Genomic DNA, 115,343 nt, shown 5'->3' with positions numbered 1-115,343 from the left:
GCGCCGCTCCATCTCGGCAACGCTCCAGCGCAGGGCGTTAGCCGCATCTTTCATGTCCGTGACCACAGGGCACAGCAAATGCGGAATGCCTTCATAGATCGACAGTTCAAGCATTTTCGGGTCGATCATGATCAGCTTGGCGTCTTCCGGGCCCGACTTGAACAAAATCGACAAAATCATGGCGTTCACGCCTACGGACTTACCGGAACCGGTGGTACCGGCCACCAGCAAGTGCGGCATCTTGGCCAGGTCGGTAATCACCGGTTTGCCACCAATATCGTGGCCCAACGCCAGGGTGACTGGAGACTTGGCGTCATCAAACTCGGGGGTCGACAGCACTTCAGAGAACCGCACGATCTGGCGGTCTTCGTTGGGGATTTCGATACCCACGGTGGTTTTGCCCGGAATGACTTCAACCACCCGTACGCTGGTCACCGCCAGCGAGCGCGCCAGGTCCTTGGCCAGGTTGGCAATGCGGCTGACCTTGACCCCGGCCGCCGGTTGAATTTCGTAACGGGTGATCACCGGGCCCGGGTGGATCGAATCCACCGACACTTCGACCCCGAATTCCTTGAGTTTGATTTCAAGCAGATGGCCTACAGCCGCCAGGGACTCAGGGGAGTAATTGAGTTGTTTCTTCTCGGCCGGGTCAAGAATAGAGATCGGCGGCAAGGTGCCTTCAACCGCGCTGTCTACAAACAACGGTGCCTGCTTCTCTTTTTGGACCCGCTTGCTCGGCTCGGGCACTTTGGCCGGCGCCGGAGCGATGACGGCCGGCACGTGTTTCTCACGCTCGGACATGTGCTTGGTCAATGCCTGTTCGCGCTCGATCAGGCGCTCCTTGGCCTTGGCCTGTTCACGCTTGTCGGACACGCTTGGGGCGACCACTTCACTGACCCGGGTGTCGACTTCACGCAACTGGGCAACAAGCTGTTTGCGCTCGTTGCGGTCCGACCACCAGCGATTGGCTGCGCCCTGGATCAGCTCAAACAGATCGAGGGTGATTTTGCCGGTGACGTCCATGACCTTGAACCATGACAGGTCGGTGAACACCGTCAGCCCGAACAGGAACAACGCAATCAGCAGCAAGGTACTGCCCTGGATGTTCAGTGCGTTTTTGGCCAGATCACCCAGGCTTTCGCCCAGTGCACCGCCCGCGCCAGCCGGCAAACCTGCGGCCGAATGGAAGTGGATATGGGCCAGGGCTGCGCCCGAGAGCACCAGAAATATCAGACCTACCAGGCGCCACGAGAACAACAGGCCGCTCCACTGCCAGGGCTGATGCCGCTCACGGAAGATCTGCCAGGCCTTGATCGCCAGCAGCAACGGAAAGATGTAGGCAAAGTAACCGAGCACCATAAACAGGATGTCAGCGCTGTAGGAGCCCGCAGGTCCGCCGAAGTTCTGCACATCGACTACACGGCTGTTATGGCTCCAGCCGGGATCGTCCTTGCCGTAGGTCAGCAAGGCCATGATCATGAACAGGCATAGGGCGCCAATAGCGATCAATGCACCTTCCTTGAGCCGGTAGTGCAATTGCTGACGCCAGAGAGGAACGGCTTTGGGTGCTGCTGCTGTGGATTTCTTCAAAACGGGTCTTTTCCTGCGCCTTTGGCGCGCCCAACTATTAATTGACTAAATTGACTGCAAAGTACTGCCCATATTGAGCAGGTGACAAGTTCCGACATGAAACTGACCAGCGCTGTACACAGCCTTGTACTATTACCCGCAGTAGTCTGCAGTGACATCCGTGCAGTCTAGATCAGCTCAAACAGGCGGGCCATTGTACGGGTTTAAGCCGCTGATGCCACGTGGCCTCAAGGCGCGGGCAAAATCGGCGCGCGACTGGCTGAGAAGCGCCAATTTGAGCATGTATTACCTTTTGTGACAAAGACTTATACCACCGTCAAAACAGAGCTTACATTTAACTGGCAGATCGACTGAGACCGCATTTGCGCGACAGAGTTGCAACCGCCCTCCCCTTCTCCCGCAAGACGGATTGCCATGCTGACCTGGTTAAAACGCGACACCCTGACATTCCCGCCGCTTACCAAAGCCATGCGCGAGCCCAACGGGCTTTTGGCCGCGGGCGGCGATCTATCAGCCGACCGCCTGATCCAGGCCTACCGCCATGGCTGCTTTCCGTGGTTTTCCGAAGGCCAGCCCATTCTCTGGTGGTCGCCCGATCCGCGCACAGTGCTGTTCCCCGAGGAACTGCATGTATCCCGCAGCCTGGGGAAACTCTTGCGCCAGCAACGCTACCAGGTGAGCTTTGATCGTGACTTCGCAAGTGTCATCCAGGCCTGCGCCGCACCCCGCAGTTACGCGGATGGCACCTGGATCACCGACGACATGCAAAACGCCTACACCGAACTTCACGCCCGCGGGCACGCCCATTCGGTGGAAGTCTGGGATAACGGCACACTGGTCGGCGGCCTGTACGGCCTGGCAATGGGCAAGCTATTTTTTGGCGAGTCCATGTTCAGCCGGGCCGATAACGCTTCAAAATTCGGCTTTGCCACACTGGTCAGGCAACTCCAGGCCTGGGGTTTCGTGCTGATTGATTGCCAAATGCCGACCAATCATCTGGAAAGCCTGGGTGCACGCTCAATCCCGCGCCAACAGTTTGCCGACTACCTGCGCCAGCATCTGGACCAACCCTCAACCGCTGCGTGGGCCACACCTCTGTAGCCTCGTCGCTGGCTGCAGTTATTGCAGGCAGGGTTTTATAGGCGAGTTTTGCGCACTGGCTTACACTTAATTCAAAAGATTTCCCGAGGGCCCATCATGACCGAGCTGGCGCGTTTGAAGTTTTATGCCACTCAACCTCACGTTTGCAGCTACCTGCCCGATGAACAAGCCACCACGCTGTTCCTCGACCCCAGCCAGCCGATGGATGTGCAGGTCTATGCCGACTTGTCCGAAATGGGTTTCCGGCGCAGTGGTGATCACCTCTATCGTCCCCATTGCCTGAAGTGCGATGCGTGCACCCCGGCGCGGATTCCTGTCGCGCGCTTTATGCCCAACCGCCAGCAAAAACGTATTTTCAAGCGTAATGCCGACCTGCAGGTGCAAGCGGTAAAACCCGGCTTCAGCGAAGAGAACTTTGGTCTGTATCAGCGCTATATCGAGCAGCGGCATGCCGATGGCGACATGTATCCACCGAGCCGCGACCAGTTTTCGACTTTTTTGGTACGCGACCTGCCGTTCTCTACATTCTACGAATTTCGCCTTGATGGACGCCTGTTGGCGGTCGCCGTGACCGACGTACTGCCCAACGGTTTATCGGCGGTCTATACCTTCTACGAACCTGCCGAAGAGCGCCGCAGTCTGGGGCGATACGGGATTCTCTGGCAGATCGCCGAAGCCAGGCGCCTGGGGCTGGATGCACTGTATTTGGGGTACTGGATCAAGAACTGCAAAAAGATGAATTACAAGACTGAATATCGGCCGATAGAGCTGCTGATAAATCAGCGATGGAGCACTGTTAACTGAACCCTTGGCTTAAACCCCATTTTTCGGGCACAATGCACGCCGCTTTTGCCTGGCGCAGTTGCACCGGGCCATTCATTGGACACCGAGGGCTTTACTGCATGTCGAAAGAAGACAGCTTCGAAATGGAAGGCACTGTCGTCGACACCCTGCCCAACACCATGTTTCGTGTGGAGTTGGAAAATGGGCACGTCGTAACCGCGCATATTTCCGGCAAGATGCGCAAGAACTACATTCGTATTCTTACCGGCGACAAAGTGCGCGTCGAGCTGACGCCCTATGACTTGAGCAAAGGGCGCATCACTTACCGCGCTCGTTAATCAAGTCAATACAAAACGCCCGGTTCTGCCGGGCGTTTTTGTGTGTCCGCGATTTGACCACCCCCTGCCGGAGCGAGCTGGCCTAGCGCCGCAGCCTCCATAAACAGTCCACCCATAAAAAAAGCGCCTTTCGGCGCTTTTTTTTTGCAGCAATGTCACATCAAGCCATTTCTACCGCAGTTTCAAACTCAAAGGTCAGCTCGCCGTCTTTCAGGTCGATATGTACCACGCCGCCATGATCGGCCAGTTCACCAAAGAGAATCTCTTCAGCCAGCGGACGCTTGATCTTGTCCTGGATCAGACGCGCCATAGGGCGCGCACCCATCAACGCATCGTAGCCCCCTGCAGCCAACCAGCCACGAGCCTCGTCCGACACCACCAGTTGCACGTGCTTGTCATCCAGCTGCGCCTGCAACTCGGTGAGGAACTTGTCCACCACATGCTTGATAACCTCATGACTGAGGCGACCAAATTGAATAATGGTGTCCAGACGGTTACGGAACTCCGGAGTAAAGCTCTTCTTGATCGCTTCCATTGCATCGGAAGCATGATCCTGAATCGTGAACCCGATGGAAGCCCGCGAAGCCGTCTCGGCGCCCGCATTGGTGGTCATGATCACGATCACGTTGCGGAAGTCGGCCTTGCGCCCGTTGTTATCGGTCAGCGTACCGTGGTCCATGACCTGCAGCAGCAGGTTAAAGACCTCAGGGTGAGCCTTCTCGATCTCATCGAGCAGCAGCACGCAATGCGGCTGCTTGGTGATGGCTTCCGTCAGCAAGCCGCCCTGATCGAAACCGACATACCCTGGAGGCGCACCGATCAGGCGCGACACGGTGTGACGCTCCATATACTCGGACATGTCGAAACGTACCAGTTCGATCCCCAAAGCCTTGGCCAGCTGGCGGGCAGCTTCGGTTTTACCAACCCCGGTCGGACCTGCGAACAGGAACGAGCCGACAGGCTTGTCAGGGGACTTGAGGCCGGCACGGGACAGCTTGATCGCCGTCGACAACGAATCAATAGCGGCTTCCTGACCGAATACGGTCATTCTCAGATCCCGCTCCAGGTTACGCAGCAGTTCCTTGTCTGAACTGGATACGTGCTTAGGAGGAATACGGGCGATTTTCGCAACGATATCTTCGACCTGCTCCACTTCGATGCGCTTTACACGCTTCTCCACCGGCTGCAGGCGCTGATATGCCCCTGCCTCGTCGATCACATCAATCGCCTTGTCCGGCATGTGCCGATCGTTGATGTAGCGCGAAGCCAGCTCAGCCGCCGCGCGCAAGGCCTCATCACTGTATTCGATACCGTGATGCTGCTCGAAACGGCCCTTGAGGCCACGCAGGATACCGATGGTGTCTTCAACCGAAGGCTCGGACACATCGACTTTCTGGAAGCGCCGCGCCAGTGCCCGGTCTTTTTCGAAGATCCCGCGAAACTCCTGGAACGTCGTCGAACCGATACAGCGGATATCACCCGAGGACAATAGCGGCTTAAGCAGGTTGGAGGCGTCCATAACGCCACCAGAGGCCGCGCCCGCACCAATGATGGTGTGGATTTCGTCGATAAACAAAATCGCATGCGGACGCTTTTTCAGTTCGCCGAGCAACGCCTTGAAACGCTTCTCGAAATCACCACGGTACTTGGTACCAGCCAGCAAGGCGCCGAGATCAAGGGAATAGACGATGCTGTTAGCCAGCAAGTCCGGCACTTGATTGTCGACGATACGCTTGGCCAGACCTTCGGCAATTGCGGTTTTACCCACTCCGGCCTCACCGACCAGCAATGGGTTGTTTTTGCGACGACGCGCCAGGATCTGGGCGACACGCTCAACTTCCATTTCGCGCCCCACCAGAGGATCGATACGACCCTGGCGAGCCAGCTCATTCAAATTACTGGCATAGGCGTCCAGCGGATTGCTTGAGGACGACGATTCGCCACCCTCTTCGTCCTGCATGTCATTTTCGCCGTCGGAGTGATCGCCCTGCCCCGGGACCTTGGAAATGCCATGGGCAATGAAGTTGACCACATCAATACGCGCAACGCTCTGCTGCTTGAGCAGAAACACTGCCTGGCTTTCTTGTTCGCTAAAAATCGCAACCAGTACATTGGCACCCGTGACCTCACGTTTGCCAGAGCTTTGTACATGGAATACGGCACGCTGCAAGACGCGCTGGAAGCCCAGGGTTGGCTGGGTTTCGCGATCTTCATCGTGGGCAGGGATAAGGGGAGTCGTGGAATCAATAAACTCTTGCAGGTCATGCTTGAGTTTGTCGAGGTTTGCGCCACAGGCGCGTAGAACGGTTGCGGCCGCCTCATTATCCAAAAGCGCAAGAAGGAGGTGCTCAACCGTCATGAATTCATGACGTTTGGAGCGGGCTTCCTTGAAGGCCAGATTGAGGGTGACTTCGAGCTCGCGATTTAACATGGCTTCACCTCATACCCAAGTGGTCGGCGTTAACCGTCCTTCTCGATTTCACAGAGTAGCGGATGCTGACTTTCGCGTGCGTACTGGTTTACCTGCGCCGCCTTGGTCTCGGCAATGTCGCGGGTATAGATGCCGCACACAGCCCGTCCTTCTGTATGGACGGCCAGCATGACCTTGGTCGCCAATTCGCGATTCAAGTTAAAGAACACCTCAAGTATTTCTACAACGAAATCCATGGGTGTGTAGTCATCGTTAAACAAAACCACCTTGTACATCGGCGGCGCCTGGAGCGCAGGCTTAGCCTCTTGCACAGCCAAGCCAGCGGAGTCTTCGCCATCAAAATCGGGCTGATCCTGATTGAATGTTAGTCGAGTCTGGCTGATTGCATGCATGGAAAGAAAGGTTCGTCGTTGATCGATTACAGTGATGGAGGCAAACGTGTCAAATTTCAACAGCGCCGCCGCGTGACCTTGACTATCGGTAAAACGGTGTTACAACCAATGCAACCCACAGTGGGGAATAAAGGTCCGCGCAGTCAACCATATTTAGTGGTTCATGTGCGAGAGAACTGGATGATACTCCAGTGATGGAGTCGTTTGCAGCAGAGGGATATGAGTATGCAAGGCAAGGTCAAGTGGTTCAACAATGCCAAAGGCTTCGGCTTTATCAACACAGAGGCCAAGGAAGGCAAAGATGACGACGGTAACGAAATCGACTTTTTTGCCCACTTTTCCGCCATTCAGATGGACGGCTACAAGACACTCAAAGCCGGCCAACCCGTAAGCTTCGAAATTACCCAAGGCCCTAAAGGCCTGCATGCCGTGGCGATTACCGACGCCAAAGCCATTGCGCTTTCGCCAGTGACCGAACCAGAGGCCAGCAGCCTTCCGGCCTGACCTGCCAGCACACAACCTGCCACAAAAAAAACCGGCCTGTTCGCCTACCCGAACCGGCCGGTTTTTTTATGGCCGGGCACAATCAGGTTAAATCAACGCGCAAAACCGATGCTCCACATTAATACCCTCGGTGTGACATTGTCCGGACAAGCCCGGAAACAAAGGACCAGGCACCAGCTACCGGCACATCGTACAATCCATTCTTAGACCAATGGATGATCTCCGATATTGCGCAGCCCTCGCAGGAACATTAGTGACCTATGTATACTGCGCCGGTGACCACGGAGTCACTCAGATACACCTACTGGAATGAGTCTTTCAGGCCTAGAAAGGCTGAGTCGTTACCCCGGCTCGACCGCTTGACGCTCTACTGATGCATTCACATCACCGCGAAGAACCTCGACTTTCGGCTCATTGTTCACTGTGAACGAAAGCGCCTACCCTGCGCATCTCGAGTATCTGAGCACGCTCAGCAAAGAAGAGAGTTAATCCGAAATGCCCAACCGTTCGAAGATCATCTATACCTTCACCGACGAAGCTCCGGCGCTCGCCACCTATTCACTGCTGCCTATCATCGAAGCCTTTACCGCTAGCGCTGATATCGCCGTTGAGACGCGCGACATCTCTCTGGCAGGCCGTATCCTTGCCAGCTTCCCCGAGCAATTGGGTGCCAAGGCTGTAGCAGACCACCTCGCCGAACTGGGCGCCCTGGCCGTTACACCTGAAGCCAACATCATCAAGCTGCCTAACATCAGCGCCTCGGTCCCGCAATTGCAGGCCGCGATCAAAGAACTGCAAGCGCAGGGCTTTGACATTCCGGATTACCCGGAGACCGTGACTACTGACGCTGAAAAAGAAATCAAAGCGCGTTACAGCAAAGTCATGGGCAGCGCCGTAAACCCGGTACTGCGCGAAGGCAACTCCGACCGCCGCGCACCGCTGTCGGTCAAGAACTATGCCCGCAAGCACCCGCATAAAATGGGCGCATGGAGTACCGACTCCAAATCCCACGTCGCTCACATGAGCGAAGGCGACTTCTATGGCAGCGAAAAGTCTGCCCTGATCGAAGCCCCGGGCAGCGTTAAAATCGAATTGATCGCTCAAGACGGCACCACCACCGTCCTGAAAGAGAAAACCGCGGTTCAGGCCGGCGAGATCATCGATTGCTCCGTAATGAGCAAAAAGGCATTGCGCGAGTTCATCGCGGCCGAAATCGAAGACGCCAAGAAAAAGGGCGTACTGTTCTCGGTTCACTTGAAAGCCACCATGATGAAGGTCTCCGACCCGATCATGTTTGGTCAGATCGTGGCTGAGTTCTACAAAGATGCGCTGGATAAACACGCTGACACCCTGAAAGAAATCGGCTTCAACCTGAACAACGGCATCGGCGACCTGTACGCTCGCATCAAGGCCCTGCCGGCCGAGAAGCAAGCTGAAATCGAAGCTGATATCCAGGCGGTGTACGCTGATCGCCCTGCGCTGGCGATGGTGAACTCCGACAAAGGCATCACCAACCTGCACGTACCGAGCGACGTCATCGTTGACGCCTCGATGCCGGCCATGATTCGTGATTCCGGCAAAATGTGGAACACCGAAGGCCAGTTGCAAGACACCAAAGCCGTGATCCCGGATCGCTGCTACGCCACCATCTACCAGGCGACCATCGAAGACTGCCAGAAGCACGGCGCCTTCGATCCGACCACCATGGGCAGCGTGCCAAACGTTGGCCTGATGGCGCAAAAAGCCGAAGAGTACGGCTCCCACGACAAAACCTTCCAGATCAAGACCCCTGGTGTAGTTCGGGTAACCGACAGCAACGGCAACGTGCTGATGGAACAAAAGGTTGAAGAAGGCGATATCTGGCGCATGTGCCAGGCCAAAGACGCGCCGATCCGTGACTGGGTGAAACTGGCCGTGAACCGTGCTCGTGCCAGCAACACTCCGGCCGTGTTCTGGCTCGATCCAAAGCGTAGCCACGACGCCGAAATGATCAAAAAGGTTGAAACCTACCTGAAGGATCACGACACCAGCGGCCTGGACATTCGCATCATGGCGCCGGTAGATGCCATGAAGTTCACCCTGGAACGCACCCGTGCGGGTCTGGACACCATTTCGGTGACCGGCAACGTACTGCGCGACTACCTGACCGACCTGTTCCCGATCATGGAACTGGGCACCAGCGCCAAAATGCTCTCGATCGTACCGCTGATGAATGGCGGCGGTCTGTTTGAAACCGGCGCAGGCGGTTCGGCTCCCAAGCACGTGCAACAATTGCTGGAAGAAAACTTCCTGCGTTGGGACTCGCTGGGTGAGTTCCTGGCACTGGCTGCCTCCCTGGAGCACCTGGGCACAACCTACAACAACCCGAAAGCGTTGGTGTTGGCCAAGACCCTGGATCAGGCCACCGGCCAGTTCCTCGACAACAACAAGTCGCCATCGCGCAAAGTCGGCAATATCGACAACCGCGGTAGCCACTTCTACCTGGCGTTGTACTGGGCTCAAGCCCTGGCCGCCCAGACTGAAGACAAAGAACTGCAAGCGCAGTTCGCCCCTGTGGCAAAAGCCCTGGCCGAGAACGAGGCAAAAATTGTTGCCGAACTCAACGCCGTACAGGGCAAGCCGGTCGACATCGGTGGCTACTACCACGCCGACGCCGACAAGGTGAGCAAAGTAATGCGCCCTAGCGCCACGCTGAACGCGATCATCGCTTCCGCGTAAGGGCAACAGGCAACAACACAAACCCCGGCCCACGACGCCGGGGTTTGTGTTTTTGGGCCAATACAAACCCCATGGCAGCTGGCTTGGCGGCGACGCTCACCACACAGCATCTGACCTGCCGCACCAGCTGAGCGCTGGCTTGCAAGCTCCCACAGGATATATCCTGCCCCTCCCCGCACCCCATAGGGCCTACACATGGAATGGAAACCCCACATCACCGTCGCCACTGTCGTTGAAGACAATGGCCGTTTTCTGATGGTCGAAGAGCTCAAAGGCGAACGCGCCGTGCTCAACCAACCCGCAGGCCATCTTGATCCGAACGAAAGCCTGATCGACGCTGCAATCCGCGAAACCCTCGAAGAAACCGGCTACGACGTCGAACTTACCGGCGTGATCGGCATTTATTTGTACACCGCCCCCAGCAATGGCGTGACCTACCAGCGCGTGTGCTTTGCCGGCAAAGCGGTTAAACACCACCCCGACTACCAGCTGGATACCGGCATCATCGGCCCGCTATGGATGACCCGCGACGAGCTGATAGAGCAACGCCATCGCTGGCGCAGCGAGCTGAGTCTGCAGTGCATCGACGATTATCTGGACGGTAAACTGTTCGACCTGACGTTAATCCGCCCTTCGGTTTAGCCTTGAGCGCTCGGGCCTGCTAGAATCGCGTCCTTTTTCAAGACACTCATTGAAACCTTATGCGTGATCCAGCCTTAGTCGCCCCCGAAAAACAGCGCGTCATCGTCGGCATGTCCGGCGGTGTCGATTCTTCCGTTTCCGCCGTTCTGCTCATGGAGCAGGGCTACCAGGTGGAAGGCCTGTTCATGAAGAACTGGGAGGAAGACGACGGAACGGATTACTGCACCGCCATGGATGACCTGGCTGACGCCCAGGCCGTGTGCGACAAAATCGGCATCAAGCTGCACACCGCCAACTTTGCCGCCGAGTACTGGGACAACGTGTTCGAGCACTTCCTGGCCGAATACAAGGCCGGACGTACGCCGAACCCGGACATCCTGTGCAACCGTGAAATCAAGTTCAAGGCGTTCCTCGACTACGCCGTGATGCTGGGTGCCGATCTGATCGCTACCGGCCACTATGTGCGCCGTCGCGATATTGACGGCCGCACCGAGCTGCTCAAGGGCCTGGACCCGAACAAGGACCAGAGCTATTTCCTGCATGCCGTAGGCGGCGAACAAATCGCCAAGACCCTGTTCCCGGTCGGCGAACTGGAAAAGCCCGAAGTGCGCAAGATTGCTGAAAAGCACGATCTGGCCACCGCGAAGAAAAAGGACTCCACCGGGATCTGCTTTATCGGCGAGCGCCGCTTCAGCGACTTCCTCAAGCAATACCTGCCGGCACAACCGGGCGAGATCAAAAATACCGAAGGTGAAGTCATAGGCCGCCACCACGGCCTGATGTACCACACCATCGGCCAGCGCCAGGGCCTGGGCATCGGCGGCCTCAAAGACGCCAGTGACGAGCCGTGGTACGTGCTGATCAAAGACCTTGAGCATAACGAGCTGATCGTCGGCCAGGGCAACGATCACCCGTGGCTGTTTTCCCGCGCCCTGCTCGCCTCCGAAATTTACTGGGTCAACCCGATCGACCTGAGCAGCCCGTTGCGCCTGACCGCCAAGGTCCGCTATCGCCAGAGCGACCAGCCTTGCACGCTGGAAAAGACCGCTACCGGCTATCGCGCCACCTTCGATGATCCGCAACGCGCCGTCACCCCCGGCCAGTCCGTGGTGTTTTACGACGGCGAAGTGTGCCTGGGCGGTGGCGTAATTGAAGTTGCCGAACCCTGGACCAGCAAGGACAGCCGCGCATGAACCCCACTCAGGAGCAACTGATAGCCTTGGGCGGTGTGTTCCTCGCTGCAGTACTGGTGGACAAAATCGCCAAAACCGGCCAGGTCAGCGAAGCTGACTTGAGCTGCATGCTTGGCAGCCTGTTGATTCGCGACCCCAAGGACACGCTCGAAGTCTACGGTGGTGACGACATCAATCTGCGTGAAGGCTACCGGGCCCTGATCGGCGCCCTTGAGCGCGACCCCAATACACTGCAGCGCGAGCCCTTGCGCTATGCCCTGTCGATGCTCGGCCTGGAGCGACAACTGGCCAAGCGTGAAGACATGCTGGAACTGATCGGCAAACGTCTGCCGCAGATCCAGTCACAGGTCGAACACTTCGGCCCGGCCCACGAAAACGTGGTGGCCGCCTGTGGCGCGCTGTACCAGGACACCCTGAGCACGCTGCGCCAGCGCATTCAGGTGCACGGTGACATGCGCAATCTGCAACAACCGAACAACGCCGCAAAAATTCGCGCCCTGCTGCTGGCCGGTATCCGTTCAGCGCGGCTTTGGCGTCAATTGGGTGGCCATCGCTGGCAGCTGGTAATCAGCCGTCGCAAGCTGCTCAAAGAGCTTTACCCGATGCTGCGCGGAAACTGAAACACGCCAGCAGGCACACTTTGTAACGTCGATATGCGTATGACGCCGGTCAGTTGGCAACGGACCGGCCGTTTTTTTCATGTATGATACGCGCCCCATTTCGTTGCCCGACTGTCCGAGAACACCCCATGCAGCTTTCTTCGCTCACTGCGGTTTCCCCTGTTGACGGCCGCTACGCCGGCAAAACCCAGGCCCTGCGCCCAATTTTCAGCGAATACGGCTTGATCCGTGCTCGCGTTCTGGTTGAAGTCCGCTGGCTCCAGCGCCTGGCTGCTCACGCCGCCATCCCTGAAGTCCCGGCGTTCTCCGCCGAAGCCAACGCCGTTCTGAATGAACTGGCCGAAAACTTCTCTCTGGAACACGCCGAGCGCGTCAAAGAGATCGAGCGCACCACCAACCACGACGTCAAAGCCATTGAGTACCTGCTCAAGGAACAGGCTGCCAAGCTGCCAGAGCTGGCCAACGTCAGTGAATTCATCCACTTTGCCTGCACCAGCGAGGACATCAACAACCTGTCCCACGCACTGATGCTGCGCGAAGGTCGTGATGACGTGATGCTGCCGCTGATGCGCCAGACCGCAGAAGCCATCCGCGAACTGGCAATCAAGTTCGCCGACGTGCCGATGCTGTCGCGCACCCACGGCCAACCGGCTTCGCCGACCACTCTGGGCAAAGAGCTGGCCAACGTGGTTTACCGTCTGGAGCGTCAAATCGCCCAGGTGGCCGCAGTCCCGCTGCTGGGCAAAATCAACGGCGCCGTGGGCAACTACAACGCCCACCTGTCGGCCTACCCGCAGATCGACTGGGAAGCCAATGCCCGCGCCTTCATCGAAGACGAACTGGGCCTGGGCTTCAACCCGTACACCACGCAGATCGAGCCGCACGACTACATCGCCGAGCTGTTCGACGCCATCGCTCGCTTCAACACCATCCTGATCGACTTCGATCGCGATATCTGGGGCTACATCTCCCTGGGCTACTTCAAGCAGCGCACCATCGCCGGCGAAATCGGTTCCTCGACCATGCCGCACAAGGTCAACCCGATCGACTTCGAAAACTCCGAAGGCAACCTGGGTATCGCCAACGCGCTGTTCCAGCACCTGGCCAGCAAATTGCCAATTTCCCGCTGGCAGCGCGACCTGACCGACTCCACCGTACTGCGCAACCTCGGCGTGGGCTTTGCTCACAGCGTGATCGCGTACGAAGCCAGCCTCAAAGGCATCAGCAAGCTTGAGCTTAACGCTCAGAAAATCGCTGCTGACCTGGACGCCTGCTGGGAAGTCCTGGCCGAGCCGATCCAGACCGTAATGCGCCGCTACAACATTGAAAACCCGTACGAGAAGCTCAAAGAGCTGACCCGCGGCAAGGGCATCAGCCCAGAAGCACTGCAAACCTTCATCGACGGCCTTGAAATGCCGCAAGCAGCCAAAGCCGAGCTGAAACTGCTGACGCCAGCCAACTACATTGGCAACGCGATCGAACAGGCCAAGCGCATCTGACCGCTGCAACGACCTACTAACGCCCGGCCGTGCCGGGCGTTTTTATTCCCGATTACAAAGCGCAATTTTTCAATAGGTTACACATGAATCCTGATATTCCTCTTCAACTTCTGGGCGGCATCACTGCGCGGGAATTCCTGCGCGACTACTGGCAGAAGAAACCCTTGCTGATCCGTCAGGCCATACCTGACTTCGAAAGCCCGATCGACGCCGACGAACTGGCCGGCCTGGCACTTGAAGAAGAAGTCGAATCACGCCTGGTCATCGAACACGGCGAGCGCCCATGGGAATTGCGCCGCGGCCCGTTCGCCGAGGACGAGTTCGGCAAACTGCCAGAACGTGAGTGGACCTTGCTGGTGCAGGCGGTCGATCAGTTCGTGCCTGAAGTCGGCGAACTGCTGGAAAACTTCCGCTTCCTGCCAAGCTGGCGTATCGACGACGTGATGATCAGCTATGCCGCCCCGGGTGGCAGCGTTGGTCCGCATTTCGACAACTACGACGTGTTCTTGCTGCAAGGCCACGGCAAGCGCCACTGGCAGATCGGCCAGATGTGCGATTCCGAAAGCAAACTGCTGGAACACGCCGACCTGCGCATCCTGGCCGATTTCCAGGCCACCGACGAGTGGACCCTGGAGCCGGGCGACATGCTGTACCTGCCTCCGCGCCTGGCCCATTGCGGCGTGGCCGTGGATGACTGCCTGACCTATTCGGTAGGTTTCCGCGCCCCAAGCGCAGCTGAAGTGCTGACCCACTTCACCGACTTCCTCAGCCAGTACCTGCCGGACGAAGAACGCTATACCGATGCCGACGCGCAGCCGGTCAGCGATCCGCACCAGATCCAGCACGACGCACTGGATCGCCTGAAGGGCTTGCTGGCCGAGCACATGAGCGATGAGCGCATGCTGTTGACCTGGTTCGGCCAGTTCATGACCGAACCGCGCTATCCGGAACTCGTTACCGGGCCGGAGCTCGAAGAAGAAGACCTGCTGGGCAGCCTGGAACAGGGCGCGGTCCTGATCCGCAACCCGAGCGCCCGCCTGGCCTGGTCCGAAGTCGATGAAGACCTGCTGCTGTTTGCCAGCGGTCAAAGCCGCCTGCTGCCGGGCAAGCTGCGCGAACTGCTGAAAATGATCTGTGCCGCCGACGCACTGCACAGTGACAACCTCGGCCCATGGCTGGCCGATGAAGACGGACGCAACCTGCTCTGCGAGCTGGTTAAACAAGGAAGCCTGGGGTTCGCCGATGAATAAGATTCACGTACGTGTCGCCAACTGGCAAAAGGACAACGCCGAACTTCGACGCATTCGTGAAGCGGTGTTTATTGCCGAACAACATGTACCGCCCGAGCTGGAGTGGGACGCAGACGATGCCGACGCAGTGCATTTTCTGGCCTATGAAGGCGACTTTCCGATTGGTACCGCCAGGCTCTTGCCTGACGGCCATATCGGCCGGGTTTCAGTGCTCAAGGACTGGCGCGGTCTGAAAGTCGGTGATGCGCTGATGCAGGCAACCATCAACGAAGCTGAAAAGCGCGGCCTGAAGCAACAAATGCTCAGTGCCCAGGTGCACGCCACGCCGTTCTACGAGCGACTGGGCTTCAAGATCGTCAGCGAGGAGTTCCTGGAAGCAGGTATTCCCCACGTTGATATGGTGCGCGCGGGCTGATGCTCGCCCTGTGGGGGCGGGCTTGCCCGCGATAGCAGCGCCTCGTTCCGAGCCATGGAACGGGCCATCCCAATCGCCGGCAAGCCGGCTCCCGCAAAAGATCCAGCCAAACGCCCTGCCATCTTCGGATCGCAGGGCGTTTTGCTATCTGGCACACTCGCTCCATGCCTTTTCAGCATTGCGGAGATAACGGACATGTCCCTACGCGCCATCATCGCCAGCCTGGCACTGTTGTGCAGCATCAGCGCCCTGGCCGATACCCAGGTCATCACCCTGCAGAACCGCACCAGCACCGACCTGCTGCCCATCGCACAGAACTTTATCGGTAAAAACGGCAAAGTCAGCGCCTACGGCAATCAATTGATCGTCGAGGCCTCTGCCTCAAAAATCAAAAACCTCGAAGACCTGCTTGCGCAACTCGACAAGCCAGCCAGGCGCCTGCTGATCACCGTGGATACCAGCGACAACAACCTGCCTGACGCCAGCAGCTCAACACGGGTAATCAGCACGGCCAGTCGCAATGGCGGCACCCAGCAGATCCAGGCCACCGAAGGGGTGCCTGCGTTTATCCAGAGCGGCCAGAGCGTGCCACTCACCAGCACTCAGACAGACGCGTATGGACGACTGCTGACGCAAACCGAATACCGGGATGTCACCCGGGGTTTCTACGTGACCGCCACTGTCACAGGTGAAACGGTACACCTGGCGATCAACGCCAACCGCGACAGCATGAGCCAGGAACAGCCGGATGTAGTGAACATTCAAAATACCGACACACAAGTCAGCGGCCCGCTGGGTCAGTGGATCACCCTCGCCGGCAGCAATAGCCGGAATATGGCCGGCCAGCAGGCTGGAACCCGCACCTACTCTACCCAGGGAACGGATGACATGACCTTGCGGGTCAAAGTAGACGCTCTCGACTAAAAGGCCCGAAACTGACCGGCAAGTCGTTTTTTCGGCAATTATGTAGTGCCTTGAAAAAAGCACTACAAAACATTTGACGACGTAAAAATGCAGAGGCATGATGGCCCCGCTCCCGCTAATCAGAGGCCCCCAAATGGCTCTGAGTCTGTAGCGAGTAGCCATTCACGCTTAACAACATTGTTGTGTGCCTGGTGGAGCAACTACTTTTCAACCCAGACCTATGCGACGAGGTTTATCTCCATGGCACTGACACGCGAACAGCAAATTGCAGCCCTTGAAAAAGACTGGGCCGAAAATCCACGCTGGAAAGGCGTGACTCGCGATTACTCCGCTGCTGACGTGGTCCGCCTGCGCGGCTCGGTTCAACCCGAGCACACCTTCGCAAAAATGGGCGCTGACAAGCTGTGGAAACTGGTGACACAGGGCGCACACCCGTCCTTCCGTCCCGAGAAAGATTTCGTCAACTGCATGGGCGCCCTGACCGGGGGCCAGGCAGTACAACAGGTCAAGGCCGGCATCCAGGCTATCTACCTGTCGGGCTGGCAAGTGGCAGCAGACAACAACTCTGCTGAATCCATGTACCCCGATCAGTCGCTGTACCCGGTGGACTCGGTCCCAACCGTGGTCAAGCGCATCAACAACTCATTCCGTCGCGCCGACCAGATCCAGTGGAAAGCCGGCAAAAACCCGGGCGACCAGGGTTACATCGACTACTTCGCACCGATCGTGGCTGACGCCGAAGCCGGTTTCGGCGGCGTGCTGAACGCTTACGAACTGATGAAGAGCATGATCGAAGCAGGCGCCGCCGGCGTTCACTTCGAAGACCAGCTGGCTTCGGTTAAAAAATGCGGACACATGGGCGGCAAGGTTCTGGTGCCTACCCAGGAAGCCGTGCAAAAACTGACCGCAGCCCGTCTGGCTGCAGACGTTGCCGGCACACCGACCATCATCCTGGCCCGCACCGACGCCAACGCAGCAGATCTGCTGACCTCTGACTGCGACCCGTACGACCAGCCATTCGTCACCGGCGAGCGGACCAAGGAAGGCTTCTACAAAGTACGTGCCGGCCTGGACCAGGCTATCGCCCGCGGTCTGGCTTACGCACCGTATGCCGATCTGATCTGGTGCGAGACTGCCAAACCGGATCTGGACGAAGCCCGTCGCTTTGCCGAAGCGATCAAAAAGGAATATCCGGACCAGCTGCTGTCGTACAACTGCTCGCCGTCCTTCAACTGGAAGAAGAACCTGGACGACGCGACCATCGCCAAGTTCCAGCGCGAACTGTCAGCCATGGGCTACAAGCACCAGTTCATCACCCTGGCCGGCATCCACAACATGTGGCACAGCATGTTCAACCTGGCACACGACTATGCCCGCAACGACATGACCGCCTACGTGAAGCTGCAGGAGCAGGAGTTCGCTGACGCCGCCAAAGGCTACACCTTTGTGGCGCACCAGCAGGAAGTGGGCACTGGCTACTTCGACGACATGACCACCGTGATTCAAGGCGGCTCGTCCTCAGTAACCGCCCTCACCGGGTCTACTGAAGAAGAACAGTTCCACTGATTGCCAGCCGAAAAACGAAACAGGGACATTGCCTGACCTGCCGAGAAAAACACGCAATGCCTTGAACATGACGCCCCGACTGGTTCGGGGCTTTTTTTTGCTGACCATTGATCCGCAGAAACTGGCTGGCCGGCGACAGCTTCCATGCCTCCTTGCGGCACGACAGCGTCACTGGCAAGCCAGCACCTGCACCGAGCCCATGCAGCGACACCTTTTGAATCGACGAAAAACTGATCCAGGTCCATACCCGGAAACAAGAATCGGGTAAAAAGCCAAGTCCGGAACTTGCATCCGGTACATATATAAGCCAACTTCCACACACCCCCGCAGCGGAGTCCTCACAGACAAGCGCTTAAACGATATTAATTATCATTTAGAGTTGCTTTTGTTGATTGGTTGCCCCACCAAACATAATCACCAAAACACGCTGCAATGCCCGTACAACGTGGCCTGGACAGTCTTTATGGATGTCTCTACCACTAAAGGATTGAATTAATTCATCTTAGAAAATTTACTTGCCGGGTGTTTAGCCATAAAATCCCGGCCATCAATAGCGCTGCGACATATCGTCACTGCTTTATTTCTTTTTTAAGCTCAGAGACCTTTGCTCTCTGTTAAGGATTACCAGCATGCCCGAAGCGACAGGACTCATAGCCCACAACTGGGGCTTTGCCATTTTCCTTCTCGGTGTTGTCGGCCTTTGTGCCTTCATGCTCGGCGTCTCCAGCCTCCTCGGGTCAAAAGCCTGGGGTCGCAGCAAAAACGAACCGTTCGAGTCGGGCATGCTACCTACCGGTGGCGCCCGCTTGCGGCTCTCAGCCAAATTCTATCTGGTCGCGATGCTGTTCGTGATCTTCGATATCGAAGCCCTTTTTCTCTTTGCCTGGTCTGTGTCTGTTCGCGAAAGCGGCTGGACCGGATTCGTCGAAGCTCTCGTTTTCATAGCAATTCTGTTGGCAGGCCTTGTCTACCTATTTCGGGTGGGTGCTCTTGATTGGGCACCGGAAGCTCGTCGTAAGCGGCAGGCCAAGCTGAAACAATGAGGCTTTGGCGATGCAATACGAACTCACCAGGATCGACCCGGATGCTCCTAACGAGCAGTACCCGATCGGCAAACGGGAAACCGTTTCCGATCCGTTAGAAGATCAAGTCCACAAAAACATCTTCATGGGCAAGCTTGAGGACGTACTGAACAATACGGTCAATTGGGGACGTAAGAACTCCCTGTGGCCGTACAACTTCGGTCTGTCCTGCTGCTACGTGGAGATGACCACCGCCTTCACGGCGCCCCACGACATCGCGCGCTTTGGCGCCGAAGTTATCCGGGCATCGCCGCGTCAGGCGGATTTCATGGTTATTGCCGGTACCTGCTTCATCAAGATGGCGCCGATCATTCAGCGTCTCTATGAGCAAATGCTTGAGCCTAAATGGGTTATTTCCATGGGTTCTTGCGCCAACTCCGGTGGCATGTACGACATTTACTCCGTGGTTCAAGGGGTCGACAAGTTCCTGCCCGTGGACGTTTACGTGCCTGGCTGCCCACCCCGCCCAGAGGCTTTTCTGCAGGGCTTGATGCTCTTGCAAGAGTCGATTGGCCAGGAGCGTCGCCCACTTTCCTGGGTTGTCGGCGAACAAGGCGTTTATCGCGCCGAGATGCCGTCACAAAAGGAACAGCGCCGTGAACAGCGTATTCAGGTGACCAACCTGCGCAGCCCCGACGAAGTCTGATCCAGCTCTGCTTCTTTAATAGAACGAGACACTGGCTTCATTCTTTACGTTGACCGAAAGCGATAAAAAAACCATGACTACAGGCTCCGCTCTGTACATCCCGCCTTATAAGGCTGACGACCAAGATGTGGTTGTCGAACTGAACACCCGTTTTGGCCCTGAGGCATTCACTGCCCAGGCCACGCGCACCGGCATGCCGGTGCTTTGGGTTACCCGCGCAAAACTGGTTGAAGTACTGACCTTCCTGCGCAACCTGCCAAAACCTTACGTCATGCTCTACGACTTGCACGGTGTGGACGAACGTCTGCGCACCAAGCGTCAGGACCTGCCATCGGGTGCCGACTTCACCGTCTTCTATCACCTGATGTCGCTTGAACGTAACAGCGACGTCATGATCAAGGTGGCGCTGTCCGAAAGTGACCTGAGCGTGCCGACCATCACCGGTATCTGGCCGAACGCCAACTGGTACGAGCGTGAAGTCTGGGACATGTTCGGTATCGACTTCAAAGGCCACCCGCACCTGTCGCGCATCATGATGCCGCCGACCTGGGAAGGTCACCCGCTGCGCAAGGACTTCCCGGCCCGGGCCACTGAGTTCGATCCGTACAGCCTGACCCTGGCCAAGGTTCAGCTGGAAGAAGAAGCCGCCCGTTTCAAACCCGAAGACTGGGGCATGAAGCGTTCCGGGGAAAACGAGGACTACATGTTCCTCAACCTCGGCCCCAACCACCCTTCTGCTCACGGTGCCTTCCGCATCATTCTGCAGCTGGACGGTGAAGAGATCGTCGACTGCGTGCCAGACGTCGGCTACCACCACCGTGGTGCCGAAAAAATGGCCGAGCGCCAGTCCTGGCACAGCTTCATCCCGTACACCGACCGTATCGACTACCTCGGCGGCGTGATGAACAACCTGCCGTACGTGCTGTCGGTCGAGAAGCTGGCGGGCATCAAGGTACCGGATCGGGTAGACACCATCCGCATCATGATGGCCGAGTTCTTCCGTATCACCAGCCACCTGCTGTTCCTGGGGACATACATCCAGGACGTAGGCGCAATGACCCCGGTGTTCTTCACGTTTACCGACCGTCAGCGCGCATACAAGGTGATCGAAGCCATCACCGGCTTCCGTCTGCACCCGGCCTGGTACCGCATCGGCGGTGTTGCCCACGACCTGCCGAACGGCTGGGAACGCCTGGTCAAGGAATTCATCGACTGGATGCCCAAGCGTCTGGACGAGTACCAGAAAGCCGCTCTGGACAACAGCATCCTGCGTGGCCGTACGATCGGCGTCGCCGCCTACAACACCAAAGAGGCCCTGGAATGGGGCGTCACCGGTGCCGGCCTGCGTTCGACAGGTTGCGATTTCGACCTGCGCAAGGCGCGTCCGTATTCCGGCTACGAGAACTTCGAGTTTGAAGTCCCGCTGGCGGCCAACGGCGATGCCTACGACCGCTGCATCGTGCGCGTCGAAGAAATGCGCCAGAGCCTGAAAATCATCGAGCAGTGCATGCGCAACATGCCGGCCGGGCCGTACAAGGCGGATCACCCGCTGACCACGCCGCCGCCTAAAGAGCGCACGCTGCAGCACATCGAGACCTTGATCACGCACTTCCTGCAAGTTTCGTGGGGCCCGGTAATGCCGGCCAACGAATCCTTCCAGATGATCGAAGCGACCAAGGGCATCAACAGTTATTACCTGACGAGCGATGGCGGCACCATGAGCTACCGCACCCGGATTCGCACCCCAAGCTTCCCGCACCTGCAGCAGATCCCTTCGGTGATCAAAGGCGAAATGGTCGCGGACTTGATTGCGTACCTGGGTAGTATCGATTTCGTTATGGCCGACGTGGACCGCTAAGCATGAACAGCACGCTTATCCAGACAGACCGTTTCGCCCTGAGCGAAACCGAGCGCTCGGCCATCGAGCACGAGCTGCATCACTACGAAGATCCGCGCGCTGCGTCGATCGAAGCCCTGAAGATCGTTCAGAAGGAACGCGGCTGGGTGCCCGATGGCGCGCTTTACGCCATCGGTGAAATGCTCGGCATCCCCGCCAGCGACGTTGAAGGCGTGGCCACGTTCTACAGCCAGATCTTCCGTCAGCCAGTGGGCCGTCACATCATTCGCGTATGCGACAGCATGGTCTGCTACATCGGTGGCCACGAATCCGTAGTCAGCGAAATCCAGAGCAAGCTGGGCATCGGCCTGGGCCAGACCACTGCAGACGGCCGCTTCACGCTGCTGCCAGTGTGCTGCCTGGGGAACTGCGACAAGGCGCCGGCGTTGATGATCGACGACGACACATTCGGTGACGTACAGCCTGCTGGCGTCGCCACGTTGTTGGAGGGCTACCCATGACCCTGACTTCTTTCGGCCCTGCCAACCGTATCGCGCGGTCGCCGGAAACCCATCCTCTGACCTGGCGTCTGCGTGACGACGGCGAGCCGGTATGGCTTGACGAGTACCAGGCCAAGGACGGTTACGCTGCAGCCCGCAAGGCATTCGCCGACATGGCCACGGACGACATCGTCCAGACCGTGAAAGACGCCGGCCTCAAGGGTCGAGGCGGCGCCGGCTTCCCTACCGGGGTGAAGTGGGGGCTGATGCCCAAAGACGAATCCATGAACATCCGTTACCTGCTGTGTAACGCCGATGAGATGGAACCCAACACCTGGAAAGACCGCATGCTGATGGAGCAACTGCCCCATCTGCTGATCGAAGGCATGCTGATCAGTGCCCGCGCACTGAAAACCTACCGTGGCTATATCTTCCTGCGTGGCGAATACACCACCGCCGCCAAGCACCTCAACCGTGCGGTCGAAGAAGCCAAGGCTGCGGGCCTGCTGGGCAAGAACATCCTGGGCTCGGGGTTTGACTTCGAACTGTTCGTTCACACCGGCGCCGGGCGTTACATCTGCGGTGAAGAAACCGCACTGATCAACTCCCTCGAAGGCCGTCGCGCCAACCCGCGCTCCAAGCCGCCGTTCCCGGCAGCCGTGGGCGTATGGGGCAAGCCGACTTGCGTGAACAACGTTGAAACCCTGTGCAACGTGCCAGCCATCATCGGCAACGGCGTTGACTGGTACAAATCCATTGCCCGCGAAGGCAGCGAAGACATGGGCACCAAGCTCATGGGCTTCTCCGGCAAGGTCAAGAACCCCGGCCTGTGGGAACTGCCGTTTGGCGTGACCGCCCGCGAGCTGTTCGAAGACTATGCCGGCGGCATGCGCGACGGCTTCAAGCTCAAGTGCTGGCAGCCGGGCGGTGCCGGTACCGGCTTCCTGCTGCCGGAGCACCTGGACGCACAAATGTACGCCGGTGGCATCGCCAAGGTCGGCACCCGTATGGGTACCGGTCTGGCCATGGCCGTCGACGACAGCGTCAACATGGTGTCCCTGCTGCGCAACATGGAACAGTTCTTCTCTCGCGAATCCTGCGGTTTCTGCACCCCGTGCCGTGATGGCCTGCCATGGAGCGTCAAGCTGCTGATGGCCATCGAGAACGGTGAGGGTCAGCCCGGCGATATCGAGACCCTGCTGGGTCTGGTCGGTTTCCTCGGCCCTGGCAAGACGTTCTGTGCTCACGCACCGGGTGCCGTGGAGCCATTGGGCAGCGCGATCAAGTACTTCCGTCCAGAGTTCGAAGCCGGTATTGCGCAAGCAAAACCCGGAGTTCCGCCTCTGGCACGCCCGATTGTTATCGGCGCGTAACGCTCTGAAGGAGAGCGGTCCGTGCCGCTCTCTGATCGTTCGATAACGCCGTAAGGCTGAGTTGCTTCGAACGCATAACAAGATTCCATTAGCCACGCCCGCTGACACCGGGCCAACGAAGACCTTTGAACCATGGCCACTATCCACGTAGACGGCAAAGATCTCGAAGTCGATGGGGCAGACAACCTGTTACAGGCGTGTCTGTCGCTAGGCCTCGATATCCCGTATTTCTGCTGGCACCCTGCCCTGGGCAGTGTTGGCGCTTGCCGCCAATGCGCCGTCAAGCAGTACACCGACGAGAACGACAAGCGTGGTCGTATCGTCATGTCATGCATGACCCCGGCCACCGACGGTAGCTGGATCTCCATCGACGACGAAGAGGCGAAAGTGTTTCGCGCCAGCGTTGTTGAATGGCTGATGACCAACCACCCGCACGACTGCCCTGTGTGCGAAGAAGGCGGTCACTGTCATCTGCAAGACATGACCGTGATGACCGGCCACAACGAGCGCCGTTATCGCTTCACCAAGCGTACTCACCAGAACCAGCAACTGGGCCCGTTCATTTCCCACGAAATGAACCGCTGCATCGCCTGCTATCGCTGCGTGCGCTTCTATAAAGACTACGCCGGCGGCACCGACCTCGGCGTATTCGGCGCCCACGACAACGTGTACTTCGGTCGCGTTGAAGACGGCGTGCTCGAAAGCGAATTCTCGGGCAACCTCACCGAAGTCTGCCCGACCGGCGTGTTCACTGACAAAACCCACTCCGAGCGCTACAACCGCAAGTGGGACATGCAGTTTTCACCCAGCATCTGCCACGGTTGCTCCAGCGGCTGCAACATCAGCCCGGGTGAGCGTTATGGCGAATTGCGCCGCATCGAAAACCGCTTCAACGGTTCGGTCAACCAGTACTTCCTGTGTGACCGTGGCCGTTTCGGCTATGGCTACGTCAACCGCACAGACCGCCCGCGCCAGCCATTGCTGGCCGATGGCAGCAAACTGAGCCTCGACGCGGCACTGGACAAGGCTGCCGACCTGCTGCGCGGTCGCAACATCGTCGGTATCGGTTCGCCACGTGCCAGCCTCGAAAGCAACTACGCGTTGCGCGAACTGGTCGGCGCCGAGCACTTCTACTCGGGCATCGAAGCCGGTGAGCTGGAGCGCATCCGTCTGGTGCTGCAAGTTCTGAAAGACAGCCCGTTGCCAGTGCCGAACATGCGCGAGATCGAAGATCACGACGCCATTTTCGTCCTTGGCGAAGACCTGACCCAGACCGCCGCCCGTATGGCGCTGTCGCTGCGTCAATCGGTCAAGGGCAAGGCCGAAGAAATGGCCGACGGCATGCGCGTACAGCCATGGCTCGATGCTGCAGTCAAAAACATCGGCCAACACGCCCTGTACCCGTTGTTCATCGCCAGCCTGGCTGAAACCAAGCTCGACGACGTTGCCGAAGAATGCGTACACGCAGCACCGGATGACCTGGCCCGTATCGGTTTCGCCGTGGCCCATGCCATCGACGCCAGCGCGCCTGCCGTCACCGGTCTGGATGCAGAAGCCCTGGAGCTGGCACAACGCATCGCCAACGCCCTGCTGGCAGCCAAACGCCCACTGATCATTGCCGGTACTTCCCTGGGCTGCAAAGCCCTGATCGAAGCCGCAGGCAACATCGCCAAAGCCTTGCACCTGCGGGAAAAGGCCGGTTCCATCAGCCTGATCGTTCCGGAAGCCAACAGCCTTGGCCTGGCCATGCTCGGTGGCGAATCGCTGGACGCGGCCCTGCAAGCAGTGACTGACGGTAAAGCCGACGCCATCGTAGTGCTGGAAAACGACCTGTTCACCCGGGTTGATGCAGTCAAGGTCAATGCTGCGCTGGATGCGGCCAAAGTGCTGATCGTTGCCGATCATCAAAAGACCGCGACCACCGACCGTGCCGACCTGGTTCTGCCAGCCGCCAGCTTCGCTGAAGGCGACGGTACGCTGGTCAGCCAGGAAGGCCGTGCCCAGCGCTTCTTCCAGGTGTTCGACCCGACTTACCTGGACGCCAGCATTCTGGTTCACGAAGGCTGGCGCTGGTTGCACGCCCTGCGCAGCACCCTGCTGAACAAGCCGGTTGACTGGACCCTGCTGGACCACGTGACTCAGGCCACTGCTGCGAGCACTCCAGAGTTGGCGCGCATCGTTGATGCCGCACCTTCTGCTGCGTTCCGTATCAAAGGTATGAAACTGGCCCGCGAACCGCTGCGTTACAGCGGCCGTACCGCCATGCGCGCCAATATCAGCGTGCATGAGCCTCGCACCCCACAAGACCCGGACACCGCGTTTGCCTTCTCGATGGAAGGTTACTCGGGCTCCGTCGAACCGCGCCAACAGGTGCCGTTCGCCTGGTCGCCGGGCTGGAACTCGCCACAAGCGTGGAACAAGTTCCAGGACGAAGTGGGTGGTCATATCCGTGCTGGCGACCCGGGCACCCGCCTGATCGAAAGCAAGGGTGATTCGCTGAACTGGTTCGCCGGCATTCCGGGCGCATTCAACCCGGCACGCGGCACCTGGCAAGTAGTGCCGTTCTTCCACCTGCTGGGCAGCGAAGAGAACTCTTCCAAGGCCGCGCCGGTTCAAGAACGCATTCCGGCGGCTTACATCGCGCTGGCCAAGGCCGAAGCCGATCGTCTGGGTGTCAATGACGGCGCTCTGCTCAGCCTGAACGTTGCCGGTGTGACCCTGCGTCTGCCGCTGCGGATCAATGAAGAGCTGGGTTCAGGTCTGGTGGCATTGCCTGCAGGTCTTGCCGGCATCCCGCCTGCGATCTTTGGTCTTACCGTTGACGGTTTGCAGGAGGCAGCCCAATGACCTGGTTTACGCCTGAAGTGATCGACGTAATTATCTCGGTACTCAAAGCAGTGGTCATCCTGCTTGCCGTGGTGGTCTGCGGCGCGCTGTTGAGCTGGGTCGAGCGTCGTTTGCTCGCCCTCTGGCAGGACCGTTACGGTCCGAACCGGGTTGGCCCGTTCGGCGCGTTTCAGATTGCCGCCGACATGATCAAGATGTTCTTCAAGGAAGACTGGACCCCGCCGTTTGCCGACAAGGTGATTTTCACCCTGGCACCGGTGGTAGCCATGAGCGCCTTGCTGGTCGCCTTTGCGATCATCCCGATCACCCCGACCTGGGGCGTGGCGGACCTGAACATCGGCATCCTGTTCTTCTTCGCCATGGCCGGTCTGTCGGTGTACGCGGTGTTGTTCGCCGGCTGGTCCAGCAACAACAAGTTCGCCTTGCTGGGCGCCTTGCGCGCCTCGGCCCAGACCGTGTCCTACGAAGTGTTCATGGGCCTGGCGCTGATGGGCATCGTGGTCCAGGTTGGCTCGTTCAACATGCGCGACATCGTTGAATATCAAGCGCAGAACATGTGGTTCATCATTCCGCAGATCTTCGGCTTCCTGACCTTCTTCATCGCTGGCGTCGCCGTGACTCACCGTCACCCCTTCGACCAGCCCGAAGCCGAGCAGGAACTGGCCGATGGTTACCACATTGAATATGCCGGCATGAAATGGGGCATGTTCTTCGTTGGTGAGTACATCGGGATCGTGTTGATCTCGGCGTTGCTGGTGACTTTGTTCTTCGGTGGCTGGCACGGGCCTTTCGGCATCCTGCCGCAGATTCCGTTTATCTGGTTCGCCCTGAAGACCGCGTTTTTCATCATGATCTTCATCCTGCTGCGCGCTTCCATTCCGCGCCCACGGTATGACCAGGTGATGGATTTCAGCTGGAAGTTCTGCCTGCCGCTGACCCTGATCAATTTGCTGGTAACCGCCGCAGTCGTGTTGTTGAACACGCCCGCCGGCGCGGTTCAGTGAGGATAGAGACCCATGTTCAAGTATCTGTTTGACATCGTGCATGGCACCTACACCCAGCTTCGCAGCCTGGTGATGGTGTTTGGCCATGCCTTCCGCAAGCGTGACACGCTGCAATACCCGGAAGAAGCGGTCTATCTGCCACCGCGTTATCGCGGGCGGATCGTCCTGACCCGCGACCCGGACGGCGAAGAGCGCTGTGTAGCCTGCAACCTGTGCGCCGTAGCGTGCCCGGTGGGCTGCATTTCGCTGCAAAAAGCCGAAACCGAAGATGGCCGTTGGTACCCGGAGTTTTTCCGCATCAACTTCTCACGCTGCATTTTTTGCGGCCTGTGTGAGGAAGCCTGCCCGACCACCGCAATCCAGCTGACTCCGGATTTCGAGATGGCCGAGTTCAAACGTCAGGACCTGGTGTACGAGAAAGAAGATCTGCTGATCTCCGGCCCCGGCAAGAACCCTGATTACAACTTCTATCGTGTTGCGGGTATGGCCGTTGAGGGCAAGCCGAAAGGCGCTGCCCAGAACGAAGCCGAGCCGATCAACGTGAAGAGCTTGCTGCCTTAAGGAAGAACGATGGAATTCGCTTTCTATTTCGCATCGGGTATCGCTGTAGTGTCCACGTTACGTGTGATCACCAACACCAACCCCGTGCATGCCCTGCTCTACCTGATTATTTCGCTGATTGCCGTGGCGATGACGTTCTTCAGCCTTGGCGCACCGTTTGCCGGTGTGCTGGAAGTGATCGCCTACGCCGGCGCCATCATGGTGCTGTTCGTGTTTGTGGTGATGATGCTCAACCAGGGCCCGGCCTCGGTTCAGCAGGAACGCATCTGGCTCAAGCCCAATATCTGGATCGGACCGACCATTTTGTCCGCCCTGCTGCTGGCCGAACTGCTGTACGTGCTGTTCGCCCATCAGAGCGGTGCTGCAATCGGTCAAACCACCATCGATGCAAAAGCCGTGGGCATCAGCCTGTTCGGCCCGTATCTGCTGGTAGTCGAACTCGCCTCGTTTCTGTTGCTTGCAGCAGCAGTGACGGCGTTCCACTTGGGCCGTAACGAGGCGAAGGAGCAATAACATGCCAGGAATACCTCTCGAACATGGTCTGGCCGTTGCCGGTGTCCTGTTCTGCCTCGGTCTGGTCGGCCTGATGGTACGTCGCAACATTCTCTTCGTATTGATGAGTCTGGAAATCATGATGAACGCCGCTGCACTGGCGTTCATCGTTGCCGGTGCACGCTGGGCGCAGCCGGATGGACAAGTGATGTTCATCCTGGTGATCACCCTTGCAGCAGCCGAGGCCAGCATTGGCCTGGCGATCCTGCTGCAGCTGTATCGCCGTTTCCACACGCTTGATATCGATGCTGCCAGTGAGATGCGCGGATGAACCTTCTCTTTCTGACTTTCGTATTCCCCCTGATCGGCTTTTTGCTGCTGTCGTTCTCCCGTGGACGCTTCAGCGAAAACCTCTCGGCCCTGATCGGCGTCGGCTCCATTGGCCTCTCGGCCATCGTGGCTGCCTATGTGATCTGGCAATTCAACGTTGCACCGCCTGAAGGCGGTCACTACACACAAGTGCTGTGGCAGTGGATGTCGGTGGAAGGCTTCAAGCCCAACTTCGCCCTCTACCTGGACGGCCTGTCGGTGACCATGCTCGGCGTGGTGGTCGGCGTCGGCTTCCTGATCCACCTGTTCGCCTCCTGGTACATGCGCGGTGAAGAGGGCTACTCGCGCTTCTTCGCGTACACCAACCTGTTTATCGCCAGCATGCTGTTCCTGATCCTGGGCGATAACCTGTTGTTCCTGTACTTCGGCTGGGAAGGTGTGGGCCTGTGCTCGTACCTGTTGATCGGTTTCTACTACAGCAACCGCAACAACGGTAATGCCGCACTCAAAGCCTTTATCGTGACCCGTATCGGCGACGTGTTCATGGCCATCGGCCTGTTCATCCTGTTCCAGCAACTGGGCACGCTGAACATTCAGGAGCTGCTGGTTCAAGCGCCGCTGAAGTTCCAGGCCGGTGACTTCTGGATCGTATTGGCGACCCTGATGCTGCTGGGCGGCGCGGTCGGCAAATCGGCACAACTGCCACTGCAAACCTGGCTGGCAGATGCGATGGCCGGTCCTACCCCGGTTTCGGCACTGATCCACGCCGCAACCATGGTAACCGCGGGCGTTTACCTGATTGCCCGTACCCACGGTCTGTTCACCCTCGCTCCAGACATCCTGCACCTGGTGGGTATCGTCGGCGGCGTGACCCTGGTACTGGCCGGTTTCGCCGCACTGGTACAAACCGACATCAAACGTATCCTCGCCTACTCGACCATGAGCCAGATCGGCTACATGTTCCTGGCGCTGGGCGTTGGTGCATGGGACGGTGCGATCTTCCACCTGATGACCCACGCCTTCTTCAAGGCCCTGCTGTTCCTTGCTTCCGGTGCGGTGATCGTTGCCTGCCACCACGAGCAGAACATCTTCAAGATGGGCGGCCTGTGGAAAAAACTGCCACTGGCCTACGCCAGCTTCATCGTCGGCGGCGCGGCACTCTCTGCCTTGCCACTGCTGACGGCCGGCTTCTACTCCAAGGACGAAATTCTTTGGGAGGCCTTCGCCAGCGGCAACAACGAACTGCTGTATGCCGGCCTGGTCGGCGCGTTCATGACCTCGCTGTACACCTTCCGCCTGATCTTCATCACGTTCCACGGTGAAGCCAAGACTGAAGCCCACCCGGGGCATGGCGTTTCCTACTGGCTGCCGCTGGGGGTACTGATCGTACTGTCGACCTTCATCGGCGCCATGATCACTCCGCCACTGGCCGGTGTTCTGCCACAAAGCGTCGGCCATGCCGGCGGCGAAGCCAAGCACAGCCTGGAAATCGCTTCGGGCGCCATCGCCCTGGCCGGTATCCTGCTGGCCGGCTTGCTGTACCTGGGCAAGCGCCGCTTCGTCACCTACGTTGCCAACAGCGCCATTGGCCGCTTCCTCACGGCCTGGTGGTTCGCCGCGTGGGGCTTCGACTGGCTGTACGACAAACTGTTCGTCAAACCTTACCTGTTGATCTGCCGCTTGCTGCGCAAAGATCCTCTGGACCAGACCATTGGTTTGATCCCGAAGATGGCCAAAGCCGGGCATAACGCCCTGAGCCGTAGCGAAACCGGACAACTGCGTTGGTACGCTGCTTCTATGGCCGCCGGTGCTGTACTGGTCATGGGCGCCATCGTTTTGGTAGCGGTCTGATATGAACCTTCGACATTGCGAAAGGAATTGAGCCCGTCATGATTCTGCCTTGGCTAATCCTGATCCCCTTTATCGGCGGCCTGCTGTGCTGGCTGGGTGAGCGCTTCGGCCCTACCCTGCCACGCTGGATTGCGTTGCTGACCATGTCCCTTGAGCTTGCACTCGGCCTTTGGCTGTGGTCCCAGGGTAACTATTCATTTGCACCGGCGCCCGGCGCCGATCCGACCTGGGCCCTGGAGTTCCAGCACATCTGGATCGCACGCTTCGGTATCAGCGTGCACCTGGCGCTGGACGGCCTGTCGCTGCTGATGATCCTGCTCACCGGCTTGCTCGGCGTGCTGTCCGTTCTGTGCTCCTGGAAAGAGATTCAGCGTCATGTGGGCTTCTTCCACCTGAACCTGATGTGGATCCTGGGCGGTGTGGTTGGCGTGTTCCTCGCCATCGACCTGTTCATGTTCTTCTTCTTCTGGGAAATGATGCTGGTGCCGATGTACTTCCTCATCGCGCTCTGGGGTCACAGTTCTTCGGACGGCAAGAAAACCCGTATCTACGCCGCCACCAAGTTCTTCATCTTCACTCAGGCTTCCGGCCTGATCATGCTGGTGGCGATCCTGGGTCTGGTGCTGGTCAACTTCAACAACACCGGCGTGATTACCTTCAGCTACGCCGAGTTGCTGAAAACCAAGATGTCACTCACTACCGAGTACATCCTGATGCTTGGCTTCTTCATTGCGTTTGCCGTGAAACTGCCAGTCGTACCGTTCCACTCCTGGTTGCCTGACGCTCACGCCCAGGCACCGACTGCCGGTTCTGTGGACCTGGCCGGTATCCTGCTGAAGACCGCTGCCTATGGTCTGCTGCGATTCGCCCTGCCGCTGTTCCCGAATGCTTCGGCCGAGTTTGCGCCGATTGCCATGGCCCTGGGTCTGATCGGGATTTTCTACGGCGCGTTCCTGGCCTTCGCACAAACCGACATCAAGCGTCTGATCGCGTTCTCCAGTGTTTCGCACATGGGCTTCGTACTGATCGGGATCTACTCCGGCAGCCAGCTGGCACTGCAAGGTGCCGTCATCCAGATGCTGGCCCACGGTGTTTCGGCAGCCGCGCTGTTTATCCTCAGCGGTCAACTGTACGAGCGTCTGCACACTCGCGACATGCGGGAAATGGGCGGCTTGTGGTCCAAGATCGCCTACCTGCCGGCCATCAGCCTGTTCTTCGCTGCGGCGTCGCTGGGCCTGCCGGGTACCGGTAACTTCGTCGGCGAATTCCTGATCCTGATTGGCTCGTTCGCCAGCTTCCCATGGATCACGGCCATTGCCACAACCGGTCTGGTGTTTGGTTCGGTCTACTCGCTGATCATGATTCACCGCGCCTATTTCGGCCCTTCCAAGTCGGATGCAGTACTGGCCGGCATGGATGCACGTGAACTGATCATGGTGCTCGGTCTGGCGGTATTGCTGGTGTTCATCGGCGTATACCCACAACCGTTCCTCGATACCTCGGCTGCGACCATGCATGGCGTGCAGCAGTGGATCGGCACCGCCTTCACTCAACTCGCTTCGGCCCGGTAAGAGCGCTATGGAATTCACGATCCAACACTTTATCGCGCTTGCGCCGCTGCTGATTACCAGTCTCACCGTTGTAGTGGTGATGCTGGCAATCGCATGGCGGCGCAACCATTCACAGACCTTCCTGCTTTCGGTGGCCGGTCTTAACCTGGCCTTGCTGTCGATCTTCCCTGCGTTGAAAGTGGCTCCGCTGGCTGTCACCCCGCTGTTGATGATGGACAACTTTGCCTATCTCTACATCGGGCTGATTCTGGTCGCCACCCTGGCCTGCGTCACCCTCGCCCATGCTTATCTGGGCGAAGGCGGCACCGGCTATCCGGGCAACCGCGAAGAGCTGTACCTGCTGATGCTGCTGGCAGCTACCGGCGGCATTGTTCTGGTCAGCGCGCAGCACCTGGCCGGCTTGTTTATCGGTCTGGAGCTGCTATCGGTACCGGTTTACGGCCTGGTGGCGTATGCCTTCTTCAACAAGCGTTCACTGGAAGCCGGCATCAAATACATGGTGCTGTCGGCGGCCGGCTCTGCGTTCCTGTTGTTCGGTATGGCCTTGCTCTACGCCGAAGCCGGCAGCCTGAGCTTCAGCGGTATCGGTCACGCCCTGGCAGCCTCCGGCGTACCTGCACCGCTGGCCCAGCTGGGTCTGGGCATGATGCTGGTCGGCCTGGCGTTCAAACTGTCGCTGGTACCTTTCCATCTCTGGACTCCGGACGTCTACGAAGGTGCTCCGGCTCCGGTCGCCGCTTTCCTCGCTACTGCTTCCAAAGTGGCCGTGTTTGCAGTGATGGTGCGTTTGTTCCAGATCACCCCGTCGGCAACTACCGGGGTGATGAGCGATGTACTGACCGTGATCGCGATTGCTTCGATCCTGTTCGGTAACCTGCTGGCCCTGACCCAGAACAACCTCAAGCGTCTGCTGGGTTACTCGTCCATCGCCCACTTCGGCTATCTGCTGATCGCCCTGGTGGCGAGCAAAGGCATGGCGATGGAAGCCATCGGCGTGTACCTGATCACCTACGTGCTGACCAGCCTGGGGGCATTCGGTGTGATTACCCTGATGTCCTCGCCGTACAAGGGTCGTGATGCTGACGCGCTGTACGAGTACCGCGGCCTGTTCTGGCGTCGTCCGTACCTGACTGCGGTCATGACCGTGATGATGCTGTCGCTGGCGGGTATCCCGCTGACTGCCGGCTTTATCGGCAAGTTCTACATCGTTGCTACCGGCGTTGAAGCCCACCAATGGTGGCTGGTCGGGTCCCTGGTGCTGGGCAGTGCCATCGGCGTGTTCTACTACCTGCGCGTGATGGTGACCCTGTACCTGGTCGAACCAAAACTGCATCGTCACGATGCTCCGCTGAACTGGGAGCAAAAGGCGGGTGGCGTCATGCTGCTGGCTATTTCGGCACTGGTATTCATCCTGGGTGTATACCCGCAGCCAATGCTTGAACTGGTGCAACACGCAACGCTGAGCCTTGTTGGCTAAGCCTTGAAACGTTGCACCCCATGCCCCGTAGAAGCCCGGCTTTTACGGGGCATTTTTTTGCCCGCTCAAATACCCTCCCCTGTAGGAGCGAGCTTGCTCGCGAGCTTTTCAAACCGCCGCCAACAGCTCCTGTTCCCGATACCCGCAATCACCCGCCCTCCGTAGGAGCGAGCTTGCTCGCGAGCTTTGCAAACCGCCACCAACAGCTCCTGTTCCCGATACCCGCAATCACCCGCCCTCCGTAGGAGCGAGCTTGCTCGCGAGCTTTTCAAACCGCCGCCAACAGCTCCTGTTCCCGATACCCGCAATCACCCGCCCTCCGTAGGAGCGAGCTTTTCAAACCGCCACCAACAGCTCTTGTTCCCGATACCCGCAATCACCTGCCCTCCGTAGGAGCGAGCTTGCTCGCGAGCTTTTCAACCCGCACGCCATTGATGCCCCATGAAAGTTGCGAGTCATTCTCGGCTTGTATAGGCTGGCGCGCCGCCCGCCCATTGACCGAGATTCCTGTTAATGCGATCCGCCCTTTACTCATTGCTGCCCCTGGCGCTCGTCTGCGCTACACCCGTCTGCGCCGAGTCACTGGAGTTGGGCGAGGTTCAGGTCCGCGGCGATGAAAGCAGTGAACTGGAACTGGCCCAGGCCCGACTGCATGACGTACCCGGGGCCAGCAACCTGATCGACCTGAACCGCGTCGAAAATGGCCGCACCGCCAGCAACACCGATGTGCTGGCCTATCAACCCGGTATCTACGCGCAATCTTCCGGTAATGACGGGGCCAAGGTCTCCGTTCGCGGCTCCGGCATCAATCGCGCCCCAGGGGCCCATGGTTCGGGTCTGTACGTGATGTTCGACGGCCTGCCATTGACCGGCCCCGGCGGCACCCCATACGAGCTGTTCGAGCCCCTGTGGCTGAGCCGGGCTGAAGTGCTGCGTGGCGCCAACGGCTTTGAGAGCGGCGCACTGGCCCTCGGCGGCTCGATCAATTACGTGACCCGCACCGGCCATGACGCCGCCCCCCTGCAAGTCCGCTATGAAACCGGCAGTTATGGTTATCAGAAACGTCAGATCAGTTCCGGACAAGTACTGGGGGATCTCGATTACTACGTGGCACTGACCGACTCCGACACCGATGGTTATCAGGATCACACCCGCGGCAGCAGTAAAGGCATAGCGGCCAACATCGGTTATCGCTTCAGCCCGCAGCTCGAAACCCGCTTTTACCTGCGCTATCGCGAGACCGACAACCAACTGGCCGGCCGCGTTACCAAGGACCAGATCAAGCATCATCCACGCTCGGCCAACCCGGTTTATGTGAACGGTGATTACACCCGCCCACAGCCCGGCAGCACCTGGCTGGGCAATAAAACCACGATGTACCTGGATGACGACTCGCAGCTGGAGGTGGGACTGGTCTATCACGACTACCCGATGGATCTGCACGAAGGTCCGAACCGGCTGAAAGTCGCCTACAGCGATATCAGCGGCACCCTCAACTACAAGCGCCGCGACACCTTGTTCGGACTCGAAAGCAACACCACCCTGGGCTTGCGCAACACCAAACACCTGCCCAACAGCGGCGCCTCGGAATACGTGCGCCTGCCGATTGGCAATACCGCCGGTTACGCGCCCGGAACAAAAATTCGCGATTTCAGTTACCAGGGCTCAGACACGGTGCTGCACGCCAGCAATGATCTGGAACTGGTCCCTGACCTGTGGCTGACCACCGGCATGGCACTGATCTATACCCGCCGCGAAAGTGACGTCAGCTACCCCGACAGCGGCGGCAAGGTCAGCCAGCACGATTGGGATTACGCGCCCCGGGTCGGCCTGCGCTACGAATTCAACCCCGATCTGCAGGTGTACGCCAACCTCAGCCGCTCAGTAGAACCACCTCACCCCTGGTCGATGATCTGGGGCTCGCCCTACCGATTCCCGGTTGGCAGCGGCCCGGCTACCGGTCAACAAAGTACGCCGGTAGCGCTGGACAACCAGACAGCCACCACCCTTGAGCTGGGTACCCGGGGCGATTCCTTGATCGGACAATGGGATCTGGCCTGGTACTACTCGGCAATCCGCCATGAATTGCTGAGTGTCGAAACCCGGGCCGCGACCGCAGGACAGGTGGCCATTGTCGGCGAAGCCAACGCCAGCCCCACGGTGCACCAGGGCTTCGAAGCCGGACTCCACAGCCTGCTGTGGGAGCGCCAGGCGGTGGGTAAAGTCTCGCTGCGTCAGGCTTACACCTTCAGCGACTTCCATTTTCGCGATGACCCGCGGTTTGGCGCCAACCGGCTACCGGGCATCCCGCAACATTACTATCAGGCTGAAATACGCTACGACCACCCGCAGGGGTTCTATACAGGGCTGAACACCCAGGTTGCCTCACGCATGGCGGTGGATTACGCCAACTCATATTACGCATCGTCCTACATGCTCTGGGGGGCGACCCTGGGCTATGCCTCACCCAAACAGGACTGGCAAACCTGGCTCGACCTGCGCAACCTGACCGGCGAACGCTATGCCGCCACTGTGACTCCGGGGTATGACGACAAAGGGCTGGATGCCGCGCGCTCCACTCCCGGCGAAGGCAGGGGCGCCTACGTCGGGGTTTCCTGGAGTTTTCGCTAATCGTTGCGAGGGATATCGGCAGGCAGTCGCACTTTGCGCCGGGTACCACTGAACAGGCCCCAGCTGGACAAGAACAGGGCGGCAATCAATGGCCCGATCACAAAGCCATTGAGGCCGAAGATCGCCATGCCGCCCAGGGTCGAAATCAGAATCAGGAAGTCCGGCATTTTGGTGTCTTTGCCCACCATGATCGGACGCAGCACGTTATCCACCATCCCGATCACAAACACCCCGTACAACGCCAGCACCACCCCTTCCCAAATCATCCCCGAAGCCAGGAAGTACACCGCCACCGGTGCCCAGACAATGCCTGCGCCCACCGCTGGCAGCAGCGACAGGAACATCATCAGCACGGCCCAGAACAGCGAGCTATGGATCCCCAGCAGCCAGAAAATCAACCCGCCCAGGGCCCCCTGGGTCACGGCCACTGCCAGGTTGCCCTTGACCGAGGCCCTGACCACACGGCGCAACTTGAGCTGCAACAAACGCTTGTGCTGCTCGGCCATCGGCACCGTATTACGGATCAAGCGCACCATTTGCTGCCCGTCACGGATAAAGAAATACAGCAGGTAGAGCATGATGAAAAAACTCACCACCAGCTCGAAGGTACTCTGCCCGAAACTGAACACCTGGGTCGCAAAGAACTGACTGCCCTCCAGAGCGCCTTTGGCAATTTTCTCACTCAGGCCGTCAATGTTGCCGACCCCGAACCGGTCCAGCCAGTCCTGGACCGTCGGCGGCAGGACGTCCTTGATCTGCATGACATAGCTGGCGACATTGATCTTTCCGCTCTCGACATCCTTGTAAAGCATGGCTACTTCTTGCACGAGCAGCACGGTGGTAACGATCACCGGCAAAATCGCGATCAGCGTGCACACCCCCAGGGTGGAGAAGGTCGCGAGGTTTCGGCGCCCTTTCAGCTTGAGCACCATCTTGCGCTGCAATGGAGCGAACAGAATGCCCAGGGCAACGGCCCAGAAAATCGCGCCATAGAACGGCAGCAGAATCCAGATGAACGCGATGGTGACCAAAGCCAGCAGCAAGAGCAGGGTTTTACGTTGAAGACTGGTTTCGTTCATGTGCCATCCGTGTCAGTGGGCCGCAAGCGCATTGGGTAGGCGCAGTTTAGACGGCAAATATACAGGCGCGCAGGCACATTACGGGATAAAGACGGCATGTCCCATGTCTGCAGGCGTGAGCTTGCTCGCTCCTGCAAGGTTTCAAGCGCCATATCCAGCAAGGCGACACCCAGGGCTTTGCCATGGGCGTCGGGGCCAGCGAGCGGGTGGTAGGCCAGGGGCCGGGAATAAGACTGATGAAAAAAAGCCTGCAGGGCTAGCCGTTCACAGTGGTTGGCCAGCATGGGCGCATATTTCTCGGCTGCATTGGAATCAGGTCTGTATCATGCCCGGTCGGGTTTCAGGCTCACCTGCCGAGCCGAGGGTCCCGGGCTGCTGCACCGATCACATTTTTACTTTAATTGTTTGGCTGAACCTGCATTGACAAATCTGACCCAAGCTGTAAATAATCCGATGGATGTTGTACGACAACAGATAACAAAAATAAAAATAATCAAGGAATCTTTCGTATGAGCCCCTTCGTGTCCGCTCCCCGCCATGGCGCGCCGTTAATCCGCGCTGGCCGCATGCCGGTCGTGTTTCCAGCACGATCCTCCACGCAACGATCACCTGCAGAATTTGCTGACGCCTAGTGCGCAAGCAAAAGACTCTCTCGCTTCAGCGACTTGAGTCGCCGCCCTGACTTCAGGGCACCACGCACGTCCTTTGAATCGCTGACCGCTCTTCTGACGGTCACGGGAAGTGCTATGCCAAAAAATGGGAGCGTAACAATAATGAAACATCAAAACACTCGGTCACTGGTCTTGTTCGGTCTTGGCAGCATGAGCCTGGCTTTACCGCTGACCGGCCTGGCTGAAGGCTTTGTGGAAGACACCAAGGCCACCCTTACCTTGCGTAATGCCTACATCAACCGCAACTTCACCAACCCGGACTATCCGCAGAGCAAGGCTGAAGAGTGGACGCAAAACTTCATTCTCGACGTCAAGTCCGGGTTTACCCAGGGTACCGTCGGTTTCGGGATTGATGTCCTGGGTCTGTACTCGCAGAAGCTCGATGGCGGTAAAGGCACGGTCGGCACACAGTTGCTGCCGACCCATGGCGATGGCGAACCGGCCGACAACTTCGGCCGTCTGGGTGTTGCAGCCAAGGCCAGGATCTCCAACACCGAACTGAAAATCGGTGAGTGGATGCCGGTACTGCCGATCTTGCGCTCGGACGACGGACGCTCACTGCCACAAACCTTCCGTGGCGGCCAGATCACCTCCAAAGAGATCGCCGGTCTCAACCTCTATGGCGGCCAGTTCCGGGGCAACAGCCCGCGTAACGATGCGAGCATGGAAGAGATGTCGCTTAACGGAAAAGGCGCGTTCACGTCCGACCGTTTCAACTTTGCCGGTGGCGATTACAGCTTCAACGACAAGCACACCCAGGTCGGCCTGTGGTACGCGCAGCTGGAAGATATTTACCAGCAGCAATTCCTTAACGTCCTGCACACCCAGCCTGTTGGTGATGTGACCCTGGGCGCCAACCTCGGCTATTTCTGGGGCAAGGACGACGGCAGCAAACTGGCCGGCGACCTGAACAACAGAACCGCATACGCCCTGCTTTCGGCCAAATACAAAGGCAACACCTTGTATGTCGGCCTGCAGAAAGTCAGCGGCGATGATGGCTGGATGCGCGTCAACGGCACCAGCGGCGGCACCCTGGCCAACGACAGCTACAACTCCAGCTACGACCTTGCCAAGGAGCGTTCCTGGCAGCTGCGTCACGACCTTGACTTCGCAGTGTTCGGCGTACCCGGCCTGACGATGATGAACCGCTACCTGAGCGGCGATAACATCCACACCGGCGCCATCACTGACGGCAAGGAATGGGGTCGCGAATCGGAACTGGCCTACACCATCCAGACCGGTACCTTCAAAGACCTGAACATGCGCTGGCGCAACTCGACCATGCGTCGTGACTACAGCACTAACGAATATGATGAAAACCGCATCTTCATCAGCTATCCGTTGTCGCTGCTGTAACCCCCTGTGGGAGCGGGTTTGCCCACGATCGGATCAACGGGCTGTCACTGACAAACCGCAGTGCCTGAATCGCTGGCAAGCCAGCTCCCACACCTAGCGCATCGTTGCTGCCCGCTCCCCCCTCTGGGAGTGGGTTTGTCTGCGGGGGGCGCACCGGGGTGTCGCTGACAAACCGCAGCGTCTTAATCGCTGGCAAGCCAGCTCCCACGCCCATCGTTGCTGCCCGCACCCCCTCTGGAAGCGGGCTCGCCTGCGGCGGGGCGCACCGGGCTGTCGCTGACAAACCGCAGCGTCTTAATCGCTGGCAAGCCAGCTCCCACACCCATCGTTGCTGCCCGCTCCCACGCCCATACGCTCGCCGTCATGATGACAAAATGATAGCGCCACACTATGTTTTGACCCTCGGTGCATTGACAACACCCTAAAGGACTGCGAATAATCCCGACCATGTCATACGACAACAGATGACATCAATAATAAAAAAGGGTCTCTTGATGGCAACCTCGCACACTGTCCAAAATCCCTTCAATCGCCTTCTTCTCACCGGCGCGGCCGGCGGCCTGGGGAAGGTACTGCGTGAAAGCATAAAGCCCTACGCCAGGGTTTTACGACTCTCTGATATTGCGCCTATGGCTCCCGCTGTCGACAGCAGCGAGGAAATACACCCCTGCGACCTCACCGACAAAAACGCCGTTCAGCAACTGGTTGAAGGCGTAGATGCCATCCTGCATTTCGGTGGAGTCTCGGTTGAGCGTCCATTCGAAGAAATCCTCGGGCCGAACATCTCCGGGGTCTTCCATATCTATGAAGCGGCTCGACGCCATGGCGTCAAACGGGTGATTTTCGCCAGCTCCAACCATGTGATCGGTTTTTACAAACAGGACCAGACCCTCGATGCCCGCTCCCCGCGCCGCCCCGATGGTTATTACGGTCTGTCCAAGTCCTATGGCGAAGACATGGCCACCTTCTACTTCGATCGCTATGGCATCGAAACCGTCAGCATCCGCATCGGCTCATCCTTCCCCGAACCGCAGAACCGCCGGATGCTCAGCACCTGGCTGAGTTTTGCCGATCTGACCCAATTGCTCGAACGCGCACTGTACACACCGGACGTCGGGCACACGGTGGTCTACGGCGCGTCAAACAACCCGAACCTGTGGTGGGACAACCGCTACGCGGCCCATCTGGGCTTTGCCCCCAAGGACAGTTCAGAGGTGTTTCGCGCCAAGGTTGAAGCCCAGCCAATGCCGGCGGCCAATGACCCGAGCATGATTTACCAGGGCGGAGCCTTCGTCGCAGCCGGCCCCTTCGGCGACGACTGAACACAGCCGCTGACAAGAACACGACCGACAGGGGTAGCCCCATGACCGCCGAACTCATTCTCGATGCACGCAATGCCACGGGCGAAAGCCCGGTCTGGAGCGCAGCAGAACAGGCGCTGTATTGGGTGGATATTCCCGCCGCACGCTTGCACCGCTGGAGCCTGATCGACGGTCGCAGCCAGAGCTGGGATGCCCCGCAAATGCTTGCCTGCATCGCCCGCAGCAGCGACGGCAGCTGGATCGCCGGCATGCAAAGCGGGCTGTTCAGCCTCAAGCCCCGGGCCGACGGCGGTCTCGACACCCGCCTGCTGGCAGGCGTTGACCATGCTCAACCCGGCATGCGCTTTAACGATGGCCGCTGTGACCGCCAGGGCCGCTTCTGGGCCGGGACCATGCTGCTGGACATGGCCGTAGGTGCGCAGTGCGGGGCGATGTATCGCTACAGCGCAGGTCAGACAGAACCGCTAACGGCTCAGCTGGACGGTTTTATCGTCCCCAATGGCCTGGCTTTCAGCCCCGACGGCAAAACCATGTACCTCTCGGACTCACACCCCCAGGTGCAAAAAATCTGGGCCTTCGATTACGCCATCGACAGCGCAACGCCGTACAACCGTCGCCTGTTCGTAGACATGCTGGAGCATCCGGGACGCCCCGATGGCGCTGCCGTCGATGCCGACGGCTGCTACTGGATCTGCGGCAATGATGCCGGCCTGATCCACCGTTTTACCCCCGCAGGCAAACTCGACCGCTCCCTTGCCGTACCGGTGAAGAAGCCTGCGATGTGCGCCTTCGGAGGTGCAGACATGGACACCCTGTTCGTCACCTCGATTCGTCCGGCAGGCGATATCAGCGATCAACCCCTGGCGGGCGGCGTGTTCGCCCTCAGGCCGGGGATCAAGGGGCTAGTGGAACCCGCCTTCAACAACTGACTGTTTACCGACATTGCTGATCCGACACCTTGATATAAAAAAAACAATATTTGGAGTGACCCATGGATTTCAAACGCACCTTGCTTATTGCTGCTCTACCGCTGGCTTTCTGCCTTTCGGGCGCTGCCCAGGCCGAAATCAAAATCAAATTCGCCGAAGTTCACCCGGCTGGCTATCCACCGGTAGTGGCCGAACAGGACATGGGCAAGAAGCTGCAGGATCAAAGTAACGGCGATATCAGCTTCAAGATGTTTGCCGGCGGCGTGCTGGGCTCCGAGAAAGAAGTGGTCGAGCAGTTGCAGTCCGGCGCGGTGCAAATGACCCGGGTCAGCCTCGGCATCCTCGGGCCGGTGGTCCCCGAGACCAATGCGTTCAACCTGCCCTTTGTGTTCCGCGACCAGGCACACATGCGCAAAATCATCGACGGTGAAATCGGCCAGGAGATGCTCGACAAGATCACCAACTCCGACTTCAACATGGTCGCCCTGGCGTGGATGGATGGCGGCACCCGCAACCTCTACACCAAGAAGCCTGTACGTCAGATCGCAGACCTCAAGGGCATGAAAATCCGGGTCCAGGGCAACCCGGTATTTATCGACACCATCAACGACATGGGCGGCAACGGCATCGCCATGGCCACGGGCGAGATCTTCAGCGCCCTGCAGACCGGGGTGATCGACGGTGCAGAAAACAATACGCCGACCTTCCTCGAGCACAACCACTACCAGAACGCCAAGTACTTCACCTGGACTGATCACCTGATCCTGCCCGAGCCGATCGTGATTGCCAAAACCACCTGGCTCAAGCTCAGCCCGGAGCAACAGGCACTGGTGCAGAAGGTAGCCCGTGAAGCACAGATGGAAGAGCGCGTTCTGTGGGACAAAAAATCTTCTGACGCTGAAGCAAAACTCAAGGCTTCCGGGGTGGAGTTCATCACCCTGACCCCGGAACAGAAAAAAGCCTTTTACGACGCCACTCAGCCTGTTCGTGACAAATACGGGGCGGACTACAAAGACCTGATCTCGCGTATTGAAGCGGTCCAATAAGCCTGTCCGATTATGCCGCGGTGACGGGCCCCGCCCCGTCACCGCCGCAGTGGTGAGCCCCATGAAAAATACCGTACTGCGCTTGAACGACATGCTGTATCGGGTCTGTATCGGGATCGCCGGTTTATCGGTGCTGACCATGACCCTTATCATTCCCTGGGGCATTTTTGCCCGCTATGTACTGGGCTCGGGCTCCAGCTGGCCAGAGCCCGTCGCCATCTTGTTGATGGTGGTTTTTACCTTCTTTGGCGCGGCCGCCAGTTACCGTGCCGGCGCGCACATGGCGGTGTCGATGGCGGTCGAACGGATGCCGCCAATGGTGCGCAAACAGGCCGCCTTGCTGGTGCAGCTGCTGATGGTGGTGGTCTGCCTGTTCATGGCCGTCAAGGGCTTCAAACTGTGCGCCACCACCTGGAATCAATTCCTCGGCGAGATGCCGTCCTTGCGGGTCGGGATTTCCTATTTGCCGATTCCCATTGGCGGGCTGGTGACCCTGGTTTTTGTCCTGGAAAAACTCTTTCTGGGTGACCAGAGCCATCGCCGCGCGGTGCGGTTCGACATCGTAGAAGCCAGCGAAGAGGCCGTCTAAATGGATGCTTTGGTATTGTTGGGCAGTTTTATTGCGCTGATCCTTCTCGGTATGCCGGTGGCGTACGCCCTGGGCCTTTCGGCGTTGATTGGCGCATGGTGGATCGATATTCCGTTCGACGCGCTGATGATTCAGGTTGCCGGCGGCGTGAACAAATTCTCCCTGCTGGCGATTCCGTTCTTCGTTCTGGCGGGTGCGATCATGGCCGAGGGCGGCATGTCCCGCAGGCTGGTGGCGTTTGCCGGGGTGCTGGTAGGTTTCGTACGCGGTGGCCTGTCACTGGTCAATATCGTGGCCTCGACCTTCTTCGGGGCGATTTCCGGCTCTTCGGTGGCCGACACCGCCTCGGTGGGCTCAGTGCTGATCCCGGAAATGGAACGTGCCGGTTATCCCCGGGAGTTCTCCACGGCGGTCACCGTCAGCGGTTCGGTCCAGGCTTTGCTTACACCGCCGAGCCACAACTCGGTGCTGTACTCGCTGGCTGCGGGTGGCACGGTGTCGATCGCCTCGCTGTTCATGGCCGGGATCTTTCCGGGGCTGCTGCTTAGCGCCGTGATGATGGGGCTGTGCATGATCTTTGCGCGCAAGCGCAACTACCCCAAGGGTGAAGTGATTCCGCTGCGCCAGGCGCTGAAAATCGCCGGCGATGCGCTCTGGGGCCTGATGGCCATGGTCATCATCCTCGGCGGCATTCTGTCGGGTATTTTCACCGCCACCGAGTCCGCGGCCATCGCCGTGCTCTGGTCGTTCTTCGTCACCATGTTCATTTATCGCGACTACAAATGGCGCGACCTGCCCAAGCTGATGCACCGGGCGGTGCGCACTATTTCCATCGTGATGATCCTGATCGGTTTTGCTGCCAGCTTCGGCTACATCCTGACGCTGATGGAGATCCCGATGAAGATCACCACAGCGTTCCTGACGCTGTCGGATAACCGCTACGTGATCCTGATGTGCATCAACGTCATGTTGCTGCTGTTGGGCACGGTGATGGACATGGCGCCGCTGATTCTGATCCTGACCCCGATCCTGCTGCCGGTGATTATCGGGATCGGTGTCGACCCGGTGCACTTCGGCATGATCATGCTGGTCAATCTGGGGATCGGGCTGATTACCCCGCCGGTGGGTGCGGTCCTGTTCGTCGGTGCCGCCGTGGGCAAGGTCACGATCGAAAACACCGTCAAAGCCCTGCTGCCGTTCTATGCGGCCCTGCTGCTGGTGCTGATGCTGGTGACCTACGTTCCGGCCATCTCGCTGTGGCTGCCAAGCGTGGTGCTGTAACCCCCCCTCTGTAGGAGCGAGCTTGCTCGCGAGCGGTTTAAAAGCTCGCTCCTACGGGTTTTCAGCTTTATTTCCAGCCAAGGAGGCTGGTTACTCATGTCTGCTCCTGCTTTGTTTCCCCGTCATGTCGCGGTATTGCTGCTGGTGTTGCTGGCCTGTGCATTTGCCGGTAATCACATCGCCGCGCGGATCGCCTTTGACCATGACACCGGCCTGCTGCTGGCGATTCTGTGCCGCGCCGGCGTGACCCTGCTGGTACTGACCGGCCTGGTGCTGTGGCAACGTGAACGCCCCCGGTTAACCCCCGCCCACTGGCGCTGGCAAGTGCTGCTGGGGGTGCTGATCGCGGCGCAAAGCTTCTTTATCTATTCCGCCGTGGCCCGCATCCCCGTGGCCCTGGCATTGCTGATCGCCAACGTGGCGCCGATCCTGCTGGTGCTGCTGACCTGGGCCCTGGGCGGCTCGGCCCCGACCCGGCGGGCAGCGGTATTGATGGGCGTGATCATGTTCGGGCTGGCGTTTGCCCTGGACGTCCCCGAGCGCCTGTCGAATCAAGGCACAACCGAAGCACAATGGCTGGAAGGCATTGCCTTCGGGTTCGCCGCAGCTTCTGTCTTTGCCTGCGCGCTGTGGATCACTGACCACAAGCTGTCGAGCGTGCGCGGCACGGTGCGCAGCATGCTGACGATGCTGATTGTATTCAGCGTCGCGGCAGTCGCCGGGGTCAGCGGTGTATTGCCGGGAGGCGTTTCACTGCCCGGCTCGTCAACCGGCTGGACCGCCCTTGCCTGCCTGGTGGCTCTTTATGGGCTAGGGTTCTGCCTGCTGTTTATTTGCCTGACCCGCCTGGACATGGCGCGTAATGCCCCGGTCATGAACGTTGAACCGGTGGCCAGCCTGCTGTTTGGCTGGCTGATTCTGGACCAGTTGCTCAGCAGCAGTCAGGTGATCGGTGGCCTGATCGTGGTCGCCGGCATTGTAATGCTGACGTGGCGGCGTGCCGCGTGATTGCTCAGTGGAGGTAGCGGCCATGCGGCCCGAGACGTTGATCCTGGAAGACGGCCTGACCCGGCTGACACTGGCGCCGATGATCGGTGCCAGCATTGTCAACTGGAGTGTCATCGCCAGCGGCCAGCCGCTGTTGCGCCCCAGTGCCGACACGGCATTGAACAGCGGTTTGCCGGGACGCCTGGCGTGCTATCCACTGGTGCCCTGGTCGAACCGCATCGGCGGTGGCGGTTTTGACGGCCCGCAGCACTGGTTTGTGCTGCAGCCCAACAGCCCCACCTCAGCCCTGCCCATCCATGGCAGTGGCTGGCAACAACCCTGGAGTGTGATTGAGCACACCGCGCAGCATGCCTGCCTGCAACTCGATAGCACTGTGCCCTTCGCCTACCACGCGCAGCTGCGTTACCGCCTGAGCGAAGGTCAATTGCGCATCGAACTGAGCGTTACCCATCAGGACGAACGTGCCGCCTGGCATGGCCTGGGGCTGCATCCCTATTTCCCCCGCACTCCCCGCACCCGCTTACAGGCCCGCACTGCACAGATCTGGCTGTGCGATACCGACGGGCTGCCCACACACCTTGCGCCATTGACGGCCGAACGGAGTTTCAACCAGCTCGCCAGCCTGCCCGAGACAAGACTCGACAACTGTTTTACCGGCTGGGATGGCCATGGGCTGATCAGCCAGCCGGATTTGGGCTACGAGCTGGAGTGCCGGGCCACGGGTGCCCCGTACTGCCTGGTGTACTGCCCTGCCGGAGAGGATTTTTTCTGCTTCGAGCCGGTCAGCCACCCGGTCAATGCCCATCACCTGCCAGGTCGCCCGGGCTTGCATTTATTGCACAAGGGGCAATCGGCGGGGCTGGCTTTGAGCCTGGGTTACCGGCCGCTCCGAGGCGTTTTGTAGACCCAGATCAATAGTGCGGCATTCGGCCTGGTCTACCATCGCGCCCTTTTGCGAATGACCTGACCATGCCACTTGCACCGCCCGAACTCCTTGCCCCTGCCGGCACCCTGAAAAACATGCGCTACGCCTTCGCCTATGGCGCCGACGCGGTGTATGCCGGTCAGCCACGTTATAGCCTGCGGGTGCGCAACAACGAATTCGACCACGACAATCTGGCCATCGGTATCGCCGAAGCCCAGGCTCAGGGCAAGCGCTTTTACGTGGTGGTCAACATCGCCCCGCACAATGCCAAGCTGCGCACCTTCCTCAAAGACCTGGAGCCGGTGATTGCCATGGGCCCGGATGCGCTGATCATGTCCGATCCGGGCTTGATCATGCTGGTGCGCAAACACTTCCCGCACATGCCGATTCATTTGTCGGTACAAGCCAATACCGTGAACTGGGCCAGTGTCGAATTCTGGCACCAGCAGGGTTTGAGCCGGATCATTCTGTCGCGGGAACTGTCGCTGGAAGAAATCGAGGAAATCCGCCAGAAAGTACCCGCCATGGAACTGGAAATTTTCGTGCATGGCGCGCTGTGCATGGCCTACTCCGGCCGTTGCCTGCTGTCGGGCTACATGAACAAGCGTGATGCCAACCAGGGCAGTTGCACCAATGCCTGTCGCTGGAAGTACGAGGCAAAGCCGGCAACGGAAAACGAGCTGGGCAATGTGGTCAACATCGTTGAGCCAACCCTGGGCGTGGGAGCCCCCAGCGATGAAGTGTTCGTCCTGCACGAAGCCGGTCGCCCGGACGAACCGATGTCGGCGTTCGAGGATGAACACGGCACCTACATCATGAACTCCAAGGACTTGCGTGCGGTGCAACACGTTGCGCGCCTGACCGCGATGGGGGTGCACTCGCTGAAGATCGAAGGCCGTACCAAGTCGCATTTCTACTGCGCGCGGGCGACCCAGGTGTATCGCAAGGCCATTGATGATGCGGTGGCCGGTCGTGAATTTGACCACAGCCTGATGACCGATCTGGAGTCACTGGCGCAACGTGGTTACACCGAGGGTTTTTTGCGCCGCCATGTGCACGACGAGTATCAGAACTACCTGCATGGCAGCTCGCTGTCCCATCGCCAGCAGTTTGTGGGCGAGCTCACGGGCGAGCGGCGCAATGGGCTGGCAGAAGTAAAAGTCAAAAACCGCTTCGCTTTGGGTGATCATCTGGAATTGATGACGCCCCGGGGCAACTATCACTTCGATCTTGACCATCTACACAACAGCGCCGGGTTGCCGATTCAGGTGGCACCGGGTGACGGCCACACCGTATACCTGCCGATTCCGGAGCAGGTGGACTTGAACTACGGGTTGTTGATGCGGGATTTGACCGTAAGCGAAACCATAGAGCGCACGGCATAGCCCCACCTGACTTACAAACTTGAGGGGGCTGGCTTGCCAGCGATGCAGGCAACCGGCTGTATCTGCAGGATTGAGCCGAAACCATCGCCAGCAAGCTGGCTCCCACAGAACCCATACACCCTTGTGGGAGCTGGCTTGCCAGCGATGCAGGCAACCGACTGTATCTGCAGGATTAAACCGAAGCCATCGCCAGCAAGCTGGCTCCCACAGGGCCCGGACCTGACACTTAAACCATTGTGGGAGCTGGCTTGCCAGCGATGCAGGCAACCGACTGTATCTGCAGGATTGAGCCGAAGCCATCGCCAGCAAGCTGGCTCCCACAGGGCCCGGACCTGACACTTAAACCATTGTGGGAGCTGGCTTGCCAGCGATGCAGGCACCGGCTGTATCTGCAGGATTGAGCCGAAGCCATCGCCAGCAAGCTGGCTCCCGCAGACCCCATACACCCTTGTGGGAGCTGGCTTGCCAGCGATGCAGGCAACCGACTGTATCTGCAGGATTAAACCGAAGCCATCGCCAGCAAGCTGGCTACCACAGGGCCTATACACCCTTGTGGGAGCTGGCTTGCCAGCGATGCAGGCAACCGACTGTATCTGCAGGATTAAACCGAAGCCATCGCCAGCAAGCTGGCTCCCACAGGGCCCATACACCCTTGTGGGAGCTGGCTTGCCAGCGATGCAGGCAACCAGCTGTATCTGCAGGATTGAGCCGAAGCCATCGCCAGCAAGCTGGCTCCCACAGGCCCATACACCCTTGTGGGAGCTGGCTTGCCAGCGATGCAGACAACCGACTGTATCTGCAGGATTGAGCCGAAGCCATCGCCAGCAAGCTGGCTCCCACAGAGCCCATACACCATTGTGAGAGCTGGCTTGCCAGCGATGCAGACAACTGGCTGTATCTGCAGGATTGAACCGAAACCATCGCCAGCAAGCTGGCTCCCACAGGGCCCATACACCCTTGTGGGAGCTGGCTTGCCAGCGATGCAGGCAACCAGTTGTATCTGCAGGATTAAACCGAAACCATCGCCAGCAAGCTGGCTCCCACAGAACCCATACACCCTTGTGGGAGCTGGCTTGCCAGCGATGCAGGCAACCGACTGTATCTGCAGGATTAAACCGAAGCCATCGCCAGCAAGCTGGCTGCCACAGGGCCCATACACCCTTGTGGGAGCTGGCTTGCCAGCGATGCAGGCAACCAGCTGTATCTGCAGGATTGAGCCGAAGCCATCGCCAGCAAGCTGGCTCCCACAGGGCCCATACACCCTTGTGGGAGCTGGCTTGCCAGCGATGCAGGCAACCGGCTGTATCTGCAGGATTGAACCGAAACCATCGCCAGCAAGCTGGCTCCCACAGCCCATACACCATTGTGGGAGCTGGCTTGCCAGCGATGCAGGCAACCGACTGTATCTGCAGGATTGAGCCGAAGCCATCGCCAGCAAGCTGGCTCCCACAGAGCCCATACACCATTGTGAGAGCTGGCTTGCCAGCGATGCAGACAACTGGCTGTATCTGCAGGATTGAACCGAAACCATCGCCAGCAAGCTGGCTCCCACAGAACCCATACACCCTTGTGGGAGCTGGCTTGCCAGCGATGCAGGCAACCGACTGTATCTGCAGGATTAAACCGAAACCATCGCCAGCAAGCTGGCTCCCACAGGGCCCATACACCCTTGTGGGAGCTGGCTTGCCAGCGATGCAGGCAACCGGCTGTATCTGCAGGATTGAGCCGAAGCCATCGCCAGCAAGCTGGCTCCCACAGTGTGGTGTCAGTCCCTGAACACATCATCCAGCAGGTTGTGCATGGCGGTGAACGCCCGGTGCGCGGTTTTGGCGTCGTACATCATTTTGCCCGGCACGTTGGCATGGGGATCAGTAAAGGAGTGCACGGCGCCGCCATAGCTGGTCAATTGCCAGTCGATGCCGGCAGCGTTCATCTCGGCTTCGAAAGCCGGCAGTTGTTCCCGGGGTACCAGCGGGTCGGAAGCGCCATGCAGGACCAGCACTGATCCGGTAATGCTTCTGGCATCGATCGGGTTGGGCGTATCCAGGGTCCCGTGAAAAGATACGGCCGCTTTCAACGGCGCACCACTGCGCGCCAGTTCCAGCGAGCAGCAACCACCGAAACAGAAGCCAAAGGTCGCCAGCTTGCTGCTGTCGACCACTGCCAGGCCCTGGTTTTTCAGCACGTCATAGGCTGCCCACATGCGCTTGCGCAACAAGGCGCGGTCGTTCTTGAGCGGCATCATCGCCGCGCCCGCCTCGTCGCCATTGGCGGGGCGTGTAGCCTGGCCGTAGAGGTCGGCGATCAACACCACATAGCCCTGCTCTGCCACCGACTTGGCGATCTCTTCGGCGCCCTCGCTGATGCCCATCCAGTTCGGTGCCATCAACAACCCCGGCAGCGGGTCTTCTCGACTCGGGTCAAAGGCCAGGCGGCCTTCGTATGGCAGGCCGTCGATTTGATAGGCAACGGAACTGACCGAAATAGATTTCATTAAAAACTCCTGAATTCGAAACAAAAAAAACCCGCCGAAGCGGGTTTTTTATAGCTCAGTTACACCGACAACTCTACTAACAGTTTATTTAGACGACGGACATAAGCTGCCGGGTCTTTCAAACTGTCACCGGCCGCCAGGGCTGCCTGATCGAAGAGGATGTGCGACAGGTCGCCAAAACGCTCTTCGCTCGGCTCCGCATCGAGTTTCTCGATCAGCGGGTGAGCCGGGTTGAACTCGAAGATCGGCTTCGATTCCGGCACTTTCTGCCCGCTGGCTTCCAGGATCTGGCGCATTTGCATGCCCAGGTCCTGCTCACCGATGGCCAGAATGGCAGGTGAATCGGTCAGACGGTGCGATACCCGCACTTCGCTGACGCTTTCGCCCAGCGCTGCCTTGATGCGCTCAACCAGGCCTTCTTTGGACTTGGCAACTTCTTCTGCGGCTTTCTTGTCCTCTTCCGAGTCCAGGTTGCCCAGATCCAGATCACCGCGTGCCACGTCGACAAAGCTCTTGCCGTCGAAATCGCTGAGGTAGCTCATCAGCCACTCGTCGATACGATCGGTCAACAGCAGCACTTCGATGCCTTTCTTGCGGAAGACTTCAAGGTGCGGGCTGTTTTTGACCTGGGCGTAAGTGTCGCCGGTCAGGTAGTAAATCTTGTCCTGACCTTCTTTGGCACGGGCCAGGTAGTCGGCCAGAGCAACATTCTGTTCGCCGTCGTCACCGTGGGTCGAAGCAAAGCGCAACAGACCGGCGATTTTTTCCTTGTTGGCGGAATCTTCAGCCGGGCCTTCTTTCATCACCTGGCCAAAGTTTTTCCAGAAGCCCTGATATTTCTCAGGCTCGTTCTTCGCCAGTTTTTCCAGCATGTCGAGCACACGCTTGGTAAGCGCCGATTTCATGGAGTCGATGATCGGGTCTTTCTGCAGGATTTCCCGCGACACGTTCAGCGACAGGTCATTGGAATCGATCACACCTTTGATGAAGCGCAGGTACAACGGCAGGAACGACTCTGCCTGATCCATCACGAACACACGCTGTACGTACAGCTTCAGGCCTTTCGGAGCTTCACGCTGATACAGGTCAAACGGAGCACGGGCCGGCACGTAGAGCAGCGAGCTGTATTCCAGCTTGCCTTCAACCTTGTTGTGGCTCCAGGCCAGCGGGTTCTCGTAGTCGTGGGCAATGTGCTTGTAGAACTCCTGGTATTCCTCGTCCTTGACTTCAGTACGAGGACGGGTCCACAGAGCGCTGGCGCGGTTGACGGTTTCCCATTCCAGTGCCGGTGCTTCTTCGCCTTCTGCGACGGCCTGCTCTTTAGGCAGCTCGATTGGCAGGGCGATATGATCGGAATACTTTTTGATGATGTTGCGCAGGCGCCAGCCGTCAGCGAACTCTTCTTCGCCTTTCTTCAAGTGCAGCACGATTTTGGTACCGCGATCGGCTTTCTCGACGGTTGCTACTTCAAACTCGCCCTCGCCTTTGGAGGACCAGTGCACGCCTTCGCTTGCAGGAGTGCCGGCACGGCGGCTGAAGACATCGACCTTGTCAGCCACGATAAAGGCCGAATAGAAGCCCACACCGAACTGACCGATCAGATGCGAATCTTTTTTCTGGTCGCCCGACAGGTTTTTCATGAAATCGGCGGTGCCGGACTTGGCGATCGTACCCAGATGGGTGATCACGTCATCGCGGTTCATGCCAATACCGTTGTCTTCGAGAGTGACGGTATTAGCGTCCTTGTCGAAGCTGACACGGATTTTCAGATCAGTACCGCCTTCCAGCAGTTCAGGCTTGGAAAGCGCTTCAAAACGTAATTTGTCGACAGCATCAGAGGCGTTCGAGATCAATTCGCGAAGGAAAATTTCCTTGTTGGAGTACAGCGAATGGATCATGAGGTGTAGCAGTTGCTTGACCTCGGTCTGGAAGCCCAGGGTTTCTTTTTGAGTTTCCACGCTCATTGTTATCAAACTCCGATTAGATGGCATGAGCCACGCCCGAGAGGGTTGGCGGCGGGATGTCATGAAAGTTGGGGGCTAAGGTTTAAATTTCAAGGCCTGTACTCTCAATGCCTCGCTTTTACCGCGCGCAGGCTGTGTTTAAGCCGTCGTTTATATATATGAACCGCCATGGAACTTAAGCGCACAGCACGTGCTCAAACGCCCAGTAGATCTACTCATAAGGAGAAACACCCCATGCGTAATACTTTCGCTGTTGCTTTGATGCTGGCTGCCACCCTCGGTCTCGCGGCCTGCGACAAGAAATCCGAAGATAAAGCCCAAGAGGCGGCTCAGCACACCGAGCAATCCCAGGAAAAAATGAACGAAGCCCAAGACAAAGTGAACGATGCAGCCAAAGAGAACGCTGAAGCGGCTAAAGCTCAGGCCGAGTCCAATGAAGCGGCTGCTAAAGAAGCTGCTCCGGCTGCACCTGTAGCAACTCCAGAAAGCAAGTAATCTGCTTTTGTGAGCGGCACCACAAAGCCTGCCTAGTGCAGGCTTTGTTGCATCTGGAGATCAACAAATCAAACCGGCAATGTTCAACTCAGGGTTTAAAAGTTCGACCATAAAAAAAGCCCTGCATCCATTGGATGCAGGGCTTTTTGATTGACTCAAAGCGCGCTTTTGGCGTGCCCGGTCATTACGCGATAGCTTCTTGACGCTTACCCAGCATACGGTCGCAAATCACTGCAGCCAGCAAGATCACCAGGCTCGGCACCAACCACGCCAGCCCCTGATTGCTGAATGGCATGTTGGCCAGCTGGGCAGGAATCCACTCACCCAGACCTGCGCCTTTCAGCGCATCGATAGTGCCGAAGATAAACGACACCAGCATCACCGGGCCAACAATCCGTGCCTGCGCATGCCACAAGCCTTTGCAGAAGCTCAAGGCCACAAGGACGATGCATGGCGGGTAGATTGCCGTCAGCAGCGGGATCGAGAAGGCGATCAACTTGGTCAGACCAAGGTTGGAGACGAACAGCGAGAATACGGCGAGGATAACCACCAGTGTCTTGTAGGACAGCGGCAGTATCTTGCTGAAGTATTCCGCGCAGGCACAGGTCAGGCCAACGGCAGTAACCAGGCACGCCAGGGCAATCAATACGGCCAGGAAACCGCTGCCCAGCGAACCGAAGGTGTGCTGAACATAGGCGTGCAGTACGGCTGCGCCGTTGGTTGCACCGGCGGCCACTTCATGGCTGCCCGCACCCAGACGGAACAGGCTGACGTATACCAGCGCCAGACCGACACCGGCGATCAGGCCGGCAATGATTGCGTACCGGGTAATCAGTTTTGGCGATTCGACACCGCGGGAACGGATTGCGTTGACGATCACGATGCCGAACACCAGTGCGCCGAGGGTATCCATGGTCAGGTAACCATTGATAAAGCCCTGGGAGAACGGTGCTGCCACGTATTCCGGGGTCGCAACGCCAATATCACCGGCAGGCAAGGCAAAGGCTGCAATGCCGAGGATCGCCAGGGCAATGATTTTCAGCGGCGCCAGGAAGCGGCCAACGGTATCCAGCAAGCGGCCCGGATACAACGACACGAAGAACACGATCAGGAAGTACACCGAGCTGTACAAAAACAGCGCCAGCGGGCTTTCACCGGTCAAAGGGGCCAGGCCGACCTCAAAGGATACGGTGGCTGTACGCGGGGTGGCGAACAGCGGACCGACAGCCAGGTAGCAAACAGCTGCAAGTATGCCGCCAGCCAGTTTGCCGATCGGGCTGCTCAGTGCATCCATGCCGCCGCCGACTTTAGCCAGCGCAATGACGGTAACCACCGGCAGGCCGACAGCAGTAATCAGGAAACCCAGTGCAGCCATCCAGACGTGAGGTCCGGACTGCAGGCCAACGATAGGTGGAAAAATGATATTGCCAGCCCCGACAAACAGGGCAAATGTCATAAACCCAAGTGCCAGAATGTCCTGGCCTTTCAAAACTTTCATTACGGAAATACCACACTACTGAATCGGAATTTAGAGGGGAATTTCCCGTGCGGATGTGGGAAATGCTGTCAGCCTGAATAAGGCCGACCCGTCTAGCGCGCGGCTTCCTTTTGGGATGCATACGCAGAAATGCAGAGTTGGCGGCAAGGTTACCGATTTTTTCCATGGCGCGCACTGTTACAGGGCGCACTGTCCGATGAACGAACGCAGTTGTCGCTTAAATGACATCGAAAAACGTTTTGATGTGATTTTCTTATTCGTAAATAGGATTTCTCCTAAAGTTATTATAACTATTGGAGCAAGTTTGCTCGCGCGCACCCGGCATCAAGCCAGCTTGCGGCACCACTCGCTGTTTAATTCCCCAAACGCACAAAGGCCACCCGAAGGTGGCCTTTGCCTGGTGTAACTATCAGTTAAGCGCGAGGCTTACTTGATTGCCCAGCCAGTCAGCTCGGACAGAGCCTTGCCGATGTCTGCCAGCGAACGCACGGTTTTAACGCCTGCGTCTTCCAGAGCAGCAAACTTCTCGTCTGCAGTACCCTTGCCGCCAGAGATGATTGCGCCAGCATGGCCCATGCGCTTGCCAGCAGGGGCAGTCACACCAGCGATGTAGGAAACAACCGGCTTGGTCACGTGTGCCTTGATGTAGGCAGCCGCTTCTTCTTCAGCCGAACCGCCGATCTCACCGATCATTACGATCGCTTCGGTCTTCGGGTCTTCCTGGAACAACTTCAGGATGTCGATGAAGTTGGAGCCCGGGATCGGGTCACCACCGATACCAACGCAAGTCGACTGACCGAAACCGGCGTCAGTAGTTTGCTTGACAGCTTCGTAAGTCAGGGTGCCGGAACGCGACACGATGCCTACTTTGCCTGGCAAGTGAATGTGACCTGGCATGATGCCGATCTTGCATTCGCCTGGAGTGATAACGCCAGGGCAGTTAGGGCCGATCAGGACTACGCCCAGTTCGTCGCACTTAACTTTAGCGTCAAGCATGTCCAGGGTAGGAATGCCTTCAGTGATGCAAACGATCAGCTTGATGCCGCCGAACGCTGCTTCAAGGATGGAATCCTTGCAGAAAGGAGCCGGAACGTAGATCACGCTGGCGGTTGCGCCAGTGGCTGCTACAGCTTCTTTCACGGTGTTGAACACTGGCAGACCCAGGTGCTCGGTGCCGCCTTTACCAGGAGTTACGCCACCAACCATCTTGGTGCCGTATTCGATGGCTTGCTGGGTGTGGAAGCTACCTTGCGAACCGGTAATACCCTGGCAGATAACTTTGGTGTCTTTATTGATCAGGACGCTCATTACTTGCCCTCCGCAGCTTTAACAACTTGTTGAGCAGCGTCGGTCAAGCTGGTAGCAGCGATGATGTTCAAGCCGCTTTCTGCCAGTACTTTAGCGCCCAGTTCAGCGTTGTTGCCTTCAAGGCGAACAACCACCGGGATTTTCACGCCGACTTCTTTCACTGCACCGATGATGCCTTCGGCAATCATGTCGCAACGAACGATGCCGCCGAAGATGTTGACCAGTACTGCAGCGACATTGCTGTCGGACAGGATGATCTTGAACGCTTCAGTTACGCGTTCTTTGGTTGCGCCGCCACCAACGTCAAGGAAGTTGGCTGGCTTGCCGCCATGCAGGTTGACGATGTCCATGGTACCCATGGCCAGGCCAGCACCGTTGACCATGCAACCGATGTTGCCTTCCAGTGCCACGTAGTTCAGTTCGAACTTGGCAGCGTGCGCTTCGCGCGGATCGTCTTGCGACGGATCGTGGAAAGTTTTCAGCTTAGGCTGACGATACATGGCGTTGGCGTCGATGTTGATTTTCGCATCGAGGCAGTGCAGATCGCCGTCAGTCTTGATTACCAGCGGGTTCACTTCCAGCAGGGCCAGATCGTGATCCTTGAACAGCTTGGCCAGACCTACGAAGATCTTGGCGAACTGAGCAACTTGCTTGCCTTCCAGACCCAACTGGAATGCCAACTCGCGACCCTGGAATGGCTGTGCGCCAACCAGTGGATCGATAGTAGCTTTCAGAATTTTTTCTGGAGTGTCGTGAGCGATTTTCTCGATGTCCACGCCACCTTCGGTGGAAGCCATGAACACGATGCGGCGGCTCGAACGGTCAACGACAGCGCCCAGGTACAGCTCTTTAGCGATATCAGTGCACGATTCAACCAGGATCTTGGTGACCGGCTGACCATTGGCATCAGTCTGGTAAGTCACCAGACGCTTGCCCAACCACTGTTGTGCGAATGCTTTAGCGTCTTCTTTGCTGCGAACCAGCTTAACGCCGCCCGCTTTACCGCGACCACCTGCGTGAACCTGGGCTTTGACAACCCATTCAGTCCCGCCGATTTTATCGCAAGCTTCTGCGGCTGCTTCCGGGGTATCTACTGCATAACCCTTGGATACTGGCAGGCCGTATTCAGCGAACAGCTGCTTACCCTGATACTCGTGAAGATTCATGCTTTTTACCGTCTTCGTTAGGTACTGCGCATTCGGCGCTGCACTTGGATTAGTGCCGCACCACCTGTGACTGCTGCTTGTGCTGCCCGGACCAGCCCGACTCCCGCGTGGGCGAGGTCGGATCTGGCTCAAGCGACATAAGACTGCGTCCGGCGGAAGTTCCGCGGTGAGGCTTGCGTGCAAGGCTCACGACGGGCAAACCGCCGTGGTTTCTTATTGTCTGGTATTAACGTTTTTTGCGGTTGGCAATGTGGATGGCGCCGCCATTCACTGCCAGTGCTGCTTCGTGCAACGCTTCGGACAGGGTCGGATGGGAGAAAACCATCATGCCCAGGTCCTCAGCGCTGGTGCCGAATTCCATACCGATCGCGCCCTGCTGAACCAGTTCTGCAGCGCTCGGGCCAATCACGTGGACGCCCAGTACGCGGTCAGTTTTGGCATCAGCAATGACTTTGACAAAGCCACCGGTGTCGTTTGCTGCCATGGCACGGCCACTGGCTGCGAACGGGAAGGTGCCGACGTTAACTTCAACGCCTTCAGCTTTCAAGGCCTGTTCGGTTTTACCGACCCACGCGATCTCCGGGTGAGTGTAAATAACCGATGGAATCAGGTCGTAGTTCATCTCGGTCTTGTGACCCTTGATGCGCTCGACAACCATGATGCCTTCTTCAGAAGCCTTGTGTGCCAGCATCATGCCGCGAACCACGTCACCGATGGCGAATACGCCCGGAACGCTGGTGGCGCAATGATCGTCAACAAACACGAAACCGCGCTCGTCAATGGTCACACCGCTGTCAGCTGCCAGCAACTCGGTGGTCACCGGACGGCGACCAACGGCTACGATCAGCTTGTCGAAGGTGATGGTCTGTTCGCCGTTGGCGTCGGTGTAGGTCACAACGACTTCTTCGCCGTTAACCTTGGAACCGGTAACGCGAGCGCCCAGCTTGATGTCCAGACCTTGTTTGGTCAGGGTTTTGTAGGCTTCTTTGGACACGGCAGCGTCGGCAGCCATCAGGAACGTGTCCAGGGCTTCCAGAACAGTTACCTGAGCGCCCAGACGGGACCATACCGAACCCAGCTCCAGACCGATTACGCCAGCGCCGATAACGCCAAGACGCTTGGGTACGGACTGGAATTCCAGTGCGCCGGTGGAATCAACGATGATGTTGTTGTCTACCGGTGCTGGCGGAATGTCGATCGGACGCGAACCCGAAGCCAGAATCACGTTCTCGGCTTCGATGATTTCAACGCTGCCGTCCGGCTTGGTCAGTTCAACTTTCTTGCCGGCCAGCAGTTTGCCGTGGCCTTGCAGGGAAGTCACACCGTTGGCCTTGAACAAGGTAGCAACGCCGGAAGTCAGACCTTTAACGATGTTGGCCTTGCGGCCGATCATCGCTGCAACGTCCATCTTCACTTCACCGGTGGTGATGCCGTGGATGGCAAAAGCATCCTTGGCTTCGTGATACTTCCAGGTGCTGTCCAGCAGCGCCTTGGATGGAATGCAACCGACGTTCAGGCAAGTACCGCCCAGTGCCAGTTTGCCTTCCTTGTCGGTGTACTTTTCGATGCAAGCAGTCGAAAGACCCAGTTGCGCGGCCTTGATGGCGGCAACGTAGCCACCGGGGCCCGCACCAATCACTACAACGTCAAATTTCTGTGTCATAAAAGGTTCCCTTTTAGCAACAAGCTACAAGCCGCAAGCTGCAAGTTTGAAGCCCGTCAGCTATTAAGCTTGAGGCTTGGCGCTTGCAGCTTGCCGCTGCTATTTAGATATCCAGCAGCAGACGCGCTGGATCTTCCAGCAGGTTTTTGATTGCTACCAGGAAACTTACAGCTTCTTTGCCATCGATCAAGCGGTGATCGTAGGACAGAGCCAAATACATCATCGGGCGGATTACAACCTGACCGTTGATTGCCATTGGACGCTGAAGGATGTTGTGCATGCCCAGGATTGCGGCTTGCGGCGGGTTAACGATCGGGGTCGACATCATCGAACCGAAAGTACCACCGTTGGTGATGGTGAAAGTACCACCGGTCATTTCGTCCATCGACAGCTTGCCGTCACGGGCTTTTTTACCGTAAGCGGCGATGCCGCCTTCGATTTCGGCCAGGCTCATCAGTTCGGCGTTACGCAGAACCGGTACCACCAGACCACGGTCGCTGGAAACAGCAACACCGATGTCGGCGTAGCCGTGGTAAACGATGTCGGAGCCGTCGATCGAAGCGTTAACAGCCGGGAAGCGTTTCAGCGCTTCGGTGGTTGCTTTCACGAAGAACGACATGAAGCCCAGGCGTACGCCGTTGTGGGACTTCTCGAACAGGTCCTTGTACTTCGAACGCAGTGCCATGACTTCGGTCATGTCCACTTCGTTGAAAGTAGTCAGCATCGCCATGTTCGATTGCGCTTCTACCAGGCGCTTGGCCACGGTAGCGCGAACGCGGGTCATCGGAACACGCTTCTCGACACGGTCGCCCGCAGCCAGAACAGGAGCAGCCGGTGCAGCAGCGGCTTTGGCCGGAGCAGCAGCCGGAGCGGCCTTCTTGGCAGCAACAGCAGCTACCACGTCTTCCTTGGTCACACGACCGCCTTTGCCAGTACCGGCAACGGAAGCGATGTTGATGCCGTTTTCTTCAGCGATCTTGCGAGCAGCCGGAGCTGCAACAGGATCGTCTTCGCCTTCGCCGGCAGGAGCAGCAGCCTGAGCGGCAGGTGCAGCAGCCTGAGCGGCAGGTGCAGCAGCAGCGGCTGGCGCGGCAGCAGCAGCGCCGCCTTCAACGATGGAGCCCAGGACTTCGTCGGACAGAACGGTGTCGCCTTCGTTCTTGACGATGGCGCCCAGAACGCCGTCAGCTGTAGCCAGTACTTCCAGCACAACCTTGTCAGTTTCGATGTCAACAATCAGGTCGTCGCGCTTTACAGCGTCGCCTGGTTGTTTGTGCCAGGTGGCAACGGTGCCATCGGCAACCGATTCCGGAAAAGTAGGGGCTTTAATCTCGATAGCCATGTTCGTGGTTCCTTAAATTCGGTTTCAGTGCGCGAAGGCGTTAAACAGTAAACGCGTCTTGCAACAGTTTTGCCTGTTGCTCGGCGTGCATCGATGCATAACCACAAGCAGGTGCAGCAGAAGCGTCACGGCCCGCGTACTCAAGTACGAGAGATTTATCGTGACCGCCAATGATGCGGCGCATGTGATGCTGGCTGCAGTACCAGGCACCCTGGTTCATCGGCTCTTCCTGACACCAGACAATGTGTTTGGCGTTTTTGTACGGAGCCAGGACTTCAATCAAGTCGTCCTCAGGGAACGGGTACAGCTGCTCAAGACGCACGATGGCGATGTCATCACGACCTTCGGCACGGCGTTTTTCCAACAGGTCGTAGTAGACCTTGCCGCTACACAGCACGATGCGACCGACTTTCGCCGGATCCTGTGCATCGATCTCCGGAATAACGGTCTGGAACGAACCTTCGGCCAGATCTTCCAGGGTCGAGACTGCCAATTTGTGACGCAGCAACGACTTGGGTGTCAGGACGATCAGCGGCTTGCGCAGCGGACGGATAACCTGACGGCGCAGCAGGTGGTAAATCTGCGCTGGAGTCGTTGGTACGCACACCTGAATGTTGTGCTCGGCACACAATTGCAGGTAACGCTCAAGACGTGCGGAGGAGTGCTCCGGGCCCTGACCTTCGTAACCGTGTGGCAGCAACATGGTCAGACCGCACAGACGGCCCCACTTGTGCTCACCGCTGGTGATGAACTGGTCAATTACAACCTGGGCGCCGTTGGCGAAATCGCCGAACTGGGCTTCCCAGATAACCAGAGCATCCGGCGTGGTGGTCGAATAACCGTATTCGAACGCCAGTACAGCCTCTTCAGACAGCAGCGAGTCGTACAGGTCAAAACGTGGCTGACCCTGGTACAGGTGCTGCAGCGGGATGTAGGTGCCAGCATCTTTCTGGTTGTGCAACACGGCGTGACGGTGCGAGAACGTACCGCGGCCGATGTCCTGACCGGTCATGCGAATCGGGTGACCTTCGAACGCCAGGGTCGCGTATGCCATGGTTTCGGCATAACCCCAGTTGATCGGCAGGCCGCCGGCTTGCATTTTTTGACGATCTTCGTAGATCTTCGACACCTGACGCTGAACCACGAAGCCTTCTGGAATTTCCAGCAGCTTGGCCGACAGTTCTTGCAGGGTTTTCAGATCAAAACGCGTGTCGTGACGCGCAGTCCAGGCGTGGCCCAGGTACGGACGCCAGTCAACGAACAGCTCTTTGTTCGGCTCTTTGACCAGACTTTTCACAACATGCAGACCGTTGTCCAGCGCGTTGCGATATTCGTCGATCTTGGACTGAACGCGCTCTGCGTCAACCACGTTTTCCTGAGTCAGACGCTCGGCATACAGTTCACGGGTAGTGCGCTGCTTGGCGATCTGCTGATACATCAACGGCTGAGTGCCGTTTGGCTCGTCGGCCTCGTTGTGACCGCGACGGCGGTAGCAGAACAGGTCGATCACGACGTCACGCTTGAACTGCATGCGGTAGTCGATTGCCAGCTGGGTCACGAACAATACGGCTTCCGGATCATCACCATTTACATGGAGGATCGGCGCCTGAATCATTTTCGCGACGTCAGTGCAGTACTCGGTAGAGCGCGAGTCTTCAGGGTTGCTGATGGTGAAGCCAACCTGGTTGTTGATCACCAGGTGAACCGTACCGCCAGTCTTGAAGCCGCGGGTCTGCGACATCTGGAAGGTTTCCATGACCACGCCCTGACCTGCGAATGCAGCATCACCGTGGATGGAAATCGGCAGCACTTTTTCGCCGGTCTTGTCGTTACGACGATCCTGGCGTGCACGTACCGAACCTTCAACCACTGGAGAAACGATTTCCAGGTGGGAAGGGTTGAACGCCATCGCCAGGTGGACTTCGCCACCGGAGGTCATGACGTTGGAGGAGAAGCCCTGGTGGTATTTAACGTCACCGGAACCCAGCTCGATTTTCTTCTTGCCTTCAAACTCGTCGAACAGGTCGCGCGGGTTTTTACCGAAGGTGTTGACCAGAACGTTCAGACGGCCACGGTGGGCCATGCCGATAACGATTTCTTTGGTGCCGTAGTTGCCCGAACGCTGGATCAGCTCGTCCAGCAAAGGAATCAGGCTCTCGCCACCTTCCAGGCCAAAACGCTTGGTGCCCGGGTACTTGGTGCCCAGGTACTTTTCCAGGCCTTCAGCAGCAGTCACGCGCTCAAGCAAATGGCCCTTGATCTCTGCCGAGTAGGTTGGACGGCCACGTACGCTTTCGAGGCGCTGTTCAAACCAGTGGCGCTGCTCGGAATCGACGATGTGCGTGAACTCGGCGCCAATGGTGCGGCAATATGTCTGCTGCAAAGCTTCGAGAATTTCGCGTAGGCTCGCTTCCTCTTTGCCGATATACAGGTCGCCGGCACGGAAGGTCGTATCAAGATCGGCATTGGTCAAGCCGTAATGATTGATCGACAGGTCTGCAGGTGCAGGACGCTGCCACAGCCCCAGCGGATCAAGCTGGGCTGCCTGGTGGCCGCGCATCCGATAGGCCTGGATCAATCGCAGCACTTCAACTTGCTTCTTCTCATGCTCACTGCTCACGCTCCCGGCAGAAACCGGTTGGGCGCGGCGCTGGTTCTTTGCCAGCAGCACGAAATGGTCGCGGATTGTAGAGTGCGAAACATCGTTGGCAGAGTTGCCGTCATTGGGCAACGTCTGAAAGTAGGTGCGCCATTCTTCTGGCACAGCGTTAGGGTCGTGCAGGTAGAGCTCATAGAGCTCTTCCACATAGGCAGCGTTACCACCTGAAAGATAGCCGCTGTTCCACATGCGCTGCATCACGCTTTCTTGCATGCTTGGTCACCCTCGGTTAGGGGACACCATCGACGAGAACACCAGAGCACGCTTGAGAAAGTCCGAATACAGCGACTAAAACAAGCCACTTAGGATCACGCTGATAGTCCGGGTACCAGCCCGGATGCCCCTGCTGGTCTCATTTCTTCAAAATAAGAGCCGCAGCTTTTTGAGCTGTTGCTCAGGTTAAAACTACGGCGCCGGTTGAAGCCTGCGCCGTAGCATCTACGGTTACAGCGATCCTGCAGTACAGCTTTGAATCACACGCCGCTCTGCAGCAGCATGCTACGCACGTGACCAATGGCCTTAGTCGGGTTCAGGCCCTTCGGACACACGTTTACGCAGTTCATGATCCCGCGGCAGCGGAATACGCTGAACGGGTCATCCAGTGAAGCCAGACGCTCGCTGGTCTTGGTGTCACGGCTGTCAGCCAGGAAACGGTAGGCTTGCAGCAGTGCAGCAGGGCCCAGGAACTTGTCCGGGTTCCACCAGAAGGACGGGCACGAAGTCGAGCAGCAAGCGCACAGGATGCACTCGTACAGACCGTCGAGCTTCTCGCGCTCTTCCGGAGACTGCAGACGCTCAATGGCCGGGGCCGGAGTATCGTTCTGCAGGAACGGCTTCACCTTCTCGTATTGCTTGTAGAAGATGCTCATATCGACGACCAGGTCACGGATAACCGGCAAACCTGGCAGAGGACGAACGATCAACTTGTTACCTTTTACGACAGCAGACAGCGGCGTAACGCAAGCCAGTGCGTTTTTGCCGTTGATGTTCATGCCGTCGGAGCCGCAAACGCCCTCACGGCACGAGCGACGATAGGAAAAACCTTCGTCCTGCTCTTTGATCAAGGCCAGCACGTCCAGCACCATCAGGTCTTTACCGTTGGTATTGACCTGGAATTCCTGCATGAACGGCGCGGCGTCTTGATCCGGGTTGTAGCGATAAACACTGACTTTCAACATATCGGCCACCCTTAGTAAGTCCGAATCATAGGTTCAAAGGTCGGAACGGTTTTCGGCGAGAAGTTCACCGCACGTTTGGCTACGCGCTTTTCACCCGGGAAGTACAGGGTGTGGCACAGCCAGTTAACGTCGTCACGATCTTCGAAATCTTCACGGGCGTGAGCACCGCGCGACTCTTTACGAACTTCAGCAGCGATTGCAGTCGCTTCAGCCACTTCGAGCAGGTTTTGCAGCTCAAGGGCTTCGATACGAGCAGTGTTGAACGCCTGGCTCTTATCGTTGATTTTCACGTTGGCAATACGCGCGCGCAGATCAGCCAGCTGGGCAATACCCTTCTGCATGTATTCGCCAGTACGGAATACACCGAAGTAGTTCTGCATGCAGCTTTGCAGTTCTTTACGCAGGGTAGCGACGTCTTCGCCGTCGGTACGCGAGTTCAGGCCATCCAGACGTGCCAGGGCAGCATCGATGTCGGACTGACGCGGACGGGCGTAATCAACGCCTTCTTTCAGGGTCTGCTCCAGGAACAGGCCGGCAGCACGACCGAACACCACCAGGTCGAGCAACGAGTTGCCGCCCAGACGGTTGGCACCGTGAACCGATACGCAAGCCACTTCACCCACTGCAAACAGGCCAGGGATGATCTGGTCGACGCCTTCAGCGTCCTGGGTAATAGCCTGACCATGAATGTTGGTGGCAACGCCGCCCATCATATAGTGGCAGGTAGGAACTACCGGGATCGGCGCTACGGCAGGATCGACGTGAGCGAAGGTCTTGGACAGCTCCATGATGCCTGGCAGACGGCTGTGCAGAACTTCTTCACCCAGGTGATCGAGTTTCAGCATTACGTGGTCGCCATCCGGACCGCAACCGTTGCCCGCGATGATTTCCTTAACCATCGAGCGTGCTACAACGTCACGACCTGCAAGGTCTTTGGCGTTCGGAGCATAACGCTCCATGAAACGCTCACCGTGCTTGTTGATCAGGTATCCACCTTCACCACGGCAACCTTCTGTAACCAGTACACCGGCGCCGGCAATGCCGGTCGGGTGGAACTGCCACATTTCGATGTCCTGTACCGGTACGCCTGCACGCAGCGCCATGCCGATACCGTCACCGGTGTTGATCAGGGCGTTGGTAGTAGAGGAGTAGATACGGCCTGCACCACCAGTGGCCAATACGGTCGCGTTAGCGCGGACGTAAGAGGTTTCACCAGTTTCGATGCAGATCACGATCATGCCTACAAAGGCACCATCTTCGTTCTTGACCAGATCGACACCGTAGTATTCGTTAAGGAATACAGTGCCGGCCTTCAGGTTGGCCTGGTACAGGGTGTGCAACAGCGCGTGACCGGTACGGTCGGCTGCAGCGCAGGTACGGGCAGCCTGGCCGCCTTTACCGAAGTCCTTGGACTGACCGCCGAAAGGACGCTGATAGATACGGCCCTGTTCGGTACGGGAGAACGGCAGACCCATGTGTTCCAGCTCGAAAACGGCTTCCGGGCCTACGGAACACATGTACTCGATAGCGTCCTGGTCACCGATATAGTCGGAGCCCTTGACGGTATCGTACATGTGCCAGCGCCAGTCATCGTTTGGATCCGCAGACGCGATCGCGCAGGTAATGCCACCCTGTGCCGATACGGTGTGGGAACGAGTCGGGAAAACCTTGGTGATTACGGCAGTCTTGTGACCGCCTTGCGCCAGCTGCAGAGCAGCGCGCATGCCTGCACCGCCGCCGCCAATGATAATGGCGTCGAACGAGAGTGTATTAACTGTGTTAGCCATGAATCAGATACCCCAAAGAATCTGCACACCCCAGACGAAGTAAGCGAACATTGCAACGCCGCAGACTGCCTGGAAGAGGAAACGTACTGCTGTCGCGGACTTGCCCAGTGCCATTGGCGTCAGGTAGTCGGTCGCGATGGTCCACATGCCTACCCAGGCGTGTGCGCCCAGTGCAACAAGGGCCAGCAGGCTGAAGATACGCATCCAGTTGCTTGCGAACAGCTCATGCCATTGGGCGTAGCCAATGCCAGGGTTCGCAACGAGGTATCCGATCAGGAAGATGAAATAAGCCGCTAGAACAACCGCAGACACACGCTGTGCCATCCAGTCATAGAGGCCCGAACGCGACAGGTTCGTAACGCTGGTTACCATATCCAAACTCCCGCCAGAACAATCATCACTACAGAAATGACGATTACGATTTTCGAGCCCAGTCGGCCGCCTTCAAGCGTCTCACCGATGCCCATATCCATGATCAAGTGGCGCACACCGGCAACCAGGTGATACAGCAAGGCAGAGAGCAGGCCCCACGCAACGAATTTGGCCAGCGGGCTGGTCAAGCATGCCTTCACCTCGGCAAAACCTTCTTCGGAACCCAGGGATTTGCTCAATGCATAAAGCATGAAGCCCAGGCCGAGAAAAAGAATGATGCCCGATACACGGTGCAGAAATGACGTAACGCCGGTGATGGGGAGTTTGATGGTCCTTAGGTCTAGGTTTACAGGTCGTTGGCTATTCACGGCTTTTTTCACACTGAAGAGCCCCTAACAATCAGGGCAAGTTTGTTGGGATGTGCACTGGTCAGGTACCCACCACCCGGGAGTGACGACCCCCATCTAAACAGGCCCAAAAGCCCCTGGCGGTCGGCTGCCGAGTATAGACAGTTAGGTCACTAATGACAACGCAATCACCTTCCCCTAATAGCGCATTGCGCTTCGGGCATAAAAGGCGTAAACGGCAGGGATATTCGCTAAAAATCGCGGTTCAAAGCCTTGTACAGCAAGACTTTAGGCAAATTGACATTCGAATTTATCTCACTATAGTGGTGCGGGCCCTGCGTGGGGGGTCTGTCTGATGATTTCAAGCATAAATAGGAGGCCACATGGCTGACAAAAAAGCGCAGTTGATCATCGAGGGCGCAGCCCCCGTCGAGCTGCCCATTTTAACTGGCACCGTGGGTCCCGATGTAATCGATGTGCGAGGCCTTACGGCCACGGGCCGGTTCACATTTGACCCTGGCTTTATGTCGACCGCATCTTGCGAGTCGAAGATCACCTATATTGATGGTGACAACGGTATCCTGCTGCACCGCGGCTACCCGATTGAACAGCTGGCCGAACACTCTGACTATCTTGAAACAGCTTACCTGCTGCTGAACGGCGAACTGCCGACCGCAGAGCAGAAGGCTCAATTTGTCAGCACCGTGAAGAACCACACCATGGTTCACGAGCAGTTGAAGACCTTCTTCAACGGCTTCCGTCGTGACGCCCACCCGATGGCGGTCATGTGCGGTGTAGTCGGCGCCCTCTCGGCCTTCTACCACGACTCCCTGGACATCAATAACCCGCAGCATCGCGAAATCTCCGCGATCCGTCTGGTTGCCAAGATGCCTACCCTGGCAGCGATGGTTTACAAGTACTCCATGGGTCAACCCATGATGTACCCGCGTAACGACCTGACCTACGCCGAAAACTTCCTGCACATGATGTTCAACACGCCGTGCGAGATCAAACCGATCAGCCCGGTACTGGCCAAGGCAATGGATAAGATCTTTATCCTGCACGCTGACCACGAACAGAATGCTTCGACCTCCACCGTACGCCTGGCAGGTTCTTCGGGTGCCAACCCGTTCGCCTGTATCGCTGCCGGTATCGCTGCACTGTGGGGCCCTGCCCACGGCGGCGCCAACGAAGCCGTGCTGACCATGCTCGACGAAATTGGCGATGTGTCCAACATCGACAAATTCATCGCCAAGGCCAAGGACAAGAACGATCCGTTCAAACTGATGGGCTTCGGTCACCGGGTTTACAAAAACCGCGACCCGCGCGCCACGGTCATGAAGAAGACCTGCGACGAAGTACTCAAAGAGCTGGGCATCAAGAACGATCCGCAACTCGAACTGGCCATGCGCCTGGAAGAGATCGCCCTGACCGACCCGTACTTCATCGAACGCTCGCTGTACCCGAACGTCGACTTCTACTCGGGGATCATCCTCAAGGCGATCGGCATTCCAACCAGCATGTTCACCGTGATCTTCGCCCTGTCGCGTACAGTTGGCTGGATCTCGCACTGGAAAGAAATGCTCTCCAGCCCGTACAAGATTGGCCGCCCGCGCCAGCTGTACACCGGCTACGAGCAGCGTGACCTTACCAAGCTGGAAGACCGCAAGTAAGGCCTGTCCCACGATAGCGTCCTGATTGCAGCCAATACGGCCCCTGCCTCTTGATAAGAGCAGGGGCCGTATTAGTTTGGGCCGAATGTAACTGCCTGCCTGCAGGAGCGAGCTTGCTCGCGAGCTCTTGAAGCGCCGACCAACAGCCCTCGCCTACGCATCACCGAACAGCGACACAAACAAAAATCCCCCGGTCTTGCGACAGGGGGATTTTTTACATCTGCCGTTTATAGCGGATCAATGATCCACCGCCCCGCTCGCCCCCAGACCGGTCTGAGACCGTACAAATTGCGGGAAGAACAGTGCACGCTCTTTCTCTGCCGCCTTGGACTTGTCGGTGATGGAGAAGAACCAGATACCCGCGAACGCGATGATCATCGAGAACAACGCCGGGTACTCGTAAGGGAAGATGGCTTTTTCATGATGCAGGATCTGCACCCAAATGGTCGGACCCAGAATCATCAGGCCAACAGCACTGACCAGCCCCATCCAGCCGCCAATCATTGCACCGCGGGTGGTCAGGTTTTTCCAGTACATGGAAAGCAGCAGTACCGGGAAGTTACAACTGGCAGCGATGGAGAATGCCAGGCCCACCATGAACGCGATGTTCTGGCTTTCGAACAAAATACCCAAGCCAATCGCCAGCACGCCGAGGATTACGGTAGTGATTTTCGAAACGCGGATTTCATCCTTGTCGTTGGCTTTGCCTTTCTTGATCACACTGGCATACAGGTCATGGGACACCGCCGAAGCACCTGCCAGGGTCAAGCCCGCAACCACGGCCAGGATGGTGGCAAAGGCCACTGCCGAGATAAAGCCCAGGAAGATACTGCCGCCCACTGCATCGGCCAGATGCACGGCCGCCATGTTGTTGCCGCCCAGCAAGGCACCGGCCGCGTCCTTGAAGGCAGGGTTGGTGCTCACCAGCAGAATCGCGCCGAAGCCGATAATGAACGTCAGGATATAGAAGTAGCCGATAAAGCCGGTCGCGTAGAGCACGCTTTTACGGGCTTCCTTCGCATCACTGACGGTGAAGAAGCGCATCAGGATATGGGGCAGACCTGCAGTACCGAACATCAGCGCCAGCCCGAGGGAGAATGCCGAAATCGGATCCGTCACCAAGCCACCGGGGCTCATGATCGCCTCGCCTTTAGGGTGAACCTTGACGGCTTCGGCAAACAGCGAGTTGAAGTCAAAGTTAACGTGCTTCATCACCATTACGGCCATGAACGTTGCACCCGACAACAGCAGAACTGCCTTGATGATCTGTACCCAGGTGGTCGCCAGCATGCCGCCGAACAACACGTACAGGCACATCAGGATGCCAACCAGAATCACCGCAACGTGGTAGTCCAGACCGAACAGCAACTGAATCAGCTTGCCCGCCCCCACCATTTGCGCAATCAGATAAAACGCCACCACCACCAGCGAGCCACAGGCCGACAGGGAGCGAATCTGGGCCTGGCCCAATCGATAGGAGGCCACATCGGCAAAGGTGTATTTGCCCAGGTTACGCAGACGTTCCGCAATCAGGAACAGAATGATTGGCCAACCCACAAGGAAGCCGATGGAATAGATCAGACCGTCGTAGCCAGAGGTGTAAACCAGCGCGGAAATACCCAGAAAGGAGGCGGCAGACATATAGTCGCCCGCAATCGCCAGGCCGTTCTGGAAACCGGTGATTTTGCCACCGGCAGCATAATAGTCCGCTGCCGATTTATTGCGCTTGGAAGCCCAATAAGTAATGCATAGCGTTGCCCCGACAAACAGGACAAACATAATGATCGCCGAAATGTTCAGCGGCTGTTTTTGAACTTCCCCGGTCAAGGCTTCGGCTGCCCAGACGCCAGGGGCCAGGGCAGCAACGCCCAGTGTTGCCAGTAGACGCCCGATCATTGCCCCGCCTCCTTGAGAATTGCATTGTTCAGGTCATCAAATTCGCCATTGGCCCGGTGCACATAGATGCCAGTCAGAATAAAAGCCGAAACAATCAGCCCCACGCCGATAGGTATCCCCCAGGTGATGGACGAACCGGGGCTTAGTTTGGCCCCCATGATGTGTGACCCATAAGCAATCAACAGGATAAAGATGGCGTACAACCCGAGCATGATTGCCGAGAGTATCCAGGCGAAGCGTTCTCTTTTTCTAACCAGCTCCTTGAAGAGCGGACTGTTTTGAATAGAGAGGTAAATGCTGTCGTTCATTATTTTTGTCCTCGCAGCACAGATGAGATGGAACGTTTTCACTATTAGGGGGCTTCAAATTCAATTCCAGACGACTTTAGTAGTAGAGCGCCAGATTCGCTCAAGGCCCCGGTTTCTCTAGTCTGCAAGGACGATGTGCAGCCGCGCCGAACCCCGGATATGCAAAAACCGCTTGGTGTAAACACCAAACGGTCTTGTGTGCTGCGAGCTAGACACCTCGTGTTTATTTAGCGGTCCATTCGGCAACCCGCTCAGGGTGCTTGGCGACCCACTCTTTTGCCGCTGCTTCAGGTTTTGCGCCCTCCTGAATGGCCAGCATTACCTCGCCAATCTCGTCTTTGGAGTTCCAGGCAAATTTTTTCAAAAAGGCCGCAACTTCAGGGGCTTTGTTGTCCAGCTCTTTGCTGCCGATGCTGTTGACTGTTTCCGCAGCGCCATACACACCTTTCGGATCATCCAGGAAGCGCAGTTTCCACTTGGCAAACATCCAGTGCGGCACCCAGCCAGTGACGACGATCGGCTCGTTTTTAGCGTAAGCGCGACCCAGCTCCGAGGTCATGGCAGCCCCGGAACTGGCCTGCAGTTTATAGTCCAGCCCGTAGTCCTTGATCGCCTCGTCGGTTTTGAGCATGACGCCGGATCCTGCATCAATGCCGACGATTTTCTTTTTATAACCGGCATCGTCCTTGAGGTCGGCAATGGACTTGGCTGCCACATACTCAGGCACGATCAGACCAATTTTTGCGTCTTTAAAATTAGGCCCGTAATCGACAACCTTGTCCTTGTTCTTGGCCCAGTACTCGCCGTGGGTAACCGGCAACCAGGCCGACAACATGGCATCCAGCTTGCCCGTCGCTACGCCCTGCCACATGATCCCGGTGGCGACCGGCATCAGCTTCACGTCATAGCCCAGCTTCTGCTTGATCACTTCAGCCGCTACATGGGTGGTCGCCACGCTGTCGGACCAGCCGTCAACATAGCCAATATTGAGCGTCGGCTTGCTCTGGGCGTTCGCCAGCCCCGCACTCATCGCCAGCACCAAGGCAGCTCCCGCGCTCAAAATTCGTCGCATCTTCATTAGTGATTCCCCGCAGTGCAGGGCCCGACGAGTGCCGGGCCACATCAACTATTTCAGGGCCCGCCCTGCACCCCGACCCAATATGCCCCTCGATAATCAACCCCGCCCGTTCGCCGGCCTGCTCTGACGACGACCCCCAGGCACCCGCTAACGACATCGACCGCACTGCGGCAACAGGAACCCCCATTGAATAGCGGGATGCCATCAAGGGTTACATGTCCAAACTTTACCGGGCGCGCTACGCCCTCCAATTGCAGGTAAGATGCGCGGCTTTGCTCCCATACGGCCTGACCATGTCCGCGACTGCCCGCTCCCCCGTCCTGCCTTATCTGTTCGCCTGTGTACTGGGCGTGTTTGCCATTGCCGGTTTCTGGTACGGCCTTGGCCAACCGGTGATCTTGCCCGATGCCGCCACCCCGACCCACAAACTGCAATGTGCGTCTTACACCCCGTTTGACAAGGATCAGTCGCCGTTCGACCAGCCCTTCGTGCCACGGGTTGAGCGGATGGACGCGGATCTGGCATTGCTGGCCACCCGCTTCGAATGCCTTCGCACCTACTCCCAGACAGGCCTTGAACAACTGCCCGAACTGGCACGCAAGCACGGCTTGAAGCTGATGATGGGGGCGTGGGTGAGCAGCAATGCGCAAGCGACCGCCGAAGAAGTGAAGGCACTGATTGCCTCGGCCAATGCCAACCCGGACGTGGTCACGTCTGTGATCGTCGGCAACGAAGCCTTGCTGCGCAAAGAAGTCACCGCGCCACAACTGGTCAAGCTGATCAATCAGGTCAAAAGCCAGATCAAGCAACCCGTTACCTACGCCGATGTCTGGGAGTTCTGGCTGCAACATCCGGAAATTGCCCCGGCCGTGGACTACCTGACCATCCATCTACTGCCTTATTGGGAAGATGACCCTGCAGGCATCGACCAGGCAGTGAAGCATGTGGCGCAGATTCGCCAGGTGTTCGGCAACAAGTTCGCGCCCAAAGATATCCTGATTGGCGAAACCGGCTGGCCAAGCGAAGGACGCCAGCGTGAGACCGCCCTGCCGAGCCGGGTCAACGAGGCCAAATTCATCCGTGGCTTCGTCAATCAAGCGGAACAGAATGGCTGGAAGTACAACCTTATCGAAGCCTTCGACCAGCCCTGGAAGCGCGGCAGCGAAGGCGCTGTCGGCGGCTACTGGGGCTTGTTTGATGCCGATCGCCAGGACAAGGGCATTCTGGCCGGGCCTGTGTCCAACCTTCCGCACTGGCCCGTCTGGCTGGGACTTGGTGTGGCACTGTTCTTAAGCACCCTGGTGGTTGGCGGGCGGGCTCGCAGCACTCGCTCTGCCCTGCTGCTGCCGGCCCTGGGCGCTATTGCGGGTTGCAGCGTCGTGGCATGGGCCGAACTGGCTTCGGTCACCAGCCGTTACGCCGGAGAATGGCTATGGGCAGGCATTCTGCTCGGCTTGAATCTCATCGTATTGACCCATGGCGCTTTGGCCCTGGGTCAAAAGGATGGCTGGCGCGAGCGCCTGTTCAATGTGCTGGAACGCCGGGCCGGATGGTGGCTTGCCGCCGCGGGCTTCGCCGGAGCCGTGATGATGCTGGGGCTGGTTTTCGAACCGCGCTATCGCAGCTTCCCGAGTGCTACACTGCTGCTGCCTGCACTGGTTTATCTGTTGCGTCCGGTACGGGGCCCGCGCCGGGAGCTGGGCCTGCTGGCATTTATCATTGGCGCCGGGATACCGATACAGCTATATCGCGAAGGTCTTGATAATCAACAGGCCTGGGGCTGGGCACTGGTCTGCGTATTGATGGTAGCGGCGCTGTGGCGCAGTCTCAGGATTCGCTGAAAATCTGCAACGGATCGCGGGCAGGCAAGCTTCTACAAAGTGTGCTTGCCCGCGACGGTTCAGGCGCCTAGCGCGCCCTGACCAGGCGCAACCCCGCGATCACCACGGCGAACACCGCCAGGCTGGCGTTATACAGCGCCAGCGCAGGAAACCCGAACAGCAAGGCCAAAACTGCCAGCGCACTGCCAACCCGCCCGCGAACAAAAAATGCGATCACCGAGGTGGCCACAGCTACCCAGCCCAGCACCCGGAAATGAATCAGCCAACCCATATTCGCCCGCAACTGGCACTCCCAGCGCGCCGCCTCTGCAACACAGGTCCCGACCCATTGCGAGTCTTCCATAAAGCCATAGCGCAGGCCATAACTGGCAGCCAGCCAAAGAGCCAGGACGGGAAGCAGCAAGATCAACGGCATACGAGCACGCATAAAAAACTCCAAGAGGCAAAACGGCGCCCAGCTTAATCTCCCCTCTTCTGTATGCAAGCCTTGCAATCAGATATCTGTTCACTAAAGTCATTCAACGTGTATCGTCTGCTAGCTTTTTGCCTGCTCTAAACGGAATCGGGGATTTAATCGTGCTGCTCCATGGCACTTTGACGGTAGCCCTGTGGTCATAGCCTGCGAATCTTCTGCGCACCTTCTTAGGGATAGTCTCCATGCTTCGTTCTCTGCCTTTCGCCGCCTTGCTCTGCGGCCTTTTATTGAGTGCGTCCGCACAGGCGGTCGATGTTGACCCCGCCACCTATGGCTACCCCCTGACCAACCCATTCGAAGCCACAATTGCGACTACACCTCCGGAAATGCGTCCGCTGCTTCCGGACGATGACGATATCAACCAGTCGGATTACAGCCTCAAGCTGCGCCCTGAACGCGAGTTCACCTTGCCCGCCAACTTCTGGGCAGTAAAAAAGCTCTCCTATCGCATGGCCAAACAGGATCATCCGGCCCCGCTGATGTTTCTGATTGCAGGCACCGGCGCGCCCTATGACAGCAGCCTCAACGAGTTCCTGAAAAAGCTCTTCTACAAGGCCGGCTACCATGTGGTGCAACTGTCATCGCCGACCAGCTATGACTTTATGAGCGCCGCCTCACGCTATGCCACCCCGGGCATCAGCCAGTACGATGCCGAAGATTTGTATCGGGTAATGCAGGCCGTGCGTGCGCAGCAGGCTAACGTCCCGGTCACCGACTACTACCTGGCCGGCTACAGCCTGGGAGCGCTGGATGCAGCGTTCGTCAGCCATCTGGATGAGACCCGAAAAACCTTCAACTTCAAAAAAGTGTTGCTGCTTAACCCGCCGGTCAATCTCTACACCTCCATCAGCAACCTCGACAAGCTGGTGCAGACCGAGGTTAAAGGCATCAACAACAGCACCACTTTCTATGAATTGCTGCTGAACAAACTGACCCGCTACTTCCAGCAAAAAGGCTATGTCGATATAAATGCCGCCCTGGTCTACGACCTGCAGAACTCCAAGGAACGCCTGACCAACGAACAGATGGCAATGCTGATCGGCACTATGTTCCGCTTCGCATCGGCCGACATCGTGTTCACCTCGGACCTGATCAACCGCCGCGGACTGATTACCCCGCCGAACTATCCGATCACCGAAGGCACCAGCCTCACACCGTTCCTCAAGCGCTCGCTGCAATGCGACTTCGACTGCTATCTCACAGAGCAGGTGATCCCGATGTGGCGCGCCAGGACTGATGGCGGCAGCCTGTTGCAACTGATCGATCAGGTCAGTCTGTACGCGCTCAAGGATTATCTGCAAAACAGCCCGAAGATCTCCGTCATGCATAACGCTGACGACATCATCCTGGGGCCTGGCGATCTTGGATTTTTGCGTAAAACCTTCGGCAATCGCCTGACGGTCTACCCGTATGGTGGCCATTGCGGCAACCTCAACTACCGTGTCAACGCTGACGCTATGCTGGAGTTCTTCCGTGGCTAAACATATTTTGCTTCTCGCCGCCCTGCTCAGCGCCGGCTATGCCCAGGCAGACAACGGCAAGACCCAGACCGAACGCACTCAGGACATCGACGGCTTTACCCAGCCGTTGAAGATGCTGCAGTTCAATCCCGGTCTTGATCAGCGTGAATTTGAACGCGCGACCATGAACGCCCTGAGCGTGTATGACCCGCTGGAGTCCATCAACCGCCGGATTTACCACTTCAACTACCGCTTCGACCAATGGGTCTTCCTGCCAGTGGTTGATGGTTACCGCTATGTCACCCCGAGTTTCCTGCGTACCGGGGTGAGCAACTTTTTCAACAACCTGGGTGATGTACCCAACCTGTTCAACAGCCTGCTGCAACTCAAGGGACATCGCTCCCTGGAGACCACAGGACGCTTGCTGCTGAACACCACGCTGGGCGTGGGCGGCTTGTGGGACCCGGCAACTACCATGGGCCTGCCACGCCAAAGCGAAGACTTCGGGCAAACCCTGGGCTTTTATGGTGTACCCGGTGGTGCTTACTTGATGCTGCCAATCCTCGGCCCTTCAAACCTGCGTGACACCACGGGCCTGGTGGTCGACTACGGCGTGAATCAGGAAATCAACTTCCTCAACGTGCCTCACGAAAGCACCCGGCATCCGGAAATCTGGGTACTGGGCGCTGTCGACAAGCGCTACAACACCAGCTTCCGCTATGGGCAATTCGACTCACCGTTTGAGTACGACAAGTTGCGCTATATCTACACCGAAGCCCGCAAACTGCAGATCGCTGAATAATCAGGTTTACAGGGCTGCATGCCAGTGCAGCCCTGCCCTGAGGTTAAACCCGCAAAAATCGGCATAGCGCTTCGCGCTTGGCCATCGCATCACGCCGCCCAAGCTCAATCAATTCCCGACAATAGCCTGACTCAAACAGCAAGTAGCTCAGCACCCCTGCGCCGCTGGTTTGGGTGGCGCCCGGACCGCGCAAAAACATGCGCAACGCCGACGGCAGTTCATGCCGGTGGCGGGCCGCTATTTCGTCGATCGGCTGACTCGGGGCGATGATCAGCACCTCTACCGGCGCCAGCCCCAGATTGTCTGACTGATGCGGCAACAGGCGGACGAAGTGGTTCATGCGCTCGAGCAGTTCAATGTCACTCTCAAGGCTGTCAATGAAGGTACTGTTGAGCATGTGCCCGCCAATCTGCGCCAGCGTGGGTTGCTGAGCGTTGGAGTAGAGTTGCTGGTCGACTTGCGGGTCAGGCCCGCGCGGATTGCCGCTCACCCCCACCACCAGTACACGACTGGCCCCCAGGTGCAGGGCGGGACTGATGGGCGCAGATTGACGCACCGCGCCGTCACCGAAGTACTCCTGCCCGACCTTGACCGGGGCAAACAATAGCGGGATGGCGGAGCTGGCCAGCAGATGATCCACCGTCAATGCCGTAGGCAAACCAATACGCCGGTGGCGCAACCAGCCATCGATTGCCACCTGCCCCTGATAGAAGGTCACCGCCTGACCCGAGGTATAACCAAACGCCGTCACCGCCACAGCCCGCAACTGCTGCTCGGCAATTGCCTGATCAATCCCGGCGAAATTGATTTTATCGGCAAGCAAACTGCGCAAGGGTGAACTGTTGAGCAAGGCCACGGGAACATGGGAGCCCAGCCCGAGCAGGCTGTGACTCAGAAAGCGGGCAGCCTGGTGGATCACCCCAGGCCAGTCGCTGCGCAACACCAGATGGCTCTCGAAGCCCTGCCAGAACTCAGTCAAGTGCTCGACCGCCCTGGCAAAGTCCAGCGCCCCGCTCGCCAGACTGACCGCATTTATTGCCCCGGCCGAAGTGCCGACAATGACCGGGAACGGATTAGCGCAACCGGCAGGCAGCAACTCGGCAATCGCTGCCAGCACGCCAACCTGATATGCCGCCCGCGCACCGCCTCCGGACAGGATCAGGCCCGTAACCGGAGCCAGCGGCCTCAAGGCAGCTCGCCCTTGCAGCAGACAGGCTCAACGGCGCTTGTCGTAGAGCTTGGGCTCGCCCGGCGGACGGGTTTTGAAGCGTCTATGGGCCCACAGGTATTGTTCCGGACATTCGCGTATCGCGCGCTCGACCCATTGATTGATTCGCAGGCAATCAGCCTCATCGCTTTCTCCGGGGAAATTGCTCAGGGGCGGATGAATCACCAATTTATAACCACTGCCATCCGCCAGTCTCTGCTGAGTAAAGGGCACAACCTGCGCTTTGCCCAGTTTGGCGAACTTGCTGGTAGCGGTCACAGTTGCGGCCTGAATCCCGAACAGCGGCACAAAGATACTTTGCTTGGCGCCATAGTCCTGGTCAGGTGCGTACCAGATAGCCCTTCCTGAGCGCAGCAGCTTGAGCATGCCGCGCACATCGTCGCGCTCCACTGCCAGCGAGTCGAGGTTATGTCGCTCACGCCCGCGGCGCTGGATAAAATCGAAGAGCGGGTTTTTGTGTTCGCGGTACATGCCATCAATGGTGTGTTGCTGACCGAGCAAGGCGGCACCGATTTCCAGTGTGGTGAAGTGGAACGCCATTAAAATAACGCCCTTGCCATCCCGTTGCGCCTGCTTGAGGTGCTCCAGCCCTTCAATATGGGCCAGCCTGGCCAGGCGCGGCCTGGACCACCACCAGCTCATGGCCATTTCGAAGAAAGCGATACCGGTCGAGGCAAAATTGTCTTTGAGCAACTGCTCGCGCTCGGCGGCAGATTTCTCAGGGAAACACAGCTCAAGGTTACGTGCGGCAATGCGCCGACGCTCACCGGCTACCCGATACATCAGGGCACCCAGCACCCGGCCGATGCACAACTGCGCTTTATAGGGCAGTTGCACCACCAGCCACAGCACGCCTAAACCCAGCCACAGCAGCCAGAAACGCGGATGAAAAAAAGCAGCACGAAATTGCGGGCGATCCATTAATGATTCCGGACAGACACATGGCCGACCATTCTACATCGTTCGACCCCGCTTGCGGCCCGCGGGCGATCTCGTTATAAGTCTCAGCACTTTAAGTTACAAGCCGCGTTAAACAGACCATGAGCCCAACCGAATCGCTAGACCAAGCCCCTGTGTTCCAGCTAAAGGGCAGTATGCTCGCCATTACGGTGCTGGAACTGGCCAAGAACAACCTTGAAGCCCTTGATCGCCAACTGGCAGCCAAAGTGGCTCAAGCGCCGAATTTTTTCAGCAACACCCCACTGGTGCTGGCCCTGGACAAACTGCCAGCCGGTGAAGGTGCGATCGATTTGCCCGGGCTGATGCGCGTGTGTCGCCAGCATGGCCTGCGCACCCTGGCCATTCGGGCCAGCCGCATCGAAGACATTGCCGCAGCCATCGCCATCGACCTGCCGGTCTTGCCGCCTTCAGGCGCCCGTGAGCGACCGATCGACCCGGTCGAAGTCGTAGAGCCGAAGAAACCCGAAAAACCGCCTGAACCCGTGATCAAGCCGACCAAGATCATCACCAGCCCGGTACGCGGCGGCCAGACCGTTTATGCAGAAGGCTGTGACCTGGTAGTCATCGCTTCAGTCAGCCCCGGTGCGGAACTTATGGCCGATGGCAACATCCATGTTTACGGGCCAATGCGCGGTCGTGCGCTGGCCGGACATAAAGGCAACACCAAGGCACGGATTTTTTGCCAGCAACTGAGCGCCGAGCTGGTGTCCATTGCCGGCAAGTACAAGGTTTCGGAAGATTTGCGTCGCGACCCCTTGTGGGGTTCAGGGGTGCAAATCAGTCTGTCAAGTGACATGTTGAACATCACCCGTCTTTAACGGATACTCTCGCCATTTTCCAAGCATCTCCAAAGCGTAGGAACTCAGACTCAACCTTGTAGGAAATCAATACTCAGGCAGTGCTTATGCTGTGTAAGCCTGACCCGCAAAGATGACCCACCAGGGCTGCTCACCTGCCGTCGTGTACAGAGATGTTATTCAGGGGCTAAAAAGTCCTTTTTCCTTAGGGGTGAAACACCTTGGCCAAGATTCTAGTGGTTACATCCGGCAAGGGTGGTGTGGGTAAGACCACCACCAGCGCCGCTATCGGTACCGGCCTCGCTCTGCGCGGCCACAAAACAGTGATCGTCGACTTCGACGTCGGCCTGCGTAACCTCGACCTGATCATGGGTTGTGAGCGCCGCGTGGTGTATGACTTCGTTAACGTAGTCAACGGCGAAGCCAACCTGCAACAGGCCCTGATCAAAGACAAGCGTCTGGAAAACCTGTACGTGCTGGCTGCCAGCCAGACACGCGACAAGGATGCCCTGACCAAGGAAGGCGTCGAAAAAGTTCTTATGGAACTTAAAGAGACCTTCGAGTACGTGGTCTGCGACTCACCTGCAGGTATCGAAACCGGTGCTCACCTGGCCATGTACTTCGCCGATGAAGCGATTGTCGTGACTAACCCGGAAGTATCCTCGGTGCGTGACTCCGACCGCATGCTGGGCCTTCTGGCGAGCAAGTCGCGCCGCGCCGAACTGGGCGAAGAGCCGATCAAGGAACACCTGCTGCTGACCCGCTACAACCCTGAGCGTGTAAGCAAAGGCGAAATGCTCGGCGTTGAAGACGTCAAAGAAATTCTGGCCGTGACCCTGCTCGGTGTCATTCCCGAATCCCAGGCAGTACTCAAGGCATCCAACCAGGGCGTGCCCGTGATCCTCGATGATCAGAGTGACGCCGGACAGGCCTACGGCGATGCAGTTGATCGCTTGCTGGGCAAAACCGTGGAGCATCGGTTCCTCGATGCACAGAAGAAGGGATTCTTCGAGCGCCTGTTTGGAGGCAACTAAGCAATGAATATTTTTGACTTCTTTCGTGCCAACAAAAAGGTAAGTACCGCGTCGGTCGCGAAAGAGCGTCTACAGATCATCGTGGCGCACGAACGCGGCCAACGCAGCACCCCGGACTACTTGCCGGCTCTGCAAAAAGAGCTGGTGGAAGTAATCCGCAAGTACGTCAATATCGAGTCTGATCAAGTACAGGTTGCGCTGGAAAACCAGGGCAGCTGCTCGATTCTGGAACTCAACATCACGCTGCCAGATCGTTAATCAATCCGGCTGAAACCACGGCGACCTGGAAGTTTCTCTGCAAAGGGAAACATCCAGGTCGCCGTTGGCGTTTGTTAAGAGGCTGTTTTAATGCCGTTGTCGAACATCCACATTATCCATCAGGACGCTGGCGTTCTGGTCGTCAACAAGCCGACCCTGCTGCTTTCCGTGCCAGGCCGGGCTGAAGACAACAAAGACTGTCTGATCACCCGCCTGCAAGAGAACGGCTATCCCGAGGCGCGCATCGTCCATCGCCTGGACTGGGAAACCTCGGGGATCATTTTGCTGGCCCGTGATGCCGATACCCATCGCGAGTTGTCGCGACAGTTTCACGACCGCGAAACCGAAAAAGCCTACACCGCGCTGGCCTGGGGTCAGCCCGAACTGGACAGCGGCAGCATTGACTTGCCATTGCGTTACGACCCGCCGACCAAACCCCGGCATGTGGTCGACCACGAGTTCGGCAAAAACGCCCTGACTTTCTGGAAAGTGCTGGAGCGATGCGGCGACTACTGCCGGGTTGAACTGACGCCGATCACCGGTCGCTCGCACCAGTTGCGCGTGCATATGCTGTCTATCGGCCACCCGTTGCTGGGCGACGGACTGTACGCCCACCCCCAGGCGCTGGCAGCCTGGCCGCGCCTGTGTCTGCACGCCAGCATGCTCAGCTTCACCCACCCGCAAACGGGCGAGCGCCTGCGCTTTGAGTGCCCGGCACCTTTCTGACCGATGATGCAATCGCCGGCAAGCCGGCTCCCACAGGTGGTGTCGGCCTACCAAAAGCAACTCATTGCGGGAGCTGGCTTGCCAGCGATTCAGGCGGCGCGTCCTGCCTGAAAACAAGGTAACGCCATCACACCCAGGCCTGCGCCCAAAGAGCCCCGCGCAGGTATTTACACAGCAACAAATCTTCTGATCAATGCGCTAAACTCGCGGCCTTGCTGTCTGGAGTAACTTATGCGCGAAGAGTTGAACCAAGGCCTGATCGACTTTCTGAAGGCCTCCCCTACCCCGTTCCATGCCACTGCCAGTCTTGTTCAGCGTCTGGAGGCCGCCGGTTATCAGCGCCTCGACGAACGCGAAACCTGGTTCACCGAAGCCAACGGTCGCTATTACGTCACCCGCAATGACTCTTCCATTGTTGCTTTCAAGCTGGGTCGCCACTCGCCCCTGCAAGGTGGCATCCGCATGGTGGGTGCACACACAGACAGCCCGTGCCTGCGGGTCAAGCCACAACCGGAATTACAGCGCCAGGGCTTCTGGCAACTGGGCGTCGAAGTCTACGGCGGTGCCTTGCTGGCCCCCTGGTTCGACCGCGACCTGTCGTTGGCCGGGCGCGTCACCTTCCGCCGCGATGGCAAGGTCGAAAGCCAGCTGATCGACTTCCGCGCGCCTATCGCCACCATCCCCAACCTGGCCATCCATCTTAATCGCACCGCCAACGAAGGCTGGGCGATCAACCCGCAGACCGAACTGCCGCCGATTCTGGCCCAGGTTGCAGGGGATGAGCGCGCAGACTTCCGCGCCCTGCTCACTGATCAACTGGCCCGCGAGCACGGCCTGAACGCTGACGTGGTGCTGGATTACGAGCTGAGTTTCTACGACACCCAAAGTGCTGCAGTCATCGGCCTCAACGGCGATTTCATTGCCGGTGCACGCCTGGACAACCTGCTGTCGTGCTACGCAGGCCTGCAAGCCCTGCTCAACACCGAAACCGAAGAAAGCTGCCTGTTTGTGGCCAACGACCACGAAGAAGTCGGCTCGTGCTCGGCCTGCGGTGCCGACGGTCCGATGCTGGAACAAATCCTCCAGCGCCTGCTGCCTGAAGGTGACGAGTACGTACGCACCATTCAGAAATCGCTGCTGGTTTCGGCTGACAACGCCCACGGCGTGCACCCGAACTACGCCGACAAACACGACGCCAACCACGGCCCGAAACTGAATGCCGGACCGGTGATCAAAGTCAACAGCAACCAGCGCTACGCCACCAACAGCGAGACAGCCGGGTTCTTCCGTCATCTGTGCATGGCCGAAGAAGTGCCGGTACAAAGTTTCGTAGTGCGCAGCGACATGGGCTGCGGCTCGACCATTGGCCCGATTACCGCCAGCCATTTGGGTGTTCGCACCGTGGACATCGGCCTGCCGACATTCGCCATGCACTCCATTCGCGAACTGGCGGGCAGCCATGACCTGGCACACCTGGTCAAAGTGTTGAGCGCGTTTTACGCCAGCAACCAACTGCCATAAGAACTGCCCCGCAGAAGCGGGCTTGTCTGGCGATGATCTCGAGAGCGACGTGTTTAACCTGTAAGCACGTATTCTCGTAAACCATCATCGCCAGACAAGCTCGCGCCTACAAAGGCAGGGTTTACTGATGTGAGCATCATGCACCCTGGGGCAGTTGATTCATTTTTGATATATGTCACCGCACTTTCCGGGAAAGCGACCTAGACTCATGGGCATTAATTCCTTCAGGTCATTACCCATGATTGAGCTGTCCGCGTTTCACTCCATGATGATTCCAATTGTCTGCGGCATGCTGTTGCTGACCATTGGCTTCACCCTCCGTGACCGGCCCAGCGGCGTCGGCGTATTGATGATCTGGTGCGGCATGCTGCTGATTTTCGGCACTATCATCTTCAAGATTGTGGCCAAGCTCAACGAATCCTCGCTCTGACTTTCACCCTGGATCCGCGATCACTGATTTATACAAATGAATGATTGCGGGCCCTAGCGTACACTCGGCAAATCCGCACCCCTCGAGGTTGATCGCCCAGTGTTTCTTCGTCTTTTAGCCCTGCCCTATTGCCTGCTTGTCTGCTTGCTGACCCTGCTGCCCATGTCTTCGGCCCAGGCCGCCGGCATCACCAGCCTGCTCGGCAGTTCAGATAAAACCCAGGCGCAACCGACCGAGCCGCTGGGCCAGTCGCTGGACGAGGTGATCAAAAATCTCGAAAACGACCAGCAGCGCAGCAAGTTGCTGACTGACCTGAAAAAACTGCGCGACGCCACAAAAAAAGCCCAGCCCGAAGCTGAAATCGGCGTTCTGGGCCTGATCGGCAGCACCCTTTCCGACCTTGAAAAACAGTTCTCGGGCGCAGACAGCCCCACCTCTCGCTGGTCCAGGGAAATTGGCCTGGCCAAGGACGAACTGGTGGCCTTGATGCTGCCGGCAAGTCAGTGGCTGCCGATCATTTTTGCCTTCGCCTTGATCATCATGGTCTGGAGCCTGCTGGCAGCCCTGCTGATCTGGGTCAGCCACCGCGTACGCCTGCGTTTTGGCCTGAGCGAAGAACTGCCGCAACATCCCAAGGCTGTGGACATGCTGCGCTTTGCCCTGCGCAAACTGGGGCCGTGGCTGGTGGCGCTGGTGATCACGGTTTACGGCAGTTACGCCCTGCCGTCTTCGCTGGGTAAAGACCTGGCCATGGTGCTGGCCTACGCACTGGTGATCGGCACCTGCTTCTCGGCCATTTGCGTCATCGCCTTCTCGCTGCTGGACGGACCGCACCGCCATCGCGCCTTGCATATTCTGCGGCATCAGGCCTTTCGCCCGCTGTGGTGGATCGGCAGCTTCGCGGCCTTTGGCGAAGCCCTGAGCGACCCGCGACTGGTGGCCACCCTCGGCGTGCACCTGGCCCACACGGCCGCCACCTTTGCCAATGTGATGGCGGCACTGTCCACCGGTTTGTTCATCATCCGTTTCCGCCGGCCCATTGCCCACTTGATCCGCAATCAGCCATTGTCCCGGCGCCTGACCCGGCGCGCCTTGAGCGACAGCATCGAGATACTCGGTACTTACTGGTATATCGCGGCGCTGATCCTGGTGGGCATTTCTCTGTTCGCGACCTTTCTGTCAGCAGGCGATACCAGTACCGCACTGCGCCAGTCACTGATCTGCACGGTGCTGGTGGTGTTGTGCATGGTCATCAACGGGCTGGTACGACGGCATTCGCAAAGGCCCCAGCGCGGGCACAAACGCCACGCACTGTATTCCGAGCGCCTGAAAAGCTTCATCTACACCCTGGCGCATCTGGTGGTGTGGCTGGTCTTCATCGAGCTGGGACTGCGGGTGTGGGGTTTGTCACTGATCAGCTTTACCGAAGGTGAAGGACATGAGATCAGCGTCAAACTGTTCGGCCTTGCCGGCACGTTACTGTTTGCCTGGCTGATCTGGATTCTCTCCGACACCGCGATCCACCATGCCCTGACCCGCTCACGCAAAGGCCTGGCCAATGCGCGTGCGCAAACCATGATGCCGCTGATCCGCAACGTTCTGTTTGCGACAATTGCCATCATTGCCCTGATCGTCGCCCTGGCCAACATGGGCATGAACGTCACCCCCCTGCTGGCTGGTGCGGGTGTGATCGGTCTGGCCATTGGTTTCGGTGCACAGTCACTGGTAGCCGACCTGATTACCGGTCTGTTCATCATCATCGAGGACTCGCTGGCCATCGACGATTACGTGGATGTCGGCGGGCATCTGGGTACGGTTGAAGGCCTGACGATCCGTACCGTGCGCCTGCGGGACATCGACGGCATCGTGCACACCATTCCGTTCAGCGAAATCAAAAGCATCAAGAACTACTCCCGTGAATTCGGCTACGCGATCTTCCGTGTGGCGATCCCCTACAACATGGAAATCGACGATGCGATCAAGCTGATGCGCGAGGTCGGGCAAAAGATGCGCACCGATCCGCTGCAGCGCCGCAACATCTGGTCGCCGCTTGAGATTCAGGGGGTTGAAAGTTTTGAATCGGGCAGCGCGATTTTGCGCGCCCGCTTCAAGACTGCGCCGATCAAGCAATGGGAAGTGTCGCGGGCGTTCAACCTGTCACTCAAACGCCATCTGGACGAAGCCGGACTGGACCTGGCCACACCGCGCCTGAGCGTACAGGTGGTGACGGCCGGCAGCGGCATATTGCAGAAGGATTGATCCATACACCAACCCGGTAACCGGTCGACGCTCGCTTGTAGACCCTGAGGGAGCTGGCTTGCCAGCGATGAAATCCAGCGAATGCCATCGCGAGGCAAGCTCGCTCCTACAAAGTACGGGGTGTCGCTTGTAGCTCCTGTGGGAGCTGGCTTGCCAGCGATGGAATCCTGCGAATGCCATCGCGAGGCAAGCTCGCTCCTACAAAGTACGGGGTGTCGCTTGTAGCTCCTGTGGGAACTGGCTTGCCAGCGATGGAATCCAGCGAATGCCATCGCAAGGCAAGCTCGCTCCTGCAGAGTGCAGGGCGTCGCTTGCAGATCCTGTGGGAGCTGGCTTGCCAGCGATGAAATCCAGCGAATGCCATCGCGAGACAAGCTCGCTCCTACAGAGTGCGGGGCGTCGCTTGCAGATCCTGTGGGAGCTGGCTTGCCAGCGATGGAATCCAGCGAATGCCATCGCAAGGCAAGCTCGCTCCTACAAAGTACGGGGTGTCGCTTGCAGATCCGGTGGGAGCTGGCTTGCCAGCGATGGAATCCAGCGAATGCCATCGCAAGGCAAGCTCGTTCCTGCAGAGTGCGGGGCGTCGCTTGCAGATCCTGTGGGAGCTGGCTGCCAGCGATGGGATTCAGCGAATGCCATCGCGAGACAAGCTCGCTCCTACAGAGTGTGGGTTGTCGCTTGTAGCTCCTGTGGGAGCTGGCTTGCCAGCGATGGGATTCAGCGGTTGCCATCGCGAGGCAAGCTCGCTCCTGCAGAGTACGGGGCGTCGCTTGAAGATTCTGTGGGAGCTGGCTTGCCAGCGATGGGATTCAGCGAATGCCATCGCGAGACAAGCTCGCTCCTGCAGAGTGCGGGGTGTCGCCTGTAGCTCCTGTGGGAGCTGGCTTGCCAGCGATGGAATCCAGCGAATGCCATCGCGAGGCAAGCTCGCTCCTACAAAGTACGGGGCGTCGCTTGCAGATCCTGTGGGAGCTGGCTTGCCAGCGATGGAATCCAGCGAATGCCATCGCGAGGCAAGCTCGCTCCTACAAAGTGCGGGGCGTCGCTTGCAGATCCTGTGGGAGCTGGCTTGCCAGCGATGGAATCCAGCGAATGCCATCGCGAGACAAGCTCGCTCCTGCAGAGCGCGGGGTGTCGCTTGCAGATCCTGTGGGAGCTGGCTTGCCAGCGATGGGATTCAGCGGTTGCCATCGCGAGACAAGCTCGCTCCTGCAGAGTGCGGGGCGTCGCTTGCAGATCCTGTGGGAGCTGGCTTGCCAGCGATGGGATTCAGCGGTTGCCATCGCGAGGCAAGCTCATTCGGGGTTCAACGTTCGGCGACGTCCACTCCGATATGAATTGCATCATGTCGCCAGTACTCCAGATCGCAGTCGATCAGACGCTCGTGCTGGTCGTAATTGATCCGGGCAATTCTCAGGCCCGGACTGCCCGCAGATACTTTGAGCGTGGCCGCAGCTTCCAGCGGCAATGCGGTGGGCACTATCTCAAATCGCACCCGACCGTAATGCAAGTCGTAATGCCGGGCATACAGCTCGGTGATCGACTGCGTGAGGTCATACGCCAGGATCTGCGGGAAGTATTGCGGGTTCAGGTAGTGCTCTACATACAACACCAGGCGACCATCAATCCGCCGCCCCCGACATATGCGGATCACGCTGGACAGCGCCGGCAGTTGCAGGCGCTCACACACCGCAGCAGAAGCCGGCTGCAAACGCGCCGAAATCACCTCGGTGGTCGGCACCCTGCCCTGGGCACTGACCATGGCGTGAAAGTGACTGCGCTGCATAAGGTTGTAGGCCAGGCGCGGCGGCGACACAAACCAGCCACGCCGTTCCTCACGATAGACCAGGCCCTGGGATTCGAGCTGTAACAACGCCTCGCGCACGGTGACCCGGGTGGTGGCAAACAACTCACTGAGTTTGCGCTCCGCCGGCAGCTGGCTGCCACACGCCAGCAGGCCGTGTTCAATTTGCTCTTGCAGCGCGCGGCCGATCGCTGTCACCGCTTTGGGTGCACCCTCTCGCATCAATGTTACCTATCTGGACTAGTCCAGCACCAAATGTGGGCAGGCTTGGCCTGCGAAACCATCAACTCTTGAAGCTAGCAGCCTAGGCAGTGCAGATGACTGTTGGATGACACTCACCTTCAGTTTATCCGCCAAGGCCATACCATCCGGGGCTTTAGCCATGGTCTACGCTAAGCCGGTGCCTCAGGAAGGGCCATTAAATCGAGTTGCACAATCAATGCCGACATCAAAGTGTCATGACTGCCCCTTAACTTGGCTCAGGTATTGCTGACCTAGACCAACCCACCGCAAAAGAGCAATAAAACCCAGCGTTGAAAACGCCCAAGGAGCTTCGGATGAAACAGTTTTTCCTGGCATCACTGTTAGGCACCAGCATCGCCCTATGCACTTCGGCCATGGCTGGCGATGTGGACTTGAAAACCCTCGAAGCCGCTGCCAGGGCCGAAGGGGCAGTCAACAGTGTCGGCATGCCCGATGACTGGGCCAACTGGAAAGGCACTTGGGCTGACCTGAACAAGCTGTATGGCCTCAAGCATATCGACACCGACATGAGTTCGGCCCAGGAAGTGGCCAAGTTCGATGCTGAAAAAGACAATGCCAGCGCCGATATCGGTGACGTCGGCGCTGCCTTCGGCCCCATTGCCGTGGCCAAGGGCGTGACCCAGCCGTACAAGCCGACTACCTGGGAGCAGATCCCCGAGTGGGCCAAGGACAAGGACGGCAACTGGGCCCTGGCGTATACCGGCACCATCGCGTTCATCATCAACAAAAAACTGCTGCATGGCTCCGAAGCCCCCACCAAGTGGTCCGACCTGAAGACCGGCAAATACAAAGTCTCCATCGGTGACGTCAGCACCGCAGCCCAGGCGGCAAACGGTGTACTGGCTGCAGCCCTGGCCAACGGCGGGGATGAAAAAAACATTCAGCCTGCCTTGCTGATGTTTGCCGACATTGCCAAGCAAGGTCGCCTGTCGCTGGCCAACCCGACCATCGCCACCATGGAGAAAGGCGAAGTGGAAGTGGGCGTGGTCTGGGACTTCAACGGTCTGAGCTACCGCGACAAGATGGTCAAGCCGGATGACTACATTGTGCTGATCCCTTCTGATGGCTCGGTAATTTCCGGCTACACCACCATCATCAACAAGTACGCCAAGCATCCGAATGCCGCCAAGCTGACCCGGGAATTCATTTTCAGCGATGCCGGCCAGACCAATCTGGCGCGGGGCAATGCACGGCCGATTCGCGCCGAGCACCTGAAGCTGCCGGCTGAGGTCCAGGCCAAGTTGCTGCCTAACGAGCAGTACAAAACCGTGACCCCGATCAAAGACCCCGCCGCATGGGAAAAAACCTCCAAGGCGCTGCCACAGCAGTGGCAGGAAGAAGTCATTATCAATATGCAGTAACCCTGCAGCTTTGATCTGTGCAGGAGCGAGCTTGCTCACGAGCTCTTTCAACGCAACAACGTAAAGCTCGCGAGCAAGCTCGCTCCTACAGGTTTTGTGGAGTCGTCGTACATGAAACACAACGTCATCCTGGTTGTACTCGACGGCCTGAACTATGAGGTCGCCCGCCTGGCCATGGGGCATTTACAGGCCTATGTCGGGGCAGGACGCGCCGCCCTTTATAAACTCACCTGCGAACTGCCTGCTCTGTCGCGGCCGCTCTATGAGTGCATCCTCACCGGGGTGCCACCCATTGCAAGCGGCATCGTGCACAACAATGTGTCGCGCCTGTCCAGTCAACGCAGCGTGTTCCATTACGCCCGTGAAGGTGGACTGACCACCGCAGCGGCGGCCTATCACTGGGTCAGTGAACTGTATAACCGCTCGCCCTTCGTGATCGCGCGCGACCGTCATACCCGGGGCGCCGATTTGCCGATCCAGCACGGGCATTTCTACTGGAGCGACCATTACCCCGACTCCCACCTGTTCGCCGACGCTGAAAGCCTGCGTCTTGAGTGTTCACCGAATTTTCTGCTGGTCCACCCCATGAATATCGACGACGCCGGGCACAAGCACGGTCTCGACACCCCGCAATACCGTAACAGTGCCCGCTCGGCCGACATCATTCTGGCCGACTACCTGCAAGGCTGGCTTGAGGCCGGCTATCAGGTACTGGTCACCGCCGACCATGGCATGAACAACGACCGCTCGCACAACGGCATCTTGCCCGAAGAGCGGGAGGTACCGCTGTTCGTGCTCGGCGAGGCGTTCAGCCTGAACCCGGATGTCACGCCCGGGCAGACAGAGCTGTGCGGCACCATCTGCGAACTGCTGGGGGTTGCCCATGACAAACCGGTCTGCCGCGACTTGCTGAGGCCCACAACATGAGCCGGGGTAAATGGCTGGCGCTGTTGTGCTTGGTACCCTTCGCAGTATTTTTTTTCGTATTTCAAATCGCTCCGCTGCTGTGGGTACTGATTCACAGCGTGCAATCGCAGGACAGCGGCTGGGGCCTGGCCAACTTCAACAAGATTTTCAACTCGAAGTTCTACTTGCAAGCCATCCAGCACAGTCTGGAAATCAGTTTCTGGTCCAGCCTGTTCGGCATCGTGATCGCCGTTCTGGGCAGTTACTCGCTGCGCAAGGTGGACTCGCGGCTGCGCAACTTCGTCAACGCATTCGCCAACATGACCAGCAACTTTTCAGGGGTGCCGCTGGCTTTCGCATTCATCATTTTGCTGGGCTTCAACGGCAGCATAACGATCATGCTCAAACAGGCGGGGATCATCGAGGATTTCAACCTCTATTCCAAAACCGGCCTGATCATTCTGTACACCTATTTCCAGATCCCCCTCGGCGTATTGCTGCTGTATCCGGCGTTTGATGCCCTGCGCGAAGACTGGCGCGAATCGGCTTCATTGCTGGGCGCCAGCAGCTGGCAATTCTGGCGGCATATCGGCCTGCCGGTACTGACTCCGGCCCTGCTCGGCACCTTTGTCATTCTGCTGGCCAACGCCCTTGGCGCCTATGCCACGGTCTACGCCCTGACCACCGGCAACTTCAACGTATTGCCAATCCGGATTGCGGCAATGGTCTCGGGCGACATCAGCCTTGATCCCAACATGGCCAGCGCCCTGGCGGTGATTCTGGTGGGGTTGATGACTCTGGTAACCCTGGTGCATCAGTGGCTGTTAAAGAGGAGCTACCATGTCGCGCGCTGAATCCGCCCCGGCCAGCCTTTACCACCGCAGCGTGGTGTATGTGCTGCTGCTCATTCTGATCCTGCCGCTGGCCGGCACCCTGATTTACTCCATCGCCAGCAGTTGGTCGGCGACCGTATTGCCCAGCGGTTTCACCTTCAAGTGGTACAACCAGCTATGGGGCGATCCGCGTTTTCTGGCGGCCTTCGGCCAGTCACTGCTGGTCTGCGTGGCAGCGCTGGTGCTGTCGGTGATCCTGATTTTGCCGTTGCTGTTTGTGGTGCATTACCACTTCCCCAAACTCGACGCGCTGATGAACATCCTGATCCTGCTGCCGTTCGCCGTACCACCGGTGGTGTCATCGGTGGGCCTGCTGCAACTCTATGGCTCGGGCCCGCTCGCCATGGTCGGTACGCCGTGGATTCTGATTGGCTGCTACTTCACCGTGGCGCTGCCGTTCATGTACCGGGCAATCACCAACAACCTGCAGGCGATTAATCTGCGCGACCTGATGGATGCCGCCCAACTGCTCGGCGCCAGCACCTGGCAGGCCGCCTTCCTGGTGGTTCTGCCCAACTTGCGTAAAGGCCTGATGGTGGCCCTGCTGCTGTCGTTCTCGTTCCTGTTCGGCGAGTTTGTGTTTGCCAATATTCTGGTGGGCACCCGCTACGAAACCCTGCAGGTGTTCCTGAACAACATGCGTAACAGCAGTGGTCACTTCACCAGTGCGCTGGTGATCTCCTACTTCCTCTTTGTACTGGTGCTGACCTGGGTTGCCACCTTCCTGAACAAGGACAAAAGCCAATGAGCTTCGTCAGCGTTGAACACCTGCAGAAATCCTATTCCGGCACCCCGGTCTTCAGCGATATCAATTGCAGCATCGCCAAAGGCGAGTTCGTCACCCTGCTCGGCCCCTCGGGCTGCGGCAAGTCCACGCTGCTGCGCTGCATCGCCGGGCTTACCCCGGTGGACGGCGGCCGGATCCTCCTCGATGGCGAGGACATTGTGCCGCTGAGCCCGCAAAAGCGCGGGATCGGCATGGTGTTCCAGAGTTATGCCCTGTTCCCCAACATGACCGTCGAGCAAAACGTGGCGTTTGGCTTGCGCATGCAAAAAGTCAAACCCGATGACAGCCACAAACGCGTGGCCGAGGTGTTGCAACTGGTGGAGCTCAATGACTTCGCCAAGCGCTATCCCCATCAGCTGTCAGGCGGCCAGTGCCAGCGTGTGGCCCTGGCCCGATCGCTGGTCACCCGCCCTCGCCTGTTGCTGCTGGATGAGCCGCTGTCGGCGCTGGACGCTCGTATTCGCAAGCACCTGCGTGAGCAGATCCGCAACATTCAGCGCGAGCTGGGGCTGACCACCATTTTCGTCACCCACGACCAGGAAGAAGCGCTGGTCATGAGTGACCGCATCTTTTTGATGAACCAGGGGCGCATTGTGCAGAGCGGCAATGCGCAAACCCTGTACGCCGCGCCGGTGGATGTATTCGCCGCCGGGTTTATCGGCAACTACAACCTGCTGGACGCCGACACTGCCAGCCGCCTGCTGCAGCGTCCGGTCAACAGCCGCATCGCCATACGCCCGGAAACCCTGGGCCTGAGCCTGCAAGGCGAGGCAGACACCCTTATCCGCAACCACAGCCTGTTGGGCAATGTGATTCGCTATCGCGTAGAGGTCCGTGGCGTGGAATTGATCGTTGACGTGCTCAACCGCTCTCCCGCAGATCTGTATCCGGATGGTCAGCGCGTGGCATTGTCCATCGATAGCAGCACCCTTTGTGAGGTAGCCTGATGCCTTTAAACACATTGAAGAGAGAGTTGCGCTGATGGCCCTGGCAATTTTTGATCTGGACGAAACCCTGATTCACGGCGACTGCGCCACCTTGTGGAGCGAGCAGATGGGCCGCCTGGGCTGGGTCGATCCGCAGTCGTTCATGCAGCGCAACAACCAACTGATGGAGGCCTATGGCCAGGGCAAACTGGCGATGGAGGACTTCATGGACTTTAGCCTGGAGCCGTTGATAGGTCGCACTCCCGAAGAAGTCGCGCACTTGGTCGGGCCCTGGGTTGAGGACTACATCGAGCCGATCATCTTCAGCGACGCAACTAAAACCATTGCTGCTCATCGCAAGGCCGGTGACCGGATTCTGGTGATCTCGGCCTCGGGCACACACCTGGTCAAACCCATTGCCGAGCGGCTGGGAATCGATGAAGTGCTCGGGATCGAGCTTGAAGTAAAGGGTGGCATCTATACGGGCAAAACCCTGGGCACCCTGACTTACCGCGAAGGCAAGATCACCCGCTTGCTTGAATGGCTGGACGCCGAAGAAGAAAACCTCGAAGGCGCGAGCTTCTACTCCGATTCACGCAACGACTTGCCGCTGTTGCTCAAGGTCGATCACCCGCACGCGGTCAACCCCGACCCGGTGCTACGGGCACATGCAGAAGAGGCCGGGTGGCCGGTCCATCACTGGAAATAACCCTCCCTCCTGCAGGAGCGAGCGTGCCCACGGGCTCTTCGTGGGCGTTTTGAGCAGCTCGCTCCTGCAGAGAAGAAAAGGCGGTTTAGATCAGACTCGGGTCTATGACCACCACCAGCTTGCCCGATACCTGATTGCTGGCCAATTCGGCATACGCCTGCTGGGCCTCCTCCATCGGGTAAGCCCTGGCCAATTGCGGGCTTAGACGACCTTCGCTAAACAATGGCCATACCTGCTGGTTCAGATCGCTGAGCAAGTCAGCCTTGAACTGATCGTCTCGAGTGCGCAGGGTCGAACCCAGCAACTGGATGCGTTTGCCCAGCGCCAGGGCCAGATCCAGCTCGGCCTTGCGACCGCCCATCAAACCGATCAGCACCCAGCGTCCGTCCAGGGCCAGCAGTTTGAGGTTGGATTCGGCGTAGTTGGCACCCACCGGGTCCAGTACCACATCGAACGGCCCAAAGGCTTTCAACCCCTCAAGCCCATCGGCCCGAAGCACACCGCCCTGGGCTCCCAGCGCCTCGCAGTAGGCCAGTCGCTCAGCGGAACCGACGCTCACCCAGCACGGGCTGCCAAACGCCTTGCACAGCTGAATGGCCGCTGAACCAACACCACTCGCACCGGCGTGCAATAACACTTTCTCTCCCGGCTTGAGACCCGCCAGTTGAAACAGGTTCAGCCACGCAGTGCTGTACACCTCAGGCAATGCTGCCGCCTGCGCCAGTGACAATCCTTCAGGCACCGGCAGGGCGTGACGGGCATCCACGACCACTTCCTGGGCCATGCCGCCGCCGGCCAACAGGGCACAAACCCGGTCACCGACTTGCCACGAAGAACCGGGGCCAACTTCACTGACCACCCCCGAACACTCAAGGCCCAGAAACTGACTGGCGCCAGGCGGCGGCGGATACATCCCCGCGCTTTGCAGCAAGTCGGCCCGATTGAGGCCCGCTGCCGCCACGCGAATCCGAATTTGCCCTACATCACAGGTGGGGCTTGGCTCTTCAACCCACTTCACTTGACCTTCAACGCCTTGCAATGCTTTCACAGTGCCTCCATAGTGAGTCTGGACTGAGCCCGGCGCTGTTGCACCGGGCTTCTTGCATTATGCGGCCGGTCCTTAACGGAACCGGCGACTTCAAAGACGGCCTAATATGCGTTATCAATTGCCCCCGCGTCGAATCAGCATGAAGCATTTATTCCCTAGCACCGCACTTGCCCTATTCATTGGCCTGGGCGTATTGCCGTTTTCGGCCAATACGTTCGCCGCTAACAGTTGGGATAACCTTCAGCCCGATCGTGATGAGGTAATTGCCAGTCTTAACGTCGTTGAGCTGCTCAAACGCCATCATTACAGCAAGCCGCCTCTGGATGATGCGCGTTCCGCGATTATCTATGACAGCTATCTGAAGCTGCTCGACCCTTCACGCAGTTACTTCCTGGCCAGCGATATTACCGAGTTCGACAAATGGAAATTCCAGTTTGACGACTTCCTCAAAAGCGGCGACCTGAACCCCGGCTTCATCATCTACAAGCGCTACCTGGATCGTGTTAAATCGCGTCTGGACTTCGCACTTGCCGAGCTGAACAAGGGTGTTGATTCGTTCGACTTCAACGCCAAGGAAACCTTGCAGATCGACCGCAAGGACGCTCCATGGCTCAAGACCGAAGCCGAGCTCGATGACCTGTGGCGCAAACGCATCAAGGACGAAGTCCTGCGCCTGAAGATCGCCGGCAAAGAGCCTGCGAAAATTCAGGAACTGCTGACCAAGCGCTACAAGAACCAGCTGTCGCGCCTGGATCAGACCCGCAGTGAAGACATCTTCCAGGCCTACATCAACACCTTCGCCATGTCTTACGATCCGCACACCAACTATCTGTCACCGGATAACGCGGAAAACTTCGACATCAACATGAGCCTGTCGCTGGAAGGCATTGGCGCCGTGTTGCAGAGCGATAACGACCAGGTGAAAATCGTGCGTCTGGTGCCCGCGGGCCCTGCCGACAAAACCAAGCAGGTGGCTCCGGCCGACAAGATCATCGGTGTCGCCCAAGGCGATAAAGAGATGGTCGACGTCATTGGCTGGCGCCTGGACGAAGTGGTCAAACTGATTCGTGGCCCTAAAGGCTCCGTGGTCCGCCTGGAAGTGATTCCGGCGAGCAACGCGCCAAATGACCAGACCAGCAAGATTGTGTCCATTACCCGCGAAGCGGTGAAACTTGAAGAGCAGGCGGCGAAAAAGTCGATCCTGAACCTCAAGCAGGATGGCAAGAACTACAAGCTGGGGGTCATTGAAATTCCAGCCTTCTACCTGGACTTCAAAGCCTTCCGTGCGGGCGACCCGAACTACAAGAGCACCACCCGCGACGTTAAAAAACTGCTGACCGAGTTGCAGAAAGAAAAAGTCGATGGCGTGATCATCGACCTGCGCAACAACGGCGGTGGTTCGCTGCAGGAAGCTACCGAGCTGACCAGCCTGTTTATCGACAAAGGGCCAACGGTGCTGGTGCGTAATGCCGACGGCAAGGTGGACGTCCTTGAAGACGAAAATCCGGGCGCCTTCTACAAAGGCCCTATGGCGTTGCTGGTCAATCGCCTGTCGGCTTCGGCCTCGGAGATTTTCGCCGGTGCCATGCAGGACTACCATCGTGCGCTGATTATCGGCGGTCAAACATTCGGCAAAGGGACGGTGCAAACCATCCAGCCGCTGAACCATGGCGAGCTGAAACTGACCCTGGCCAAGTTCTACCGGGTTTCCGGCCAGAGCACCCAGCATCAGGGGGTACTGCCTGACGTGGCCTTCCCGTCGATAATCGACACCAAGGAAATTGGCGAAAGCGCTCTGCCTGAAGCGATGCCGTGGGACACCATTCGTCCTGCCATCAAGCCGGCTGTTGACCCGTTCAAACCCTACATTGATCAGCTCAAAGCCGAGCACGATGCACGGGTGGCCAAAGATGCCGAGTTCATCTTCATTCGCGACAAGCTGGCCCTGGCCGATAAATTGATGGCCGAGAAAACCGTCAGCCTGAACGAAGCCGAACGTCGTGCCCAGCACGCCGATATCGATGCCAAGCAGCTGGTGATGGAGAACGCCCGTCGCAAGGCCAAAGGCGAAGCGCCACTCAAGGAAATGAAGAAAGAAGACGAAGATGCACTGCCGGTTGAACCTGAAAAGACCAAACCGGAAGACGACGCCTACCTGAGTGAGACCGGGCGGATTCTGCTGGACTACCTCAAGCTCAGCTCGCAGGTAGCCAAGAAATAAAACCCGCCACACAGCTGCAGGAGCGAGCTCCTGCAGGGCGGGGACAACGATGTAAAAAGGGCGGACCGCATAACACGGCCCGCCCTTTTTATTGGCAAAAATATACCCTAAGGCTGGTAGTGCCTGGCCAGTTGCGGATCAGGCAATAAACCAGGCCCACCCCGCTGATACAACTCAGCCAGTTTAAGGGTGGCCAGTGGATGCCCGGCCTTGGCCGCCATCGCCCACCAGCGCGCCGCTTCTGATGCATCCGGGCGGTTAGCGGTGGTACCCGCCAGGCTGAACACCCCTAGCTGGTACGCCGCCTTGGCATCACCGCCCTGAGCCGCCAGGCGCAACAAGCGCACGCCCTCCTCTCGAGCCCCCAGCCCCTGGCCGCGAAAAGCCAGGATATGGCCATAGAAGCTTTGAGCCCCGGTATCCCCCAGGTTGGACATCCGTGCAAACTGCCCCTCCATCCAGCCCCAGATGCGCGGCTGACGCACACACCAGGACTGGTGGAACAACTTGCGGGCAACCCCGTAGCCCAGACGTGCCTTGAGCCGACCTAGCACTCAGGCCTCCTCATGTTCGTAAGTGTATTCAAACACTCGAACCACTTCAGACGCGTGCCACGACGCGGCAGCAACACCATCCGGCGGCCCGGCAAAGCGACCCAGGCGCTCCACGCACTCAAAAAAACCGGTGCGGGGCAAACGACTGGCACCCTGGCTGATCACCAGTGAACTGCGTAACGGCTGATCAGCCTTGGCATCCATTGCCGCCAGATGTTCAAGGGCGGCAGTCAGCGTCAACATCGCCGGGCTCGGTAACTGCAAACGCTCCAGCAATGCACGGTAAGTCAGCAAGTGGCGTTGTTGACGTGCTTTATCAAGCTCAGCCAGTAACCCATCCCAGTGTTGACGACTGATGCGTACATTCATGATGTTTCCCTCCAGCCCGGAACACCCATCTCCCAGGCCAAGCTGCGACGAATGGCGAGATCAGGCAGACGCTCACCGGTTTCAATCATTACCAGATAGGAAGGGCTAATGCCTACAGTGCGGGCCAGGACTTCAAGGGCCAGGCCCTTGCTCTCGCGAAGACCACGCAACTGATCGAGCCCGGGCAACACCTGATCGGGTTCAGGTGGCTGTGATTCGGTCTCAGGTGTTTGTAGTGCCGTAGGGGGGGCCGCCTGATCATCGAGACCTGCGGCTTTGAGTAGCGCCTGATAGCTTGCCCATGGCAGGACTGCGTATTCAGGTTCGCCATTAAGCTTGATTACTTGGACATCCATTTACCAAACCCCGTCAGACTTCTTTGTAAATCGAGTCGGAACTTTCCTTAGAAGCTTAATCCTAACAGCCGCCAAGGTCTCTGGGGTTTTTGATCTGGAGGAGCGAATTCATGCAAGACAGGCGAAAACCTGGGGATAGCCGGCAAATGTTATCCACACAAATTGTGGATAACCTTGTGAACAGAGCTGATTTTCACGGCTGAAAGCCACGTTCTATAAGGGCTGCGCTCAGATCGGGCATTTTTTACACACATAAAAAATCCCATAAATTCATTGACTTGGCGGTCAGCAACCACTAGCCAGCAAGCATCTGGGACATTTTGTCGCTGTCTGATCAGGCCGGCATGGATCGCCAATGGCACTGCAGAAACGACAACGCCCCGTCGAGACGGGGCGTTGTGCGGGCAAAAGCAGATTACTGGGCTGCGTTTTGCTCAGGCTTTGCAGGGTCTTTGATACCCAGCAGTTCCAGATCGAATACCAGCACCGAGTTGGCCGGGATCGCCGGGCTCGGGCTTTGCGCGCCGTAAGCCAGCTCGCTAGGAATGTACAGCTTGTACTTCTCGCCAACATGCATCAGTTGCAGACCTTCAACCCAACCCGGAATCACGCCACTCACTGGCAGATCAATCGGGCTGCCACGCTCAACCGAGCTGTCGAAAACCTTGCCGTCGATCAGCTTGCCTTCGTAGTGAACAGTCACTACGTCGGTAGCTTTAGGCTGTGGGCCGTCGGCTTTTTTGATCACTTCGTATTGCAGGCCCGAAGCGGTAGTTACAACACCGGCTTTCTTGCCATTTTCTTCCAGGAATTTTTTGCCTGCAGTAGAGGCTTCTTCACTCATTTTGGTCAGACGTTCTTCCGCACGTTTTTGTAGGGCTGCAAACGCTTCGATCAGTTCGTCATCTTTAAGCTTTTGATCTTTCTTGCCGACGGCGTCTTCGATACCCAGGGCTACTGCCTTGGAATCCAGATCGTCCATGCCTTCTTGAGCCAGGCTTTTGCCCATGTTCAGGCCGATGCCGTAAGAGGCTTTTTGCGCCGGGGTTTTCAGCTCTACGCTGGTCTGCGAATCACAACCCGCCAGTACCAGGCTTACCAGGGCCACAGCTGCCGCCAACCTATGCTGTTTCATGCTTTTTCCTTGTTCATGCGCCAAATGGGCAATCGAGTAAAGCCGCGAGCTTATCAGGCGGCCGCGACCAATGGCTACCGGCATGAGAGGGCCTAATCGTGGATAAGTTCACGGCCTGAGCTCTGTCCGGGCACAATTCATATTTCCCGTATCTTTTACTTACATATCAGAGAAGCTGTAAACCTCGCTCATATCATAGGCATGAGATTACATGGCTGCTTGCTGCCAGACAGCAGCTCAGGCATAAGACTGTGAAAAATTTTACAAGGAGCGTTACTGTGCGTTTGTTTTACCGTGTTCTGCTAGTGCTGTTCGTGGCACTGGCGCTGTGTCTGGGCCTGGTGCTTTACTTCATCGCCAACCCGAAACTACCTGCCTACCAAGCCCCGCAGCAGCTGCACTTCCTCGATCAATGGAGCCCGGCTGACCGGCAAGCCTATTACTACACGCCCCAGGGCACGCAAGTTAAAGGCCTGCATTACGACTGGTTCAGCGCCCTTGAACTGCCCTTTTCCAAACAATCGTTCGCCGCGCCCGAATATCTGGCCCGCTTCGGATTTTTGATCGATCCCCAACAGCAAGCCAGTGCCGCCAATCCCGGCAACTTGCCAGTGGGTTTCACCCGCCATCAAAACCCGGGCAGCAAGGTGCAATATCTGGATATCACCTGCGCCGCCTGCCATACCGGTGAACTGCGCTTCAAAGGCCAGGCCCTGCGCATCGATGGTGCCCCCGCACAACACGTATTGCCCTCCAGCGTTCCGACCCTGCGTGGCGGCAGCTTCGGCCAGGCGCTGGTCGCCAGCCTCGCAGCCACCTACTACAACCCATGGAAATTCGAGCGTTTCGCCCGCAAGGTTCTGGGCGATCAGTACCCAGCGCAGCACCAACAACTGCGCAAAGACTTCAAGGTGTCGCTGGATAACTTCCTGGCCGTGGCCTGGAATGACACCCATCGCGGACTCTATCCAACCCTGGAGGGGCCGGGCCGTACCGATGCCTTCGGCCGGATTGCCAATGCCAGCTTCGGCGATGCGATTTCACCCGACAACTACCGGGTGGCCAACGCCCCAGTGGACTACCCGCACCTGTGGGACATGTGGACGTTCGACTGGGTACAGTGGAACGGCTCGGCCAAGCAACCGATGGCACGTAATATCGGCGAAGCGCTGGGGGTCGGCGCGACCCTGAACTTCTTTGATGACCACGGCCAGCCCCTGCAGGGCGATGCGCGTTATCCATCGAGTGTGCGGGTTCAAGACTTGCACCTGATCGAACAAACCCTGCAAAGGCTCAAGCCCCCGGTCTGGCCCGAAGAACTGTTCGGCGCCATTGATCGCCCCCTGGCGGCCAAAGGGCGTGCGCTGTTCACTGAAAATTGCGCCGGCTGCCATGTGCCTGCCGTAGTTGAAGAGAACGGCCGGCTGGTCAAGCAACTGAAAATGCTGCCTGTAGAAGTGATAGGTACCGACCCCAATACCGCCAACAACATCGCTGACAATCGTTACGACCTGCGCGCCCTGCAATGGGACCCGGCCGAGCTGGCCAGCATGAATGTGGACCTGTATCCCAAGAGCGATGCGCCGCTGGACCTGGGCAAACTGTCGGTGGCCAAAGGCCTGGCCTATGTCACCGCCTTTGTTGAAAAACATGCCTACCAAGAGGCCGGCATCGGCCCGCAGGAACAGGACCGTCTGAATGGCTTTGGCCTGCCGATCGGGGTGATGGAACTGCGCGCCTACAAGGCACGGCCGCTGGACGGGATCTGGGCCACGGCGCCGTTCCTGCACAATGGCTCGGTGCCTACGGTGTATCAGTTGCTTTCGCCACAGTCAGAGCGCGCCGAAACCTTCTATCGCGGCAGTTTCGAGTACGACCCCCGCCACCTGGGCTATCGCACGGAAGCCTTTGACGGCGGATTTGTGCTCGATACCCGCATCAGTGGCAACCACAACAGCGGTCACGAGTTCCGCGCCGGCCCCCGTGGTAACGGGGTAATCGGCCGCCTGCTGCAACCCCAGGAGCGCTGGGCATTGCTGGAGTACCTGAAAGTACTCGGTGGCCCGCTCGAACAACAGTTACCCAACGAATGAAGGGCCTTCAACGCCCCCAGGATTTTGCTAAAAGGATATCTGCATGTTGACCGCACTCTGGCTTCGCCTCGGCTCCTGGCTGGGCAAGCTGCTGCTGATTGTAATAACCCTGGGACTGCTCGGCTGGGCATTGGCCACCGGCTGGTTTGCCTGGCAGCACCGTGGCCCGGTGGCGGCCCAGGAGCAGATCCCGGCTGGTGAAGCGGCGATGACTCAGGACACCATCCGCACGGCGATCAAGATCGTCGACCAGCACCGCGAGAACACCCGGTATTTGCGTGATGCCCACGCCAAGGCCCATGGCTGCGTCAAGGCGCAAGTACAGGTACTGGATGACCTGGAGCCGGCATTGCGCCAAGGGGTATTTGCCACCCCGGGCCATACCTGGCAAGCCGTAATGCGTCTGTCCAACGGCAACGCTTACCCGCAATTCGACAGCATCCGCGATGCGCGGGGCATGGCGATCAAGTTGCAGGACGTTCCGGGGGCTCAGTTATTACCCGGCCAGCAGGGTCGGGCCGAACAAGACTTTGTGATGTTTAACCATGCCAATTTCTTCGTCAGCGACGTCGCCGAGTATCGTCAGAACATAGCTGCCCAGGCCGATGGTCAGAAGGCTATGGCATTCTTCCCTTCATGGGACCCGCGCAGCTGGCAAGTCCGCCACTTGTTTATCGCGCTGGCCACCCTGGCGCCTGCCCCGGCCAGCCCGACGCAAACAACCTACTTTTCGGTTTCGCCTTACAAGTTCGGCAGCGCCAATGCCAAATACCGCGTGGCACCTGATCCTGACAGCTGCCCGGCCTACACCCTGGCGGAGCAAAATCAGAAGCTGCCCAACTTCCTGCGCAATGCCTTGAGCCAGCAGTTGTCCACAGACCGGGTGCCGGCGTGTTTCGTGCTGCAAATCCAGCGCCAGAATGCCAACCGCTTCATGCCGATCGAAGACACCAGCATTGAATGGAAAGAGTCAGACGCACCTTTCGAAACGGTGGCCAGGATCAAGGTGCCTGCCCAGGACTTCGACACGCCAGCGCAGAATCTGGCCTGTGACAACCTGTCCTTCAGCCCCTGGCATGGCATTGAAGAACATCGGCCCATTGGTGGCATCAACCGCCTGCGCAAGGCGGTCTATGACGCCGTGAGCCAGTACCGGCACACGCGCAACGCAGAGCAATAAAATCGGGGGGGCCTGTAGCCGCTGCCAGGGCAGCGGCTACAGCCAGTCTTAGTGCACCGGCAGTTCAACGCCTTCAAACAGGTCTTCCAGTTCCTGTTTGTTATGGCACTGGATGGCTTTGGCCATCACTTCGCGGGTCAGGTGCGGCGCGAATTTTTCAATAAAGTCGCACATGAAACCGCGCAGGAACGTACCACGGCGGAAGCCGATTTTGGTGATGCTGGACTCAAACAGTTCGCTGGCATCCAGTACCACCAGATCCTTGTCGAGATTGGCATCCACGGCCATTTTGGCCACGATGCCTACACCCAGGCCCAGACGCACGTAGGTTTTGATCACGTCAGCATCCGCGGCGGTAAACACCACTTTCGGAGTCAAACCGCGATGGCTGAATGCTTCGTCGAGTTTGGAACGACCGGTGAAGCCAAATACGTAGGTCACGATCGGGTATTCAGCCAGGGCTTCGAGTGTCAGCTTTGGCAACTTGGCCAGCGGGTGACCCTGAGGCACCACTACGCAGCGGTTCCAGCGATAGCAAGGCATCATCACCAGATCGCCGAACAGTTCCAGGGCCTCAGTGGCAATTGCAAAGTCGACGGTACCGTCGGCGGCCATCTCGGCAATTTGCATTGGCGAACCCTGATGCATATGCAGGGCAACATCCGGGTACTGCTTGATGAAATTGCTGATCACCGGCGGCAATGCATAGCGCGCCTGAGTGTGGGTTGTGGCAATCGACAGGGTGCCTTTTTTCTCGTTGGAAAATTCCTGGGCAATTTGCTTGATGCTTTCGACCTTGCGCAAAATCTCGCCGGCGGTGGTGATGATGCGTTCACCAGCAGGCGTCACGCGGGTCAGGTGCTTACCGCTGCGGGCAAACACCTCCACGCCCAACTCGTCTTCAAGCAAGCGGATCTGTTTGCTGATACCCGGCTGTGAGGTGTAAAGGCTCTGCGCGGTGGCCGAAACGTTGAGGTCGTGGTGCGCCACTTCCCAGATGTAGCGCAATTGTTGAAGCTTCATATGCATCCCTCAAAGCAAATAGGCGCCAGGGTATCGGCGGCGATATATAACTATATGGAAGGTAAGAACAATAAATCTAGAACTTTTTTATCAATTTTCTGCTCTACACCTTCACCCGTCTGTGGGACGGCGACGCTGCAACAGCGGTACCAGATACACCGGCATCTGCGCCAACTCGACAACCCGGGCAGCTGTGCGCCCTAGATGGGTAATGTCCCCCGATGGCTGGCCATGACTGCCGAGAATCAGCAGATCCACTGCAAGCATTTGCGACTGTTCCAGAATGACTTGCGAAGGCTCCCCCTGAATCACCTTGACCGAGCGAATCAAGGCCAGCTCCTGCTGCCTCTCGGCCAATTCGTCACGCAGGCTATCAACTATCCGGTGTTCAATATTGCCAAGCATGGTGCTGATACCCTGCTGGTGCAGTGCGTTCAGAGCCTGTTCATCGAGATAGCTTTGCAATACCGACTCGGCAAACAGCCCCATGGGCTCAACCACATGCACCACATACAAATCGGCATTGAAGCTGTGGGCCAGCCCCAATGCATGCTGCATTACAACCGGAGCGTAAATTCCGAGGTCCGTGGCATACAGTATCGAGCGAATCATGCGACCTCCCCGACTGCCTGAATGGGCCGAGATGGAGTCAGCTTAGCAGCGCCCGGACAAGTACGATGAGCCACACGATGACTTACACCTTGCCCCTACTCAGGGGCCAGGTCCCTGGACTCATTGCTTATGCCGTGGGGTACATGGCCGGTGGCGACAACTTGACGCGCCCTTTCACAATGACCCGCCTGATCATCAAAAAACACATCGGCAGCAAAGGCCTCGAGAAACGCGGATTTATCCAGACCACCGAGAAATAGGGATTCGTCCAGACGAATGTCCCAATCGCGCAATGTACGGATCACCCGCTCGTGGGCGGGCGCCGAGCGCGCAGTCACCAGCGCGGTACGGATCGGGCAGGTATCGTCAGGGAACTCGCGCTGCAACAGGTTCAAGGCCTCCAGGAAGCCCTTGAACGGTCCGCCACGCAACGGGCTGCGAGCCGCTTCACGCTCCAGGGATTGAAACGCCTCAAGGCCTCCGGACTGGAAAACCCGTTCGGATTCATCGGAAAACAAAACCGCATCACCGTCGAAGGCGATACGCAATTCGTTGCTCTCGGCACGTCGCGCGCCTCCGGAAAGGATCGTTGCCGCCGCAAAGCCGGCGTCCAGCGCGCTGCGCACATCCTGGGCATGGGTCGACAGAAACAGGTCACAACCAAACGCACTGAGATACGCATGGGGGTTGCGGCCACCGGAAAATGCCGCCCGGGAGATACCCAGGCCATAGTGCTGGATAGAATTGAATACCCGCAGCCCGGTGTCTGCACTGTTGCGCGACACCAGTACCACCTCGACCCGCTCATGGCCGAGGCTGGCGTTAAAACTGAGGAGTTTTTTGACCAGCGCGAATGCATCGCCCGGCTCCAGCACCTCATCTTCATGCTCGATCTGATACTGACGGTAAGCCTCGATGCCTTGCGCCAGATACACCTGGTGGCTAACGCTCAGATCGAACAGCGCCCTGGAAGATATGGCCAGCACCAGCTTGCCCTTTAAGCCTTTGCTCATGTCGCCTCCACAGGTTCAGTCCGGCTTGAAACACCGATTCAAGGTAGCTCGTCAGGCTCAAGCAGCAAAGCCAGGCGAATGTGGTGCGCCAGCTCACCCTCGCTCAAACGCGATTTCAATTCACCATAAAACGCCCCGTCACACACAACGAACAGGCTCGGCAGATGAAAAATCCCGTATCGCTGGACCAGACCGCCATTGTCACCTGCGTCAATCCAGCACAGTCGATCGATGGGTAACTGCATCTCGGGCAACATTTTGCGCGCCGTGCGACACGCCGAGCATCCGGCGCCGGTAAACACCACCAGCGAGGTCCCGGGCAGCGCCAGTAGACGCTGATCCGCATCAAAGTCAGTCAGTTCCATTTCAATCACTATACTCACGAAAACAATATCAAAGTGCTGGCACTGGGAGTGTGCATACATGGGTCGTTTCTTACCTCACCCGGATGATGTTCCTGTTGAGATAACACCCCGCGAACAACCTTCTCTTTCACGCCAGAAGCTGCACTCTATCAGCCTCGGCGGCGTGTCATGCAATAGCGACAGAGGCTGGCGCCGGGGCACGGCCGTAGACATGTGCATGCCTACCCTCGGTGAAACCGCACGCTACCCGGGCTATATAGCCTGGTGCGAGAAACAGCCTGCAGGTTATCGGGTCGGCGTCGTTTTTACCGATGAGCAGACACTGTTTGGTGCGCGCATGGGCGAACAGGTGTGCCAGATCGAGCACTATTACCGCCTCCAGCATCCACAGAGCCTGCCCCTTGAAAATATCGAGACCCTGGCCCTGGAGTGGGTCAGCCGGCACGCCGTGGAGTTCTCCCAGGCCACACTCGATCGCGCGCTTGCCCGCACAGCACAGGATTAAAGCTGCGGATGCCCATTGTCGAATAAGCGGATAACGCGTTAAGGTTCGGCTCCCCGGTGCGCTCAATCATGCTGTGCTCCGCCGCTCGGGGATCGCTGGCGGCCGGCACCCGTGACCTGACGAGTAACACGATGGCTGATTTACCGATTGACGACCTAAACGTTGCCTCCAACGAAACCCTGATCACACCTGAACAGCTCAAACGCGAGATGCCTTTGCGTGCAACGGCGCTGCAGACTGTGACCAAAGGGCGTGAGGTAATTCGCAACATCCTGGATGGCACAGACCATCGACTGTTTGTTGTCATCGGGCCTTGCTCGATTCACGATATCAAGGCTGCCCACGAGTATGCCGAGCGCCTCAAGGTGCTGGCCGCAGAAGTCAGCGACACCCTGTATCTGGTGATGCGCGTCTATTTCGAAAAACCACGGACAACGGTCGGCTGGAAAGGCCTGATCAACGACCCGTATCTGGATGACTCGTTCAAGATCGAAGACGGCCTGCATATCGGTCGCAAATTGCTGCTGGACCTGGCCGAAATGGGCCTGCCAACCGCAACCGAAGCCCTTGATCCGATTTCACCGCAGTACCTGCAGGACCTCATCAGCTGGTCAGCCATCGGCGCGCGTACCACCGAGTCGCAGACTCACCGCGAAATGGCTTCCGGCCTGTCCTCGGCCGTGGGCTTCAAGAACGGCACCGATGGCGGCCTGACAGTTGCAATCAACGCACTGCAGTCGGTTTCCAGCCCCCACCGCTTCCTGGGTATCAACCAGGAAGGTGGCGTGTCGATCGTTACCACCAAGGGCAACGCTTACGGGCACGTCGTCTTGCGCGGCGGCAACGGCAAGCCGAACTATGATTCGGTCAGCGTGGCCTTGTGCGAACAAGCACTGAACAAGGCAAAAATCACCCCGAACATCATGGTCGACTGTAGCCACGCCAACTCCAACAAGGATCCGGCCCTGCAACCGCTGGTGATGGACAACGTGGCCAACCAGATCGTCGAAGGCAACCAGTCGATTATCGGCCTGATGGTCGAAAGCAATCTGAACTGGGGCTGCCAGGCCATTCCTAAAAACCTCGAAGACTTGCAGTACGGTGTCTCCATTACCGATGCCTGCATCGACTGGGCCAGCACTGAAACTACCTTGCGCAGCATGCACGCCAAGCTCAAGGATGTACTGCCCAAGCGTACTCGCGGCTGATCGATAACATCTCTTGGCGGGGCGGGCCTGCTCACCCCGCCAAGGGATGGACGCGTAACACCGGAGCCGGCACTCGCCGGCACCAGCCATCTGCTTGCTTCACCCCGGCCACCGCCTGCCCCCATTTCTTTGCGGACGCCTGAATGCCACGGCGCGTTCATAGACAGGAGAGCAGCATGAGCACAGGTTTCCCGTCACACCGCAGCTTTACCCGCCAACGTGAACAGTTTTTGGCCGCCGCCACTGCGGCAGGCGCACGCCTGTACCACTATCCTCACCCCCTGTGCGGTCCGTTTGGCGAAGCCCTGGGCACCGATGTCGCACTGATCGGCAACCCCCAGGCAAAACACCTGTTGATCGCCCTGAGCGGCACCCATGGGGTCGAAGGCTTTTATGGCTCGGATTGCCAAAGCCGGTGGCTGCAGACATTCAACCCGCAAACCCTGCCTGACGACGTGGCGGTGTTGATGATTCACCTGATCAACCCGTGGGGCACCGCGTGGATACGCCGGGTCAATGAAGACAATATCGACCTGAACCGCAATTTTCTGGATTTCAGCCAGGCACCGCCGGACAACCAGGCGTATGAGGCGCTGCATGCCATCTACACCTGCGATCAATTACGCGGCCCGCACCGGGAACAGGCCGACGCCCGGCTCAATGAGCGGGTGCAGGGTGAGGGCTGGCCGGCCGTGATGTCGATTGTCGAGGCTGGCCAGTATCGCCATCCCGACGGACTGTTTTATGGCGGCAAGAGTGCCAGTTGGTCTAACCGGACGCTGCACGAAATTTTGCGCGAGCACCTTGCCAGCGCCAGCGTCGCCATGTGCTTCGACCTGCATACCGGCGCGGGTGATTATGGTCATCCAATGCTGCTGACCATCGCCCAGGCTGCCTATCCGGCGCTTGCCGATGCCCGGCAGCTGTTTGGTCCATGGTTATTCACCCTGATCACCGGCGCCGACAGCCAAAGCGCTACCGGGGTTGCCGCGACGGCCACCGGATATGCCTCGCAAGCAATCATCGACGCCCTGCCCCGGGTGCGCCTGATGCCCTTTGTAATTGAATGCGGCACCTATCCTGGCGAGCAGGTTCACAGTGTTCTGCGCGATGACCAGTGGCTGCATCTGCACGGCGACCTGGACAGCCCGCAGGCGCGTCAGATCAAGCTGCAACTGCTTGAACAGTTCTGTCCGGCCGACAGCGACTGGCAAGAACTGGTGTGGGTACGCACGCGCCAGATCTGGGATCGGGCGCTGGGGGCATTGATCAAGATGGCGGACTGAGTAGGCCGTCGGGGTTCGATCAGGGTTTTGCGGCCCACAAAAAAACGCCGGGCTGTTGGCCCGGCGTTTTTGTGAGTCTGGTTTCAGGTTTTCGCCTGGGCACGCTTGTGACGTTCCATATAACGCTCTACATAAGAGCAAGAGGGAATCACTTCGTATCCCATCTTTTCGGCGTAATCGAGCGCCTGCTCCGTCAATGCTGCCGCAATACCCCGGCCACGCAAGGCATTGGGTACAAAGGTGCGATAGATATCCAGAGTCTGCTTGCCCAGATCCATGTAGGTCAGGTAAGCACGATGACCGTCGACAGTGGTCTCAAACTGGTGACCTGCCTGGTCATGGTGGATAGACAACGCCTCGCTCATCATTGCTCCTTAGCGGGTCTTGAACCGTGACCTCTACATTACTGTTGTTTTTGTGCCGAGGGAACCACTTCGCCATCAGGGGTACGCTATGGACACCAAACCTGTGGCCAGCCCGATAACTTGCCAGCACCCTTAACATTTTTCTGAAAGTTAAGCCTATGACGCACAACCGAACTTAAAGTCACGCCATCAAGCGGCGGGCTCGATCCGCGGCCAGGGCTTTAAACTGGCTGTTTTTCAAGCACAATCTGTTAAAGCTAGTCCATCCGCATTGATTGCCAAATATTTTTTTTGGTTCTTGCGCTAGGTCAGTTTACTTACTACAAGTAATGGGTAGTATGTACGCCGGCTGTTTCCTCGCTTTGAAGGAGCAGCTTCAAATAGAAAGTCCTTGAAGGGGAACACGATGAACAACGTTCTGAAATTCTCTGCTCTGGCATTGGCCGCAGTTCTGGCTACCGGTTGCAGCAGCGTATCTAAAGAAACTGAAGCCCGCCTGACTGCAACTGAAGACGCAGCAGCTCGCTCCCAGGCTCGTGCTGACGAAGCATACCGTAAAGCTGACGAAGCTCTGGCTGCTGCTCAAAAAGCACAGCAGACTGCTGATGAAGCTAACGAACGTGCTCTGCGCATGCTTGAAAAAGCAAGCCGCAAGTAATAATCCTTCGGGGTTATTATCAAGCCGACCCATTTATGGGTCGGCTTTTTTATTGCCCGCAACTAAGCGGGCAATAAAAAACCGCCAGGGCATTAACCGTGGCGGTTTTTTTTAACGTGAATTTACTGCACGTAATCCAGCGACTGGCCAACTGGCTCAGCTGAATTAGCAACGCCTATTTCTTCCGGGATACCGGTCTCGGCACCCACAACAGGGAAGGCTTTGTCCTTGTCGATCTGAATGCTGTTCTCCAGGTCTTTGTGCTTGAGCAAAAAGTTGATAAACCCCGCGTACTTGTTCTGCAAGTCTTCAGGGGTCAAATGCGACTTGTCGCTGACGGCCACCAGAGAGCCATCTTTGACATTCAGCGGCTCATGAACCTCAAGGTAGACCTTGCCACCACTCAAACCCAGCTTGTAGGGTTCGTTGATGATTCTGACCGGGGTTCCCACCGGCACCATTTGCGCCATTTCCAGCACGTTCTTGTTAAGCATGCGGAAACAGCCATGGCTGGTACCCGTGCCAATGCCAAACTTTGCGTTCGAGCCGTGGATCAGGTAACCCGGCATGCCGAGCGTGAACTTGAAGGGCCCCAGCGGGTTATCCGGCCCTGCAGGCACCACGTTGGGCAGCGGGTCGCCGTTCCTGGCGTGTTCGGCCTTGATCGAAGCCGGCGGCGTCCAGGTCGGGTTAGGCGTCTTGGCAGTGACCTTGGTGAACCCCAGAGGCGAGCCCCAACCTTCGCGTCCGATCCCCAGCGGAAAGGTGTAAACCTTGTCCTGGTCCTTGGGGAAGTAGTACAGCCGGTACTCTGCCAGGTTGATCACAATCCCTTCACGCTTGCCCGGCGGCAGGATGAACTGGGTCGGCAACACGATATTGGTATCGACAAGCGTGCCATCCGGATTCTTTTTGACCGGCAACCAGGCGTCCACCCCCGGGTTGGCCGCGATCATTTCCGAGTACCCAAGTTCGTACTGGTTGCCCAGATCGGCAAAGGAGTCCTCGTACTTGCCCTTGATCACCTGCACCTCACCCACCACATCTTCACCCGGCGGTGGCAGCGGGAATTCAAGCGCAGAAACGGGACCCGCAACACACAATGCGGCAACTGACAGGTAGCGGGTGACTGCAGGTAGGCGCGACAACATCCGGAACATCCTTCGCATAATCAACGGGGATAAAAAAGGGAGTGTACACCGCGCCCACGGTGATCGTGGGCCGGTTCAGGTGCCAGACAAGTTAGATCATAGTTCAAAGCGCAATTCAGGCCAGATCGGCTCGGTGCCGCGGCGTTGCGACTCGATGATTGCCCGGCACAACGGGCACAGCCGGTGGTCCTGGAAGACCTTGCGCGTGACATCTGACCAACGTGGCTGCGCAGGCAGCAACGAGCCGCATAACGTGCGGTCAATGGTGCCTCCCAGCTCCAGTTGGCGCGTCACCAGATGCACCCGTACCTCCTGGCAGGCGAACAAATCGAGCTGCTCATCGGGCTCGATCAGTTGATAGGCATATAAAGACCAGGCAGGACGCGACATCAGGGGCTCCAAATCGGGGGGGCGCCACCTTAGCCGAAACACTGCAACTAGAAAAGCATCAAAGCAGCGGTTTTAGCACCGGCCACACATTATCCAGCAAACGGCCCTGCGCTCCGACCGCCGGATGTATGCCATCGGCCTGCATCAGCTCAGGATGACCACCGATACCCTCGAGGAAAAATGGCAACAGCTCGACCTTTTTCTCCTCCCCCAACTCGCTGTAGACCCGGGCAAACGCCGTTGTATAACGCGCACCATAATTAGGCGGCAGCTGCATGCCCAACAGCAGCACTTTGGCCCCCGCCTCCAGGGACTGATCAATCATGCCAGCAAGATTTTGTTTCAATTGCGCCGGTAACTGGCCGCGCAGGCCGTCATTACCGCCCAATTCGACAATCACCACATCGGGTTTATGCTCTGCAAGCAGTGCCGGCAGCCGCGCGAGCCCTCCTGCACTGGTGTCACCGCTGACCGAGGCATTGATCACCTGGTCATCGTAGCCTTGCTGCCTGAGCCGCTGCTCCAGCAACGACACCCACCCCAGACGGGTATCCAGGCCGAAAGCCGCGCTGATACTATCGCCAACAATCAAGATTGTTCCTGCCGCTGCATTCTGTGCCATACACATCAGGGCCAGGGCAGCACTTAAAAACCACACACGCATTGGATTCTCCATGGGCGAAAGTATTCTCACCGCGCAGAACCTTAGCAAAGTGGTCCCCAGCGCGGAAGGCGAACTAACCATCCTGCACCCTTTGAGCCTTGAGCTGAACAAGGGCGACAGTCTGGCGATCGTGGGCGCATCGGGCTCCGGAAAATCCACCCTCCTGGGCCTGCTGGCCGGCCTCGACCTGCCAAGCCAGGGCGAAGTGATTCTGGCCGGACGTGCCCTCAGCAGTCTGGACGAAGATCAGCGCGCACGCGTCAGAGCCGAACACGTCGGGTTTGTGTTCCAGTCATTCCAGTTGCTCGACAGCCTCAATGCGCTGGAGAACGTCATGTTGCCGCTGGAGCTCGAGGGCCGTAGAGATGCTCGCGAGCACGCCCGCCACCTGCTGGAACGGGTCGGCCTGGGGCAACGCCTGAGCCATTCGCCGCGCCAGCTTTCCGGTGGCGAACAGCAACGGGTAGCCATAGCCCGGGCATTTGCCGCCAACCCGGACGTACTGTTTGCCGACGAGCCCACCGGCAATCTGGACAGTCACACCGGTGAGCGCATTACCGAGCTGCTCTTCGAATTGAACAAGGAGCGTGGCACCACCCTGGTGCTGGTGACCCACGATGAACGCCTGGCCCATCGTTGCCGGCGCCTGATCCGTCTTGAAGCCGGCCATTTGGTCGGCCCCCTGGAGCCTTGATGGCACGCTTGCCGCTGTTGCGCCTGTTCAGCCTCGCTGTGCGCCAGCTCCTGCGCGATGCCCGCGCCGGGGAGTTACGCGTGCTGTTTTTTGCGCTTCTGGTCGCCGTCGCCGCCAGCACGGCCATCGGCTATTTCGGTGCCCGCCTCAATGGCGCGATGTTACTGCGTGCCACCGAGTTTCTGGGCGCCGACCTGGTGCTCGATGGCAGCTCACCGGCACGTGAAGAGCAAATCAGGGTGGGCAGGGAGTTGGGCCTGCAACACGCCCGGGTCGTGGAGTTTTCCAGTGTCATCGCCACTGACAACGGCATTCAGCTGTCCAGCATCAAGGCAGCTGACAGTGCTTACCCCTTGCGGGGCGAGCTGAAAAGCGCAGCGCAACCCTACGCCGAGGAACAACCCGGCGGTGGCCCCGCGCCCGGGGAAGCCTGGGCAGAAGCCAGACTGCTGACGGCCCTGGACCTGAAAGTCGGCGACCCCATCGATGTCGGCTCCAAAACTGTGCGTATCACCCGCGTCCTGACCTACGAGCCAGACCGCGCCGGCAACTTCTACAGCCTCACCCCACGGGTACTGATCAACCTGGACGACCTCGCCGCCACCGGTATCGTACAGCCCGGCAGCCGGGTCAGCTTTCGCGAACTGTGGCGCGGTGACGCCCCGGCTCTTGAATCCTATCGCCAGGTCATCAAACCCGGCCTCGACGCCAACCAGCGCCTGCTGGACGGGCGTGATGGCAACCAGCAGATTGGCGGCGCGCTCGGCAAGGCCGAACGTTATCTGAATATGGCCAGTCTGGTGGCGGTGCTGCTCTCTGGCGTCGCAGTGGCGTTGTCTGCAACCCGCTTTGCCAATCGACGTTTTGATGCCAGCGCCCTGCTGCGCTGTCTGGGCCTGTCCCGGCGCGAAACCCTCTGGTTGTTTACCCTGCAACTAACGGTACTCGGCTTGCTGGCCAGCCTTGTGGGGGCTCTGCTCGGCTGGGTGGCGCAGCTTGGTTTGTTTGCACTGTTGCATGATTTATTGCCTGCCGATGTGCCGGCCGGCGGCCTGATGCCGGCCATTGCCGGGATGGGTACCGGGCTGGTAGCACTGGCCGGTTTCGCCTTGCCGCCACTGGCTGCGCTGGGGCGCGTCCCGCCGCTACGGGTATTGCGCCGTGACATATTGCCGATCCCGGCCAGTACCTGGACGGTTTACGGCGCCGCCTTGCTGGCACTCGGGCTGATCATGTGGCGCATGAGCCTCGATCTGGTGCTGACGTTCGCCCTGCTCGGCGGTGGCATAATTGCCGCGCTGGTGCTCGGCGGTCTATTGCTGCTGGGCCTGCAAAGCCTTCGCCGCCTGCTGGCCGGGGCCTCGTTGCCGTGGCGTCTGGGGCTGGGCCAGTTACTGCGCCATCCACTGGCCGCTGCCGGTCAGGCCCTGGCCTTTGGCCTGATTCTGCTGTCGATGGCGTTGATTGCCCTGCTGCGTGGCGAGCTGCTCGACACCTGGCAAAACCAGTTGCCCAAAGATGCCCCCAACTACTTCGCCCTGAACATCCTGCCAGCGGATAAAGACGCTTTCAGCAAGCGCCTGCACGAACTGCAAGCGCAGGCGGCGCCACTGTACCCGGTGGTGCCCGGACGCTTAATCAGTATCAATGGCGAGCCCGTGCAGGAACTCGTCAGCAAAGACTCCCCTGGCGACAAAGCGATCCAGCGCGACCTGAGCCTGACCTGGGCCGCCGACCTGCCTGCCGGCAACCAGCTGACTGCGGGCACATGGTGGACAGCTCAGCCGGGGGGCGATGTACCCGGTGTGTCAGTGGAGGCAAAAGTAGCCGAAAGCCTGAAACTCAAACTGGGCGATCACCTGGTCTTTACCGTTGCCGGGGTCAATCGCGAGGCCCAGGTCAGCAGTTTGCGCAGCATCAACTGGGACAATTTCCAGCCGAACTTCTTCATGATCTTCCAGCCGGGCACCTTGCAGGACTTGCCCGCCACCTATCTCACCAGTTTTTATCTGGCCCCGGGTCATGACCGGGAAATCATCGATCTGTCGCGCAGCTTTCCGGCCGTGACCATTCTGCCTATCGAAGCCCTGCTGGCGCAGCTGCGCAGCATCCTTGCGCAAGTCACCATCGCCGTGGAATACGTGCTGCTGTTTGTCCTGGCTGCCGGTATGGCAGTGCTGTTCTCCGGTTTGCAGTCCACCCTGGACGAGCGTATCCGCCAAGGCGCCTTGCTGCGGGCCCTGGGGGCAGAACGGCAACTGTTGATCAAAACCCGGCGCATAGAGTTCGGCCTGCTGGGTGCTACCAGCGGTTTACTGGCCGCCCTGGGCACCGAGCTGGTGAGCCTGGTGCTGTATCGCTTCGCCTTCGACCTGCCATGGCATCCACACCCGTGGTTGCTGCTGCTGCCTGTACTAGGGGCATTGATGGTCGGTGGTGCCGGGGTGTTTGGCACCCGCCGGGCACTTAATGCCAGCCCGCTAACCGTGTTGCGCGAGGGCTGATAGACTCGCGTTTTTCATATGCCAACGGATGCCCATGAGCCGCTATCGCCCTCCCCGCCCTGCCGGCACCGCGCTGATCACCCCCGAAGGTGAAGCGCGAATGCGTGCCGAGCTGCACGAGTTGTGGCACGTGCGCAGACCGCAAGTCACACAGTCGGTCAGCGAGGCTGCGGCCCAGGGCGATCGTTCGGAAAACGCCGAATACACTTACGGCAAAAAAATGCTGCGCGAAATCGACAGTCGCGTGCGCTTTCTGACCAAGCGTCTGGAAAGCCTCAAGGTCGTCAGCGAAAAGCCCAGTGACCCGAACAAGGTTTACTTCGGGGCATGGGTCACAATTGAAGATGAAGACGCAAAGCAGTCGCGCTACCGCATCGTCGGCCCCGACGAGCTGGACCTCAAACAGGGCCTGATCAGTATCGACTCGCCCCTGGCCCGGGCGCTGATCGGAAAATCGCTGGATGCTGAAGTACAGGTGCAAACACCCACCGGTGAACAGTGGGTGTACATCGTGGCGATTGAATATCCCTGACTTCAGCGCAGAGTGATCAGGCCCTGACGCGACACACGGGTAAGGTTGCCAATCACCAGCTCGGCGTTCTCGGCACTGGGGGATTGAATCACTGCCAGATCGAAGCTGTTGCTGGCAAAGCGTGCCAGGCTGTCACCTTCTTCGACAAACTGAATCAGAAACGCCGAAGCCCGGCCTTTGCGACGCGGCCAGCCGTCCAGATAACGCAGCAGCGTGGGCTGATGTTTACCGCTCAGAAGGATTTTTGGATTGCGCAGGTTCAGATTGGCCGTGATCGGCTCAAGACGTACAAGGGGACGCGTCTGACTCATGTTTCGGTTCTCCGCCTCAAGGTTCTGCGTGGCAGGTGAGAGGCAACACCGAACCAGCGCTTTAGCGGTATTTCGAGGCCTGCTTCAAGCCTCTTAGAAGGTCTTGCAACCCTCTGGCGCCCCGCAAGTAGCTGTTTAAATCGGCGCAAGAAAACATCCTAGATAAACCGGCTTGTAGCTGTCAACAATCCCGTACAACGAAAAAGGCCCGCTTGCGGCGCAATGCTGTTCACACAAGTAAACCCTGCCTTTGCCGGAGCAACCTTGTCTCGCGATGTTCTCGAGAACATCGCGAGACAAGCTCGCTCCTACAGTTGAGACAGCAGTGGTTCAAGTGAACAGCATTGCGCTTGCAGCGGGCCTTTTAGCGAACGTTGCACTTTATTTGGCGATAGCACCATCGATGGACAACTTGCCCGCGCCTTCCAGTAGCACGGCCACCGTACCGCCCAACAGCGCCAGGGCAAACTCATAACCATTATTGGCCATGAACAAACCGTTATGGATATGCACCGAGAAAATCGCCACCAGCAAGGTGAATGACAGGCCCAGGGCAGCCGGACGGGCCAGCAAACCGACAATCAGGGCCAGGCCGCCAAAAAACTCGGTGCCGCCAGACAGCAGTGCCATCAAGGTGCCCGGCGTCAGGCCAATGCTTTCCATCCATTGCGCAGTACC

Annotated in this window: 102 protein-coding genes (2 of these 102 cut by a window edge); 64 read left to right on the top strand and 38 right to left on the bottom strand. The window is 58.3% G+C overall.

Features of this window, described 5'->3' with window-relative positions; all coding sequences use genetic code 11:
- Positions 1-1,632, bottom strand: the 5' portion of a protein-coding gene (locus tag JQ845_RS07370; RefSeq protein WP_177412945.1) for a DNA translocase FtsK. It extends 816 nt beyond the left edge of the window; only the first 1,632 of its 2,448 coding nucleotides appear in the window; its start codon is at positions 1,630-1,632; its stop codon lies off the left edge, out of view.
- A 372-nt stretch (positions 1,633-2,004) separates the two neighbouring features.
- Between JQ845_RS07370 and aat the strand changes: the two genes are divergently transcribed.
- The 3 genes from aat to infA all read left to right on the top strand — a co-directional run bounded on the left by aat (position 2,005) and on the right by infA (position 3,812).
- A complete protein-coding gene (gene aat / locus JQ845_RS07365) occupies positions 2,005-2,691 on the top strand; it encodes a leucyl/phenylalanyl-tRNA--protein transferase (RefSeq protein ID WP_203008817.1) in 687 nt (228 codons plus the stop codon).
- 96 nt (positions 2,692-2,787) lie between these two features.
- Positions 2,788-3,495: an arginyltransferase gene (locus JQ845_RS07360; RefSeq protein ID WP_003447032.1), complete on the top strand. Its 708-nt coding sequence runs from the start codon at positions 2,788-2,790 to the stop codon at positions 3,493-3,495.
- A 98-nt stretch (positions 3,496-3,593) separates the two neighbouring features.
- The gene (gene infA / locus JQ845_RS07355; RefSeq protein WP_002553999.1) at positions 3,594-3,812 is read left to right on the top strand and encodes a translation initiation factor IF-1; all 219 of its coding nucleotides are present in this window, start codon (positions 3,594-3,596) and stop codon (positions 3,810-3,812) included.
- Between the two features lie 160 nt (positions 3,813-3,972).
- Here infA and clpA read toward each other — a convergent pair whose 3' ends face one another.
- Positions 3,973-6,243 (bottom strand): ATP-dependent Clp protease ATP-binding subunit ClpA, encoded by a 2,271-nt coding sequence (gene clpA, locus JQ845_RS07350; RefSeq protein ID WP_003447030.1) that lies wholly within the window; start codon positions 6,241-6,243, stop codon positions 3,973-3,975.
- 29 nt (positions 6,244-6,272) lie between these two features.
- Positions 6,273-6,635, bottom strand: a complete 363-nt coding sequence (clpS, locus tag JQ845_RS07345) for an ATP-dependent Clp protease adapter ClpS (RefSeq protein WP_003447027.1) — start codon at positions 6,633-6,635, stop codon at positions 6,273-6,275.
- A gap of 225 nt (positions 6,636-6,860) precedes the next feature.
- Here clpS and JQ845_RS07340 point away from each other — a divergent pair, with 225 nt between their 5' ends.
- From JQ845_RS07340 to JQ845_RS07225, 24 genes are all read left to right on the top strand, one after another.
- Positions 6,861-7,139 (top strand): cold shock domain-containing protein, encoded by a 279-nt coding sequence (locus tag JQ845_RS07340; RefSeq protein ID WP_003447025.1) that lies wholly within the window; start codon positions 6,861-6,863, stop codon positions 7,137-7,139.
- A gap of 495 nt (positions 7,140-7,634) precedes the next feature.
- Positions 7,635-9,857 carry an NADP-dependent isocitrate dehydrogenase gene (locus JQ845_RS07335; protein WP_003447023.1) on the top strand — a complete coding sequence of 741 codons (2,223 nt, stop codon included), beginning with the start codon at positions 7,635-7,637 and terminating at the stop codon, positions 9,855-9,857.
- A gap of 195 nt (positions 9,858-10,052) precedes the next feature.
- Positions 10,053-10,499, top strand: coding sequence for an NUDIX hydrolase (locus tag JQ845_RS07330; RefSeq protein WP_003447021.1), 447 nt, complete (start codon positions 10,053-10,055; stop codon positions 10,497-10,499).
- A gap of 59 nt (positions 10,500-10,558) precedes the next feature.
- Positions 10,559-11,692, top strand: a complete 1,134-nt coding sequence (gene mnmA / locus JQ845_RS07325; protein WP_003447019.1) for a tRNA 2-thiouridine(34) synthase MnmA — start codon at positions 10,559-10,561, stop codon at positions 11,690-11,692.
- Positions 11,689-12,312, top strand: a complete 624-nt coding sequence (gene hflD / locus JQ845_RS07320; protein ID WP_003447017.1) for a high frequency lysogenization protein HflD — start codon at positions 11,689-11,691, stop codon at positions 12,310-12,312. Before mnmA ends, hflD begins: the two co-directional genes overlap by 4 nt.
- Before the next feature lie 128 nt (positions 12,313-12,440).
- Positions 12,441-13,811, top strand: a complete 1,371-nt coding sequence (gene purB / locus JQ845_RS07315; protein WP_003447016.1) for an adenylosuccinate lyase — start codon at positions 12,441-12,443, stop codon at positions 13,809-13,811.
- Positions 13,812-13,894: 83 nt separating this feature from the next.
- Entirely contained in the window at positions 13,895-15,061 is a 1,167-nt protein-coding gene (locus tag JQ845_RS07310; protein ID WP_003447014.1) for a ribosomal protein uL16 3-hydroxylase, read from the top strand.
- Entirely contained in the window at positions 15,054-15,476 is a 423-nt protein-coding gene (locus JQ845_RS07305) for a GNAT family N-acetyltransferase (RefSeq protein ID WP_003447004.1), read from the top strand. Before JQ845_RS07310 ends, JQ845_RS07305 begins: the two co-directional genes overlap by 8 nt.
- 195 nt (positions 15,477-15,671) lie before the next feature.
- Entirely contained in the window at positions 15,672-16,400 is a 729-nt protein-coding gene (locus JQ845_RS07300) for a secretin N-terminal domain-containing protein (RefSeq protein ID WP_203008816.1), read from the top strand.
- Between the two features lie 240 nt (positions 16,401-16,640).
- The gene (aceA, locus tag JQ845_RS07295) at positions 16,641-17,966 is read left to right on the top strand and encodes an isocitrate lyase (protein WP_003446991.1); all 1,326 of its coding nucleotides are present in this window, start codon (positions 16,641-16,643) and stop codon (positions 17,964-17,966) included.
- Positions 17,967-18,595: 629 nt separating this feature from the next.
- A complete protein-coding gene (locus tag JQ845_RS07290; RefSeq protein WP_003446990.1) occupies positions 18,596-19,009 on the top strand; it encodes an NADH-quinone oxidoreductase subunit A in 414 nt (137 codons plus the stop codon).
- 10 nt (positions 19,010-19,019) lie between these two features.
- A complete protein-coding gene (locus tag JQ845_RS07285; RefSeq protein ID WP_003446989.1) occupies positions 19,020-19,694 on the top strand; it encodes a NuoB/complex I 20 kDa subunit family protein in 675 nt (224 codons plus the stop codon).
- A gap of 73 nt (positions 19,695-19,767) precedes the next feature.
- Positions 19,768-21,552: an NADH-quinone oxidoreductase subunit C/D gene (gene nuoC, locus JQ845_RS07280; protein ID WP_203008815.1), complete on the top strand. Its 1,785-nt coding sequence runs from the start codon at positions 19,768-19,770 to the stop codon at positions 21,550-21,552.
- A 2-nt stretch (positions 21,553-21,554) separates the two neighbouring features.
- The gene (gene nuoE, locus JQ845_RS07275; protein WP_010656198.1) at positions 21,555-22,052 is read left to right on the top strand and encodes an NADH-quinone oxidoreductase subunit NuoE; all 498 of its coding nucleotides are present in this window, start codon (positions 21,555-21,557) and stop codon (positions 22,050-22,052) included.
- Positions 22,049-23,404, top strand: a complete 1,356-nt coding sequence (nuoF, locus tag JQ845_RS07270; RefSeq protein WP_003446981.1) for an NADH-quinone oxidoreductase subunit NuoF — start codon at positions 22,049-22,051, stop codon at positions 23,402-23,404. The genes nuoE and nuoF overlap by 4 nt, the downstream gene beginning before the upstream one ends.
- Positions 23,405-23,536: 132 nt before the next feature.
- On the top strand, positions 23,537-26,251 hold the full coding sequence (gene nuoG / locus JQ845_RS07265; RefSeq protein ID WP_203008814.1) for an NADH-quinone oxidoreductase subunit NuoG: 2,715 nt from the start codon (positions 23,537-23,539) through the stop codon (positions 26,249-26,251).
- Entirely contained in the window at positions 26,248-27,255 is a 1,008-nt protein-coding gene (gene nuoH, locus JQ845_RS07260; RefSeq protein ID WP_003446978.1) for an NADH-quinone oxidoreductase subunit NuoH, read from the top strand. Before nuoG ends, nuoH begins: the two co-directional genes overlap by 4 nt.
- Before the next feature lie 12 nt (positions 27,256-27,267).
- Entirely contained in the window at positions 27,268-27,816 is a 549-nt protein-coding gene (gene nuoI, locus JQ845_RS07255) for an NADH-quinone oxidoreductase subunit NuoI (RefSeq protein WP_003446975.1), read from the top strand.
- Between the two features lie 9 nt (positions 27,817-27,825).
- Complete coding sequence (gene nuoJ, locus JQ845_RS07250) at positions 27,826-28,329, top strand: NADH-quinone oxidoreductase subunit J (protein WP_003446971.1); 504 nt, start codon at positions 27,826-27,828, stop codon at positions 28,327-28,329.
- A 1-nt stretch (position 28,330) separates the two neighbouring features.
- Positions 28,331-28,639, top strand: a complete 309-nt coding sequence (nuoK, locus tag JQ845_RS07245; protein WP_003446970.1) for an NADH-quinone oxidoreductase subunit NuoK — start codon at positions 28,331-28,333, stop codon at positions 28,637-28,639.
- The gene (gene nuoL, locus JQ845_RS07240; RefSeq protein WP_003446968.1) at positions 28,636-30,489 is read left to right on the top strand and encodes an NADH-quinone oxidoreductase subunit L; all 1,854 of its coding nucleotides are present in this window, start codon (positions 28,636-28,638) and stop codon (positions 30,487-30,489) included. Before nuoK ends, nuoL begins: the two co-directional genes overlap by 4 nt.
- Before the next feature lie 38 nt (positions 30,490-30,527).
- Complete coding sequence (gene nuoM / locus JQ845_RS07235; protein ID WP_003446966.1) at positions 30,528-32,060, top strand: NADH-quinone oxidoreductase subunit M; 1,533 nt, start codon at positions 30,528-30,530, stop codon at positions 32,058-32,060.
- Positions 32,061-32,067: 7 nt separating this feature from the next.
- The gene (gene nuoN / locus JQ845_RS07230) at positions 32,068-33,537 is read left to right on the top strand and encodes an NADH-quinone oxidoreductase subunit NuoN (RefSeq protein WP_003446964.1); all 1,470 of its coding nucleotides are present in this window, start codon (positions 32,068-32,070) and stop codon (positions 33,535-33,537) included.
- 513 nt (positions 33,538-34,050) lie between these two features.
- Complete coding sequence (locus JQ845_RS07225; RefSeq protein ID WP_203008813.1) at positions 34,051-36,168, top strand: TonB-dependent receptor family protein; 2,118 nt, start codon at positions 34,051-34,053, stop codon at positions 36,166-36,168.
- Here JQ845_RS07225 and JQ845_RS07220 read toward each other — a convergent pair.
- The gene (locus JQ845_RS07220; protein ID WP_003446960.1) at positions 36,165-37,247 is read right to left on the bottom strand and encodes an AI-2E family transporter; all 1,083 of its coding nucleotides are present in this window, start codon (positions 37,245-37,247) and stop codon (positions 36,165-36,167) included. The genes JQ845_RS07225 and JQ845_RS07220 overlap by 4 nt on opposite strands.
- A 773-nt stretch (positions 37,248-38,020) precedes the next feature.
- Here JQ845_RS07220 and JQ845_RS07215 point away from each other — a divergent pair.
- From JQ845_RS07215 to trhP, 9 genes are all read left to right on the top strand, one after another.
- A complete protein-coding gene (locus tag JQ845_RS07215) occupies positions 38,021-39,274 on the top strand; it encodes an OprD family porin (protein WP_010656203.1) in 1,254 nt (417 codons plus the stop codon).
- A gap of 494 nt (positions 39,275-39,768) precedes the next feature.
- A complete protein-coding gene (locus JQ845_RS07210) occupies positions 39,769-40,596 on the top strand; it encodes an NAD-dependent epimerase/dehydratase family protein (protein ID WP_003446957.1) in 828 nt (275 codons plus the stop codon).
- Between the two features lie 41 nt (positions 40,597-40,637).
- Positions 40,638-41,525 carry a glucurono-1,5-lactonase gene (locus JQ845_RS07205; protein WP_203008812.1) on the top strand — a complete coding sequence of 296 codons (888 nt, stop codon included), beginning with the start codon at positions 40,638-40,640 and terminating at the stop codon, positions 41,523-41,525.
- Positions 41,526-41,587: 62 nt separating this feature from the next.
- Positions 41,588-42,571, top strand: coding sequence for a TRAP transporter substrate-binding protein (locus tag JQ845_RS07200; RefSeq protein ID WP_003446953.1), 984 nt, complete (start codon positions 41,588-41,590; stop codon positions 42,569-42,571).
- 61 nt (positions 42,572-42,632) lie between these two features.
- Positions 42,633-43,160 (top strand): TRAP transporter small permease, encoded by a 528-nt coding sequence (locus JQ845_RS07195; protein WP_003446944.1) that lies wholly within the window; start codon positions 42,633-42,635, stop codon positions 43,158-43,160.
- Complete coding sequence (locus JQ845_RS07190; RefSeq protein WP_003446942.1) at positions 43,161-44,441, top strand: TRAP transporter large permease; 1,281 nt, start codon at positions 43,161-43,163, stop codon at positions 44,439-44,441.
- Between the two features lie 96 nt (positions 44,442-44,537).
- On the top strand, positions 44,538-45,449 hold the full coding sequence (locus JQ845_RS07185) for an EamA family transporter (protein WP_003446941.1): 912 nt from the start codon (positions 44,538-44,540) through the stop codon (positions 45,447-45,449).
- Positions 45,450-45,471: 22 nt separating this feature from the next.
- Positions 45,472-46,353, top strand: a complete 882-nt coding sequence (locus tag JQ845_RS07180) for an aldose 1-epimerase (RefSeq protein ID WP_127195893.1) — start codon at positions 45,472-45,474, stop codon at positions 46,351-46,353.
- Positions 46,354-46,418: 65 nt separating this feature from the next.
- A complete protein-coding gene (gene trhP / locus JQ845_RS07175; protein ID WP_161718361.1) occupies positions 46,419-47,759 on the top strand; it encodes a prephenate-dependent tRNA uridine(34) hydroxylase TrhP in 1,341 nt (446 codons plus the stop codon).
- A 1,765-nt stretch (positions 47,760-49,524) separates the two neighbouring features.
- Here trhP and JQ845_RS07170 read toward each other — a convergent pair.
- Both JQ845_RS07170 and htpG read right to left on the bottom strand, forming a co-directional pair.
- Entirely contained in the window at positions 49,525-50,253 is a 729-nt protein-coding gene (locus tag JQ845_RS07170; RefSeq protein WP_003446930.1) for a dienelactone hydrolase family protein, read from the bottom strand.
- Positions 50,254-50,312: 59 nt separating this feature from the next.
- A complete protein-coding gene (gene htpG, locus JQ845_RS07165; RefSeq protein ID WP_203008811.1) occupies positions 50,313-52,217 on the bottom strand; it encodes a molecular chaperone HtpG in 1,905 nt (634 codons plus the stop codon).
- 234 nt (positions 52,218-52,451) lie between these two features.
- Here htpG and JQ845_RS07160 point away from each other — a divergent pair, with 234 nt between their 5' ends.
- Positions 52,452-52,712: a hypothetical protein gene (locus tag JQ845_RS07160; protein WP_003446926.1), complete on the top strand. Its 261-nt coding sequence runs from the start codon at positions 52,452-52,454 to the stop codon at positions 52,710-52,712.
- Between the two features lie 184 nt (positions 52,713-52,896).
- Here the strand turns inward: JQ845_RS07160 and brnQ are convergent, their stop codons facing one another.
- The 10 genes from brnQ to sdhC form a co-directional block, all read right to left on the bottom strand.
- Positions 52,897-54,210: a branched-chain amino acid transport system II carrier protein gene (gene brnQ / locus JQ845_RS07155; RefSeq protein ID WP_003446924.1), complete on the bottom strand. Its 1,314-nt coding sequence runs from the start codon at positions 54,208-54,210 to the stop codon at positions 52,897-52,899.
- A 426-nt stretch (positions 54,211-54,636) separates the two neighbouring features.
- A complete protein-coding gene (sucD, locus tag JQ845_RS07150; RefSeq protein WP_003446921.1) occupies positions 54,637-55,518 on the bottom strand; it encodes a succinate--CoA ligase subunit alpha in 882 nt (293 codons plus the stop codon).
- Positions 55,518-56,684 (bottom strand): ADP-forming succinate--CoA ligase subunit beta, encoded by a 1,167-nt coding sequence (gene sucC / locus JQ845_RS07145; protein WP_003446919.1) that lies wholly within the window; start codon positions 56,682-56,684, stop codon positions 55,518-55,520. The genes sucD and sucC overlap by 1 nt, the downstream gene beginning before the upstream one ends.
- Positions 56,685-56,910: 226 nt before the next feature.
- Positions 56,911-58,347 carry a dihydrolipoyl dehydrogenase gene (gene lpdA, locus JQ845_RS07140; RefSeq protein WP_003446917.1) on the bottom strand — a complete coding sequence of 479 codons (1,437 nt, stop codon included), beginning with the start codon at positions 58,345-58,347 and terminating at the stop codon, positions 56,911-56,913.
- A 103-nt stretch (positions 58,348-58,450) separates the two neighbouring features.
- Entirely contained in the window at positions 58,451-59,689 is a 1,239-nt protein-coding gene (odhB, locus tag JQ845_RS07135) for a 2-oxoglutarate dehydrogenase complex dihydrolipoyllysine-residue succinyltransferase (RefSeq protein WP_203008810.1), read from the bottom strand.
- A 40-nt stretch (positions 59,690-59,729) separates the two neighbouring features.
- Positions 59,730-62,561, bottom strand: coding sequence for a 2-oxoglutarate dehydrogenase E1 component (locus JQ845_RS07130; RefSeq protein WP_003446913.1), 2,832 nt, complete (start codon positions 62,559-62,561; stop codon positions 59,730-59,732).
- A gap of 260 nt (positions 62,562-62,821) precedes the next feature.
- On the bottom strand, positions 62,822-63,526 hold the full coding sequence (locus tag JQ845_RS07125) for a succinate dehydrogenase iron-sulfur subunit (RefSeq protein ID WP_003446911.1): 705 nt from the start codon (positions 63,524-63,526) through the stop codon (positions 62,822-62,824).
- Positions 63,527-63,537: 11 nt separating this feature from the next.
- Complete coding sequence (sdhA, locus tag JQ845_RS07120) at positions 63,538-65,313, bottom strand: succinate dehydrogenase flavoprotein subunit (RefSeq protein ID WP_003446909.1); 1,776 nt, start codon at positions 65,311-65,313, stop codon at positions 63,538-63,540.
- Positions 65,314-65,316: 3 nt separating this feature from the next.
- A complete protein-coding gene (gene sdhD / locus JQ845_RS07115) occupies positions 65,317-65,685 on the bottom strand; it encodes a succinate dehydrogenase, hydrophobic membrane anchor protein (protein ID WP_003446906.1) in 369 nt (122 codons plus the stop codon).
- Positions 65,679-66,065, bottom strand: coding sequence for a succinate dehydrogenase, cytochrome b556 subunit (sdhC, locus tag JQ845_RS07110; RefSeq protein WP_085985560.1), 387 nt, complete (start codon positions 66,063-66,065; stop codon positions 65,679-65,681). The genes sdhD and sdhC overlap by 7 nt, the downstream gene beginning before the upstream one ends.
- Before the next feature lie 350 nt (positions 66,066-66,415).
- On the opposite strand from sdhC, the gene gltA reads away from it, so the two are divergent.
- The gene (gene gltA / locus JQ845_RS07105) at positions 66,416-67,705 is read left to right on the top strand and encodes a citrate synthase (RefSeq protein WP_003446901.1); all 1,290 of its coding nucleotides are present in this window, start codon (positions 66,416-66,418) and stop codon (positions 67,703-67,705) included.
- A gap of 237 nt (positions 67,706-67,942) precedes the next feature.
- Here the strand turns inward: gltA and JQ845_RS07100 are convergent, their stop codons facing one another.
- The 3 genes from JQ845_RS07100 to JQ845_RS07090 form a co-directional block, all read right to left on the bottom strand.
- A complete protein-coding gene (locus JQ845_RS07100) occupies positions 67,943-69,601 on the bottom strand; it encodes a cation acetate symporter (RefSeq protein ID WP_003446898.1) in 1,659 nt (552 codons plus the stop codon).
- Positions 69,598-69,909, bottom strand: coding sequence for a DUF485 domain-containing protein (locus JQ845_RS07095; protein WP_003446897.1), 312 nt, complete (start codon positions 69,907-69,909; stop codon positions 69,598-69,600). The genes JQ845_RS07100 and JQ845_RS07095 overlap by 4 nt, the downstream gene beginning before the upstream one ends.
- A 223-nt stretch (positions 69,910-70,132) precedes the next feature.
- Positions 70,133-70,987: a glycine betaine ABC transporter substrate-binding protein gene (locus JQ845_RS07090; protein ID WP_003446895.1), complete on the bottom strand. Its 855-nt coding sequence runs from the start codon at positions 70,985-70,987 to the stop codon at positions 70,133-70,135.
- Between the two features lie 293 nt (positions 70,988-71,280).
- Between JQ845_RS07090 and JQ845_RS07085 the strand changes: the two genes are divergently transcribed.
- Complete coding sequence (locus JQ845_RS07085; protein WP_203008809.1) at positions 71,281-72,828, top strand: glycoside hydrolase family 17 protein; 1,548 nt, start codon at positions 71,281-71,283, stop codon at positions 72,826-72,828.
- A 67-nt stretch (positions 72,829-72,895) separates the two neighbouring features.
- Here JQ845_RS07085 and JQ845_RS07080 read toward each other — a convergent pair whose 3' ends face one another.
- Positions 72,896-73,255, bottom strand: coding sequence for a hypothetical protein (locus tag JQ845_RS07080; protein ID WP_003446892.1), 360 nt, complete (start codon positions 73,253-73,255; stop codon positions 72,896-72,898).
- A 230-nt stretch (positions 73,256-73,485) separates the two neighbouring features.
- Here JQ845_RS07080 and JQ845_RS07075 point away from each other — a divergent pair, with 230 nt between their 5' ends.
- Positions 73,486-74,784: a hypothetical protein gene (locus JQ845_RS07075; protein ID WP_003446890.1), complete on the top strand. Its 1,299-nt coding sequence runs from the start codon at positions 73,486-73,488 to the stop codon at positions 74,782-74,784.
- Positions 74,777-75,565, top strand: a complete 789-nt coding sequence (locus JQ845_RS07070; protein ID WP_203008808.1) for an MlaA family lipoprotein — start codon at positions 74,777-74,779, stop codon at positions 75,563-75,565. The genes JQ845_RS07075 and JQ845_RS07070 overlap by 8 nt, the downstream gene beginning before the upstream one ends.
- A gap of 43 nt (positions 75,566-75,608) precedes the next feature.
- On the opposite strand, the gene JQ845_RS07065 is transcribed toward JQ845_RS07070, so the two are convergent.
- Both JQ845_RS07065 and JQ845_RS07060 read right to left on the bottom strand, forming a co-directional pair.
- Positions 75,609-76,754: a patatin-like phospholipase family protein gene (locus JQ845_RS07065; RefSeq protein WP_203008807.1), complete on the bottom strand. Its 1,146-nt coding sequence runs from the start codon at positions 76,752-76,754 to the stop codon at positions 75,609-75,611.
- 27 nt (positions 76,755-76,781) lie between these two features.
- Positions 76,782-77,714, bottom strand: coding sequence for a lipid A biosynthesis lauroyl acyltransferase (locus JQ845_RS07060; RefSeq protein ID WP_003446885.1), 933 nt, complete (start codon positions 77,712-77,714; stop codon positions 76,782-76,784).
- A gap of 119 nt (positions 77,715-77,833) precedes the next feature.
- Here JQ845_RS07060 and minC point away from each other — a divergent pair, with 119 nt between their 5' ends.
- The 7 genes from minC to JQ845_RS07025 all read left to right on the top strand — a co-directional run bounded on the left by minC (position 77,834) and on the right by JQ845_RS07025 (position 84,778).
- The gene (gene minC, locus JQ845_RS07055; RefSeq protein WP_003446883.1) at positions 77,834-78,571 is read left to right on the top strand and encodes a septum site-determining protein MinC; all 738 of its coding nucleotides are present in this window, start codon (positions 77,834-77,836) and stop codon (positions 78,569-78,571) included.
- A 200-nt stretch (positions 78,572-78,771) separates the two neighbouring features.
- Positions 78,772-79,584 (top strand): septum site-determining protein MinD, encoded by an 813-nt coding sequence (gene minD / locus JQ845_RS07050; protein WP_003446882.1) that lies wholly within the window; start codon positions 78,772-78,774, stop codon positions 79,582-79,584.
- 3 nt (positions 79,585-79,587) lie between these two features.
- Positions 79,588-79,842 (top strand): cell division topological specificity factor MinE, encoded by a 255-nt coding sequence (gene minE, locus JQ845_RS07045; RefSeq protein ID WP_003446880.1) that lies wholly within the window; start codon positions 79,588-79,590, stop codon positions 79,840-79,842.
- A gap of 90 nt (positions 79,843-79,932) precedes the next feature.
- The gene (locus JQ845_RS07040; RefSeq protein WP_003446879.1) at positions 79,933-80,568 is read left to right on the top strand and encodes an RluA family pseudouridine synthase; all 636 of its coding nucleotides are present in this window, start codon (positions 79,933-79,935) and stop codon (positions 80,566-80,568) included.
- Between the two features lie 231 nt (positions 80,569-80,799).
- Positions 80,800-82,089, top strand: a complete 1,290-nt coding sequence (locus JQ845_RS07035) for a M18 family aminopeptidase (RefSeq protein ID WP_003446878.1) — start codon at positions 80,800-80,802, stop codon at positions 82,087-82,089.
- A gap of 238 nt (positions 82,090-82,327) precedes the next feature.
- A complete protein-coding gene (locus tag JQ845_RS07030) occupies positions 82,328-82,519 on the top strand; it encodes a hypothetical protein (protein ID WP_003446877.1) in 192 nt (63 codons plus the stop codon).
- A 99-nt stretch (positions 82,520-82,618) separates the two neighbouring features.
- Positions 82,619-84,778, top strand: a complete 2,160-nt coding sequence (locus tag JQ845_RS07025; protein WP_003446876.1) for a mechanosensitive ion channel family protein — start codon at positions 82,619-82,621, stop codon at positions 84,776-84,778.
- Between the two features lie 1,306 nt (positions 84,779-86,084).
- Here JQ845_RS07025 and JQ845_RS07020 read toward each other — a convergent pair.
- On the bottom strand, positions 86,085-86,804 hold the full coding sequence (locus JQ845_RS07020; protein ID WP_003446875.1) for a UTRA domain-containing protein: 720 nt from the start codon (positions 86,802-86,804) through the stop codon (positions 86,085-86,087).
- 335 nt (positions 86,805-87,139) lie between these two features.
- Between JQ845_RS07020 and JQ845_RS07015 the strand changes: the two genes are divergently transcribed.
- The 6 genes from JQ845_RS07015 to JQ845_RS06990 all read left to right on the top strand — a co-directional run bounded on the left by JQ845_RS07015 (position 87,140) and on the right by JQ845_RS06990 (position 92,428).
- Positions 87,140-88,207, top strand: coding sequence for an ABC transporter substrate-binding protein (locus tag JQ845_RS07015; RefSeq protein WP_003446874.1), 1,068 nt, complete (start codon positions 87,140-87,142; stop codon positions 88,205-88,207).
- A 111-nt stretch (positions 88,208-88,318) separates the two neighbouring features.
- Positions 88,319-89,134 (top strand): alkaline phosphatase family protein, encoded by an 816-nt coding sequence (locus JQ845_RS07010; protein ID WP_203008806.1) that lies wholly within the window; start codon positions 88,319-88,321, stop codon positions 89,132-89,134.
- Complete coding sequence (locus tag JQ845_RS07005) at positions 89,131-89,967, top strand: ABC transporter permease (RefSeq protein ID WP_003446872.1); 837 nt, start codon at positions 89,131-89,133, stop codon at positions 89,965-89,967. Before JQ845_RS07010 ends, JQ845_RS07005 begins: the two co-directional genes overlap by 4 nt.
- Positions 89,954-90,754: an ABC transporter permease gene (locus tag JQ845_RS07000; protein WP_003446863.1), complete on the top strand. Its 801-nt coding sequence runs from the start codon at positions 89,954-89,956 to the stop codon at positions 90,752-90,754. Before JQ845_RS07005 ends, JQ845_RS07000 begins: the two co-directional genes overlap by 14 nt.
- Entirely contained in the window at positions 90,751-91,740 is a 990-nt protein-coding gene (locus tag JQ845_RS06995) for an ABC transporter ATP-binding protein (RefSeq protein ID WP_003446861.1), read from the top strand. The genes JQ845_RS07000 and JQ845_RS06995 overlap by 4 nt, the downstream gene beginning before the upstream one ends.
- Positions 91,741-91,774: 34 nt before the next feature.
- Complete coding sequence (locus JQ845_RS06990; protein ID WP_003446860.1) at positions 91,775-92,428, top strand: HAD family hydrolase; 654 nt, start codon at positions 91,775-91,777, stop codon at positions 92,426-92,428.
- Positions 92,429-92,513: 85 nt separating this feature from the next.
- Here the strand turns inward: JQ845_RS06990 and JQ845_RS06985 are convergent, their stop codons facing one another.
- Positions 92,514-93,476 carry an NAD(P)H-quinone oxidoreductase gene (locus JQ845_RS06985; RefSeq protein WP_203008805.1) on the bottom strand — a complete coding sequence of 321 codons (963 nt, stop codon included), beginning with the start codon at positions 93,474-93,476 and terminating at the stop codon, positions 92,514-92,516.
- Positions 93,477-93,615: 139 nt separating this feature from the next.
- Here JQ845_RS06985 and JQ845_RS06980 point away from each other — a divergent pair, with 139 nt between their 5' ends.
- Complete coding sequence (locus JQ845_RS06980; RefSeq protein WP_177412934.1) at positions 93,616-95,697, top strand: carboxy terminal-processing peptidase; 2,082 nt, start codon at positions 93,616-93,618, stop codon at positions 95,695-95,697.
- A 107-nt stretch (positions 95,698-95,804) separates the two neighbouring features.
- Here JQ845_RS06980 and JQ845_RS06975 read toward each other — a convergent pair whose 3' ends face one another.
- From JQ845_RS06975 to JQ845_RS06960, 4 genes are all read right to left on the bottom strand, one after another.
- Entirely contained in the window at positions 95,805-96,251 is a 447-nt protein-coding gene (locus JQ845_RS06975; protein ID WP_161718341.1) for a tetratricopeptide repeat protein, read from the bottom strand.
- Positions 96,252-96,620, bottom strand: coding sequence for a hypothetical protein (locus tag JQ845_RS06970; protein ID WP_003446852.1), 369 nt, complete (start codon positions 96,618-96,620; stop codon positions 96,252-96,254).
- Entirely contained in the window at positions 96,617-96,976 is a 360-nt protein-coding gene (locus tag JQ845_RS06965) for a helix-turn-helix domain-containing protein (protein WP_003446850.1), read from the bottom strand. The genes JQ845_RS06970 and JQ845_RS06965 overlap by 4 nt, the downstream gene beginning before the upstream one ends.
- Positions 96,977-97,391: 415 nt before the next feature.
- On the bottom strand, positions 97,392-98,111 hold the full coding sequence (locus tag JQ845_RS06960; protein ID WP_010656991.1) for an FKBP-type peptidyl-prolyl cis-trans isomerase: 720 nt from the start codon (positions 98,109-98,111) through the stop codon (positions 97,392-97,394).
- A 278-nt stretch (positions 98,112-98,389) separates the two neighbouring features.
- Here JQ845_RS06960 and JQ845_RS06955 point away from each other — a divergent pair, with 278 nt between their 5' ends.
- Positions 98,390-100,204 carry a di-heme-cytochrome C peroxidase gene (locus tag JQ845_RS06955; RefSeq protein WP_127195888.1) on the top strand — a complete coding sequence of 605 codons (1,815 nt, stop codon included), beginning with the start codon at positions 98,390-98,392 and terminating at the stop codon, positions 100,202-100,204.
- A gap of 43 nt (positions 100,205-100,247) precedes the next feature.
- Positions 100,248-101,384 (top strand): catalase family protein, encoded by a 1,137-nt coding sequence (locus JQ845_RS06950; RefSeq protein ID WP_003446846.1) that lies wholly within the window; start codon positions 100,248-100,250, stop codon positions 101,382-101,384.
- Between the two features lie 48 nt (positions 101,385-101,432).
- On the opposite strand, the gene cysB is transcribed toward JQ845_RS06950, so the two are convergent.
- The 4 genes from cysB to JQ845_RS06930 all read right to left on the bottom strand — a co-directional run bounded on the left by cysB (position 101,433) and on the right by JQ845_RS06930 (position 104,457).
- Positions 101,433-102,407: an HTH-type transcriptional regulator CysB gene (gene cysB, locus JQ845_RS06945; RefSeq protein WP_003446844.1), complete on the bottom strand. Its 975-nt coding sequence runs from the start codon at positions 102,405-102,407 to the stop codon at positions 101,433-101,435.
- 111 nt (positions 102,408-102,518) lie between these two features.
- The gene (locus tag JQ845_RS06940; protein WP_003446842.1) at positions 102,519-103,019 is read right to left on the bottom strand and encodes a universal stress protein; all 501 of its coding nucleotides are present in this window, start codon (positions 103,017-103,019) and stop codon (positions 102,519-102,521) included.
- 95 nt (positions 103,020-103,114) lie between these two features.
- Complete coding sequence (locus tag JQ845_RS06935; protein WP_003446840.1) at positions 103,115-104,032, bottom strand: 5'-nucleotidase; 918 nt, start codon at positions 104,030-104,032, stop codon at positions 103,115-103,117.
- A 38-nt stretch (positions 104,033-104,070) separates the two neighbouring features.
- On the bottom strand, positions 104,071-104,457 hold the full coding sequence (locus JQ845_RS06930; RefSeq protein ID WP_003446838.1) for a thioredoxin family protein: 387 nt from the start codon (positions 104,455-104,457) through the stop codon (positions 104,071-104,073).
- Between JQ845_RS06930 and JQ845_RS06925 the strand changes: the two genes are divergently transcribed.
- The 3 genes from JQ845_RS06925 (at position 104,456) to JQ845_RS06915 (ending at position 107,396) form a co-directional block, all read left to right on the top strand.
- Positions 104,456-104,902, top strand: coding sequence for a PilZ domain-containing protein (locus tag JQ845_RS06925; RefSeq protein ID WP_029612824.1), 447 nt, complete (start codon positions 104,456-104,458; stop codon positions 104,900-104,902). The genes JQ845_RS06930 and JQ845_RS06925 overlap by 2 nt on opposite strands.
- A gap of 131 nt (positions 104,903-105,033) precedes the next feature.
- The gene (locus JQ845_RS06920; RefSeq protein WP_003446834.1) at positions 105,034-106,110 is read left to right on the top strand and encodes a 3-deoxy-7-phosphoheptulonate synthase; all 1,077 of its coding nucleotides are present in this window, start codon (positions 105,034-105,036) and stop codon (positions 106,108-106,110) included.
- A 176-nt stretch (positions 106,111-106,286) separates the two neighbouring features.
- On the top strand, positions 106,287-107,396 hold the full coding sequence (locus JQ845_RS06915; RefSeq protein WP_203008804.1) for a DUF2817 domain-containing protein: 1,110 nt from the start codon (positions 106,287-106,289) through the stop codon (positions 107,394-107,396).
- Between the two features lie 83 nt (positions 107,397-107,479).
- Here the strand turns inward: JQ845_RS06915 and JQ845_RS06910 are convergent, their stop codons facing one another.
- Positions 107,480-107,761: a GNAT family N-acetyltransferase gene (locus JQ845_RS06910; RefSeq protein ID WP_003446831.1), complete on the bottom strand. Its 282-nt coding sequence runs from the start codon at positions 107,759-107,761 to the stop codon at positions 107,480-107,482.
- 406 nt (positions 107,762-108,167) lie between these two features.
- On the opposite strand from JQ845_RS06910, the gene oprI reads away from it, so the two are divergent.
- A complete protein-coding gene (gene oprI, locus JQ845_RS06905) occupies positions 108,168-108,419 on the top strand; it encodes an outer membrane lipoprotei OprI (RefSeq protein WP_003172710.1) in 252 nt (83 codons plus the stop codon).
- Positions 108,420-108,541: 122 nt separating this feature from the next.
- Here the strand turns inward: oprI and JQ845_RS06900 are convergent, their stop codons facing one another.
- The 3 genes from JQ845_RS06900 to JQ845_RS06890 all read right to left on the bottom strand — a co-directional run bounded on the left by JQ845_RS06900 (position 108,542) and on the right by JQ845_RS06890 (position 110,624).
- On the bottom strand, positions 108,542-109,570 hold the full coding sequence (locus tag JQ845_RS06900; protein WP_003446819.1) for a L,D-transpeptidase family protein: 1,029 nt from the start codon (positions 109,568-109,570) through the stop codon (positions 108,542-108,544).
- 96 nt (positions 109,571-109,666) lie between these two features.
- Positions 109,667-109,960 (bottom strand): hypothetical protein, encoded by a 294-nt coding sequence (locus tag JQ845_RS06895; RefSeq protein ID WP_003446817.1) that lies wholly within the window; start codon positions 109,958-109,960, stop codon positions 109,667-109,669.
- A 58-nt stretch (positions 109,961-110,018) separates the two neighbouring features.
- Positions 110,019-110,624, bottom strand: a complete 606-nt coding sequence (locus JQ845_RS06890) for an arylesterase (RefSeq protein ID WP_003446808.1) — start codon at positions 110,622-110,624, stop codon at positions 110,019-110,021.
- A gap of 10 nt (positions 110,625-110,634) precedes the next feature.
- Here JQ845_RS06890 and JQ845_RS06885 point away from each other — a divergent pair, with 10 nt between their 5' ends.
- From JQ845_RS06885 to greB, 3 genes are read left to right on the top strand one after another with little or no spacing between them, the layout of a single operon-like run.
- Complete coding sequence (locus JQ845_RS06885) at positions 110,635-111,318, top strand: ABC transporter ATP-binding protein (RefSeq protein WP_003446806.1); 684 nt, start codon at positions 110,635-110,637, stop codon at positions 111,316-111,318.
- The gene (locus tag JQ845_RS06880; RefSeq protein WP_203008803.1) at positions 111,318-113,822 is read left to right on the top strand and encodes an ABC transporter permease; all 2,505 of its coding nucleotides are present in this window, start codon (positions 111,318-111,320) and stop codon (positions 113,820-113,822) included. Before JQ845_RS06885 ends, JQ845_RS06880 begins: the two co-directional genes overlap by 1 nt.
- A gap of 34 nt (positions 113,823-113,856) precedes the next feature.
- On the top strand, positions 113,857-114,354 hold the full coding sequence (gene greB, locus JQ845_RS06875) for a transcription elongation factor GreB (protein ID WP_010656996.1): 498 nt from the start codon (positions 113,857-113,859) through the stop codon (positions 114,352-114,354).
- A 2-nt stretch (positions 114,355-114,356) separates the two neighbouring features.
- On the opposite strand, the gene JQ845_RS06870 is transcribed toward greB, so the two are convergent.
- Both JQ845_RS06870 and JQ845_RS06865 read right to left on the bottom strand, forming a co-directional pair.
- Positions 114,357-114,665 carry a hypothetical protein gene (locus JQ845_RS06870; protein WP_003446797.1) on the bottom strand — a complete coding sequence of 103 codons (309 nt, stop codon included), beginning with the start codon at positions 114,663-114,665 and terminating at the stop codon, positions 114,357-114,359.
- 381 nt (positions 114,666-115,046) lie between these two features.
- Positions 115,047-115,343, bottom strand: partial view of a DoxX family protein gene (locus tag JQ845_RS06865; protein ID WP_010656997.1) — the 3' portion only. Its footprint extends 138 nt past the window's final position; 297 of the gene's 435 nt are visible here — the last part of the coding sequence; its start codon lies off the right edge, out of view; it ends in the stop codon at positions 115,047-115,049.

It is taken from the genome of Pseudomonas paraversuta (assembly GCF_904063065.1).
Taxonomy (GTDB): domain Bacteria; phylum Pseudomonadota; class Gammaproteobacteria; order Pseudomonadales; family Pseudomonadaceae; genus Aquipseudomonas; species Aquipseudomonas paraversuta.
The sequence above is the reverse complement of the archived record's forward strand: the minus strand, read 5'-3'. Positions and strand labels throughout refer to the sequence as shown.

Coding starts and splice junctions, on each gene's coding strand:
- aat (WP_203008817.1), top strand. CDS start 2,005: ATGCTGACCTGGTTAAAACGCGACACCCTGACATTCCCGCCGCTTACC.
- JQ845_RS07360 (WP_003447032.1), top strand. CDS start 2,788: ATGACCGAGCTGGCGCGTTTGAAGTTTTATGCCACTCAACCTCACGTT.
- infA (WP_002553999.1), top strand. CDS start 3,594: ATGTCGAAAGAAGACAGCTTCGAAATGGAAGGCACTGTCGTCGACACC.
- clpA (WP_003447030.1), bottom strand. CDS start 6,243: ATGTTAAATCGCGAGCTCGAAGTCACCCTCAATCTGGCCTTCAAGGAA.
- clpS (WP_003447027.1), bottom strand. CDS start 6,635: ATGCATGCAATCAGCCAGACTCGACTAACATTCAATCAGGATCAGCCC.
- JQ845_RS07340 (WP_003447025.1), top strand. CDS start 6,861: ATGCAAGGCAAGGTCAAGTGGTTCAACAATGCCAAAGGCTTCGGCTTT.
- JQ845_RS07335 (WP_003447023.1), top strand. CDS start 7,635: ATGCCCAACCGTTCGAAGATCATCTATACCTTCACCGACGAAGCTCCG.
- JQ845_RS07330 (WP_003447021.1), top strand. CDS start 10,053: ATGGAATGGAAACCCCACATCACCGTCGCCACTGTCGTTGAAGACAAT.
- mnmA (WP_003447019.1), top strand. CDS start 10,559: ATGCGTGATCCAGCCTTAGTCGCCCCCGAAAAACAGCGCGTCATCGTC.
- hflD (WP_003447017.1), top strand. CDS start 11,689: ATGAACCCCACTCAGGAGCAACTGATAGCCTTGGGCGGTGTGTTCCTC.
- purB (WP_003447016.1), top strand. CDS start 12,441: ATGCAGCTTTCTTCGCTCACTGCGGTTTCCCCTGTTGACGGCCGCTAC.
- JQ845_RS07310 (WP_003447014.1), top strand. CDS start 13,895: ATGAATCCTGATATTCCTCTTCAACTTCTGGGCGGCATCACTGCGCGG.
- JQ845_RS07305 (WP_003447004.1), top strand. CDS start 15,054: ATGAATAAGATTCACGTACGTGTCGCCAACTGGCAAAAGGACAACGCC.
- JQ845_RS07300 (WP_203008816.1), top strand. CDS start 15,672: ATGTCCCTACGCGCCATCATCGCCAGCCTGGCACTGTTGTGCAGCATC.
- aceA (WP_003446991.1), top strand. CDS start 16,641: ATGGCACTGACACGCGAACAGCAAATTGCAGCCCTTGAAAAAGACTGG.
- JQ845_RS07290 (WP_003446990.1), top strand. CDS start 18,596: ATGCCCGAAGCGACAGGACTCATAGCCCACAACTGGGGCTTTGCCATT.
- JQ845_RS07285 (WP_003446989.1), top strand. CDS start 19,020: ATGCAATACGAACTCACCAGGATCGACCCGGATGCTCCTAACGAGCAG.
- nuoC (WP_203008815.1), top strand. CDS start 19,768: ATGACTACAGGCTCCGCTCTGTACATCCCGCCTTATAAGGCTGACGAC.
- nuoE (WP_010656198.1), top strand. CDS start 21,555: ATGAACAGCACGCTTATCCAGACAGACCGTTTCGCCCTGAGCGAAACC.
- nuoF (WP_003446981.1), top strand. CDS start 22,049: ATGACCCTGACTTCTTTCGGCCCTGCCAACCGTATCGCGCGGTCGCCG.
- nuoG (WP_203008814.1), top strand. CDS start 23,537: ATGGCCACTATCCACGTAGACGGCAAAGATCTCGAAGTCGATGGGGCA.
- nuoH (WP_003446978.1), top strand. CDS start 26,248: ATGACCTGGTTTACGCCTGAAGTGATCGACGTAATTATCTCGGTACTC.
- nuoI (WP_003446975.1), top strand. CDS start 27,268: ATGTTCAAGTATCTGTTTGACATCGTGCATGGCACCTACACCCAGCTT.
- nuoJ (WP_003446971.1), top strand. CDS start 27,826: ATGGAATTCGCTTTCTATTTCGCATCGGGTATCGCTGTAGTGTCCACG.
- nuoK (WP_003446970.1), top strand. CDS start 28,331: ATGCCAGGAATACCTCTCGAACATGGTCTGGCCGTTGCCGGTGTCCTG.
- nuoL (WP_003446968.1), top strand. CDS start 28,636: ATGAACCTTCTCTTTCTGACTTTCGTATTCCCCCTGATCGGCTTTTTG.
- nuoM (WP_003446966.1), top strand. CDS start 30,528: ATGATTCTGCCTTGGCTAATCCTGATCCCCTTTATCGGCGGCCTGCTG.
- nuoN (WP_003446964.1), top strand. CDS start 32,068: ATGGAATTCACGATCCAACACTTTATCGCGCTTGCGCCGCTGCTGATT.
- JQ845_RS07225 (WP_203008813.1), top strand. CDS start 34,051: ATGCGATCCGCCCTTTACTCATTGCTGCCCCTGGCGCTCGTCTGCGCT.
- JQ845_RS07220 (WP_003446960.1), bottom strand. CDS start 37,247: ATGAACGAAACCAGTCTTCAACGTAAAACCCTGCTCTTGCTGCTGGCT.
- JQ845_RS07215 (WP_010656203.1), top strand. CDS start 38,021: ATGAAACATCAAAACACTCGGTCACTGGTCTTGTTCGGTCTTGGCAGC.
- JQ845_RS07210 (WP_003446957.1), top strand. CDS start 39,769: ATGGCAACCTCGCACACTGTCCAAAATCCCTTCAATCGCCTTCTTCTC.
- JQ845_RS07205 (WP_203008812.1), top strand. CDS start 40,638: ATGACCGCCGAACTCATTCTCGATGCACGCAATGCCACGGGCGAAAGC.
- JQ845_RS07200 (WP_003446953.1), top strand. CDS start 41,588: ATGGATTTCAAACGCACCTTGCTTATTGCTGCTCTACCGCTGGCTTTC.
- JQ845_RS07195 (WP_003446944.1), top strand. CDS start 42,633: ATGAAAAATACCGTACTGCGCTTGAACGACATGCTGTATCGGGTCTGT.
- JQ845_RS07190 (WP_003446942.1), top strand. CDS start 43,161: ATGGATGCTTTGGTATTGTTGGGCAGTTTTATTGCGCTGATCCTTCTC.
- JQ845_RS07185 (WP_003446941.1), top strand. CDS start 44,538: ATGTCTGCTCCTGCTTTGTTTCCCCGTCATGTCGCGGTATTGCTGCTG.
- JQ845_RS07180 (WP_127195893.1), top strand. CDS start 45,472: ATGCGGCCCGAGACGTTGATCCTGGAAGACGGCCTGACCCGGCTGACA.
- trhP (WP_161718361.1), top strand. CDS start 46,419: ATGCCACTTGCACCGCCCGAACTCCTTGCCCCTGCCGGCACCCTGAAA.
- JQ845_RS07170 (WP_003446930.1), bottom strand. CDS start 50,253: ATGAAATCTATTTCGGTCAGTTCCGTTGCCTATCAAATCGACGGCCTG.
- htpG (WP_203008811.1), bottom strand. CDS start 52,217: ATGAGCGTGGAAACTCAAAAAGAAACCCTGGGCTTCCAGACCGAGGTC.
- JQ845_RS07160 (WP_003446926.1), top strand. CDS start 52,452: ATGCGTAATACTTTCGCTGTTGCTTTGATGCTGGCTGCCACCCTCGGT.
- brnQ (WP_003446924.1), bottom strand. CDS start 54,210: ATGAAAGTTTTGAAAGGCCAGGACATTCTGGCACTTGGGTTTATGACA.
- sucD (WP_003446921.1), bottom strand. CDS start 55,518: ATGAGCGTCCTGATCAATAAAGACACCAAAGTTATCTGCCAGGGTATT.
- sucC (WP_003446919.1), bottom strand. CDS start 56,684: ATGAATCTTCACGAGTATCAGGGTAAGCAGCTGTTCGCTGAATACGGC.
- lpdA (WP_003446917.1), bottom strand. CDS start 58,347: ATGACACAGAAATTTGACGTTGTAGTGATTGGTGCGGGCCCCGGTGGC.
- odhB (WP_203008810.1), bottom strand. CDS start 59,689: ATGGCTATCGAGATTAAAGCCCCTACTTTTCCGGAATCGGTTGCCGAT.
- JQ845_RS07130 (WP_003446913.1), bottom strand. CDS start 62,561: ATGCAAGAAAGCGTGATGCAGCGCATGTGGAACAGCGGCTATCTTTCA.
- JQ845_RS07125 (WP_003446911.1), bottom strand. CDS start 63,526: ATGTTGAAAGTCAGTGTTTATCGCTACAACCCGGATCAAGACGCCGCG.
- sdhA (WP_003446909.1), bottom strand. CDS start 65,313: ATGGCTAACACAGTTAATACACTCTCGTTCGACGCCATTATCATTGGC.
- sdhD (WP_003446906.1), bottom strand. CDS start 65,685: ATGGTAACCAGCGTTACGAACCTGTCGCGTTCGGGCCTCTATGACTGG.
- gltA (WP_003446901.1), top strand. CDS start 66,416: ATGGCTGACAAAAAAGCGCAGTTGATCATCGAGGGCGCAGCCCCCGTC.
- JQ845_RS07100 (WP_003446898.1), bottom strand. CDS start 69,601: ATGATCGGGCGTCTACTGGCAACACTGGGCGTTGCTGCCCTGGCCCCT.
- JQ845_RS07095 (WP_003446897.1), bottom strand. CDS start 69,909: ATGAACGACAGCATTTACCTCTCTATTCAAAACAGTCCGCTCTTCAAG.
- JQ845_RS07090 (WP_003446895.1), bottom strand. CDS start 70,987: ATGAAGATGCGACGAATTTTGAGCGCGGGAGCTGCCTTGGTGCTGGCG.
- JQ845_RS07085 (WP_203008809.1), top strand. CDS start 71,281: ATGTCCGCGACTGCCCGCTCCCCCGTCCTGCCTTATCTGTTCGCCTGT.
- JQ845_RS07080 (WP_003446892.1), bottom strand. CDS start 73,255: ATGCGTGCTCGTATGCCGTTGATCTTGCTGCTTCCCGTCCTGGCTCTT.
- JQ845_RS07075 (WP_003446890.1), top strand. CDS start 73,486: ATGCTTCGTTCTCTGCCTTTCGCCGCCTTGCTCTGCGGCCTTTTATTG.
- JQ845_RS07060 (WP_003446885.1), bottom strand. CDS start 77,714: ATGGATCGCCCGCAATTTCGTGCTGCTTTTTTTCATCCGCGTTTCTGG.
- minC (WP_003446883.1), top strand. CDS start 77,834: ATGAGCCCAACCGAATCGCTAGACCAAGCCCCTGTGTTCCAGCTAAAG.
- minE (WP_003446880.1), top strand. CDS start 79,588: ATGAATATTTTTGACTTCTTTCGTGCCAACAAAAAGGTAAGTACCGCG.
- JQ845_RS07040 (WP_003446879.1), top strand. CDS start 79,933: ATGCCGTTGTCGAACATCCACATTATCCATCAGGACGCTGGCGTTCTG.
- JQ845_RS07035 (WP_003446878.1), top strand. CDS start 80,800: ATGCGCGAAGAGTTGAACCAAGGCCTGATCGACTTTCTGAAGGCCTCC.
- JQ845_RS07030 (WP_003446877.1), top strand. CDS start 82,328: ATGATTGAGCTGTCCGCGTTTCACTCCATGATGATTCCAATTGTCTGC.
- JQ845_RS07020 (WP_003446875.1), bottom strand. CDS start 86,804: ATGCGAGAGGGTGCACCCAAAGCGGTGACAGCGATCGGCCGCGCGCTG.
- JQ845_RS07015 (WP_003446874.1), top strand. CDS start 87,140: ATGAAACAGTTTTTCCTGGCATCACTGTTAGGCACCAGCATCGCCCTA.
- JQ845_RS07010 (WP_203008806.1), top strand. CDS start 88,319: ATGAAACACAACGTCATCCTGGTTGTACTCGACGGCCTGAACTATGAG.
- JQ845_RS07005 (WP_003446872.1), top strand. CDS start 89,131: ATGAGCCGGGGTAAATGGCTGGCGCTGTTGTGCTTGGTACCCTTCGCA.
- JQ845_RS07000 (WP_003446863.1), top strand. CDS start 89,954: ATGTCGCGCGCTGAATCCGCCCCGGCCAGCCTTTACCACCGCAGCGTG.
- JQ845_RS06995 (WP_003446861.1), top strand. CDS start 90,751: ATGAGCTTCGTCAGCGTTGAACACCTGCAGAAATCCTATTCCGGCACC.
- JQ845_RS06990 (WP_003446860.1), top strand. CDS start 91,775: ATGGCCCTGGCAATTTTTGATCTGGACGAAACCCTGATTCACGGCGAC.
- JQ845_RS06980 (WP_177412934.1), top strand. CDS start 93,616: ATGAAGCATTTATTCCCTAGCACCGCACTTGCCCTATTCATTGGCCTG.
- JQ845_RS06970 (WP_003446852.1), bottom strand. CDS start 96,620: ATGAATGTACGCATCAGTCGTCAACACTGGGATGGGTTACTGGCTGAG.
- JQ845_RS06965 (WP_003446850.1), bottom strand. CDS start 96,976: ATGGATGTCCAAGTAATCAAGCTTAATGGCGAACCTGAATACGCAGTC.
- JQ845_RS06960 (WP_010656991.1), bottom strand. CDS start 98,111: ATGAAACAGCATAGGTTGGCGGCAGCTGTGGCCCTGGTAAGCCTGGTA.
- JQ845_RS06950 (WP_003446846.1), top strand. CDS start 100,248: ATGTTGACCGCACTCTGGCTTCGCCTCGGCTCCTGGCTGGGCAAGCTG.
- cysB (WP_003446844.1), bottom strand. CDS start 102,407: ATGAAGCTTCAACAATTGCGCTACATCTGGGAAGTGGCGCACCACGAC.
- JQ845_RS06940 (WP_003446842.1), bottom strand. CDS start 103,019: ATGATTCGCTCGATACTGTATGCCACGGACCTCGGAATTTACGCTCCG.
- JQ845_RS06935 (WP_003446840.1), bottom strand. CDS start 104,032: ATGAGCAAAGGCTTAAAGGGCAAGCTGGTGCTGGCCATATCTTCCAGG.
- JQ845_RS06925 (WP_029612824.1), top strand. CDS start 104,456: ATGGGTCGTTTCTTACCTCACCCGGATGATGTTCCTGTTGAGATAACA.
- JQ845_RS06930 (WP_003446838.1), bottom strand. CDS start 104,457: ATGTATGCACACTCCCAGTGCCAGCACTTTGATATTGTTTTCGTGAGT.
- JQ845_RS06920 (WP_003446834.1), top strand. CDS start 105,034: ATGGCTGATTTACCGATTGACGACCTAAACGTTGCCTCCAACGAAACC.
- JQ845_RS06915 (WP_203008804.1), top strand. CDS start 106,287: ATGAGCACAGGTTTCCCGTCACACCGCAGCTTTACCCGCCAACGTGAA.
- JQ845_RS06910 (WP_003446831.1), bottom strand. CDS start 107,761: ATGAGCGAGGCGTTGTCTATCCACCATGACCAGGCAGGTCACCAGTTT.
- oprI (WP_003172710.1), top strand. CDS start 108,168: ATGAACAACGTTCTGAAATTCTCTGCTCTGGCATTGGCCGCAGTTCTG.
- JQ845_RS06900 (WP_003446819.1), bottom strand. CDS start 109,570: ATGTTGTCGCGCCTACCTGCAGTCACCCGCTACCTGTCAGTTGCCGCA.
- JQ845_RS06895 (WP_003446817.1), bottom strand. CDS start 109,960: ATGTCGCGTCCTGCCTGGTCTTTATATGCCTATCAACTGATCGAGCCC.
- JQ845_RS06890 (WP_003446808.1), bottom strand. CDS start 110,624: ATGCGTGTGTGGTTTTTAAGTGCTGCCCTGGCCCTGATGTGTATGGCA.
- JQ845_RS06885 (WP_003446806.1), top strand. CDS start 110,635: ATGGGCGAAAGTATTCTCACCGCGCAGAACCTTAGCAAAGTGGTCCCC.
- JQ845_RS06880 (WP_203008803.1), top strand. CDS start 111,318: ATGGCACGCTTGCCGCTGTTGCGCCTGTTCAGCCTCGCTGTGCGCCAG.
- greB (WP_010656996.1), top strand. CDS start 113,857: ATGAGCCGCTATCGCCCTCCCCGCCCTGCCGGCACCGCGCTGATCACC.
- JQ845_RS06870 (WP_003446797.1), bottom strand. CDS start 114,665: ATGAGTCAGACGCGTCCCCTTGTACGTCTTGAGCCGATCACGGCCAAT.